The organism is Pseudomonas azotoformans (assembly GCF_001579805.1).
In the GTDB taxonomy this organism is placed as follows: Bacteria; Pseudomonadota; Gammaproteobacteria; order Pseudomonadales; family Pseudomonadaceae; genus Aquipseudomonas; species Aquipseudomonas azotoformans_A.
Genome location: NZ_CP014546.1, coordinates 4510022 through 4625364 on the forward strand (window position 1 = coordinate 4510022; position 115343 = coordinate 4625364).

Annotated in this window: 94 protein-coding genes and 6 pseudogenes (2 of these 100 running past the window's edge); 40 read left to right on the forward strand and 60 right to left on the reverse strand. The window is 60.5% G+C overall.

Translation table 11 applies throughout. The features are described from left to right. Nucleotides 1-132, forward strand: partial view of a hypothetical protein gene (locus AYR47_RS20810; protein ID WP_061436651.1) — the 3' end only. The gene continues 213 nt to the left of window position 1, outside the view; 132 of the gene's 345 nt are visible here — the last part of the coding sequence; its start codon lies off the left edge, out of view; the stop codon is at nucleotides 130-132. A gap of 21 nt (nucleotides 133-153) precedes the next feature. Next, complete coding sequence (locus tag AYR47_RS32600; protein WP_156487817.1) at nucleotides 154-522, forward strand: hypothetical protein; 369 nt, start codon at nucleotides 154-156, stop codon at nucleotides 520-522. A gap of 267 nt (nucleotides 523-789) precedes the next feature. On the opposite strand, the gene AYR47_RS32605 is transcribed toward AYR47_RS32600, so the two are convergent. Together AYR47_RS32605 and AYR47_RS32260 are read right to left on the reverse strand one after the other, a co-directional pair. Then, nucleotides 790-1455: a hypothetical protein gene (locus tag AYR47_RS32605; protein WP_156487818.1), complete on the reverse strand. Its 666-nt coding sequence runs from the start codon at nucleotides 1453-1455 to the stop codon at nucleotides 790-792. A gap of 278 nt (nucleotides 1456-1733) precedes the next feature. Further along, the gene (locus AYR47_RS32260) at nucleotides 1734-2066 is read right to left on the reverse strand and encodes an antibiotic biosynthesis monooxygenase family protein (RefSeq protein ID WP_082781519.1); all 333 of its coding nucleotides are present in this window, start codon (nucleotides 2064-2066) and stop codon (nucleotides 1734-1736) included. Between AYR47_RS32260 and AYR47_RS20825 the strand changes: the two genes are divergently transcribed. Further along, nucleotides 2043-2471 (forward strand): DUF6088 family protein, encoded by a 429-nt coding sequence (locus AYR47_RS20825; RefSeq protein ID WP_156487856.1) that lies wholly within the window; start codon nucleotides 2043-2045, stop codon nucleotides 2469-2471. The two genes, AYR47_RS32260 and AYR47_RS20825, sit on opposite strands and share 24 nt — an antisense overlap. Before the next feature lie 294 nt (nucleotides 2472-2765). Here AYR47_RS20825 and AYR47_RS33010 read toward each other — a convergent pair whose 3' ends face one another. Beyond that, nucleotides 2766-3218 (reverse strand): hypothetical protein, encoded by a 453-nt coding sequence (locus AYR47_RS33010; protein WP_061449461.1) that lies wholly within the window; start codon nucleotides 3216-3218, stop codon nucleotides 2766-2768. 86 nt (nucleotides 3219-3304) lie between these two features. On the opposite strand from AYR47_RS33010, the gene AYR47_RS20835 reads away from it, so the two are divergent. Continuing rightward, on the forward strand, nucleotides 3305-3604 hold the full coding sequence (locus AYR47_RS20835) for a helix-turn-helix domain-containing protein (RefSeq protein WP_061436658.1): 300 nt from the start codon (nucleotides 3305-3307) through the stop codon (nucleotides 3602-3604). Between the two features lie 106 nt (nucleotides 3605-3710). Here the strand turns inward: AYR47_RS20835 and AYR47_RS20840 are convergent, their stop codons facing one another. Beyond that, nucleotides 3711-4142 carry an antitoxin Xre/MbcA/ParS toxin-binding domain-containing protein gene (locus AYR47_RS20840; RefSeq protein WP_237142492.1) on the reverse strand — a complete coding sequence of 144 codons (432 nt, stop codon included), beginning with the start codon at nucleotides 4140-4142 and terminating at the stop codon, nucleotides 3711-3713. Between the two features lie 580 nt (nucleotides 4143-4722). On the opposite strand from AYR47_RS20840, the gene AYR47_RS20845 reads away from it, so the two are divergent. Then, the gene (locus tag AYR47_RS20845) at nucleotides 4723-5649 is read left to right on the forward strand and encodes a carbon-nitrogen hydrolase family protein (RefSeq protein WP_061436660.1); all 927 of its coding nucleotides are present in this window, start codon (nucleotides 4723-4725) and stop codon (nucleotides 5647-5649) included. A gap of 54 nt (nucleotides 5650-5703) precedes the next feature. Here the strand turns inward: AYR47_RS20845 and AYR47_RS20850 are convergent, their stop codons facing one another. Next, nucleotides 5704-6165 (reverse strand): LEA type 2 family protein, encoded by a 462-nt coding sequence (locus AYR47_RS20850; protein ID WP_016979398.1) that lies wholly within the window; start codon nucleotides 6163-6165, stop codon nucleotides 5704-5706. Between the two features lie 12 nt (nucleotides 6166-6177). Next, complete coding sequence (locus AYR47_RS20855) at nucleotides 6178-7605, reverse strand: nucleobase:cation symporter-2 family protein (protein ID WP_033900378.1); 1428 nt, start codon at nucleotides 7603-7605, stop codon at nucleotides 6178-6180. A 235-nt stretch (nucleotides 7606-7840) separates the two neighbouring features. Here AYR47_RS20855 and AYR47_RS20860 point away from each other — a divergent pair, with 235 nt between their 5' ends. Then, nucleotides 7841-9466 (forward strand): methyl-accepting chemotaxis protein, encoded by a 1626-nt coding sequence (locus tag AYR47_RS20860; RefSeq protein WP_033900380.1) that lies wholly within the window; start codon nucleotides 7841-7843, stop codon nucleotides 9464-9466. A gap of 73 nt (nucleotides 9467-9539) precedes the next feature. Here AYR47_RS20860 and AYR47_RS20865 read toward each other — a convergent pair whose 3' ends face one another. The 5 genes from AYR47_RS20865 to AYR47_RS20885 are packed head-to-tail and all read right to left on the reverse strand — an operon-like array spanning nucleotide 9540 to nucleotide 14629. After that, nucleotides 9540-10517, reverse strand: a complete 978-nt coding sequence (locus AYR47_RS20865; RefSeq protein WP_061436662.1) for a 2-hydroxyacid dehydrogenase — start codon at nucleotides 10515-10517, stop codon at nucleotides 9540-9542. After that, entirely contained in the window at nucleotides 10514-11806 is a 1293-nt protein-coding gene (locus AYR47_RS20870) for an MFS transporter (RefSeq protein WP_033900386.1), read from the reverse strand. Before AYR47_RS20870 ends, AYR47_RS20865 begins: the two co-directional genes overlap by 4 nt. A gap of 45 nt (nucleotides 11807-11851) precedes the next feature. Next, nucleotides 11852-12793, reverse strand: a complete 942-nt coding sequence (locus AYR47_RS20875; RefSeq protein ID WP_033900388.1) for a sugar kinase — start codon at nucleotides 12791-12793, stop codon at nucleotides 11852-11854. Then, a complete protein-coding gene (locus AYR47_RS20880; protein WP_033900390.1) occupies nucleotides 12786-13568 on the reverse strand; it encodes a sugar phosphate isomerase/epimerase family protein in 783 nt (260 codons plus the stop codon). Before AYR47_RS20880 ends, AYR47_RS20875 begins: the two co-directional genes overlap by 8 nt. A 41-nt stretch (nucleotides 13569-13609) precedes the next feature. Then, entirely contained in the window at nucleotides 13610-14629 is a 1020-nt protein-coding gene (locus AYR47_RS20885) for a LacI family DNA-binding transcriptional regulator (RefSeq protein WP_033900391.1), read from the reverse strand. A gap of 259 nt (nucleotides 14630-14888) precedes the next feature. On the opposite strand from AYR47_RS20885, the gene AYR47_RS20890 reads away from it, so the two are divergent. The 3 genes from AYR47_RS20890 (at nucleotide 14889) to AYR47_RS20900 (ending at nucleotide 21588) form a co-directional block, all read left to right on the forward strand. Next, the gene (locus AYR47_RS20890; protein ID WP_061436664.1) at nucleotides 14889-16877 is read left to right on the forward strand and encodes a hypothetical protein; all 1989 of its coding nucleotides are present in this window, start codon (nucleotides 14889-14891) and stop codon (nucleotides 16875-16877) included. A gap of 148 nt (nucleotides 16878-17025) precedes the next feature. Next, nucleotides 17026-19077 (forward strand): hypothetical protein, encoded by a 2052-nt coding sequence (locus AYR47_RS20895; protein WP_061436668.1) that lies wholly within the window; start codon nucleotides 17026-17028, stop codon nucleotides 19075-19077. Nucleotides 19078-19332: 255 nt separating this feature from the next. After that, the gene (locus tag AYR47_RS20900; protein WP_061436670.1) at nucleotides 19333-21588 is read left to right on the forward strand and encodes an autotransporter outer membrane beta-barrel domain-containing protein; all 2256 of its coding nucleotides are present in this window, start codon (nucleotides 19333-19335) and stop codon (nucleotides 21586-21588) included. Between the two features lie 55 nt (nucleotides 21589-21643). Here the strand turns inward: AYR47_RS20900 and AYR47_RS20905 are convergent, their stop codons facing one another. From AYR47_RS20905 to AYR47_RS20925, 5 genes are all read right to left on the reverse strand, one after another. After that, nucleotides 21644-22231: a LysE family translocator gene (locus AYR47_RS20905; RefSeq protein WP_061436671.1), complete on the reverse strand. Its 588-nt coding sequence runs from the start codon at nucleotides 22229-22231 to the stop codon at nucleotides 21644-21646. 36 nt (nucleotides 22232-22267) lie between these two features. After that, on the reverse strand, nucleotides 22268-23122 hold the full coding sequence (locus tag AYR47_RS20910; RefSeq protein WP_061436672.1) for an AraC family transcriptional regulator: 855 nt from the start codon (nucleotides 23120-23122) through the stop codon (nucleotides 22268-22270). 73 nt (nucleotides 23123-23195) lie between these two features. Further along, nucleotides 23196-23837 carry a DUF1345 domain-containing protein gene (locus AYR47_RS20915; RefSeq protein WP_061436673.1) on the reverse strand — a complete coding sequence of 214 codons (642 nt, stop codon included), beginning with the start codon at nucleotides 23835-23837 and terminating at the stop codon, nucleotides 23196-23198. Between the two features lie 38 nt (nucleotides 23838-23875). Then, a complete protein-coding gene (locus AYR47_RS20920; protein ID WP_061436674.1) occupies nucleotides 23876-26974 on the reverse strand; it encodes an efflux RND transporter permease subunit in 3099 nt (1032 codons plus the stop codon). A gap of 6 nt (nucleotides 26975-26980) precedes the next feature. Then, the gene (locus AYR47_RS20925; RefSeq protein ID WP_033901517.1) at nucleotides 26981-28123 is read right to left on the reverse strand and encodes an efflux RND transporter periplasmic adaptor subunit; all 1143 of its coding nucleotides are present in this window, start codon (nucleotides 28121-28123) and stop codon (nucleotides 26981-26983) included. A gap of 171 nt (nucleotides 28124-28294) precedes the next feature. On the opposite strand from AYR47_RS20925, the gene AYR47_RS20930 reads away from it, so the two are divergent. Together AYR47_RS20930 and AYR47_RS20935 are read left to right on the forward strand one after the other, a co-directional pair. Then, nucleotides 28295-28996 carry a response regulator transcription factor gene (locus AYR47_RS20930; RefSeq protein ID WP_010210801.1) on the forward strand — a complete coding sequence of 234 codons (702 nt, stop codon included), beginning with the start codon at nucleotides 28295-28297 and terminating at the stop codon, nucleotides 28994-28996. 3 nt (nucleotides 28997-28999) lie between these two features. Then, entirely contained in the window at nucleotides 29000-30301 is a 1302-nt protein-coding gene (locus AYR47_RS20935; RefSeq protein ID WP_033901516.1) for an ATP-binding protein, read from the forward strand. Here AYR47_RS20935 and AYR47_RS20940 read toward each other — a convergent pair whose 3' ends face one another. The 3 genes from AYR47_RS20940 to AYR47_RS20950 are packed head-to-tail and all read right to left on the reverse strand — an operon-like array spanning nucleotide 30302 to nucleotide 32055. After that, nucleotides 30302-30970 carry an anti-sigma factor gene (locus AYR47_RS20940; protein WP_061436676.1) on the reverse strand — a complete coding sequence of 223 codons (669 nt, stop codon included), beginning with the start codon at nucleotides 30968-30970 and terminating at the stop codon, nucleotides 30302-30304. After that, nucleotides 30967-31482 (reverse strand): sigma-70 family RNA polymerase sigma factor, encoded by a 516-nt coding sequence (locus AYR47_RS20945; RefSeq protein ID WP_061436678.1) that lies wholly within the window; start codon nucleotides 31480-31482, stop codon nucleotides 30967-30969. Before AYR47_RS20945 ends, AYR47_RS20940 begins: the two co-directional genes overlap by 4 nt. A gap of 51 nt (nucleotides 31483-31533) precedes the next feature. Beyond that, nucleotides 31534-32055 (reverse strand): DUF3455 domain-containing protein, encoded by a 522-nt coding sequence (locus AYR47_RS20950; protein WP_033901512.1) that lies wholly within the window; start codon nucleotides 32053-32055, stop codon nucleotides 31534-31536. A gap of 138 nt (nucleotides 32056-32193) precedes the next feature. Between AYR47_RS20950 and AYR47_RS20955 the strand changes: the two are divergent. Both AYR47_RS20955 and AYR47_RS20960 read left to right on the forward strand, forming a co-directional pair. Then, nucleotides 32194-32965 (forward strand): annotated as a pseudogene (locus AYR47_RS20955) (class I SAM-dependent methyltransferase). A 91-nt stretch (nucleotides 32966-33056) separates the two neighbouring features. Continuing rightward, nucleotides 33057-33842 carry a sulfite exporter TauE/SafE family protein gene (locus AYR47_RS20960; protein WP_061436680.1) on the forward strand — a complete coding sequence of 262 codons (786 nt, stop codon included), beginning with the start codon at nucleotides 33057-33059 and terminating at the stop codon, nucleotides 33840-33842. A 145-nt stretch (nucleotides 33843-33987) separates the two neighbouring features. On the opposite strand, the gene AYR47_RS20965 is transcribed toward AYR47_RS20960, so the two are convergent. The 3 genes from AYR47_RS20965 to AYR47_RS20975 all read right to left on the reverse strand — a co-directional run bounded on the left by AYR47_RS20965 (nucleotide 33988) and on the right by AYR47_RS20975 (nucleotide 36745). Next, a complete protein-coding gene (locus AYR47_RS20965; RefSeq protein ID WP_033901970.1) occupies nucleotides 33988-34845 on the reverse strand; it encodes an IS3 family transposase in 858 nt (285 codons plus the stop codon). Next, the gene (locus tag AYR47_RS20970) at nucleotides 34842-35135 is read right to left on the reverse strand and encodes a transposase (RefSeq protein WP_033901971.1); all 294 of its coding nucleotides are present in this window, start codon (nucleotides 35133-35135) and stop codon (nucleotides 34842-34844) included. Before AYR47_RS20970 ends, AYR47_RS20965 begins: the two co-directional genes overlap by 4 nt. 377 nt (nucleotides 35136-35512) lie before the next feature. Further along, nucleotides 35513-36745, reverse strand: coding sequence for an acyl-CoA dehydrogenase family protein (locus tag AYR47_RS20975; RefSeq protein ID WP_061436682.1), 1233 nt, complete (start codon nucleotides 36743-36745; stop codon nucleotides 35513-35515). 255 nt (nucleotides 36746-37000) lie between these two features. Between AYR47_RS20975 and sfnG the strand changes: the two genes are divergently transcribed. After that, nucleotides 37001-38086 carry a dimethylsulfone monooxygenase SfnG gene (gene sfnG / locus AYR47_RS20980; RefSeq protein ID WP_033901506.1) on the forward strand — a complete coding sequence of 362 codons (1086 nt, stop codon included), beginning with the start codon at nucleotides 37001-37003 and terminating at the stop codon, nucleotides 38084-38086. Here sfnG and AYR47_RS20985 read toward each other — a convergent pair. After that, a pseudogene (locus AYR47_RS20985) lies at nucleotides 38085-38531 on the reverse strand (GNAT family N-acetyltransferase); the annotation flags it as partial. The gene sfnG and the pseudogene AYR47_RS20985 overlap by 2 nt on opposite strands. Before the next feature lie 94 nt (nucleotides 38532-38625). Between AYR47_RS20985 and AYR47_RS20990 the strand changes: the two are divergent. Both AYR47_RS20990 and AYR47_RS20995 read left to right on the forward strand, forming a co-directional pair. After that, nucleotides 38626-40212, forward strand: a complete 1587-nt coding sequence (locus AYR47_RS20990) for a RimK family protein (protein WP_061436687.1) — start codon at nucleotides 38626-38628, stop codon at nucleotides 40210-40212. A gap of 7 nt (nucleotides 40213-40219) precedes the next feature. Beyond that, nucleotides 40220-41158 (forward strand): magnesium transporter CorA family protein, encoded by a 939-nt coding sequence (locus AYR47_RS20995; protein WP_033901503.1) that lies wholly within the window; start codon nucleotides 40220-40222, stop codon nucleotides 41156-41158. Here AYR47_RS20995 and map read toward each other — a convergent pair. Together map and AYR47_RS21005 are read right to left on the reverse strand one after the other, a co-directional pair. Further along, nucleotides 41155-41916: a type I methionyl aminopeptidase gene (gene map, locus AYR47_RS21000; protein ID WP_033901502.1), complete on the reverse strand. Its 762-nt coding sequence runs from the start codon at nucleotides 41914-41916 to the stop codon at nucleotides 41155-41157. The genes AYR47_RS20995 and map overlap by 4 nt on opposite strands. Further along, entirely contained in the window at nucleotides 41916-42116 is a 201-nt protein-coding gene (locus AYR47_RS21005) for a ParD-like family protein (RefSeq protein ID WP_003190946.1), read from the reverse strand. The genes map and AYR47_RS21005 overlap by 1 nt, the downstream gene beginning before the upstream one ends. A gap of 252 nt (nucleotides 42117-42368) precedes the next feature. Between AYR47_RS21005 and ilvA the strand changes: the two are divergent. Both ilvA and AYR47_RS21015 read left to right on the forward strand, forming a co-directional pair. Further along, nucleotides 42369-43361, forward strand: a pseudogene (gene ilvA / locus AYR47_RS21010) (threonine ammonia-lyase, biosynthetic); the annotation flags it as partial. A gap of 258 nt (nucleotides 43362-43619) precedes the next feature. After that, complete coding sequence (locus AYR47_RS21015) at nucleotides 43620-43889, forward strand: DUF1652 domain-containing protein (RefSeq protein WP_033901501.1); 270 nt, start codon at nucleotides 43620-43622, stop codon at nucleotides 43887-43889. Here the strand turns inward: AYR47_RS21015 and AYR47_RS21020 are convergent. The 13 genes from AYR47_RS21020 to AYR47_RS21080 all read right to left on the reverse strand — a co-directional run bounded on the left by AYR47_RS21020 (nucleotide 43886) and on the right by AYR47_RS21080 (nucleotide 60132). Then, on the reverse strand, nucleotides 43886-44284 hold the full coding sequence (locus tag AYR47_RS21020; protein WP_033901500.1) for a hypothetical protein: 399 nt from the start codon (nucleotides 44282-44284) through the stop codon (nucleotides 43886-43888). The genes AYR47_RS21015 and AYR47_RS21020 overlap by 4 nt on opposite strands. An 82-nt stretch (nucleotides 44285-44366) precedes the next feature. Then, on the reverse strand, nucleotides 44367-44624 hold the full coding sequence (locus tag AYR47_RS21025) for a DUF2790 domain-containing protein (RefSeq protein WP_033901499.1): 258 nt from the start codon (nucleotides 44622-44624) through the stop codon (nucleotides 44367-44369). A gap of 193 nt (nucleotides 44625-44817) precedes the next feature. Further along, the gene (locus AYR47_RS21030; RefSeq protein WP_061436689.1) at nucleotides 44818-45087 is read right to left on the reverse strand and encodes a DUF2790 domain-containing protein; all 270 of its coding nucleotides are present in this window, start codon (nucleotides 45085-45087) and stop codon (nucleotides 44818-44820) included. A gap of 87 nt (nucleotides 45088-45174) precedes the next feature. Then, the gene (locus AYR47_RS21035; protein WP_061436690.1) at nucleotides 45175-46113 is read right to left on the reverse strand and encodes a carbohydrate kinase family protein; all 939 of its coding nucleotides are present in this window, start codon (nucleotides 46111-46113) and stop codon (nucleotides 45175-45177) included. Between the two features lie 12 nt (nucleotides 46114-46125). Continuing rightward, nucleotides 46126-47607 carry a xylulokinase gene (xylB, locus tag AYR47_RS21040; protein ID WP_061436692.1) on the reverse strand — a complete coding sequence of 494 codons (1482 nt, stop codon included), beginning with the start codon at nucleotides 47605-47607 and terminating at the stop codon, nucleotides 46126-46128. An 11-nt stretch (nucleotides 47608-47618) separates the two neighbouring features. After that, complete coding sequence (locus tag AYR47_RS21045) at nucleotides 47619-49100, reverse strand: mannitol dehydrogenase family protein (RefSeq protein ID WP_061436694.1); 1482 nt, start codon at nucleotides 49098-49100, stop codon at nucleotides 47619-47621. A gap of 18 nt (nucleotides 49101-49118) precedes the next feature. After that, entirely contained in the window at nucleotides 49119-50222 is a 1104-nt protein-coding gene (locus AYR47_RS21050) for an ABC transporter ATP-binding protein (RefSeq protein WP_033901494.1), read from the reverse strand. 22 nt (nucleotides 50223-50244) lie between these two features. Then, entirely contained in the window at nucleotides 50245-51075 is an 831-nt protein-coding gene (locus tag AYR47_RS21055; RefSeq protein ID WP_003173672.1) for a carbohydrate ABC transporter permease, read from the reverse strand. 10 nt (nucleotides 51076-51085) lie between these two features. After that, nucleotides 51086-51976, reverse strand: a complete 891-nt coding sequence (locus tag AYR47_RS21060; protein ID WP_032864136.1) for a carbohydrate ABC transporter permease — start codon at nucleotides 51974-51976, stop codon at nucleotides 51086-51088. A 92-nt stretch (nucleotides 51977-52068) separates the two neighbouring features. After that, the gene (locus AYR47_RS21065; protein ID WP_371317970.1) at nucleotides 52069-53340 is read right to left on the reverse strand and encodes an ABC transporter substrate-binding protein; all 1272 of its coding nucleotides are present in this window, start codon (nucleotides 53338-53340) and stop codon (nucleotides 52069-52071) included. A 670-nt stretch (nucleotides 53341-54010) separates the two neighbouring features. Continuing rightward, nucleotides 54011-57766 carry a hypothetical protein gene (locus AYR47_RS21070; RefSeq protein WP_061436696.1) on the reverse strand — a complete coding sequence of 1252 codons (3756 nt, stop codon included), beginning with the start codon at nucleotides 57764-57766 and terminating at the stop codon, nucleotides 54011-54013. Nucleotides 57767-57864: 98 nt separating this feature from the next. Beyond that, nucleotides 57865-58770, reverse strand: coding sequence for an AraC family transcriptional regulator (locus AYR47_RS21075; protein ID WP_033901491.1), 906 nt, complete (start codon nucleotides 58768-58770; stop codon nucleotides 57865-57867). A gap of 72 nt (nucleotides 58771-58842) precedes the next feature. Then, nucleotides 58843-60132 carry a glycosyltransferase gene (locus AYR47_RS21080; protein ID WP_061436699.1) on the reverse strand — a complete coding sequence of 430 codons (1290 nt, stop codon included), beginning with the start codon at nucleotides 60130-60132 and terminating at the stop codon, nucleotides 58843-58845. A gap of 158 nt (nucleotides 60133-60290) precedes the next feature. On the opposite strand from AYR47_RS21080, the gene tpx reads away from it, so the two are divergent. The 7 genes from tpx (at nucleotide 60291) to AYR47_RS21115 (ending at nucleotide 73042) form a co-directional block, all read left to right on the forward strand. Beyond that, nucleotides 60291-60791, forward strand: coding sequence for a thiol peroxidase (gene tpx / locus AYR47_RS21085; RefSeq protein ID WP_016980349.1), 501 nt, complete (start codon nucleotides 60291-60293; stop codon nucleotides 60789-60791). 231 nt (nucleotides 60792-61022) lie between these two features. Further along, nucleotides 61023-62324: an MdtA/MuxA family multidrug efflux RND transporter periplasmic adaptor subunit gene (locus AYR47_RS21090; RefSeq protein ID WP_061436701.1), complete on the forward strand. Its 1302-nt coding sequence runs from the start codon at nucleotides 61023-61025 to the stop codon at nucleotides 62322-62324. Continuing rightward, nucleotides 62321-65422, forward strand: coding sequence for an MdtB/MuxB family multidrug efflux RND transporter permease subunit (locus AYR47_RS21095; RefSeq protein ID WP_061436703.1), 3102 nt, complete (start codon nucleotides 62321-62323; stop codon nucleotides 65420-65422). The genes AYR47_RS21090 and AYR47_RS21095 overlap by 4 nt, the downstream gene beginning before the upstream one ends. After that, complete coding sequence (locus AYR47_RS21100; protein ID WP_061436705.1) at nucleotides 65419-68526, forward strand: efflux RND transporter permease subunit; 3108 nt, start codon at nucleotides 65419-65421, stop codon at nucleotides 68524-68526. The genes AYR47_RS21095 and AYR47_RS21100 overlap by 4 nt, the downstream gene beginning before the upstream one ends. Then, nucleotides 68523-69992, forward strand: a complete 1470-nt coding sequence (locus tag AYR47_RS21105) for an efflux transporter outer membrane subunit (RefSeq protein ID WP_038850191.1) — start codon at nucleotides 68523-68525, stop codon at nucleotides 69990-69992. The genes AYR47_RS21100 and AYR47_RS21105 overlap by 4 nt, the downstream gene beginning before the upstream one ends. Nucleotides 69993-70144: 152 nt before the next feature. Further along, the gene (locus AYR47_RS21110; RefSeq protein WP_061436707.1) at nucleotides 70145-72241 is read left to right on the forward strand and encodes a putative bifunctional diguanylate cyclase/phosphodiesterase; all 2097 of its coding nucleotides are present in this window, start codon (nucleotides 70145-70147) and stop codon (nucleotides 72239-72241) included. A gap of 54 nt (nucleotides 72242-72295) precedes the next feature. Then, complete coding sequence (locus tag AYR47_RS21115; RefSeq protein WP_033901484.1) at nucleotides 72296-73042, forward strand: SDR family oxidoreductase; 747 nt, start codon at nucleotides 72296-72298, stop codon at nucleotides 73040-73042. 11 nt (nucleotides 73043-73053) lie between these two features. Here AYR47_RS21115 and AYR47_RS21120 read toward each other — a convergent pair whose 3' ends face one another. From AYR47_RS21120 to AYR47_RS21135, 4 genes are all read right to left on the reverse strand, one after another. Continuing rightward, nucleotides 73054-73419, reverse strand: a complete 366-nt coding sequence (locus AYR47_RS21120) for a hypothetical protein (protein WP_237142494.1) — start codon at nucleotides 73417-73419, stop codon at nucleotides 73054-73056. Nucleotides 73420-73609: 190 nt separating this feature from the next. Beyond that, nucleotides 73610-75019 (reverse strand): GntR family transcriptional regulator MpaR, encoded by a 1410-nt coding sequence (gene mapR / locus AYR47_RS21125; RefSeq protein ID WP_025855266.1) that lies wholly within the window; start codon nucleotides 75017-75019, stop codon nucleotides 73610-73612. A gap of 25 nt (nucleotides 75020-75044) precedes the next feature. Then, complete coding sequence (gene ccoG / locus AYR47_RS21130) at nucleotides 75045-76454, reverse strand: cytochrome c oxidase accessory protein CcoG (RefSeq protein WP_061436709.1); 1410 nt, start codon at nucleotides 76452-76454, stop codon at nucleotides 75045-75047. Nucleotides 76455-76638: 184 nt separating this feature from the next. Next, the gene (locus AYR47_RS21135) at nucleotides 76639-76878 is read right to left on the reverse strand and encodes a DUF3203 family protein (protein ID WP_033901481.1); all 240 of its coding nucleotides are present in this window, start codon (nucleotides 76876-76878) and stop codon (nucleotides 76639-76641) included. A 121-nt stretch (nucleotides 76879-76999) separates the two neighbouring features. On the opposite strand from AYR47_RS21135, the gene AYR47_RS21140 reads away from it, so the two are divergent. Next, nucleotides 77000-77491: an MgtC/SapB family protein gene (locus AYR47_RS21140; RefSeq protein ID WP_012723945.1), complete on the forward strand. Its 492-nt coding sequence runs from the start codon at nucleotides 77000-77002 to the stop codon at nucleotides 77489-77491. Here AYR47_RS21140 and AYR47_RS32715 read toward each other — a convergent pair. Then, nucleotides 77469-77645: a hypothetical protein gene (locus AYR47_RS32715; RefSeq protein ID WP_167351265.1), complete on the reverse strand. Its 177-nt coding sequence runs from the start codon at nucleotides 77643-77645 to the stop codon at nucleotides 77469-77471. The two genes, AYR47_RS21140 and AYR47_RS32715, sit on opposite strands and share 23 nt — an antisense overlap. A gap of 204 nt (nucleotides 77646-77849) precedes the next feature. On the opposite strand from AYR47_RS32715, the gene AYR47_RS21145 reads away from it, so the two are divergent. From AYR47_RS21145 to AYR47_RS21160, 4 genes and pseudogenes are all read left to right on the forward strand, one after another. Continuing rightward, entirely contained in the window at nucleotides 77850-79829 is a 1980-nt protein-coding gene (locus tag AYR47_RS21145; protein ID WP_061436710.1) for an alpha-1,4-glucan--maltose-1-phosphate maltosyltransferase, read from the forward strand. A 30-nt stretch (nucleotides 79830-79859) separates the two neighbouring features. Then, nucleotides 79860-83222 carry a maltose alpha-D-glucosyltransferase gene (gene treS / locus AYR47_RS21150; RefSeq protein WP_061436711.1) on the forward strand — a complete coding sequence of 1121 codons (3363 nt, stop codon included), beginning with the start codon at nucleotides 79860-79862 and terminating at the stop codon, nucleotides 83220-83222. Next, a complete protein-coding gene (gene glgB, locus AYR47_RS21155; RefSeq protein WP_061436712.1) occupies nucleotides 83219-85456 on the forward strand; it encodes a 1,4-alpha-glucan branching protein GlgB in 2238 nt (745 codons plus the stop codon). The genes treS and glgB overlap by 4 nt, the downstream gene beginning before the upstream one ends. Before the next feature lie 51 nt (nucleotides 85457-85507). Further along, nucleotides 85508-86675: pseudogene (locus AYR47_RS21160) on the forward strand (diguanylate cyclase). A 3-nt stretch (nucleotides 86676-86678) separates the two neighbouring features. Here the strand turns inward: AYR47_RS21160 and AYR47_RS21165 are convergent. The 3 genes from AYR47_RS21165 to AYR47_RS21175 form a co-directional block, all read right to left on the reverse strand. Beyond that, a complete protein-coding gene (locus tag AYR47_RS21165) occupies nucleotides 86679-88859 on the reverse strand; it encodes an ATP-binding protein (protein ID WP_061436713.1) in 2181 nt (726 codons plus the stop codon). A 152-nt stretch (nucleotides 88860-89011) separates the two neighbouring features. Then, nucleotides 89012-89863, reverse strand: coding sequence for a CAP domain-containing protein (locus tag AYR47_RS21170; RefSeq protein ID WP_028615957.1), 852 nt, complete (start codon nucleotides 89861-89863; stop codon nucleotides 89012-89014). 81 nt (nucleotides 89864-89944) lie between these two features. Next, nucleotides 89945-91159 carry an MFS transporter gene (locus AYR47_RS21175; protein WP_061436714.1) on the reverse strand — a complete coding sequence of 405 codons (1215 nt, stop codon included), beginning with the start codon at nucleotides 91157-91159 and terminating at the stop codon, nucleotides 89945-89947. Nucleotides 91160-91271: 112 nt separating this feature from the next. On the opposite strand from AYR47_RS21175, the gene AYR47_RS21180 reads away from it, so the two are divergent. Together AYR47_RS21180 and AYR47_RS21185 are read left to right on the forward strand one after the other, a co-directional pair. Continuing rightward, the gene (locus AYR47_RS21180) at nucleotides 91272-92180 is read left to right on the forward strand and encodes a LysR family transcriptional regulator (protein WP_033901473.1); all 909 of its coding nucleotides are present in this window, start codon (nucleotides 91272-91274) and stop codon (nucleotides 92178-92180) included. Nucleotides 92181-92200: 20 nt separating this feature from the next. Further along, nucleotides 92201-92869: a GNAT family N-acetyltransferase gene (locus AYR47_RS21185; RefSeq protein ID WP_061436720.1), complete on the forward strand. Its 669-nt coding sequence runs from the start codon at nucleotides 92201-92203 to the stop codon at nucleotides 92867-92869. A 20-nt stretch (nucleotides 92870-92889) separates the two neighbouring features. Here AYR47_RS21185 and AYR47_RS21190 read toward each other — a convergent pair whose 3' ends face one another. Together AYR47_RS21190 and AYR47_RS21195 are read right to left on the reverse strand one after the other, a co-directional pair. Next, nucleotides 92890-93267 (reverse strand): COG4315 family predicted lipoprotein, encoded by a 378-nt coding sequence (locus AYR47_RS21190; RefSeq protein WP_016980326.1) that lies wholly within the window; start codon nucleotides 93265-93267, stop codon nucleotides 92890-92892. A gap of 111 nt (nucleotides 93268-93378) precedes the next feature. Beyond that, nucleotides 93379-93972: a TetR/AcrR family transcriptional regulator gene (locus AYR47_RS21195; RefSeq protein WP_033901471.1), complete on the reverse strand. Its 594-nt coding sequence runs from the start codon at nucleotides 93970-93972 to the stop codon at nucleotides 93379-93381. Nucleotides 93973-94041: 69 nt separating this feature from the next. Between AYR47_RS21195 and AYR47_RS21200 the strand changes: the two genes are divergently transcribed. Next, nucleotides 94042-94641, forward strand: coding sequence for an NAD(P)H-dependent oxidoreductase (locus AYR47_RS21200; protein ID WP_033901470.1), 600 nt, complete (start codon nucleotides 94042-94044; stop codon nucleotides 94639-94641). Between the two features lies 1 nt (nucleotide 94642). Here AYR47_RS21200 and AYR47_RS21205 read toward each other — a convergent pair whose 3' ends face one another. The 4 genes from AYR47_RS21205 to AYR47_RS21220 all read right to left on the reverse strand — a co-directional run bounded on the left by AYR47_RS21205 (nucleotide 94643) and on the right by AYR47_RS21220 (nucleotide 98745). Next, entirely contained in the window at nucleotides 94643-95032 is a 390-nt protein-coding gene (locus AYR47_RS21205; protein WP_016980323.1) for a hypothetical protein, read from the reverse strand. Between the two features lie 32 nt (nucleotides 95033-95064). After that, a complete protein-coding gene (gene aroA / locus AYR47_RS21210; RefSeq protein WP_033901469.1) occupies nucleotides 95065-96321 on the reverse strand; it encodes a 3-phosphoshikimate 1-carboxyvinyltransferase in 1257 nt (418 codons plus the stop codon). 522 nt (nucleotides 96322-96843) lie between these two features. After that, nucleotides 96844-97398 (reverse strand): UPF0149 family protein, encoded by a 555-nt coding sequence (locus AYR47_RS21215; RefSeq protein ID WP_061436722.1) that lies wholly within the window; start codon nucleotides 97396-97398, stop codon nucleotides 96844-96846. Between the two features lie 99 nt (nucleotides 97399-97497). Then, nucleotides 97498-98745, reverse strand: a complete 1248-nt coding sequence (locus AYR47_RS21220; protein WP_061436724.1) for a chloride channel protein — start codon at nucleotides 98743-98745, stop codon at nucleotides 97498-97500. Nucleotides 98746-98937: 192 nt separating this feature from the next. Between AYR47_RS21220 and AYR47_RS21225 the strand changes: the two genes are divergently transcribed. Together AYR47_RS21225 and nudC are read left to right on the forward strand one after the other, a co-directional pair. Continuing rightward, complete coding sequence (locus AYR47_RS21225; RefSeq protein ID WP_033898316.1) at nucleotides 98938-99750, forward strand: crotonase/enoyl-CoA hydratase family protein; 813 nt, start codon at nucleotides 98938-98940, stop codon at nucleotides 99748-99750. Nucleotides 99751-99755: 5 nt separating this feature from the next. Next, nucleotides 99756-100589 carry an NAD(+) diphosphatase gene (nudC, locus tag AYR47_RS21230; RefSeq protein WP_033898318.1) on the forward strand — a complete coding sequence of 278 codons (834 nt, stop codon included), beginning with the start codon at nucleotides 99756-99758 and terminating at the stop codon, nucleotides 100587-100589. Here the strand turns inward: nudC and AYR47_RS21235 are convergent. The 3 genes from AYR47_RS21235 to AYR47_RS21245 all read right to left on the reverse strand — a co-directional run bounded on the left by AYR47_RS21235 (nucleotide 100557) and on the right by AYR47_RS21245 (nucleotide 103201). Next, nucleotides 100557-101336 carry a TSUP family transporter gene (locus tag AYR47_RS21235; RefSeq protein ID WP_033898325.1) on the reverse strand — a complete coding sequence of 260 codons (780 nt, stop codon included), beginning with the start codon at nucleotides 101334-101336 and terminating at the stop codon, nucleotides 100557-100559. The genes nudC and AYR47_RS21235 overlap by 33 nt on opposite strands. A gap of 81 nt (nucleotides 101337-101417) precedes the next feature. After that, complete coding sequence (pcsA, locus tag AYR47_RS21240; protein WP_033898327.1) at nucleotides 101418-102137, reverse strand: phosphatidylcholine synthase; 720 nt, start codon at nucleotides 102135-102137, stop codon at nucleotides 101418-101420. Nucleotides 102138-102286: 149 nt separating this feature from the next. Further along, the gene (locus AYR47_RS21245; RefSeq protein ID WP_061436726.1) at nucleotides 102287-103201 is read right to left on the reverse strand and encodes a class I SAM-dependent methyltransferase; all 915 of its coding nucleotides are present in this window, start codon (nucleotides 103199-103201) and stop codon (nucleotides 102287-102289) included. A gap of 191 nt (nucleotides 103202-103392) precedes the next feature. Here AYR47_RS21245 and mdeB point away from each other — a divergent pair, with 191 nt between their 5' ends. After that, a complete protein-coding gene (gene mdeB / locus AYR47_RS21250; RefSeq protein WP_061436728.1) occupies nucleotides 103393-106059 on the forward strand; it encodes an alpha-ketoglutarate dehydrogenase in 2667 nt (888 codons plus the stop codon). Nucleotide 106060: 1 nt separating this feature from the next. Here mdeB and AYR47_RS21255 read toward each other — a convergent pair whose 3' ends face one another. Then, nucleotides 106061-106549, reverse strand: a complete 489-nt coding sequence (locus tag AYR47_RS21255) for a DUF1289 domain-containing protein (RefSeq protein ID WP_016975646.1) — start codon at nucleotides 106547-106549, stop codon at nucleotides 106061-106063. A gap of 53 nt (nucleotides 106550-106602) precedes the next feature. Next, nucleotides 106603-107854 (reverse strand): annotated as a pseudogene (locus AYR47_RS21260) (ribonucleotide-diphosphate reductase subunit beta). A gap of 301 nt (nucleotides 107855-108155) precedes the next feature. Here AYR47_RS21260 and fae point away from each other — a divergent pair. The 4 genes and pseudogenes from fae (at nucleotide 108156) to AYR47_RS21280 (ending at nucleotide 112594) form a co-directional block, all read left to right on the forward strand. Then, complete coding sequence (gene fae, locus AYR47_RS21265; RefSeq protein ID WP_033899609.1) at nucleotides 108156-108668, forward strand: formaldehyde-activating enzyme; 513 nt, start codon at nucleotides 108156-108158, stop codon at nucleotides 108666-108668. A 10-nt stretch (nucleotides 108669-108678) separates the two neighbouring features. Next, nucleotides 108679-109713 (forward strand): aldo/keto reductase, encoded by a 1035-nt coding sequence (locus AYR47_RS21270; protein WP_033899610.1) that lies wholly within the window; start codon nucleotides 108679-108681, stop codon nucleotides 109711-109713. Beyond that, nucleotides 109710-111143 (forward strand): NAD-dependent succinate-semialdehyde dehydrogenase, encoded by a 1434-nt coding sequence (locus AYR47_RS21275; protein ID WP_061436729.1) that lies wholly within the window; start codon nucleotides 109710-109712, stop codon nucleotides 111141-111143. The genes AYR47_RS21270 and AYR47_RS21275 overlap by 4 nt, the downstream gene beginning before the upstream one ends. 73 nt (nucleotides 111144-111216) lie before the next feature. Further along, a pseudogene (locus AYR47_RS21280) lies at nucleotides 111217-112594 on the forward strand (MFS transporter). Here AYR47_RS21280 and AYR47_RS21285 read toward each other — a convergent pair. The 3 genes from AYR47_RS21285 to AYR47_RS21295 form a co-directional block, all read right to left on the reverse strand. Then, complete coding sequence (locus AYR47_RS21285; RefSeq protein WP_061436731.1) at nucleotides 112541-113416, reverse strand: LysR substrate-binding domain-containing protein; 876 nt, start codon at nucleotides 113414-113416, stop codon at nucleotides 112541-112543. The pseudogene AYR47_RS21280 and the gene AYR47_RS21285 sit on opposite strands and share 54 nt — an antisense overlap. A 133-nt stretch (nucleotides 113417-113549) precedes the next feature. After that, nucleotides 113550-114719, reverse strand: coding sequence for a hypothetical protein (locus tag AYR47_RS21290; protein WP_025999685.1), 1170 nt, complete (start codon nucleotides 114717-114719; stop codon nucleotides 113550-113552). Between the two features lie 84 nt (nucleotides 114720-114803). Beyond that, nucleotides 114804-115343, reverse strand: partial view of a dipeptide ABC transporter ATP-binding protein gene (locus tag AYR47_RS21295; RefSeq protein ID WP_033899616.1) — the end only. The gene runs 1101 nt beyond the window's last position; 540 of the gene's 1641 nt are visible here — the last part of the coding sequence; its start codon lies beyond the right edge, outside the window; the stop codon is at nucleotides 114804-114806.

Genomic DNA, 115343 nt, shown 5'->3' on the forward strand with positions numbered 1-115343 from the left:
ATCGAGGCACTCGTAGCTATGAAGATGCTTGAGACGAGTAACACCTATATTGACCAGATGCGATATGAAAAATTAAAAGGTGAGCGACGTGTCTACAAGGGGATAATTGCTGACCCTCATATTCCTGAATAATTGAAAATTTCAATAAAAGAAATGGACGATATCTGTCATTCCGAGTGTGAGGTTTTTCGTGCTGCCGGCCTCAAGCCCAAGAAAATAAGCGACGATATTGGTGCTGCCGGGTTAGGTCATTTAGTTGGACCTTATTCGAGGCTTCGTGCTTTCTCACATAACGATCTAGCCGTGCTAGCATTCCGACATCAGAATGAAACGAATATGGTCTATAAACAGGCTGATTCACCTAAGTTTGTAGAAACGATCATTTCCACCTCGTTGATGGTACTGATGGATGCAACTGATAAATTTGGCAGGCTTGCCAAATTTCCTGACAACCACTTCCATACAGTTTTTGCGGAGATGAATGCGAAGTGGGTTGATGTTCTTTCACGACGCGTGGGGTGAAGTTCTGGGTTGCGTGGTTATTTTGAATCACCCCCTAATTTCCTGGAGGCATCCGACTGGCTCCTTTTGGCTGATAAGGGGCAGCAATCGTTTCAATCATCGGCCTGGCTCATGCGTCGTTTGCGTCTGACTTGACCCTACGCATGCTCAACGAATGTGACCATCACCGAGACGGGGATAACGGGCTGATCGCGCGACTGGCCTGTCAGGCGTACGTAAGAGCGTTGATGCTGTAACCTACATGTCCGCAGAGCATCTGAAATAAAGCTAGTCTAGAAAAACTGTGCTCATGCTTTTTCTCTTTCTTGAGTTGAACAAATCAAATATGGTCTTGTTGGCCTCAATAAATCTTGTTTTCCATTGCTGAATGGTATTGTCGTTTGATTTGTGGACGTAAAAATTTATCAGGCAGTTATGAAGGTAATGGAGAGACGTTAAGTACTCGTTTATTGCATCCATCAGTTTGACGTGCTCGACGGCTGAGTCCTGGCTCAATGAAGCCCCCCAAAAGCCAAGCTCGCTATTAACGGAAGTAAGAGATTGGGAATAGAGTTTCAGTTCGTTGTTCTTATCAACTACTTTCTCTAAATTAGACTTTGCTTGAGAATCACTAGGCACCAGCATACCAGCTTCCGGGACAAGATTGAACAGCAGATTTGCTATTTGCACTGTGGTTGATTCGATCTGAACAAGTGTTGAAATATATAGCTTCTTTGTTGAGTATGCGTCTTCTCTAATCTTTTGTTTGTGCCATCCTATATATGTGACGACAGCTAGAATGAGAGCTACTACCGTAGCGACTCCGGAAAGGGCCTCAGCCCAACCTGAAGGACTTAACAAACCTTTTGCTACTAGTCCGAAAAATAAACCAGTCGCGAACGAGCACGCTATCAGGATAGGTAGGACAAAACGGCGATTCGAAATAGCGGCCATGCTTCACCAAAGATCTAGGAGTCAGATCCATTGTGGATCATCAAGTGATTGTTTGGGAGGCCTTATAGGTTTTTTGCAGGGTAGATGCGAATCGCCCGTAATTTCCCAGATGCCTTCGACTGGCTCCTTTTGGCCGGAAGCTGCCCTTCACGAAAGACAGCTTCCGGCCAGGAGCAGGCACTCACTTCCATGAGAAAGAGCCAAGCTGCAGACGGGGCAGCCCTTCTTGGCTCTGAACATGACCCGTTGGCGTTACACAGTTTTCTAGGTGGAAACGATCATTTAGTAATTCTCTCATGAGCTTGCCTGCTATCGCTCGGCGCTTGGACGCGTTCTTCAAGACTGTAATCTCGTATCACGGGAGCAGTGCGCGATGCGTAGTTACTGAAAACCTCCTTACGACCGACTAATTGGGCGGCACGATGCATCTCAAGGCCGCGCCACCGCTTGATAGCCTCTTCGTCACGCCAAAACGACAACGATAGTACCTTCCCTGGTTCACTCAGGCTTTGGAAACGCTCTACGGAGATGAAACCATCCACCTCTGTCAGCAAAGGTTTCAGTCCAGCGGCAAGGTCAAGATAACGATGCGCCCTAGGCTGAGTGAGTATACCGGTAAGAAGATTCGAGCTAGCCCGATATCAGTCATGGAAATGGTTGCAAGGGCCATAGGCGAGACAATCCAGGTTCATGGAGTAGAAGCTGCACGTAGACTGGGAATCAGCACCCAGATGCAGGTTCTACCGACTTACTACACCAGCGGGTCGACACGAGAAATCAAAATAGGCAACGCGGTAGTTCGGTTGCGTCATTCGTCTTGGCAACGACTCCAGCAAGCAGGGACGCCAGTAGGCTTAGCCTTGATTGCGCTGCTGTATCTCGGGAAAGAAGGCGTGAATGAGCAAGCCATCAGTAAGGTCCTCAGCTCGCTTAGCGCCGAGGAATTGAGCAAGCTCATGGCTTGTAAGATGCCCATGTGGGCTCGAAAGGCATTGGCCTGTTTTGCTCAGGAATGATTAGCTAGCGTGTGCAGGTGTTATAAATCGCTCCGGGTTTCATAGACACCTCTTTGCCATAAAGTATCTCGTGCGTATGGGGTTCAACAAAAACCGATGATTCATGTTGCCGGACGCCATGTGAGCCGTTAAATCCCTGGCGATCTTGGGTGACGCATCCGAATATCCCTAAGGGGAGGCTGATCGCCAAGAGGTCTTGGAGCGGGCGCATTCAAGGCACACAATATCAAGCATGGTTTCGTCGCTGAATCAGAGTTACAGAGTCCCGCCAGCCGCAGCCCGTACGTGAAGGCCTTACCTTTTTAGGTCTCGCTCATCAGAAAATAAAATTTCATACGGTTTCAGATGCAAGTCAGCATCGCTCCTCAGTGAATAATTCATTCCGTTTTCGACCTGATAGACGATGAAGCGCGAGCCATCTCGTGGGTCAGCAGCGATCCTCACCATAGTAAGTGGTTCCATGAGCCACGTAGATTGGCCATTCACGTGAGGAGGCGTTACTAGATGAACCTGCTCGACCCGCACACGGTTCGATTGGGCATCGATGAACTGTTTCAGCTCGTGAGCGTGGTAGATCATAAGCATGCTGGCATAGTTCTCCCGGCCGGACCTGCGGCTTACCTGAAGATATATCCAAGGGAGCAGCAACTCTTGCTCAACGAAACTCCAAACCTTCTGGACGGTGTGTGATTTTTTGGTGTCGGGCGCGTCGAAGGTGATCTCTGCCCCTGGGTAAGTAGTAAACATGGCACGCCCCTCAAAAATGAACACTATAGATTGTAGCTCTATAGGACTCCATAGCGCCTCATCGTTCCTTTTGCGAGATCAGCAAATTGGAACTCAACATTGCGTTCGGCTTGGCGCTGAAACAGATTCGAAACGGCAGAAATCTCACCCAGGAAGATTTCGCTATGGTGAGCAGCCGCACATATCTGAGCACGCTGGAGCGCGGCCTTAAGAGCCCAACCCTTGAGAAAATTGATCAGATTGCAGGGGTTTTGGGCGTCCACCCGCTGACAATTCTTTTGGCCACGTACGCTGACAAAGAGAGTCCCGATAACGTCGAGCTTCTGCTTCAAAAAATTGGGGACGAGACGAGAACTCTCACACTAGTTAGCCGAGCAAAAGATTAGAGGGGGAGGGGGGCATTAGTTATGCGACACCACGCCATCCCGCACTCGGACGCCACCGACGCGCTCAAGTGAGCCGAGTTTCTCGCATAACGCACAGTGCGTCGGTTCATTGGTAAATCCCCAGAGCGACTCGCTCTAGATAGTCCTCAACTACTTTAAACCCCAGCGGGTTGTCGACCATATCAAGAGGGACATTGCCTGCTAAGTTCCTGCAGGGCTTTTCAAGCCATTCTTCAGCGAGCTGCAAATTGCCAAAGACGGTCGTTGCGTGGTCGAGAACTCTGGCGAACTGAAAGGCCACAGCGCTCTGGGAAGCACTAAGCCGAGAAGCTACCTCATTTTTTTCCCAATGTTTTTCTCCGACGGACGCTCCGTAGATTCGCTCAATAATCTCTGATGACGAGTAAAGCCTAGAAATCGAGACCATGGCCCGGACATCTTGCAGCGTGAAACCGTCCTTCGCGAGCATGAAAATCCGGAGATCGCTTAGCTGATCAATTCTGTTTTGAGTAAGATAATCTGTTGCCTTGGCAGACATAAGAGGTGATTTAGGCATTTGAGGCCGACTAGAAACCATAAGGATCACTCTGAATCGGGGGTGGACCTATCAAGGCTAGCTCGATTATGTACTGAATGGGATGCATGCGTGCAATCTAGAAGAAACATACATCCGACAGCGTAGCTTCAAACTGGGAGCTGCAACGCTCAGCGGCATTTCGCCTGCCGGGAGAAATGGAAAAGGAAGCGTGCAGAACCAATCACCAGAGTCACGAATTTGAACAAATTTTTACCCCCACAGTTTCAAATTTTCGAACACAAAGGCAGCAATAGGGATATTCAGACTCGGAAAGTTTCAAAATCGCGCAGTCGCAGGACTCTCAACAGACGCCACCCGCACATTCAACTGAAGTCTAACGATTAAATATCCGCCATTTACGTCGCTATCTACGATTAGTACATCAATTGTGTCCCTTCATGGCTAGAAGTCTACGAAAAGCGTCGGTAGCAGGTGTTTAGAGGTTCCAAAATGGCCAAAAAGTCCAAAAAATCTGTCGGTGCGGGATTCATGATCGAGGCTGGCGGGAGAATGGGCAACCCCTGACTTTGGAGTGATCGTGATGCCTGTTTCTACCGTGGCTGCGTTGCAAATCGGTTCCTTGCCCGGCGGCAAGGCTGAAACCCTGGCGCAAATACTGGGTTATGAAGACGAAATTGCCCGTAGCGGTGCGCAATTGGTGGTCATGCCGGAGGCGTTGCTCGGTGGCTATCCCAAGGGCGAAGGGTTCGGCACGCAATTGGGTTACCGCCTGCCGGAAGGGCGTGAAGCCTTTGCCCGCTATTTTGCCAATGCTATCGATGTGCCAGGCCCTGAAACACAGGCGCTGGCCGGGCTGTCGGCACGCACCGGCGCCAGCCTGGTTCTGGGTGTGATCGAGCGCAGCGGTAGCACGCTGTATTGCACCGTGCTGTATTTCGAACCGACGGTTGGGCTGGTGGCCAAGCACCGCAAATTAATGCCGACCGGTACCGAACGGCTGATCTGGGGCAAGGGCGACGGCTCGACCCTGCCGGTGATCGATACGGCTGTGGGACGTGTCGGCGGCGCGGTGTGCTGGGAAAACATGATGCCGTTGCTGCGCACGGCGATGTACGCCAAGGGCGTGGAGGTGTGGTGCGCGCCGACGGTTGATGAGCGCGAGATGTGGCAGGTGAGCATGCGCCATGTGGCCCATGAAGGGCGCTGTTTTGTGGTGAGTGCGTGCCAGGTGCAGGCGTCGCCCGAGGCGTTGGGCATCGAGGTTGCCAACTGGCCGGCTGAGCGACCGTTGATCGCAGGGGGCAGTGTGATCGTCGGCCCCATGGGCGACATTCTGGCGGGGCCGTTGCTGGGGGAAGTCGGGCTGCTGACGGCGCAAATCAACACGGAGGATTTGGTGCGTGCGCGGTATGACTATGACGTGGTGGGGCATTACGCCCGGCCGGATGTATTCGAGTTGGTGGTGGATGAGCGTGCCAGGCCAGGCGTGCGCTACATCACCGACTAAAACACTACTGTGGCTCGCCACAACCACAGGTCAGCAATGTTAGTTGCATGGCGTTTACCAGGTAGCGGTATTCGGCAGGTCCAGTGTGCCACGGTCGACAAAACGCATCGTGCCAAACAGCCCACCGGCCAGCTTGCCCCGCAGCACATAGGGCAGATTGTTCAAACTCTGGGTCTGGCTCAGGCCCAGGGTCTGGCGCAACACCGAAAACGCCGAAACACTCACCGGCACCATCAGAACGGTCTCGGAAAAGCGAGGGATGGAACCGCGTTGATCACTCACCCCCGACGCCAGCGGCCGGCCATTGACCTCCAGGTCCAGGGCGACGCCGTTGTAGTCGATCGCCGTTTCATTGGGGTTCTGTACCCGCAGTTTCACGGCGAAACGCACTTCCAGGTCCTGGCTTTGCAGGGGCTCGATGCCCACCACGTTGATGTTTACCGGGTCGCGGTTGGGGAACAGCGCGCAGGCGCTCAGGGTCAGCAGCAACAGCGATAGAACCATGAGCTTGCGCATATAACAGTGCTCCTATTTCGTGACGTCCGGGTCCTGCATCACTTTGAGGGTCGAGGACTCCGGATCAAATTCATCTTCTTCCAGCTCTATGAACTCTTCCGGCAGGAAAATGTTCAGCAGGATTGCACAGAAAGCCCCCACGGTGATCGGCGACTCGAAGATGTTGTGCAGCGCCTTGGGCAGGTCGCGCAGCACTTCCGGCACGGCGGCAACGCCCAGGCCCATGCCCAGGGAGATCGCCACGATCAGCACGTTGCGTCGATGCAGGCCGGCTTCGGCGAGGATCTTGATGCCTGCGACGGCCACGGTGCCGAACATGATCAGGGTCGCGCCACCCAGTACCGGCTTGGGCATCAGTTGCAACACCGCGCCGATCATCGGGAACAACCCCAGCAGCACCAAGAGGCCTGCGATGAAGTACGCCACGTAGCGGCTGGCCACGCCGGTCAACTGGATCACGCCGTTGTTCTGGGCAAAAGTCACCATTGGCAGGCTGTTGAAAGTGGCCGCCATCGCTGAGTTGAGGCCGTCGGCGAGCAGGCCCGACTTGATGCGCTTGATATACAGCGGGCCCTTGACCGGCTGCTGGGAAATCATCGAGTTGGCGGTCAAGTCACCGGCCGCTTCCAACGGCGAAATCAGGAAGATCACCGCCACCGGGATAAACGCCACCCAGTCGAACGAAAACCCGTATTTGAACGGCACCGGCACGCTGATCAACGGCACGTGCGGCAACGCCGCCATGTCTACGCGGCCGATCATCCAGGCCACCACAAAGCCCAGGGTCAAGCCGATGACGATGGAGCCCAGGCGCAGGAAAGGGTTGCTGAAGCGGTTGAGGACGACGATGGTCAGCAGCACCAAGGCCGCGAGGCCCATGTTGGCGGCCGCGCCGAGGTCCTGGGCGCCATAGCCGCCGGCCATGTCGGTGACCGCGACCTTGATCAGTGACAAGCCCATCAGGGTAATGATGGTGCCGGTGACCACCGGGGTGATCAGCATGCGCAGCTTGCCGATGAACTGGCTCAGCACCACCTCGATAAACGCGGCGAAAAAGCAGATACCAAAGATCGTCGAGAGAATCTCATCGGTGCCGCCACCACGCGCCTTGACCATGAAACCCGCGCTGAGGATCACGCTGATAAACGAAAAACTGGTGCCCTGCAGGCACAACAGCCCGGAACCGATCGGGCCGAACTTGCGTGCCTGCACAAAGGTGCCGAGCCCCGACACAAACAGCGCCATGCTCACCAGATACGGCACTTCGCTTTCCAGGCCCAGCACGCCGCCGACGATCAGCGTGGGCGTGATGATCCCGACAAAACTCGCCAGCACATGCTGCAGCGCGGCAAAAATCGCGGCGGTGAAGTGGGGGCGGTCTTCCAGGCCGTAGATCAGGTCGGATTTATAGCGCGGGCGGGGGGCTTGAGCGTCAGACAAAATACGGGCTCGGGTCAGAAAATGGAGGCGCAGGATGCCAGAAACTGCCGGTCGTCAGAAGTGTAAAAAAATATTTATGGAGGACCTGTGGGAAACCCCAGGCCCTGCCGATATCGAGGATAGGCCCACATACCAACGATAACAGTGGTGACCAAAGGTCAGAACGGCGCGTTGACGCCGACTGATCGTTTCGCGGCAGGGACGCTCGCAAACACTACTTCTGAGAGCTCCCCCTATGTCCCTCCGTCAACTGAATATTGCCCCACGAGCGTTTCTCGGTTTCGCGTTCATTGCATTGTTAGTGATTCTATTGGGGGTGTTTGCGGTCAACCGTATGACGCAGATCCGGCAGTCTTCGGTGGACATGAGTGCCAACCAGGTGCCCAGCGTGACGTCGCTGGGCGTTATCACGGAAAACGTACTGCGCCTGCGTATCCTGTCGTTCCGTGTGTTGATCAACCGTGAGCCTGCCAGCCTGCAAGAAGCCGAAACGCGCATGGGCGTGCTCGCCGACAAGGTCAAGACGGCCCAGGCCACGTACGCTGCGCTGCCGGCCGGCCCGGAGGAGACTGCGCTTTACAAGACGTTTGTGGTCACCCTGGACAACTACTTCAAGGCTCAGGCCGACATGCTGGCACTGTCCAGGCAGGGCAACCTGGATGGCATGCGTGCCTTGATCAACACGCGCATCAAGGACGGCACTGACCAGATGGGCGAGCAGTTGAATAAGCTCATCGCCATCAACGCGGCGGATGCCAAGACCGCCGACGCTGAAGCCGGGCAAAGTTACGACGGCGCCATCACGGGCGTGATTGCGGTCTCTGTCGCTGCCGCGCTGCTGACCGTGCTGTTGGCGTGGTTGTTGACGCGCAGCATCGTCACGCCGCTGCGCAAAGCCGTGGAAGTCGCAGAAACCATCGCCAGCGGTAACCTGAGCAAAACTATCGAAGACGACGGCAAGGACGAACCCGCCCGCCTGCTCGGCGCCCTGGCCGCGATGCAGGCCAACCTGCGCCAGACCATCCAGCACATCGCCGGCTCCGCGACGCAGCTGGCTTCGGCGGCGGAAGAGTTAAGCGCGGTCACCGAAGAAGCTTCCAAAGGCTTGCAACAACAGAACAACGAAATCGACCAGGCCGCTACGGCGGTCAACGAGATGACGGCGGCGGTGGAAGAAGTGGCGCGCAACGCGGTCTCCACCTCTGAGGCCTCGACCCAGTCCAACCAGGCCGCCCGCGAAGGCCGCGACCGCGTGGTGGAAACCGTCGGTGCGATTCAGACCATGACGCAGGACGTACAAAACACCGCCGCGATGATCGAAGGCCTGGCCACCCAAGGCCGCGATATCGGCAAAGTGCTGGACGTGATTCGCGCGATTGCCGAACAGACCAACCTGCTGGCGCTCAACGCCGCCATCGAGGCGGCGCGTGCCGGTGAAGCCGGGCGTGGCTTTGCGGTGGTGGCCGATGAGGTGCGTGCGCTGGCCCATCGCACCGCGCAGTCGACCCAGGAGATCGAGAAAATGGTCGCCGGCATCCAGAACGGCACCGGTGAAGCCGTGCAATCGATGCAGCAGAGCAACCAGCGCACCCAGGACACCCTGGAAATGGCCCGCGCCGCCGGGGTAGCCCTGGAGCAGATCACCCAATCCATCAGCCTGATCAACGAACGCAACCTCGTCATCGCCAGCGCCTCGGAAGAACAGGCCCAAGTCTCCCGCGAAGTGGACCGCAACCTCGTCAACATCCGCGACCTGGCGACCCAGTCGGCGGCGGGTGCCAACCAGACCAGCGCGGCCAGCCATGAACTGTCGCGCCTGGCGGTGGATTTGAATGGGATGGTGGCGCGGTTCGTTATCTGAATGCGTCAGGAACCTGCACTTTGTGGTGAGCGGGCTTGCCCCGCGCGAGGCAAGCTCGCTCACCACAGTAGAATCAGTGTTTCCAGGCGGCCGCATTCACCAAGTTTTTTGGTCGCTCACCTGCCAACGCCTGCAACAGATTATCCACCGCACATTTGGCCATGGCCTCCCGCGTCTCATGGGTGGCCGAACCGATATGCGGCGTCGCGACGACATTGTTCAAACGCAACAACGGCGAGCCGTGATCCAGCGGCTCCTTCTCAAACACATCCAACCCCGCCGCCCGAATGGTGCGTTGTTGCAGCGCTTCCACCAGCGCTGCTTCATCCACCACTTTGCCCCGCGAAATGTTGATGAAGATCGTCTCCGGCCCCATCAGCGCGAACTGTTCGGCGCCAATCAATTTCTCGGTTTCAGCGGTGAGCGGCAAGGTCAGGCAAACAAAGTCGGCCTGTTGCAGCAAGTCGTTCAGGCTGCGGAATTGTGCACCAAAACGCGCTTCCACTGCCGGCTTGGGCGAATGGCTGTGATAGATCACCGGCATGCCAAAGCCAAAATGCCCACGCTGGGCCAGCGCTTCGCCAATGCGGCCCATGCCGATGATGCCCAGGGTCTTGCCATGCACGTCGCTGCCGAAATGCGCCGGGCCGATGTTTTTGTTCCACTGGCCGGCACGCACCATGTCGGCCAGTTCCACCACACGCCGCGCGGTGGCGAGGATCAGCGCAAAACCGGTGTCGGCGGTGGTTTCAGTGAGTACGTCGGGGGTGTTGCTGAGCAGGATACCGCGCGCGGTCAGGTAGTCGATGTCATAGTTGTCGACGCCAACCGACACGCTGGCCACGGCTTGCAACTGCGGCGCCAGGTCGAGCAGCTTGGCGTCCAGGCGCAGGCTGGCGCCCAGCAGGCCGTGGGCGCCGGGCAGGGCGTCGCGCAGCTTGGCCACGCCAGTATCGTCGAGTGCTTCGATCAGCGTGACATCGGCCTGTTCATGCAGGCGGGCCATCAGCGGCGCAGAGAGTTTCTTGTACAACACGACAGACTTTTTCATGCGGTCTTTACCTTCAATTCCAGGTGGGGCACCGGCGTGCGATCACTTGCGCCGGGCTTGAGAAAAATCGTCAGCACCACTGACAGCAGCAACGCGCCGCTCATCAGCAAGTACGAAGCGCCGGGCGAACCGGTGCTGCTATTGAGGTAGCCCACCAGGTACGAGCCGCCGAATGAACCCAGGGCGCCCATGCTGTTTATCAGCGCCATGGCACCCCCGGCGACGTTGGCCGGTAGGATCTCCGGGACAATCGCAAAAAACGGACCGTAGGGCGCGTACATGCAGGCCCCGGCGATCACCAGTAAGGTGTAGGACCACCAGAAGTGTTCGGCACCGAGCATGTAGGACGCATAGAAAGCAATCGAGGCAATCAGCAACGGCGGCCACACGAAACGTTTGCGCTTTTGCAGCTTGTCCGAGCCCCAGGACACCACCAGCATGCCAATCACCGCCGCCAGGTAGGGCAGCGCCGACAACCAGCCGGCCTCGACCATGTCCATCTGCAAGCCTTGCTTGAGGATCGACGGCAGCCACAGCACAAAGCCGTACACGCCAATGCTCCAGCAGAAAAATTGCAGGGCCAGGATGATCACTTTGGGCGAACGGAACGCCTCGGCGTAGTTCTTCACCGCCTTGATCCCGACTTGCTCGGCGGCCAGCGCGGTTTCCAGATCCTGTTTCTCGGAGTCGCTCAGCCACTTGGCATCCTTTGGACGCTCATCGGCCAGCTTCCACCAGATAAACGCCCACAGCACCGCCGGCAGGCCTTCGATGATAAACATCCAGCGCCAGCTGAAATGCTGCACCAGGTAGCCCGACACCACCGACATCCACAGCATGGTCACCGGGTTGCCGAGGATCAGGAAGGTATTGGCGCGCGAGCGTTCGGCACGGGTGAACCAGTGGCACAGGTACACCAGCATCGCCGGCATCACGGCGGCTTCGACCACGCCGAGCATGAAGCGGATCACGATCAGCATGTAGGCGTTGGACACCACGCCGGTCAGGGTGGCGAGGCCGCCCCACAGGATCAGGCTGACGAAAATCAGCTTCTTGACGCTGCGCTTTTGCGCGTAGATCGCCCCCGGCACCTGGAAGAAAAAGTAACCGAGGAAAAACAGCGCGCCCAGCAATGACGACATGCCGGGGGTGATCATCAGGTCTTCGGCCATCCCGGAGGCAGCGGCGAAGCCGTAGTTGGCGCGGTCCAGGTACGCCAGGCTGTAGGTGATAAAAACGATGGGCATGATGTACCACCAACGGCGGGTGGCGAGTTTCACGGTGTCCATGGGGTTGCTCCTGAGCTTGTTGTAGTTGTGGCAACAGGTAGTGGGTTAGGCAACGGATCGAATGGGTAACTCTGAGCGGGCGGGCAGGCCTTCCATGTCGCCACGGCTTTGCACGGCGCGGCTGCCGATCCAGTTGCCGCGCTGTACCGCCTCGGGAAAGCTGAGGTTTTCCAGCAGGGCGCTGATCATGCCCACGGCAAAACCGTCACCGGCTCCGACCGTGTCCACGACTTTGTCCACGCGCACGGCGGCAACAAAGCCCTGGTCCAGGTGAGTGCGGTAGTAGGCGCCGTCCGGGCCGAGCTTGATTGCCACGGCTTCGGCGCCCTGGTCCAGATAGAACGCGGCAATATCGGCCGGGTCATCGAAACCGGTGAGCAGACGGCCTTCGCCCAGGCCCGGCAGAACCCAATCGGCGAGCCCTGCGAGGGCGTTGATTTCGCGGATCATCGTCTGTTGGTTGGCCCACAACGACGGGCGCAGGTTGGGGTCGAACGACACGCTGCGCCCAGCTTTGCGCATTTGCGTCATCAGCTCGACGGACAACTCGCGTGTGGCCTCGGACAACGCGGGCGGAATCCCGGTGGCATGCAGATGGCGGGCTTGCAGCAACGCAGGACTGATGGCCGCGATGGACAAGTGACTGGCCGCCGAGCCCTTGCGGAAGTACTCCACCTGGGGATCATCACCGGCTTCTTCGCGGGACTTGAATTGAAAACCGGTGGGATGCAGCGGGTCGACCGCCACATGCCGGCAATCCAGGCCTTCCTGGGTCAAGGTGTCGACCACAAAGCGCCCGAGGGAATCGTTGCCCACCCGACTCAACCACGCCACGTTGAAGCCCAGGCGCGATAGGCCGATGGCGACGTTACTGTCGGCCCCCGCGATGCGTTTATGGAACTGAGCCACCTGGGCCAAGTCGCCGGTTTGCTCGGCGACAAACATCGCCATGGTTTCACCAAACGAGAGGATATCGATCTCAGACATGAGCGTGCTCCGCATGAGGTTGGCCCAGCAGGGCGAGGGCGGTGACCTGCTGGGCGGTGATTGCGACCAGGTCATCGCCTTGCAGCGGAAATTCCACGGCCCGGCTAATACCTGGAGTCATGTGCTTGAGCAGTTGTTCCCACAAATGCAGGTCGGTGGCGCCAGGCGGCAGGGCGACCAGCTTGCCATCGGCGCGCCGGGCCACGGCCTTGCAGTGCAGGTAATCCACATGCCGGCCCAGCAGGCGTGCGGCGGTGAGGGCGGACTGGTCCTGCCACTGCCAGTTGCCGATATCGAAGGTCATCTTGACCGGCAGGCCCAGGCGTTCCACTTCGGTGAAGAAACGCTGTATCGGTTCGATGCGGCCGCCATGCAGGGTCTGATCGTTCTCTACCAGCAGCCGAACCGAGTGGCGGTTGAGCAGGGCGTGCAGGCTTTCCAGGTCGTTGGTGTCGGTGAAGTAACCGAGGGAGACTTTCAGCCAGCGTGAACCGAACGCCTGCGCCCTATCCAGGGTGGCCGCGAGTTCAGCATTCGCTTGGGCGCGGCCGGCGACCCACAGTTCCAGGGGCGATGAGAACACCGATTCCAGGTGCTGTTGCGCCGCGGCCTGGGCCAGTTCGGTGGGCTGTTCGTCGGTTAAAAGCTCTTCGCGCCATTCGATGCGCTGGGCGCCGGCGGCGGCTAGGACCTTGACGAAACTCAATTGCCCCTGCTGGCGTACCAAGTCGGCGCCGTAGCTGGAAAGGCTGATGGAGACGGGGTATTTATGCATTGTTGTTTACCTCTGAAACCGGTTTCATTTTTAAGCGAAAATCAAAGCTGTGGGAGCTGTGTTGAGCCTCGGATAATCAGTTGGGGCAAGAAATCCAGGGTACGCGTCGGCTCGGTGTCGCCGCGCAAGCGCTTGAGCAGGCAGTCGAACGCCGAGGCGCCAATGGCGTCGGTGGGTTGGGCGAGGGCGGTGATGCCGCTGCCCACCAATGGATACCAATCCAGGTCATCCAGGGCGATCAGGCCTACGTCATCGAACAGGTTGCAGCCCAGATTCTTCAGCACACGGGTGCAGGCCAGCGCTGCGACGCCGTTGGCACAGAACAGTGCCTTGGGGCCAGGTTTTGCGAGAAAGGTTTGCAGGTGTTGTTGCAGCGCGTCATCCAACTCCAGCACGGCACCGGTCAATTTCGGACGGTTGGCAATCTCAGCCTTGAAGCTCTCCAGGCGCTCCAGGCGCGAACTGGTGCCATCGGTGGCTTCGCTCACCAGCAGCACATCGCGATAACCCTGTTGCTCCAAGTGCTCCACCGCCATGCGCACGGCTGCCGGGTTATCCAACCCCACCAGATCGCTGTGCAGCGGCTCGACTTTGCGGTCCACCAGCACCAGGGGCATTTCCCGTTGCAGTTCCAGCAGTTGGTCGAGGTGATGGCCGAGGGTGTTCACGATCAGCCCTTCGATGTTGTACGAACGCAGGGCCGCCAGATGCTGACGCTCTTGTTCGTCATCGCGGTCGGTGTTGCACACCACCAGGCTGTAACCGTGTTGGCGGCAGGCGGTTTCGACACCGTGCATCACGGCAATGGAATAGGGGTTGCGGATATCGGCCACCAGCATGCCGATCAGGCGCGTGCGGCCACGCTTGAGACCACGGGCCATCTGGTTGGGGCGGTAGCCGAGTTGTTTGATGGCTTGCTCGATGCGCAAGGCGATGGCATCGGAGAGCAGGGCGCGGTCGTCGCCGATAAAGCGTGACACGCTGGCCTTGGAGACACCGGCGCGTTCGGCGACGTCGAGCATGGTGACGCGGCTGCGCTGGGCGGCGGAAAATGGGGTCATGAGACGAGCCTTTCTTATTGGAATAGACGACTGGCGCACTATCTGAAACCGGTTTCAGAAGACACCATGCAGCCTGAATCGTCAAGAAAAAACCGTGAGAGTCTCCCGTCCAATGGGTCGTAGAACGACCAACGGTCCACCTTACCTGTGAATTCTGACAGTTTCGGATGCATCAAATTGAGTATTTAATTTCTTCAATAGTCGACCAGTAGTTCCGTCGTTGCTGGTTCTTTCTCGTTGCAGCGTTGAGGAAGTTGTTATGCCAACCACCTCTAGTTCAGGCACCGGCACTGGGGCATCGTCTTTGAATGCGAAGGGTGTTCTGTCACTTGCTCCAATGGATATCACCGGCGTGGACCCCTTAGACCCAACGGGTCTAATAAAAAGAAATGTGTTGCTTGCAGACCTGGAAGTGAAAATTTCCATGTGGGGGCCGGGGCCTGTGCCGCTGGATAGCCCGCATATTCTTGACCTCATTTTGATGCAAGGGGCCACTGTTATTTATACGCAATCAAAGACGGTCACTGCGCCACCCCCGCCGTTTCCTATTGAGCATGTGCTGTATATTCCCACTCTTGTCATGCAATCGTTAGCTGGCTTAGTTCAGCTGTATTACGTCGTCACAGATTCATTTGGTGGTCCCAGCGAACTAGACCCCAAAAGAACACTCACCATCGATCAGAGCAACCCGGAGTTACTAGATCCTGCCGATCATCTCGAGTTTGTGGTGCCTCCATCACCTGCAGTGGATGAAACCTACCTGCTAAATAACGATCCGGTCGCACTGCACCTTCTCCCTTATACAGGCCGCAGCGACGGAGATGACATTCACCTCTATTTGTCCAATTCTGCAAACCCTCCGGTTGCCGGGCCAGATTATATTTATAAGTTAGTGTTGAGTAGCGATCCATTGATTGTCTACTTGCCGGCGGACAAATTCCGTGTGTTGATCAGTGGTGCTGCGTTTATCTTTTACCGGATTTTTGACAGGGCCGGATATTTCAGTGTGCGCAGTGCCGGTCTTCCATTTCAGCTTTCGTTAATTCCATTGCCCGGGCCACGGCCACTGCCAGAAATCTATCCGCCTGAACGTTACAGTGATTTGCTGATCAAGCGTGATGACGCCCGCGCCGGTATTTTTGTCAGGATTAATGCATACACCAATTGGGCGCCGGGGGATAAGGTCCGCGTTCACTGGAAAGGCCGTCCCGCCCCGCTCCAGGATGTAATTGGTTTCCCCACCGACGTGCGGATTGACTGGCCGGTGCTACGCGGACCGTTGACGGACCCACTGGCCTCAGAAACAGTGCCGGTGCGCTTCGATATTATTCGCGGCAGCCTGCCGCCATTTTCGTCCTACGCGATACCTGTCAATGTCAACACAAAGATTGCCGGCCAGGACCACGTCAACGCGCCAGCCTTGCTCAACCTGAATCTGCCGCTGACGGAGGTGCGGGGGCTTGTCTCCAATACCAAAAACGTGGTCAACCATGATGACAATCCGGCAGGTGCTCGTGCGCGTGTATTGCTTTATGAGGATCCACAGCCTGGTGAGGTCTTGGGCTTTTATTGGAACGGGATTGGGCCCGTGGCCTCCTATACCGTCCAGCCCGGTGACGTGGCAGGCCAGTTGGTATTTTCTACGGTAATCCCCTGGGCCGTGATGGAAGGCTTCATACATCCTGCACTGCCGGTGTATTACACCACCAGTAACGGAGTGAATGACCAACAGTCTGATAATACATTCGTGAATGTGAATACTGGCACGCTGATTCAATTTCCAGCGCCTGTTCTAAAACATACCTTGGTGGGCGGTGCGGGCAATTTGTCTTGTTGCTCCAAGCCTGAAGTGTTTTTTGGTGTCCATTGGCATGTCACCGCTGATCCGCTCTTTGAACTGAATGACGTGATCAGGTTTTTCTGGGAGGGTTATGACAGTTATAACTGGGTGCCACCGGTGATTGATGAGTCAAGATTTGCTGAAAATGGCGTTTTCAATAACGGCAATGACCTGGCCAACGGATTGAATTTTGTTGTTGCTCCCTACGAAGAAAAAGTTGTTCCTATGAGAGACTTTGGCAGCGCGAAAGGCTGGTACCAAGTCAGGCGCGGTGGTGTACTGATAGGTGAGTCTTCGCCTAGAAGAATTCATGTTGATCTGAACTATAGCGCGCCAGGTTATTGCAAGGCGGGCGATGTAATCTCATGTTCAACTACGGGGGTGGCAACACTGCTGTCGAGTAAATAATGGATTTCGGTTTTCGGCAGCAGTTATTGTTGTCGGTGGCCGAAGTTTTCAGGTCGTATTTATAAAGATTAAACCTCAGCAATGTATCGTTGTGCGTTCGCGCACGCCTTGAAACTATTGTGCTACCTGAGTAACACCGGAGATCAACATGAAAAAGAATACGTTGGACACTATTCGATGCTTTGAGAATTCACGCAGGGCCAATCCAGGAATTTCCGCTCTTCCTGACGGAGTACTAGAGGATCAGGTCCCAGGCTTTCCCGGCTTGCTGAAACGCGCAGCCTCATTGAGCGAAAACACAAAACTCATTGTTCCCCGGCCCGACGACTTCAGTACGGACCCACTTGAACCCGACTTTTTCAGTCTGTGGATCAAGCCAAATGATGCAGCCGACTTCGGTGATCCTTATTTGACCCAAAGTGTGTCTTCACTTCCGGCAACCGGGCTCGAAGTGAATATCGCGCGTGCTCGGCGTGCCCCTGGTATTCACCAGATCAAATATTCGTTTTTCGTTTTCAAAGTGGGTAACACCACCGAGTCTCTACCCCAGTTATTGATTGCTGACCTTGAAGGGGCCTATGAGGCTTATGTTGGAACCATTCCTGCACCTATTCCACCCAGTGACCTGCCTGCTTCCGTGGGGGCTGATTACTTCATGAGCAAGCCGAATGAATCTGCAATTTTTACCATTCCTGACTATGTTCCTTATGGCAAAGCCCCCGGTGATCGGGCACTGTTCTTTTTCGCCAATTCGGATGATCCCTACCTGCCCGTTGTAGGTAACCCTGATCCGTATTGGCCAATTCCCGCCGATCGCACTTTCCCCCTGCCGCTATCGGTCGTTCAAGGGGCTCCGGATGGCGTCCACAGCTTGCGGTATCTGATCGTCGATGCGCCCGGCAATCCGATGTACAAACAGTCGGGTGCCTTCAACTTTGACGTAAGCCTGTTTCCCAAACCCAGCAATTTCAAAGCTCCCACCATCGATTTGGCTGTCCCCGGTGATGGGTTGACCGACCGTGCGGACGTTACGGCACTCAACGGTTTGACGGTGCGTATCCCTGGCTATGACAACGTCTTACGCGCTGACGATGAATTGGTGGTCACCCTCACCACCAGCCTCGGTTCGCACACTGAGCTACCTTTTCCCGTGGGCAGTGCAACTTTCCCGGTCCCCATCCAGATCGATTACGCCACGCTGGTAGCACTTTACGGTGCAACGGTGGGGCTGTTGCCCTTGACGGTTTCTTATTCGGTCAAGCGCCGCACGGTTTCCTATCCAGCAGTCTTGACTGCGACGACCGATTTGGATCTGTTTGTTGTAGGGCCTACACCGGGTGGTTCAGACCTGATCAATAACAAACTGAATCCAGTTCGGGTGATCGGTAGAGACTTCTTGGGCGCAGAGGGGCCTGACAATGAACTGACTCCCGACCATGCCACTCGCCCTGCTATTGCGCGCATTAAGCTTTGGAGTGATCCACCCACCCCCGACGCTCGAGCCTTTACGATCAGGCTCTATTATGACGGGCTTTTTGTACCTCCCGCCCTGCCTGTTCCCAGTGGCGTCGCGGATCAAGAAATTGACATGGTCATCCTCTGGCCCGCGATCGTCGCCGGAAAAAACGGCACCAAACTGGCGTATTACACCATCGAATCGGCGGGCACCACCAATAAACAGCAATCACCCCTTACGCCTGTGAACGTGACCGCGAACTTTGTCTCGCTGGATAAACCGGTAGTGCAAAACCTTACGGCGAACGTCTTCATCAACTGTGACAGCTTCGTACCCAAAGGGCCTCCACCCGGTAATCTGGTGGTGTTTATCCCGCCAAGCACTGAGTTTGCATTGAATATGGTGGTGACGTTGCACTGGCAGGGTTATAGCGATGATGCCGCTACTGCGGGTATGGAGGTGCCCGCTGCGGTGGGTACTGCAACTCACACAATCATGCAACAGTCCGACATCAACCTGGGGTTCACGATCAACCTCGGGCCCTATGCAACGATCTTCAAAACTATTCAACCGACGTTTGCGACAAGGCTTGCAGGTTCCGCAAAACTCTTCTACAGCATCCCGCAGGCAGGTGGAGGGAGCCTGAACTCCAATAATGCGATCCAGCGTGTACGCGGCCAGAAATCCGGGGCGCCGGGCACTAACGGGACCTTCTGCGATGGTAGCGCCGTACCCGGCCCATAGTGAGTGTTGAGAGGCTAGGCCAAAGAGCGATTAATTCGCTCTTTGGCTTTTTTATGGAAAAAAAAACCTTCCCATGTAGGCAACAGGAGAGTTCTCCTGAAGCAAAACGCCTATAGATGCAACTACTTAGGATAAGTCCTACATATACCGGTAATCACTCTGGATACCTTGGCACCGCTCGATTGGCAGGCTCCCACGCACTTTGGAACCAGCCAGATTCTTGCGTAAAGGAACGCCAACCCAGAGGTACATCAAATGTCATCTGTATTCAATTTCAAACCATCGCCTTTAAGTCTCGCGTTGAAAGCCAACGCTGTCACGTTGCTGATGCTCATGGCACACGCGGCGGATGCCCGAAGCATCACCGCCCCCGACGATTTCGTGCTGCCGGGCTCTCCCTCGGACCGCTACGAGTTGCAACCAGGTTCCGGATTTACCGTCAAAGGTGCAGTCACCAAGGATATTCGCGCCCAGTCCGCGACCTTGGTGGTTGAACCGGGCAGTTCCACCCAGGACATCACGGGGTTCAACTCCGATATTCGTATAGACGGTTCTGATGTGATTGCGCGCAGCACGGCGCCTGCCGCTGTGCATGCCAACGACAGCAAGGTATTGATCACCAACAGTAACATTATCAACAACAACGGCACCGGGCTGATCGCCGCCCGTACCGACGGCAGCACAGTGGGTTCTTCCGTGAAGGTCGTCGACAGCACGATCACCGGCACCCAACGCGGGGCCACTGCCAGCGCCTATAGCGTGCTGGACTTGATCGGTACAAAGGTCGAAGCAACCGGTGCCAGTGGTTTGGGGCTGGCTCTCTATAGCGGTCAGGCCAATGCCACCAACAGTCAGATTGTGGGTGGCAAAAATGGCGTGCTGATGGGCATCGATGGCAGCTCTGGCGTGCTGGGCAGTACGCTGGTGCTGGACGGCTCCAGCGTTGAAGGCAAGAACGGTGCTGCGATTGTCACCCGCGAGGGAACCCACGCGGATATCCAGGTCCGCAACGGTTCGAGCCTGCTCGGTAGCAACGGTAATCTGCTCGAAGTGACCAATGGCTCCACCGCCAACTTCAATGTCGACCACAGCGCGTTGTTCGGCGACATCGTGGTCGAAGAGGGCAGCACCGCCAAAGCGCAGCTCAACAACGGCGCCTGGCTGACCGGCCAGTTGAAAAACGTCGCCGAGCTGAGTGTGAATGACGCCTCCCATTGGGTACTGGTGGGCGACAGCAATGTCGATGCTCTGAAAATGGGCGGCGGCGCCGTGCATTTTGGCGGGCCGGATGAGTTCTACCAGTTGGACGTGAAGAGCCTGGAAGGCAACGGTACGTTCATCATGAACACCGATTTCCTGACCCATCAGACCGACTTCCTCAACGTGGCAGGCAAGGCTGAAGGCAACCATAGCCTGATGCTGGCCGCCAGCGGCTCGAACCTGGCCGACGGCGAGCCGATCAAAGTGGTCCACACCGAAGGCGGGGATGCGCAGTTCAGCTTGGCCAGCGGTACGGTGGATGTCGGGGCGTACGCCTACGGTCTGCAGAAGGACGGCACCGACTGGTTCCTCGACCCCAACCGTAAGGGCACCAGCACCAGCGCCCATTCGGTACTGGCCCTGTTCAACAGCGCGCCCACCGTGCTGTACGGCGAAATGAGCATCCTACGTACGCGCATGGGTGAACTGCGCTTCAGTGAAGGCGCTGGCAACGGGATGTGGATGCGCAGCTACGGCAACAAATTCGACGTGGCGGCGAACAAGAACGGTGCGGGCTACACGCAGAACCAGAAGGGCTTCACCATCGGTGCCGATGCGCCACTGTCCGGCGGTGACGGCCAGTGGATCGCGGGTGTGATGGCCGGTCACAGTGCCTCCGACCTCAGCCTGACCCGTGGCAGCAGCGGCGAAGTGAAGAGTTACTACGTGGGTGGTTACGCCACCTGGCTGGACGCCGAAAGCGGGCTGTACTTCGACGGTGTGGCCAAGCTCAACCGCTTGCACACGGAAAACGACGTGACCATGAGCGATGGCAAGAAAGCCAAGGGCAACTACGCGCAAAATGCCGTGGGCGCCTCGGCGGAGTTCGGCCGTCATATCAAGCTGGACAACGACTTTTACGTGGAACCCTACGGCCAGTTGTCGGCAACCATTACTCAGGCGCAAAGCTACGAGTTGACCAACGGCCTGCAGGCCAAGGGCGACCGTTCCAGCTCCGTGGTGGGCAAGCTCGGCGTGACCGCCGGCAAGAACATCCAGCTGGAAAGCGGCGGTGTGTTGCAGCCTTACTTGCGTACCGCTGTGGCCCATGAGTTCGATCAGAGCAACAAGGTGTTCATCAACGACCAGACCTTCAACAACGACCTGTCGGGCTCGCGCATCGAGCTGGCGGCCGGTTTGGCGATGTCGGTTTCGGAGAACGTCAAGTTGCACGCTGACGTCGAAACCAGCCAAGGCAAGAAGATCGATCAGCCGTGGGGTGTCAACTTCGGTGTGCGTTACGACTTCTAACGTTGTCGTTGAGTTGAACAGGGGGAAGCCAAGGCTTCCCCCTTTTTTTTTGCGTTCAGATCAGCACGCTCAGCCACGCCGAGCCCAGCAGAAGCAGGGCCATGCACCGGTTGAAGCGCTGCATGGCGTTTGGCGAGCACAGAAGCCGGCTCGACCCCGCACCCAACACCGCCCAGGCCCCGAGGCACGGCAGTGCTATCAGGAAAAACACCAGGGACAGCACCAGCACCTGGCTCTGGCGTTCTGCACCGTGACCCGCGAATACACTGACCACGGCCAGCGCCATCATCCAGGTCTTGGGATTGATCAATTGCAGGCCGGCGGCGCCGCGCAAGCCCAGTCGCTTGTGTGTTGACTGCACCTCTATGGCCGTTGCTGGCGCGCTGAAAATCTGCCACGCGAGATAGCTCAACCAGGCCACACCGGCCCATTGCATGGCACTCTGTACCCTGGGCAACTGCACCAGTGACTGGCCGACGCCCGAGCCCACCAGCAGCACAATGCCCGCCGCGCCCATGCAAGCCCCCAGAATGATCGGCAACGCGGCCTTGAAGCCGTAGCGTGCGCTGTTGCTGAGCACCAGGATATTGGTGGGGCCTGGGGTGATGGACGCGACAAAGGCAAACAGGATAAATGGCAGCATGGTGGACTCCGAACAATCAATCGATGGAGTCGATCTTCACAAGCCCGCGGGTGACCTGTCTGGAAGATTTGAGCAGCGCTTGCGGTACGCCGCAGGCGTCAACCCATAGGCGCGCACGAACCAGCGGCCCAGGTGGCTCTGGTCGGCAAAGCCCAGGGCAATCGCCACATCTGCCGGTTGGTCGCCCCTGGCCAGCAAATGCCGGGCGCGGGCCAGGCGCAGTTGCACCAGATAGGCGTGGGGTGGCAGGCCAAACGCGCTCTTGAACGCACGGGTCAGGCGGAAGCGGTCGACGCCACACGCAAGCGCCAGTTCGTCCATGCCCACATCAAACTGCAAATGGGCATGCAGGTATTCCCGCGCCTTGTGCGCCACCAAGGGCAATCGCGGGTCGTCGCGGTAGCGGGTGCGCCAGTAGAGTTGGCCGGTGAGGCGCTCCAGCAATTGGTCCATGGCGCGCTGGCGCACGATGCGCAGTTCGCCGCTGTGCAGGGTCTGGAAGGCTTGGCTGGTGGCCAGGGCCAGGCGTGGGTCGCTGGTCAAGGTGCTGGCGAAACTCAACTGGCTGTCCAACGGCGCCTCTTCGAACACCGCACTGACTTCCCGCGCCAGCCAGTGCGGATCGAGGTAGAGCATGTGGTAGGTGAAGCCGTCTGCGGTGGGCGCGTCACCGTCATGCAGCTCGCCGGGTTCCACCAGAAACACCTGGCCCGGTACGCTATTGTGGCGCGTGCGGCGGCAGTTGAATTGCTGCACGCCTTGTTCAGTGACGCCGATCAGGTAGCTGTCGTGCCAGTGAGGGTCGTAGGCGTGGCCTTCAAAATGCGCGCGCAGGGTCTCGATGCCGGTGTCGGCGTCCTGGGACAGGTTGATCCAGTTGTGCGCGGCCATAAAACACCGGGGCGGACTAAGTGAGGCCATTAGCGCCCAACGCGTGCCGGGCGTCTAGAAGGTTTGTGCAGCGTCAACCGAACAGCCCGGCGGCGATATTGATCGAGAACCCCAGGATCGCGGTGTTGAACAGAAAGCCGATCAACGATTGCCCCAGCACCACTTTGCGCATGCCACGGGTGGCGACGCCCACGTCGGAGGTCTGCACCGCCACGCCGATGGTGAAGGAAAAGTACAGGAAGTCCCAGTAATTGGGGGTGGTCAGGCCCTCGGCAAAGCGCAATGCCGGTTCCTTGCCGTCCCAGGTGTAATACAGGCGGGCGTAATGCACGCTGAAGATCACCCCGATCAGCAACCACGAACCGATCACGGTCAGCCCGGTGAAGCCGTAGTGCAGCAGGCGCTCGGAGGTCGCCAGGTCTTTACTGCCCACCAGTTCGAAGGTGATGGTCGCCAAACTGGCAATGGCGGCGATGCACACCGTGAACAGCACCAGGCCGGCGTTCTCATCTTCGACCTCGGCGATGCGTTTGACGTCTTCGGCTTTGGCACGGCGGGTCAGCCACAGCATGAGCACCAGGTAGGTCCAGACGCCGGCGTTCCAGCCAATGAGGATTTTGCTGACGAGGGTGTCGGCCGGCACCAGGATGCCCACGGCAATCCCGAACACGGCGGCGGCGGAGAGGCGGGGGTGGGTGCGGGCTAGAAACGACATAGGTGCTCACAACGCAGGCGGTTGTGAGCACCATAGCATCACTCGGTCTTGTGGCGCTTGCGCACTAGCTTCATGACCACCACGAAGAACACCGGCACAAACACCACCGCCAGCGTTGCGGTGATCATCCCGCCGATCACCCCTGTACCAATCGCCTGCTGGCTGGCCGAGCTGGCACCGGTGGCAATCGCCAGCGGCACCACGCCAAGGATGAACGCCAGGGACGTCATGATGATCGGCCGCAGGCGCAACCGTGCGGCTTTCAAGGTGGCGGTGACCAGGTCTTCGCCCTGGTCATACAGGTCCTTGGCGAACTCGATGATCAGGATCGCGTTCTTCGCCGAGAGGCCGATGATGGTGATCAGGCCGACCTTGAAGAACACATCGTTGGGCATGCCGCGCAAGCTCACCGCGACCACCGCGCCGAGTACACCGAGCGGCACCACCAACAACACCGAGGTCGGGATCGACCAGCTTTCGTACAACGCCGCCAGGCACAGGAACACGATCAGCAGCGACAAGCCCAGCAGCAAGGGCGCCTGGGAACCGGACAAGCGTTCCTGCAACGACAGACCGGTCCATTCCTGGCCAAGACCTGCCGGCAACTGGCTGACCAGGCGCTGGATCTCGTCCATTGCCTCACCGGTGCTGTGCCCCGGAGCCGCTTCACCGGAAATCGCGATAGCCGGGTAGCCGTTGTAACGGGTCAGCTGCGTCGGGCCCTGGGTCCATTTGGCTTCGACAAAGGACGACAGCGGCACCATCTTGCCAGCGTTGTTGCGCACGTTGATTTTCATCAAGTCCGCGACCTGGCTGCGCTGGTCGCCTTCAGCCTGCACCACCACCCGCTGCATGCGGCCCTGGTTGGGGAAGTCGTTGATGTAGGCCGACCCGATGGCCGAGGACAACACATTGCCTACGTCCGCAAACGATACGCCCAGCGCGTTGGCCTGCTTGCGGTCCACTTCCAGTTGCACTTGCGGGGCTTCGGCCAGGGCGCTTTCGCGCACGTTGGCCAGGATCGGGCTTTTCTCGGCGGCGGCCAGCAATTCGGTACGCGCCGCCATCAGCGCGGCGTGGCCAACACCACCACGGTCCTGCAGGCGGAACTCGAAACCACTGGAGGTGCCCAGGCCATCCACCGGCGGTGGCAGCACCGCGTAGGCAATTGCATCCTTGAGCTCGCTGAAGGCCATGTTGGCGCGGTCGGCAATCGACGAAGCCGAATCATCGCTGCTGCGCTGCGACCAATCCTTAAGCGTGGTAAACGCCAGCGCGGCGTTCTGCCCGGAACCGGAGAAGCTGAAGCCCATGATCATGGTGGTGTCGCCCACCCCAGGTTCCTCGGCGTTGTGCGCTTCGATCTGCTCGGCCACCTGCACCGTGCGGTTCTTGCTCGCGCCGGGCGGCAATTGGATGTCGGTGATGGTGTAGCCCTGGTCTTCCACCGGCAGGAAGGAGGAGGGCAGGCGGCTGAACATCCAGCCCAGGCCTACCAGCAACACCAGGTAGATCAGCAGGTAGCGGCCGCTGCGCTTGAGGGCGTAGGCCACCCAGCCTTCATAGCGGTCGGTGAGCCGTTCAAAGCGCGTGTTGAACCAACCGAAGAAACCGCCTTTGGCATGGTGTTCGCCCTTGGCAATCGGCTTGAGCAAGGTGGCGCACAGGGCTGGGGTCAAGGTCAGGGCGAGGAACGCCGAGAACAGGATCGAGGTCGCCATCGACAACGAGAACTGCTGGTAGATCACCCCCACCGAACCGGCCATGAACGCCATCGGCAGGAACACCGCGACCAGCACCAGGGTAATGCCGATGATGGCCCCGGTGATCTGGCCCATGGCCTTTTTCGTCGCCTCCTTGGGCGACAAGCCCTCGGTCGCCATGATGCGCTCGACGTTCTCTACCACCACAATGGCGTCGTCCACCAGGATGCCGATGGCCAGCACCATGCCGAACATGGTCAATACGTTGATCGAGAAGCCCAGCAACAACATGGTGGCGAAGGTGCCCATCAGGGCAATCGGCACCACCAGCGTCGGGATCAAGGTGTAGCGCACGTTCTGCAGGAACAGGAACATCACCGCAAACACCAGCGCCATCGCTTCGAGCAGGGTGTAGACCACCTTGGTGATCGAGACCTTGACGAACGGCGAGGTGTCGTACGGGATCTTGTATTCCACATTGGCCGGGAAGTAGCGCGACAGCTCGTCCATCTTCGCCCTCACCAGCGTCGCGGTGTTCAGCGCATTGGCGCCCGGCGACAGCTGCACGCTGACAGCCGTGGACGGCTTGCCGTTCAGGCGGGTGGAGAACTGGTATTCCTGGCTGCCGACTTCAACCCGCGCCACATCGCCGATGCGCACGGTGGAGCCGTCCGGGTTGGCCTTGAGCACGATGTCGGCAAATTCCGCAGGTGTCGAAAGCTGGCCCTTGACCAGGATCGCGGCGGTGATTTCCTGGGTGTTGGTGCCCGGCAGATCACCGATGCTGCCGGCCGAAACCTGGGCGTTCTGCGCGCTGATCGCGGCGTTTACGTCGGCCGGCGTCAGGTTGAAACCAATCAGCTTCTGCGGGTCGATCCAGATGCGCATGGCGCGCTCGGCACCATATAGCTGGGCCTTGCCCACACCGTCGAGACGCTTGAGTTCGTTCATCACGTTGCGCGCCAGGTAATCACTCAGCGCCACGTCATCGAGCTTGCCGTCGTTGGAGGTGAGGGTCACCAGCAGCAGGAAGCCGGCGGAGACTTTTTCCACCTGCAAGCCTTGCTGGGTCACCGCCTGGGGCAGGCGCGGCTCCACCGCTTTGAGGCGGTTCTGCACGTCCACCTGGGCCATTTCCGGGTTGGTGCCCGGCTGGAAGGTGGCGGTGATTGTTGCCGAACCGAGGCTGCTCTGGGACTCGAAATACAGCAAGTGATCGGCGCCGTTGAGCTCCTGCTCGATCAGGCTCACCACGCTTTCATCCAGGGTCTGCGCCGACGCACCGGGGTACACCGCGTAGATCTCGACTTTCGGCGGCGCGACGTTGGGGTACTGCGCCACCGGCAACTGTGGGATCGCCAGCAAGCCGGCCAGCAGGATAAAGAGGGCGACCACCCAGGCGAAGATCGGGCGGTCAATAAAGAACTGCGGCATGGCGAGTTATTCCTTTACGAGCGGGCTGTCGTCCACTTCAACTTTTTCACCGGGGCGCGCGTGTTGCAGGCCTTCGACGATGATGCGGTCACCGGGCTTGAGACCGCTGCTGACGATCCAGCGATCATTGATCACCGCGCCCAGCTCTACCGGTTGCTGGCTCACGGTCTGCTCGGCGTCCAGCAGCAACACCATCGGGATACCGGCGCTGTCACGGGTGATGGCGCGTTGCGGCACGCTGATGCCTTGTTTGTCGACGGCCTGTTCCAGGCGCACGCGCACAAAGCTACCGGGCAGCAGGTCGAGGTCCGGGTTGGGGAACTCGCTGCGCAGGATGATTTGCCCGGTGCCAGGGTCGACGCTGATCTCGGCAAACAGCAACTTGCCCGGCAACGGGTAGAGGCTGCCATCGTCCTCGATCAGCGTCGCCTTGGCCTGGTCCTGGCCGACCTGCTTCAAGCTGCCGGCGCGGAAGGCGCGACGCAGGTCATTCAGCTCGCGGGTGGACTGGGTCAGGTCAGCGTGGATCGGGTCCAGTTGCTGGATGAGTGCCAGCGGCGTGGCCTCGTTCTGGCCGACCAGCGCACCTTCGGTGACCAGCGCACGGCCGATGCGCCCGGAAATCGGCGCGGTCACGGTGGCGTAGCCCAGGTTCAAGCGGGCGCGTTCGACGGCGGCCTTGTTGGCGGCGACCTCGGCGGCGGTCTGGCGCACGGCGGCGCGGGCATTGTCGTAGTCCTGGCCGCTGATGGCATTGCCTTCCACCAATTGGCTGTAGCGCTGCTCCTGCAGGCGCGCCTTGAAGGCATCGGCCTCGGCCTTGCTCAGGTTGGCCTGGGCGCTGTCGAGGTCGGCCTTGAACGGCGCGGGATCGATGCGAAACAGCACGTCGCCCTGTTTCACGTCATGGCCTTCCTTGAACACCCGTTGCATCACCACGCCGGCGACCCGTGCGCGCACTTCGGCGATACGCGGTGCGGCAATGCGCCCGCTGAGTTCGCTGGTGATGGCCAAGGGTTTGGCTTCAAGGGTTTCGACGCGCACTTTGGCCAGGGGCATCTGCGGTGCTTCGGCGGCGGAGTCGCCACACGCGCTCAGGGCCAGGGTGAGGGCCAGCAGGCAAAATGGCGCAAACAGATTCTTCGACATGCTCTTATCCCAATATTGACTGGCGCATCCTAAAGTCACCTGCGCCTTGGTGCTGTGAAGCTGTGTAGCTCGTCTGTGAAGAAATGTAAGGTGCGACGCGCGGGGCGCCGGGGGCGTATATCCTTGCACAATCCTGCAACACACCAACAAACCGCATTATTTGGAAACACCATGCCCAACATCCTCCTGGTGGAAGACGACGCCGCACTCTCCGAGCTGATTGCCAGCTACCTGGAACGCAATGGCTACCACGTCAGCGTGCTCAGCCGTGGCGACCACGTCCGTGAACGCGCGCGCCTGAACCCGCCGGACCTGGTGATCCTCGACCTGATGTTGCCCGGCCTCGATGGCCTACAGGTCTGCCGCCTGTTGCGCGCCGACTCGGCAGGCCTGCCGATCCTGATGCTCACCGCCCGTGATGACAGCCACGACCAGGTGTTGGGCCTGGAAATGGGCGCCGACGACTACGTGACCAAGCCCTGCGAGCCGCGTGTATTGCTGGCGCGGGTACGCACCTTGTTAAGGCGCAGCAGTTTGTCCGAACCCCAGGTGGCCAACGATCAGATCATCATGGGCAACCTGTGCATCGACCTGTCGGAGCGCACCGTGACCTGGCGCGAGCAGCCGGTGGAGTTGTCCAGCGGCGAATATAACCTGTTGGTGGTGCTGGCGCGGCATGCGGGAGAGGTATTGAGTCGCGACCAGATCCTGCAACGCCTGCGCGGTATCGAGTTCAACGGCACCGACCGTTCGGTGGACGTGGCCATCTCCAAGCTGCGCCGCAAGTTCGACGACAACGCCGGCGAAGCGCGCAAGATCAAGACGGTGTGGGGCAAGGGTTACCTGTTCAGTCGTTCCGAGTGGGAATGCTGAGCCATGTTCCGAGTACTGCTGCGGCTTTACCTGATCACCATCGTCACCTACAGCATGGCGATCTACCTGATCCCCTCGCTGGTGATCCAGCTGTTCGAACACCGCTACATGAACTACAACATCGAGCAGACCCGCGGCCAGCAGAAGCTGATCGTCAAGCAATACCTGCGGGCGCCGGTGGAGCGCTGGTCACAGGTGACCGAGCAACTGGGCCGCGACTTTGCGCCGCTGAAAGTGCAATTGCTGCTGCGCCAGGACGCCAGCTATACCCCGGCGGAAGAACAACTGCTGGAGCAGGGCAAGTCCGTCGTGCGCCTGGGCGAGTGGGGCTGGATGACCGAAATCAGCTCGCCGATCAACGAGCAGTTCGCGGTCAAGCTGACCATACCGCCCGACCCACTGGACATGAACGTGCTGTACTGGGCGATCAATGTGTTGATCGTCGCCGCATTGCTGGCCTGCCTGCTGATGTGGCTGCGCCCGCACTGGCGTGACCTGGAGCGCCTGAAAAGCACGGCCGCCCAATTGGGCCGGGGCAATCTGAGCGAGCGCACACACATTCCCCCAAGCTCCAACATCGGCAGCCTGGCCACGGTGTTCGACACCATGGCCGACGACATCGAACACCTGCTCAACCAACAGCGCGACCTGCTCAATGCGGTTTCCCACGAACTGCGTACGCCGCTCACGCGCCTGGATTTCGGCCTGGCCCTGGCGTTGTCAGAAGACCTGCCCGAAGCCAGCCGCGAGCGCCTGCAAAGTCTGGTCGCGCATATCCGCGAGCTGGATGAGCTGGTGCTGGAGTTGCTGTCCTACAGCCGCCTGCAAAACCCGGCGCAACTGCCGGAGCGGGTCGAGGTGGTCCTCGATGAGTTCATCGACAGCGTACTGGGCAGCGTCGATGACGAACTGGAAAACCCCGAGATCGTCATCGATGTGGCGCTCGACTGCGCTGTGGAGCGCTTCAGCCTCGATCCGCGTCTGACCGCCCGCGCCTTGCAGAACCTGTTGCGCAATGCCACGCGTTACTGCGACAAGCGCATCCAGGTCGGTGTGAAGGTGTGCGCCGAGGGCTGTGAAATCTGGGTGGACGACGACGGTATCGGCATCCCTGTGGACCAGCGCGAGCGCATCTTCGAGCCGTTCTACCGCCTGGACCGCAGCCGCGACCGCGCCACCGGCGGTTTTGGCCTGGGCCTGGCCATCAGCCGACGCGCCCTGGAAGCCCAGGGCGGCAGCTTGACGGCGTTGGCTTCGCCGCTGGGCGGTGCGCGGTTTCGCGTGTGGTTGCCCACCGTCGCCTGATCAGAGCACCTTGACCGCGCGGCCGATTGCCTGGATCGGCCCAGTGGGTTTGCCGGTCGGCGAACCGCGCGGGTCTTCCAGGGTCAGCTCGAACAGCTGGTTCTGGGTGAGCGGCGGCAGCTTGTCCAACGGCACCGAGAGCGTCTGCCCCGGCTTGACCAGGCCCAGGGACACCGGCCCCTGCCAGCCGTCGCCTTTGGTCCAGAACTGCAGGGCCTTGTCGGACGGCACGTCCATCACCCCCAAGGGAATCAACTGAATCTGCTGGTCATTGCGCGCCTGGATCACCCAACCCGGTGCCTGGCTTTGCGGCGCCACCAGCACCACCACAAAGGTCGGGTCGGCAGTGGGCGGGCGGGTCAGCAGCAGCGCGGCCAGCACCAGCGTGGTCAAAAGCCCGGCACCGGCCAGGCCGCGCCATACGGCCAGCAGGTCCCACCAGTGCGTGCGGGCGCTGGCGATGTTGCGTTCGATACGCCGCCACAGCTCGGATGAGGGCGGCACCGGTTCCGCCAAGGCGGTCAGCGGCAACAGGCGCTGCTCCCAGGCGTCCACTGCGGCGCGTAGTTCAGCGTCGTGCTTCAGGCGTTGTTCGACGTCGGCGCGTTGTTCGCCGGGCAGGGTGCCCAGCACGTATTCGCTGGCCAGTTCGTCCAGTGGGTTGCTCATGCCATGCACTCCCGCAGCGCGGCGAGGCTACGTTTGATCCAGGCCTTGACGGTCCCCAGCGGGGTGTCGAGTTTCTGGGCGATTTCGCTGTGGGAATAACCGTCGACATAAGCATGCAGGATGCACGTGCGACGGGCCGGGTCGAGTTGCTCCAAACAGGCGTGGACTTGCCCGGAGCGTGCGCTGAATTCAAAGGTGTCGGTTGCAGCGACTTGTTCGTGCTCGTCGCCCAACGGGATTTCGCGGTAATGGTTACGTACGATATTGAGCGCCAGGTGCCGGGTCACGCTGAACACCCAGCCACGGGCCGAGCCGCGACTGGGGTCAAAACTGCCGGCACCGCGCCAGATCTTGATAAATGCATCATGCACGATGTCTTCGGCCAGGGATTTGTCCCTGGCGATGCGCATCGCCACGCCGAGCAAATGGCTGCTTTCTTGCTCATACAACTGGCGCAAGGCGCGTTGATCGCCACGGGCGCAGGCCTGCAGACAGGCTTCGTAATCAAACACGGATGGCTACCCCCCAATGATCGGCATGGGGGGCAGCGTAGCCGACTTTACTCAGTTGGCCGCCCAGAAGATGTAATCCGCCTGGTACTTCACCACTTCCTGCTTGCCTTTGTTGGCCGCCGTGCACTCGCTGCTCGGCGCTACACCACCCTTGAGGGCCACACGCTGGATGTAGCTCACGCCGCTCATTGCGCCCTTGCCTTCAGCGGGGTTGGCCTTGACCAGTTGATACGGCAGGTTGCCCGCGCCCGAGGGGGCCACGGCCAACTGGGTGCCGGTGACTTTCGAACCGTCTTTGGCCTGCCAGGTGGCGGGTGGGCCGAAGTAGGTGCCGACTTGCTTGCCGCTGCGGTCATTCAACACCGCCTTGGGCCCGACGAAGGTCCACTCGGTCTGGCCGGCGGCGTTGGCCTTGTCGCGGCATTCGTAGGTGATTTCGCCGACGCCGGTGGTTTCCATCGCCACCTTATGGCCGTCCGGCACCTTGATACTGTCCGGCAAGCCGGTCTGGGCGAAAGCTGCGGGAGTGGCGGCGAGCAGGGCAGTGAGGCAGAACAGTGTTTTAGCGTTCATGGGTACGTCTCCATTTCAGTCAAACAGCGGGGGTTCTGAAAGGACTACCCAGGGCCTGCGCGATTGGATGCAGCGATTAGAAAATAAAAGTGAGAGGGCGCACACTGTGCCCCCGCTTTACCCGAGGAGAGATTGGCAATGACTGGTGTTCACACGTCTGCTCAACAGGGTTTCTCGACCCAGGCCGTCACCTACGCCCAAGGCCGGCCGGACTATCCAAGACAACTCACGGGCTGGCTCGCCGACACACTGCACATTGACGCGCATGCCAGTGTGATTGACCTGGGCGCCGGCACTGGCAAATTCACCCGCTTGCTCAGCACCCTGGCGCCGACCTTGATTGCCGTCGAGCCGGTGGCGGCGATGGGCGCGCAGTTGACCAAGCTGCTGCCGGATGTGCGCCTGGTCAATGGCACGGCTGAATCCATCCCACTGCCGACTGCCAGCGCCGACGCGGTGGTGTGCGCCCAGGCATTTCACTGGTTTTCCACCGAGGCCGCGCTGGCGGAAATCTATCGCGTGCTCAAGCCCGAGGGTCGACTGGGGCCTGGTGTGGAATGTGCGGGATGAGTCGGTGGATTGGGTCGCCGCCATCACCGCCATCATTACCCCGTACGAGGGCGACACGCCGCGTTTTCATACGGGACGTTGGCGTGAGGCCTTCACTGGCGAGTATTTTTCCGAGCCTGAAATGACCTGTTTTCCCTACAGTCATGTGGGCAGCCCTCAGGAAGTGATCATGGACCGCTTCCTCTCTGTGAGCTTTATCGCCGCACTGCCGGATGCGGCCAAGGCGGTCGTGACCGCGCAACTCCAGGTGTTGATTGACACGCATCCGGCATTGAAGGGGCGTGACACGGTTGCCTTTCCGTATCAGACCCAGGCGTATGTCTGTCATCGACTGAGTTAAAAGGCATAAAGTCAGATCATATTGATATAAGTCGTTATAAGAAAAATCGCTATCCTGCGGCCAGAAATTTATAAGGCCGCAGGTAGCTGGAATGGATGTGGGTAATTTTGGTTTTGTGGTAGCTGGCCTGATCGTTGGTTTTATCGTGGGCATGACCGGTGTGGGCGGGGGCTCTTTGATGACCCCGATCCTGTTGTGGTTTGGTATCAATCCGGCTACCGCCGTGGGCACTGACCTGTTGTATGCCGCCATTACCAAGTCGGGTGGGGTGTTGGTACACAGCAAGAACAAGAATATCGATTGGACCATTACTGGCTGGTTGACCCTGGGCAGCGTGCCTGCGGTGCTGTTGACCTTGTGGTTTCTGGCCAGTTTGCATACTGACCCTAGCGTGATGAATGCGGTGATCAAGCAGGCGCTTGGGGTGGTGTTGCTGTTGACGGCTTTGGCGATTCTGTTCAAGAAGAGCCTGTTGGCGTTTGCCCAGCGGCATGCGGGTGATAGCTATCACATGAGCCCGCGTAATTTGAATGTGTTGACCGTGGTGACCGGCGCGATCCTCGGCACCATGGTGGCGCTGACGTCCATCGGTGCTGGGGCCTTGGGTACGGTGGCGTTGTTTATTTTGTATCCGTTTCTGGCGACGCGGCGGTTGGTGGGGACTGAGATTGCGCATGCTGTGCCGCTGACCCTGGTGGCGGGGTTGGGGCATGCGAGCATGGGGAATATGGATTGGCATTTGTTGGGGTTTTTGTTGATGGGGTCGTTGCCGGGGATCTATGTGGGTAGCCATATGACGGGCAAGTTGCCTGATGCGGTTTTGCGGCCTTGCTTGGCGGTTATGTTGATGGCTATTGGTTATAAGTTGGCGTTTTAAGTTGGTGGAGGCATATCCGTTATTTAGGTAACGGCCACCTATGGTTCCGCTCTTAGAGCGGGTCACTTTTGGAAGAGTCCGAATGCGGCCCAGCCAAAAGTAACCATGGACTTGTTCCCTCAAAACGTACGCCATGAAGCGAGTGTTAAGCAGTTTGCTTCAGTTGCTTTGCGTAGTCATTAGGTGAGCTGTATCCCAGCGCCGAGTGCAGCCGTGCCGCGTTGTAAAACCCATGGATGTAGCTTGCGATTGATGCATGGGCCTGTGCTTTGCTGGGATACACACCGATGGCTTCTTCCTTCTTGAGTGTGGCAAAAAAGCTCTCTGCCACGGCGTTATCCCAGCAATTCCCCTTACGGCTCATGCTTTGCACGAAGCCTCTTTCCGCGATCATGCTACGAAAACCGCTACCGGTGTATTGTCGGCCTCGATCAGAGTGAAAAATCACACCGTGATCCACGGGCGCTCTGGTCCAGGCGTTCATGAACGCCTGTTGTACCAAGCCCTCGGGCATACGATCCGACAGGCTGTAACCCAGCACCTGCCGGGTCTGGATACTCAACACCACAGCCAAGTACAACCAACCCTGGCGGGTCGAAATATACGTGATATCCCCCACCCAGGCGGGTGCTGGGCTTGTCACGGAAAAGCGTCGTTTTAACACGTTGTCAGAAATAGGTTGGATATACCGGTTATCCGTCGAGTGTTTGAAGCGGGCTTTGATTTTTCCTCGCAGCATTTCCTCTCTCATCAGACGAGCTACTCGCTTGTGCCCTATCGCGTACGAGCGGTTATGAAGCGCCTTAACCATGCGTGGACGCCCATAAGTGCCTCGGCTTGCCCGATGAATCGCGCGAATTTCCAAGCGAATCGCCACATCTGGATCAGGACGTTTCTGACGCTTCAAATAGCCGTGAAAGCCCGACACCGAGACCTCCATCACTCGACATAACAGCCTGACTGGAAAGTGAGTCCGTTCACGGGCGACAAAGGCGTATCTCAGTTGGACTCTTTGGCAAAGAACGCCGTCGCTTTTTTTAGGATTTCTCGCTCCATTTTGAGCGTGGCATTTTCAGCTCGAAGCCGAGCCAGCTCGCTTTCCAGGTCAGAGACCGGATGCCGGGCAGGAGAACTGAGAGGACGCCCGTTGCGTGCGGCGTCCAGCCAATTACCTAAGGTTTTGACCGAGATATCCAACTGTCGGGCAGCTTCTCCTCGACCAATGCTTTCAGCGAGTGTCACTGCCTGAGCTTTGAAGTCGTCGGTGTAACTGCGGCGAGTTTGCTGTGCCATAAGTGCCTCCAAGATTGCGATTAAAATATCGCTTCTTGGCGTCCGCTGCGAGGGAACAAGTCCACCAAAAACGCTTCGCCCCAACACTCGGCACCTCGCTTAGGCTCGGTGTGCCCGAACGAAGGCTTGAATCCGTGGGCCGCCGCGATGGGCCATCCTTGGCCCAGCGCGGCTAACCCGGCGGCCCCCCAAATCACTGTCGGATTACGGGCATACCGAGCCTAGGCGAGGTACCGAGTGTTGGGGCAAGAGCCCTTTTGGTTACTTTTGGCTGGGCCGGCATTCCGGGCTCTTTTCCAAAAGTGACCCGCCGTAAGGGCGGAACCAACATCAGCCATCCCCTAAATAACGGATATGCCCCCAATCAACCCCCCAACTCAACCCCGCCCATTCCCAATCTGCCAAACAAACGGCGGCTCCACCCCATTAACCACCCAATCCCCCACAATCCGCGCCTTATAAATCACCGGATTATGCGACGACACCGTCCGCGCATTCCGCCAATGCCGATCCAGCGCCTTCCCCTGCCGCACATCCGACGCCCCCAGCGCATTAAACAACTCACTGGTAGCCCGCTGAATCAACCCCGACACCACCACCTGCGCCGTAGCCGACTCAATCTCGGCCGCCACATTGGCCTCGCGCTCCACCGCATCATCCCCCCCAAACCGCGCCACATACGCCCGTTGCGCCGGCAGCGTCGCCTTCAACGCACTCGCCTCAGCGGCATACACCAGCGCAGCCACTTCCCCCACCACCTGCAGAACCTGCGCATCCTGGCTCACATGCGCCGCATTACCATGACTGTAGATACGCTTACGGCTGCGTACCTGATGCGCCAAATCGCGCAAGGCCGCACGCCCAATCCCCGCCAAACTGGCGAGCAACACCAACTGGTAGAACGCCGTCTGGTATTTAAACCGGCTGGCAAAGTCGATGACGTTTTCCGTATCCACCACCGCATCGGTAAAGCGCGACGTGCCGCTGCCGGTGGTGCGCTGGCCAAAGCCGTCCCAATCATCACTGTGCACCACCCCTGGCTGGCGGGCGCGGGTGGCGGCGATCACATCGCCACCGGTGTCACTGCGTTGGGCATACACGTCGATCCAATCGGCGAAGATGCTGCCTGTGCTGTAGAACTTCTCTCCGTTGAGCTTCCAGCGGTCGCCGTCAGGGCTGACCTGGGTGACCACATCACCAATGGCCACATTGCCAATCTCGGTCCAGGCGCAGCCGACGATATCGCCGTCCACGAACCGCTTGAACCACAGATCCCGGCCAGCACTGGGCGGCGCGTTCAGGCGGTCTTCGGCAAACGCGAAGTGCCCACGCAGGGCCTGGGGCACGTTGGAGTCGGCTTCGGCCAGTTCGATCAGCAGTTCGAACAATTGCGGCAGGGAAGCACCGCCGCCGCCATATTCCACCGGCACGCGTACTGCGCCAAAACCGGCTTCCTTGAGCCACTGGATCGGTTCATGGGGCAGGGTGCGGGACTGTTCGCGCTCTACGGCACCGTCGGCGATGCGCTGGAAGATCGGTCGAAAGCGCGCAGCCAGGGTCGGGTAGTCGACACCGGTGGACAGGGGATTGATGACGTGTTGTTCGGTCATGGGCAAGGTTCCTGGGCAGTGATCAATCCAAGGGGGATTGCACACTCCGTGCCGGGTATCTGCGCCCGTATTCATGGGCTAAAGCGTTCAGCTACTGTTGCCCTGGCAACAGTGGATCGACAAACCCGCACGCTCTGCGACATCGACGCCGACCTACGGTATTGCGTGCAACGCCCATGGCCCGTGCGTTTCCACGGCCTGGCACGCTTGCTGCTCAAGCCCTCAGTACATCCCTTTTGTGCGAGGTAACGCGAGATGAGCCAGCAAGCCGTGAAATTTGCCTACTGGGTGCCCAACGTCAGCGGTGGGTTGGTGGTCAGCAAGATCGAACAACGCACCCACTGGGGCATCGACTACAACCGCAAACTGGCGCAACTGGCGGAAGCCGCCGGCTTCGAATACGGCCTCACCCAGATCCGCTTCACCGCCGGCTACGGTGCGGAAAACCAGCATGAGTCCGTGGCGTTCAGCCATGCGCTGCTGGCCGCGACCACCACGCTCAAGGTGATCGCCGCGATCCTGCCAGGGCCCTGGCAACCGGCGTTGGCGGCCAAGCAACTGGCGACGATCGACCAGCTCACCAACGGACGTATCGCGGTGAATATCGTCAGCGGTTGGTTCAAGGGCGAATTCCAGGCCATCGGCGAACACTGGCTGGAGCACGACGAACGTTATCGCCGTTCCGAAGAGTTTATCCGGGCCCTCAAAGGCATCTGGACCCAGGACGATTTCACCTTCAAGGGTGACTTTTACCGCTTCAACAACTACACCCTCAAGCCCAAGCCATTGGGCCAGCCGGAGGTGTTCCAGGGCGGTAGCTCGCGGGCCGCGCGGGATATGGCAGCGCGGGTGTCGGACTGGTACTTCACCAACGGCAACACCCCGGAAGGCATCAAGGCCCAGGTCGATGACATCCGCGCCAAGGCGGCGGCAAACAACCATTCGGTCAAAGTCGGCGTCAACGCCTTTGTGATCGCCCGCGACACCGAGGAAGAAGCCCGCGCCGTGCTGGCAGAGATCATTGACAAGGCCGATCCGGAGGCGGTGAACGCCTTTGGTGATGCGGCCAGGCAAGCGGGCAAGGCGTCACCGGAAGGCGAGGGCAACTGGGCCAAGTCGAGCTTTGAAGACTTGGTGCAGTACAACGATGGCTTCAAGACCAACCTGATCGGTACGCCCCAGCAGATTGCCGAGCGCATCGTCGCGCTCAAGGCAGTGGGGGTGGACTTGGTGCTGGCGGGCTTTCTGCATTTTCAGGAAGAAGTCGAGTACTTCGGCAAACGTGTGTTGCCGCTGGTGCGAGAGTTGGAAGCCAAGGCGGGGATCAAACAGGTGGCGTGAGCAGTTTTTTTTCCAGGCGCAGTGCTGCGGTGTGGTCTTCGTAATAGGCGTCGATCAGGGCAAAGCGCCGATAACCGTTGCGCTCATAGAGGCTGAGAGCACCGGGGTTGTCGGTGCGCACTTCCAGGCGTAGGCGATTGCAACCCTGTGCCACGGCGCTAGCTTCAACGCGGCTCAGCAACTGTCTACCCAACCCCATGCCACGCGCAGGTTCGGCAATGGCGATGGAATACAGACGCGCCAACGAAGTGCCACGGCGAAACAGCACCAGCGCGTAACCGAGCAGTTGCCCGTCATTTTCCGCCACCCGCAACTCGCCGTGGGCGCGGCTTATCATCCACTGGAAACTGCGCCGTGACAGCCTGTCGGTGGTGAAGCAGTGCTGTTCCAAGGCCAGTAATTCAGGCACATCCAAGAGCGTTGCAACGCGAAAGCAAAGAGCCATATGACCGCCGTAAAAGTTGCGTAACGAAACGGGACTTCTCTAAAAGATCGTGCTTAATAGAAAAGGTCGAGTTCTCTAAAGCGGATCAAATATTATGTCGGCGGTACAAGGTCATTGGCGTGAAGTATCCGAGCAAACTCTCGCGGCGACAATAACCAATAAAGGTTATTTTTCCGCACCCCCAAAAGGCAACAGTCAAGTCGTGATCATTGTCGAGCGCAAGGAAGACTGGGCCTCCTACTTCCCCAGCGAAGACATCGTCACTGCCCAGGAATACCTGGAGCAGACCCGCGAAAACGAGACTGGCAAGCGCGTACAGGTGATCAACCTGTGCCGCAGCTACAAGTACCTGGGGCACGGTTACTACTGCTCGCTGCTGGCTGAAGCCCGTGGGCACAAGGTGATCCCGTCGGTGCGTACCATCAGCGAACTGACGAAGAAGTCGTTGTACGGCCTGGCCCTGGACGACCTGGATAAAACCCTCGATAAAGCCTTGAGTCATCACCTTTACAGCAATACCGAAGGCTTTACCCTGACACTTTATTTTGGCCGGACCAATATAGAGCCGTTGCAGGATTTGGCCCGTCAGTTGTTTGAGGCCTTTCCGTGTCCGATCCTGTTAGTGGAGTTCAAGAAGAATAACGGTTGGCATATAGAAGGCGTTAAATCCGGCGTATTGCACAAGTTACGCGACGATCAGGAAGATCAATTCGCCCACGCCCTGGACAACTTCAGCCGCAAGATCTGGCGCCAGCCGCGCTCACGTCGCCTGGCCCGTTATGACCTGGCCATCTTGCACGACCCTCAAGAGCAATTGCCGCCGTCCAACGGCAAGGCCCTGGAGAATTTCATCCGCGTCGGCAAGGGCCTGGGCATCGATGTGGAGTTGATCGAACGCAAGGATTATTCACGCCTGGCCGAATACGACGCCTTGCTGATCCGCGAGACCACCAGCGTCGACAACCACACCTACCGCTTCGCCAAGAAAGCCGAAAGCGAAGGCCTGGTGGTGATGGATGACCCGGCGTCGATCCTGCGCTGCACCAACAAGGTCTACCTCACCGACCTGCTCAACAGTCACCAACTGGGCATGCCCGCCACGGAGATTCTGTACAAGGAACGACCGGAAGACTTTGAACGGGTCGGCGAGCGCCTGGGGTTCCCGCTGGTGCTGAAGATCCCCGACGGGTGTTTTTCCCGTGGCGTGATCAAGGTCGAAAGCCAGGAAGCCTTGCTCAAGGCCACTGCCGAGTTGTTCGAACATTCGGTGCTGTTGCTGGCCCAGGAGTTTTTCTACACCGAGTACGACTGGCGCATCGGCGTGCTCAACCGCAAGCCGATCTTTGCCTGCCAGTACTTTATGTCCAAAGGGCATTGGCAGATCTACAACCACAAGGCCATCGGCCAGGCCATCAACGGTGAATGCCGCACGCTGGCGGTTCATGAAGCGCCCAAGGCGGTGGTGGAGCTGGCCGTGAAGACCGCCAACCTGATTGGCGATGGCCTCTACGGCGTCGACCTCAAGCAGTCCGGCGACAAGGTGGTGGTGATCGAAGTCAACGACAACCCCAACCTGGACGCGGGTATCGAAGATGCCTACTTGCAGGACGACTTGTACGGTTTGGTGCTGGAGGAGTTCGTGAGGCGCCTGGAGTTGAAGCGTCAGGGTCAGGTCTGGTGACCCGGCGATGATCCAGCGTTTCGAACTGATCGATGGCAAGCTGCACAGCGGGGAGCGTGACGATGCCCCGATCCAGTTGTTCAACAACCCTGACCTGGCCGAGCGCGAGTGGCTGCGCGACCACCATAAGCTGGACGAACACGCCCTGGCCTCTGCGCTGGACCCCGACGAAGTCTCGCGCATCGAGTTTCACCCGGACAATCTGTTCCTGATCTGGAAACGCCCGGAAAACTACTCCGGTGGCGGCAACCTGGTGTTCGAGGTGTCGTCCTGCGGCCTGCTGTTTTCACCGGGCCGCCTGCTGGTGATCGCCACCGACGAAACCCCGCTGACCGGCCTCGGCAAACGCCGCCCGCTGCACACGCCGCTGGATGTGTTGCTCGACTTGCTGCTCAATAACATCCATCACTACCTGGGCCACCTCAAGGTGATCAAGTTGGTCGCGCGGGAATTGCAGCAGCAGTTCAATGCGTCGATGAGCAACCACCACCTGATGCAGATGTTCAGCCTCAGCGAAAGCCTGATCTATTACATCAACGCGCTGCACAGCAACGGCGCGGTGCTGTCACGGCTGCGCAACCACGCGGAAAAGGAGCATTTCAGTTCGGAGATATTGGCGCTGATCGACGACCTGATCATCGAGAACCACCAGTGCTACAAACAGGCGGAGATCTATTCCAACGTGTTTTCCGGGCTGATCGACGCCCGCGGCAACCTGATGAACAACAGCATGAACAACCTGTTGCGCAAGCTCACCTTGATCAACGTGGTGTTCCTGCCGCTCAACCTGATTGCGAGCATCGGCGGCATGTCGGAGTTCAGCATGATGACGGCGGGGACGCCGTGGTGGGTGTCGTACCCATTGTTTCTGGCGGCGATGGGGCTGGGGGCTGCTTTGATGGTAGTGGGGCTGAAGCGGATAGCGGGCGGCGCCAATGTCGTTTAAACCCTGTAGGAAGGTTGTAGGGTCAGCACTTCAAACCCATCCGCCGTCACCGCCACGGTATGTTCCCACTGTGCCGACAGGCTGTTGTCCTTGGTTACCACCGTCCAGCCATCCTTCAGGCTGCGCACTTTCGAGCTGCCCTGGTTGAGCATCGGCTCCACGGTAAACACCATGCCTTCGCGCAGTTCCAAGCCGGTGCCGGGGCGGCCGAAGTGCAGGATTTGCGGCTCTTCATGCATCTGCCGGCCGATGCCGTGGCCGCAGTATTCGCGGACTACGCTGTAGCCGTTGGCTTGCGCGTGGCTCTGGATCGCGTGGCCGATATCACCCAGGCGTGCGCCGGGCTTGACCTGGCGGATGCCGGCCCACATCGCTTCGAAGGTTTTCTCGACCAGGCGCTGAGCCTTGGGCGCGACGCTGCCGATCATGTACATCTTGCTGGAGTCGGCAATAAAACCACCTTTTTCCAGGGTGATGTCGATGTTGATGATGTCGCCGTCCTTGAGGATGTCCTTGGCGCTGGGCATGCCATGGCACACCACCTCGTTGATCGAAGTGTTGATGGAGAAAGGGTAGTCATACTGGCCCAGGCTTGCGGGGCGGGCCTTGAGGTCGTTGCGGATGAAGGCTTCGACGGCGGCGTCCAGCTCCAGGGTGGAACGGCCGGCGGCGACAAAGCCGTCGAGCATCGTGAACACCTGGGCCAGCAGGCGCCCGGCTTCACGCATCACGGCCAGTTGGGCGGCAGTCTTGATCATCAACTGCGCCCCCGGATCAGATCGGGCTTGTCCAGCAACAGCTTGTTGATCAGCTCGTTGTAGGGCAGGTGGGGGTTGAGCTCGGCGAGCAGGCCGATCTTGATCCAGAACTCGGCCTGGGCGTTGATGGAACGATCCATCGCGGCGCTGGCCAGGCGCAGTTGTTCGTGCAGTTGGTCGGTGATCTTGACGATGCCCATGGGGTTCACTGTGCGGGATTGATATACAAAGCGTATACGTTTCGTATGCTTTGAGTAAACCTTTTGTTGACGAGTCCCGTCATAGGCGGTTAATTTCGTGACATGACCTTTCAAGCCTTTCGCAGCCAGCCAAGCATTATTACCGCCATTCCTCATTTGGCGGGATAGCGCACGGCTGTACCCAAACCCGCCCTAGAGGCGGGTTTTGTTTTTCCGTCTCCCGGGCCCCGAACAAGAAGCCAGGAGATACCCATGAGCACCTGTCCCCCTACCGCTGACACAGGCTTGCTTGAACACTATGTGAAGAAGATCCTCGCCGCGCCGGTCTATGACCTGGCGGTGCGCACGCCGTTGCAGGCGGCACCGGCGCTGTCGGCATTGCTGGGTAACCAGGTGTTGCTCAAGCGTGAAGACCTGCAGCCGACGTTCTCGTTCAAGATCCGTGGCGCCTACAACAAACTGGTGCAGTTGAGCGACGAGCAAAAGGCGCGCGGCGTGGTCACCGCATCGGCCGGCAACCATGCCCAAGGCGTGGCGCTGGCAGCCAGGGAGTTGGGGATCCAGGCGCGGATCGTCATGCCCAGCACCACGCCAGAGTTGAAGGTACTCGGCGTACGCTCCCGTGGTGCTGAAGCGGTCCTGCACGGCGAGAGCTTCCCCTTTGCCCTGGCCCACGCACTGCAACTGGCCGAAACCTCAGGTTGCACCTTTGTCTCGCCCTTCGACGATCCGGAGGTGATCGCCGGACAAGGCACCGTGGCCATGGAAATCCTGCGCCAGCAACAAGGGCCCTTGGACGCGATCTTCGTGCCGGTGGGCGGCGGTGGCCTGATCGCCGGGATCGCCGCTTACGTTAAATACCTGCGGCCCGAGGTGCGCATCATCGGCGTCGAATCTGAGGGCTCCAGTTGTCTGCTGGCGGCGCTGCGGGCGGGTGAACGCGTGGTGCTGCCCAGCGTGGACGGGTTTGCCGACGGCACGGCGGTGGCGCAAGTCGGTGCCTACGGGTTTGAGATCTGCCGGGACTGGGTGGATGACGTTATTACTGTCAGCAACGATGAACTGTGCAGCGCGATCAAGCTGATCTACGACGATACCCGCTCGATCACCGAACCTTCCGGTGCCTTGGCGGTGGCGGGAGTGCGCAAGTATGTCGCCCGCCATCAACTGCGCGGGAAGACCCTGGTGGCGATCAATTCCGGGGCGAACATCAACTTCGATAGTTTGCGACATGTTGCTGAAAGGGTGGCTGCGCAAGGCGCCGTTGCCGTTGAGGCCTACAGTTAAACGTTTAATCGCAGCGGTTCGACGACGATTTAAACACGGCCAATTTACATATATAACCCGGCGCGCGGCTTATGAGGAAAAGTTACAACGAAGGCTGATTTTGCCGAGTAGGCTTGGGTGTTGTAAGCGTCTTCCAGGGTCGGCAAGGCGCGACGAGTGAGCGCTCGTCGGACACATAAAAGTCTGTTGGCAGTCTCAAGAAAGGAGAGGTTGACCATGCTTTCGGAATTAGAACTTCGCAGCATTATTGAAGGAAGTTTCCTGCCCAAACGGTGCGAATGCACCAAAGCCGAAGATGCTTCGCTGACGATCAAGGTCTACGACGACCGCGACCGTGACCGGGTGGATTTGGAAGTCAAAGGGATCAACGCGGACAAACTCGACAGCAGTCGAGCCATTTGCAACCTGATCACCGGGTTGCGTGAAGACCTCAAGCACAGCCATGCACCCGCCCTGCAAAGAGTGGGAGGGCGCGGCTACTACTAGGTAGATGCCTGGGGTTGGATGACCGAAGACCTGTGGGCCTGGATAAACGCCAGGCCCAATACGGTTTCCGTTGCCACTGCCAGCAGGATGCCGGGTCCGGCATTGCCGTTTATCCACTCACTGAACCCCAGTACCGCCAGCACCCAACAGCCAATGGTAAAACCGCCGGTCATGGCGCGTCGTGTGTCGCAGGGTGGTGCGTGGCGTGCGCGGTAGAACATCACGCCGATAGCCAGGAACAGGGTGGCGTTACGCCGAGCCACCAGGCCCGTGGCATTTGAATATTCAACGCTCCACAGCCATAGCATCCATTCGGGGCGCAGGCCCCATATCAGCGCCAGGGCAAAACAGAGCACGGCGGTAAAGAGGGCGAGCGTATGAAAGCGCAGCGGCATGGCGAATCCTTTCGGCACGGTTAACAGGTGCAAAAGGATACCGCGTGCTGACGCGTTACGCCGCCCTTAATCAACATCATGTTCAGTTCTGGAACAAACAGGCCTCGGATAACTTCTTGTAGCTCACGTGCTGCACTTCACCGGCCTTGTCCAAAAACTTGATCTCGGCCTTGATGACCTTGCATTCACGGGTATCCGGTTCGGTCATGGCAATCACTTTCTGGATGTCCATGGGCATGCCGTACCGATAGGGCACAGCTTTGGATTCAGCCTGGGCCATGGCCGATACGGTGGTGAGGGCGAGGGTGCAGCCGAGCAGGAATACGTTGCGCATTTTCATGAGGTTTCTCCGTCAGTGGTCCGGTTCATCAGCGTGATGAATCGGCGGCCGTACCTTCAGCCGATGGCCATGGAGGTGCGGTCGAAGCCACTGTTGTCTCCCAAGCTTAACCATTGATTAAATTGGGGTTTTTGAGAAAAGTCCTACATGTTTATGGGGTTGATTCCCGCTGTATTGTCTGACGGCTTACGGCTCAGTTCTGGAAGTCGCAGGCTTCCGACATTTTCCGATAGCTCACGTCCTCAACCTTGCCCGCCTTATCCAGGAACTTGATATCCGCCTTGATGACTTTGCATTCATCGGTGGGCGTTTCGTTCATGGCCAGGACCTTGTCGATGTTCATCGGCATGCCGTATTGGTAAGGCACGGGTTTGACAGCGGCGCCTTGGTCGTCGGCCTGGGCCAGACCTGATACTGCGGCCAGCGCCAAGGCGCTGCCGAGTACGAGAGTGCGCAGTTTCATGGTGGTTCTCCGCAACAAGTGGGTACAACTTCACTGTCGGCGTGCGGGATTAACCATCGATTAATTTTTAGCTGGCTGACAAAACCTTCATCCAAGCTGCCGGCGATAGGGCAGGTCGGGGCCGGTCTTGGTGCAGGTCAGTGCGGCGGCGCGGATGGCGAAGCCGAGCATGGTGTCGATCTGTGCACGGGTGAGTTGTTGCAGGCCGTCCACTGAGTCCAACTGCTGTTCGGTCAACCAGGCAATCAACGCCGCCTGGAAGGTGTCGCCAGCCCCCACTGTATCGGCCATCACCACCTTGACCGCCGGCGCAGACCAGTGGCCATGCTGGCGGCTGAATACACTGGCGCCGTCGCCGCCACGGGTGAGGAATACCAATTGGCAACGGTGTTGCAGCCAGCCCTGCAGCACGCTTTCGGGCGACTGCTCGGGGTAGAGCAGGTGCAGGTCTTCGTCGCTGACCTTGATCAGGTCGGCATGCTTGACCAGTTCCGCCACACGGTCGCGCCACAGCTGGATATCCGGCTGCGGGTTGAGCCGCACGTTGGGGTCGAGGCTGATCAGGCGCTTGCCGCTTTCACGCTTGACCAGGCTCAGCAAGGTGTCGCCGATGGGTTGCACCACCAGGGAGAACGACCCGATGTGCAGGCCACGGATATCATCGCTCAGCTCGGGCAGATGAGCGACTTCCAGCAGTCGGTCGGCGCAGCCTTCACCGCGAAAGTTGTACTGCGGTGAGCCATTGGCGCCCACGGCGACCATCGACAAGGTGGTCGGCGCGGCGAATTCCACCAGGAACTGCTCGCTGACGCCTTCATCCTTGAGCACCTGTAACAAGCGGCGGCCGAGGAAATCGGTGGAAAGCCCACCGAACAAGCCCGCCTCGACACCCAGGCGGCGCAAGCCGACCGCGACGTTGAACGGCGAACCGCCGGCAATTGCCTTGTAATTGACCTTCGATGCCTGCCCGCTGGCATCTTCCTCGCTGAAAAAATCAAACAGCGCTTCACCACACACCAGATACATAGTCGTTCGCTCTTAAAGGGTTGCCACGAGCTGTTGATAGCGCTCGTAGGCGTGTTGATACGCGCTGACGCTGGCCGCCACCGGCAGCGTACGGCTGGCCGGGTCGACGCTCACACATTTGTCGCACAGGCTGGCCAGCGACTCGCCGGACTGGCTCCACGCCGCCTGGATCGCCGCGCCCAGGGCGGCGGCTTCACTTTGTTCGGTGCAGACCACTTCGGTGTTCATGATATCGGCGACCATCTGCCGCCAGACCGGGCTTTTCGAACCGCCGCCGATCAAGCGGATGCTCTGGCTTTGCAGGCCGGTCTGGCGCAGCAGGTCGAGGCCGTAGCGCAGGCCGAAGGTGGTGCCTTCGACCACCGCGCGGCACAGGTTGGCGCGGGTCAGGTTGGTCATGGTCAAGCCGTGCAGGCTGCCGGTGGCGTGGGGCAGGGCGGGCACACGTTCGCCGTTGAGGAACGGCAACATGCTCACGCCGTCCGCGCCAATCGGCGCTTGTTCGACCAGGGCGTTGAATGCGGCCAGGTCGAGGTCGAACAACTCGCGGATCACCCCGGTGGCGTTGGTCAGGTTCATGGTGCAGATCAGCGGCAACCAGCCGCCGCTGGACGAACAGAAGGTGGCGACCGAGGCCTGTGGGCTGACGTTGGGCTGGTCGGCAAACGCGTACACAGTCCCCGACGAGCCCAGGCTCATGGTGATCACGCCGGGGGCAATGTTGCCGGTGCCGAGGGCGCCCATCATGTTGTCGCCGCCACCGCTGGAGACGATGGCGTTGGGGTTGATGCCCAGCCGTTCGGCAATCGCCGGAAGAACGGTGCCGACGCTCTGATCGGCCTCAATCAGCTGCGGCAGGGCCTTTTCTAGACGACCGCTCGGGTCGATGTGCCTGAGCAGCGCCACATCCCACTCACGGCTGCGCACGTTGAAGTAGCCGGTGCCCGACGCATCGCCGTATTCCGCGACGGCGCGGCCGGTGAGCCAGTAGTTGAGGTAGTCGTGGGGCAGCAGGATATGCGCGATGCGCGCAAAGATGTCCGGGTGCTGTTCGCGCGTCCACAGCAGCTTGGACACGGTGTAGCCCGGTGCAATGGCCACGCCGAGGCGTTCCAGGGAGCCGCTTTCGCCACCCAGGTGCTGCAAGAGTCGGTCGTTCTCGGGCGTGGTCTCGGTGTCGCACCACAGTTTGGCCGGGCGCAGTACCTGGCCCTGGTCATCCAGCAGCACCAAACCATGTTGCTGGCCGGACACGCCGATGCCGAGGATGTCCTGGCCGTCCACGCCGGCCTGTTGCAGGGCGCGGTGGGTGGCTTCGGTAAAGGCGTCCAGCCACTCCTGGGTGTGCTGCTCGCGGCGGCCATTGGCACCGCTGATCAATGTGTGTGCCGCTGCGCCCAGGCCCAGCACCTTGCCGCTCGTGGCGTCGAGGACGATGGCCTTGGTGCCTTGGGTGCCGCAGTCGATGCCGAGAAACAGGTTTTGCTGGGTCATGGGGAGGGCCTTCAATGGATGTTGGCGAGTAACCGTTCCAGGGTCCTGCTGACACCCACTTCCTGCAGGCTCCTGTAGCACCGCTCGAACGCTGCCACAAACTCAGGCGAATTGGGAATAGCCTTGCCAAAAATCTCTTCCACCCCCAGCAAACGTTGGCTGATCAACGCATCATCACTCACCAGCCCCTGGCAAAACGCTGCACGCGGATCCGGGATGGTGTAGCTCACTCCATTCTCGTCCACGCCCTTCAAATACAACGCCCACGCTGCCACGACCAACGCCGCGCGCTCAGTCTCGCGCCCATCGGCAATCAGGCGGTTGATGGTCGGCACGGTGAACTTGGGAAACTTCGACGAGCCATCCGAACACACGCGTTCCAACTGGTCGGCAATCGCCTGGTTGGAGAAGCGGTCCACCAGCGTCTGCTTGTAGTCCGTCAGATCGATGCCCGGCACCGGCGCCAGGTTCGGCGTGACGTCCAGGTCCATGTAGGCGCGCATGTAGGCGACAAACACCGGGTCGTTCATGGTCTCGTGCACAAACCGATAACCCTTGAGAAACCCCAGGTAGGTCAGCGCCAGGTGGCTGCCGTTGAGCAGGCCGATCTTCATTTCTTCATAGGGCGTGACGTCATCGGTGAACTGCACACCGACCTGTTCCCAGGCCGGGCGACCGTTGACGAACTTGTCCTCCAGCACCCACTGAACGAAGGGTTCGCACACCACTGGCCAGGCATCGTCGATGCCGTGGTCATCATGCAACTGCAGGCGATGCGCGGTGCTGGTCATCGGTGTGATGCGGTCGACCATCGCATTCGGAAAGCTCACATTGGCCTTGATCCAATCGTGCAGCTCGGCGTTGTGCAACGCGGCAAACGCCAACAGGGCTTTACGCGTCACGTCGCCGTTGTGCGGCAGGTTATCGCAGGACATCACGGTAAATGCCGGGGTGCCGGCGGCGCGGCGTTGGGTCAGGGCGGCGCAGATAAAGCCAAACACGGTCTTGGGTGCGCTCGGGTGTGCCAGATCATGCTGGATCTGCGGCAGGTGAGCCATGAACTCACCGTTGCTGTCGTCGATGCAGTAGCCGCCTTCGGTGATGGTCAGCGAGACGATACGGATCGCCGGGTCGGCCAGTTTGTCGATCAGCGCCTGGGCGCCGTCTTCGGCCAGCAGCATGTCACTGATCGAGCCGATCACACGCACTTCGGTGTCGTCGGTATCGCCCAGCTCATACAGGGTGAACAGGTAGTCCTGGCCGGCCAGGTCGTCGCGGGCCTTGCGGTCTTCGGCACGCAGGCCGACACCGCAAATGCTCCAGTCCAGGCCAACGCCGGTGTTCATCAGCGCGTCGGTGTAATAGGCCTGATGCGCGCGATGGAAACCGCCGACGCCGATATGGGCGATGCCTTGCGTGGTGCTGGCAATCGCGTAGGCGGGCAGTTTCACGTGCGGCGCCAACTGGGTGAGGTTTTGTTTATTCAGTTTCATCAGCAAAGTCTCGCGAAATCAGGCGGCAGCGCGCAGTGGGCGGGCCACGGCAACACCGTCGGTGTCGAACAGATGGCAGTGCGCCGGGTCCAGGTGCAGGTGCAGCGTCTCGCCGTACTGGCTGGCCATGTCGCCACGGATCCGCATGGTCAGCGGCTCGCCGTTGGCGGTGTTGACGTGGCAGAAGGTGTCGCTGCCCAGGCGCTCGCCGACGTCGGCGGTGACGGTGAGAGTGGTTTGGCCGGGCGCGGCGATTTCCAGGTGCTCCGGACGAATGCCCAGGGTCACGGCACTGCCGACGCTCAAGGTGGCGCCGCTCAGTGGCAGGCTGATCAGCGTGCCTGCATCCAACTGCACTTCGCAGCTTTGACTTTCAACACGGGTGACGTTGCCCTTGAGGAAACCCATCTTCGGCGTGCCGAGGAAACCCGCCACGAACAGGTTGGCCGGCTGGTGGTACAGCTCCAACGGCGAGCCGACTTGCTCGATACGGCCACTGTTCAACACCACGACCTTGTCGGCCAGGGTCATCGCCTCCACCTGGTCGTGGGTCACGTAGATCATGGTCGCTTGCAGCTCTTTATGCAGGCGTGCCAGTTCCAGGCGCATCTGCACGCGCAACGCGGCGTCGAGGTTGGACAGCGGTTCGTCGAACAGGAAGATCTTCGGGTTGCGCACAATCGCACGGCCGATGGCCACACGCTGGCGCTGGCCGCCAGACAGCTGCTTGGGCTTGCGCTCCAGCAATGGGCCCAGCTCCAGGATGCGCGCCGCTTCGCTGACCTTGCTCTCCACCAGCTTCTTGTCGACACCGGCCAGGTCCAGGGCGAACGACATGTTCTTGCGTACGCTCATGTGTGGGTACAGCGCGTAGGTCTGGAACACCATCGCCAGGTCACGCTTGGCCGGGGTCACTTCGGTGATGTCGCGACCGTCCAGTTCGATAGTGCCTTCGCTGACTTCTTCCAGGCCGGCGATCAGGCGCAGCAACGTGGATTTACCGCAGCCCGACGGGCCGACAAACACCACGAATTCCTTATCGTTCACTTCCAGGTCGATGCCCTTGATGATGGAAAAGCCTTCGAAACCTTTTTGCAGATTCTTGATTTTCAGGTTGGCCATGATGGGCCTCCGCTAGGAATTATTATTTGACGGCGCCAAAGGACAAACCGCGCACCAACTGTTTCTGGCTGATCCAGCCAAAGATCAGGATCGGCGCGCAGGCCAGGGTCGACACGGCGGACAATTTGGCCCAGAACAAGCCTTCGGGGCTGGAGTAGGAGGCGATCAATGCGGTCAACGGCGCAGCGGCGGACGAGGTCAGGTTCAGCGACCAGAACGCCTCGTTCCAGCACAGGATCAGCGACAGCAACACGGTGGAGGCCAGGCCGCCCTTGGCAATCGGCAGCAGCACGCGGACCATTTCCTGCCAGAGGGTGGCGCCATCCAGGCGCGCGGCTTCGAGGATGTCCTTGGGGATGTCCTTGAAGTAGGTGTAAACCATCCACACCACGATCGGCAGGTTGATCAGGGTGTAGATGATGATCAGCGCAATGCGCGTGTCCAGCAGGCCAAAGCTCTTGGCCAACAGGTAGATCGGCATCAGCACGCCCACTGGCGGCAGCATCTTGGTGGACAGCATCCACAGCAGCGTGCCTTTGGTGCGTTGGGTTTCGTAGAAGGCCATGGAGTAGGCGGCCGGCACCGAAATCAGTAGGCACAGTGCCGTTGCGCTGAAGGAAATCAGCACCGAGTTCCACGCATAGCTGAAGTAATTGCTGCGCTCGTTGATGTGTAGGTAGTTCTCCAGCGTCGGCGTGAAGATGAACTGTGGCGGCGTGGCGAACGCATCGATTTCGGTCTTGAAGCTGGTCAGCACCATCCAGAAGATCGGGAAGAAGATCAGGATCGCGATGGCCCAGGCCAACGTGCCGAGCAACAGGCTTTGCAGGCGGCGGGATTGTTGAAGCGTCATGGCGCGGCCCTCAAGGCTTGTCAGTCAGGTTTTTGCCGATCATCCGCACCAGGATGATCGCCGCGATATTGGCGATGACCACGGCAATCAAGCCGCCGGCCGAGGCCATGCCCACATCGAACTGCACCAGCGCCTGGTTGTAGATCAGGTAGGCGAGGTTGGTCGAGGCGTAGCCGGGGCCACCGTTGGTGGTGGTGAAGATCTCGGCGAATACCGAGAGCAAAAAGATCGTCTCGATCATCACCACCACGGCAATCGGGCGGGCCAGGTGCGGCAGGGTCAGGTGCCAGAAGATCGCAATGGCACCGGCACCGTCCAGGCGCGCGGCTTCCTTTTGTTCCTGGTCGAGGGACTGCATGGCGGTCATCAGCAGCAGGATCGCGAAGGGCAGCCACTGCCACGACACGATGATGATGATCGACAGCAACGGGTAGTGCGCCAGCCAGTCCACGGGTTCTGCGCCGAAGAACTTCCACACGGCGGCCAGGATTCCGGACACCGGGTGGAAAATCAGGTTCTTCCAGATCAGCGCACCGACGGTGGGCATGATGAAGAACGGCGAAATCAGCAGCACCCGCACCAGGCCGCGGCCGAAGAACTCACTGGCTTCCAGCAGGGCGCTGATCAGCACACCGAACACCACGCTGATCAGCAGCACACTGCCCACCAGCAACAAGGTATTGGTGGCGCCGGGAAGGAAGCCAGAATCGGTGATGAAATAGGTGAAGTTTTCCAGCCCGACGAATTGGTTTTCGCCGGGGTAGAGCAAGTTGTAGCGGATCAGCGAAAAGTACAGGGTCATGCCCAGCGGCACGATCATCCACAGCAGCAGCAAGGCTACCGAGGGGCTGACAAGGAACCAGCCGGGGTTGGCCAGGCGGTTTTTGGCGGGTGTATTCATGGTATTCAAGGCCAATACAGAGCAAGAATCGGAGTGCGCTTAAATGTGGGAGCGGGCAAGCCCGCTCCCACATTTACAGTGGAAGGCTCACCTTATTTGGGATACCCGGCCCGCTTCATTTCACGCTCGGTGGTGGTCTGCGCGGCAGTCAGTGCGGCATCCACCGTCTGCTGACCGGTCAACGCGCCCGAGAAGAACTTGCCGACCTGGGTGCCAATCGCCTGGAACTCAGGAATGGTCACCAACTGGATACCGACATACGGCACCGGCTTGAGCGTCGGCTTCGTCGGGTCCGCGACTTTCAGCGATTCCAGGGTCACCTTGGCAAACGGCGCCGCCTTCATGTACTCGTCGCTGTAGGTCGACTTGCGCGTGCCTGGAGGTACGTTGGCGATGCCATCGGTCTTGGCGACCAATGCACCGTACTCCTTGGAGGTCGCCCAACTGGTGAACACCTTGGCAGCGTCTTTGGCCTTGGAACTGGTCGGGATCGCCAGGCTCCAGGAGTACAGCCACGAAGTGCCCTTATCGGTCTTCTCGTGCGGGGCAAAGGTAAAGCCGACATGGTCAGCCACTTTGCTCTGGGTCTTGTCGGTAACGAACGAGCCGGCCACGCTGGCGTCGACCCAGATCGCGCACTTGCCGCTGTTGAACAGCGCCAGGTTTTCGTTGAAACCGTTGCTGGAAGCACCCGGCGGGCCGGATTTCTTCATGTTATCGACGTAGAAGTTCAGCGCGTCTTTCCATTCTGGACCGTTGAATTCCGGCTGCCACTTCTCATCGAACCAGCGCGCACCGTAGCCGTTGGCCAGTGTGGTGATCAGCGCCATGTTTTCACCCCAACCGGCTTTGCCCCGCAGGCACAGGCCGTATTGCTCTTTGGTCTTGTCGGTGAGTTTGCTGGCGAATTCGCCGATCTGTGTCCAGGTCGGGTGCTCGGGCATGGTCAGCCCGGCGTCCTTGAACAGATCGGTGCGGTAATAAGTGATCGAGCTTTCAGCGTAGAACGGCAGGGCGTACAGCGAGCCTTTGACGGACAAACCGTCACGCACCGAAGGGAACACATCATCGAGGTCGTAGGACGCCGGCAGATCCTTCATCGGCTCCAGCCAGCCCTTGGCACCCCACAGTGCAGCTTCGTACATGCCGATGGTCAACACGTCAAACTGCCCACCCTGGGTGGCGATATCGGTGGTCAGGCGTTGGCGCAGCACGTTTTCTTCGAGCACCACCCAGTTCAGCTTGATCTCCGGATGCTCGGCCTCGAAGGTTTTCGAGAGCTTTTGCATGCGGATCATGTCGCTGTTGTTGACGGTGGCAATGGTCAGGGTTTGCGCGCCAAGGCTGACGGCGCTGAGGGTCATGCAAGAAAAGGCAATTAGAGCTTTTGCTGTGAACTTCATCGCGCACTCCATCTCCGCGCCCAGGGGCTACGGAAGGACAGTTATTGTTGTTGTGTCTTCCACGACAGCTGGAAGAGTGTGCGTTGATTACAGCCTTCAAATGGAGTTGTGACAAATCCTTGGGAACACTGCGGCTGATACTTTTTTGCACTGGAGTTGCAGGGTGGGCACGACCACTCAGAGTGGCGCCAACCTGTGAGTTCTGACAGTAGACGCTAAAAGGTCGCAGAGGGTTAATGGGTTGGCACAACCCAACCAGGAGATGTTTATGAACTGTTCTCGCGTAAACCTCAAAAACAACACGCTTTATAAGATCGCATTGGGCGTGGTCATTGCTGTTTCGATTAATGCCTGTACCACAGGACCTCTGGAATTAAGAGAGCCTGCTTGTGTGCGAGAGGGTTATTTTAAAAGTGTCAAACCCGTAGGAGGGTTCCACCGATGCGTATGGAAACCCGATATCCAACGCTACATTCAATACCCTTATACCTGTCCGAGCGGGCTTGAGTTCGATGAGCGTGCACAAGCATGTATAAAGCCCTGACGGCTGCGTCGTGACCTGATTGTTATCGGCGTAAACCAGAAAGTCAGCGGGGATCAGTACTTCTACTGATCCCCGCTTGCATTGACATCAGATGGGATAGGGCGTCTGGACGATGCAAATATCATCCAGATCATAGAGCCCTCCGGTGGTAGGATTTCCGACAGACACTGAGGCCTCAAACGGACCATTCAGATAACCCATTACAACATCGGCGCTCAGCCAGGTATTGATGGCAGTCACATCAAACCGCTTTTTCAATGTGCCCAGGTGAACCTCGACAAAGGTCGGCGCGCCAATGGCGGCAAACTTGCTGATACGATATCTGAGTTTGACCCTGTAGTACCCAGCAGCATTGGGCGCAAAGATTTTCTGCAAACCGACTCCACTGCCCGTTTTGGGGAAGGCGTGCCAGAAGAAGTTGCCGTCTGGGTCGCGACGAATGCCTGCATCAGCGTATTCACTCACCCAGTAATTCATGTTGTCGCTGGTGAACGTCGTGCAGTCGTGGACCATCACGCTTCTTACCGTGTAATGCTTTGACGGGAACTCAATCGCCCGCCACTCATCCCTGACACCGTTTAGCGCCACTTTCAGCTGCAGGGTCAGCAGGCTGCCGTTTCCAAGGTTGTGCAGGTAACTGCTCAACACTGTTTCCAGGTGATAACCCTGGCTGATCCAGGCAGCGTCTACCTCGCCATTGGTCGTACCGTCCAGCAGGGTCAAGTTGAGCGCCTTACCGGCGCGGTCGGTACCGAACAACTTGAGCCACACGGGTTGGTGCTTGGCAATGAATGGCCATATCCCCGCCCGAGCTGTGGCGTTACCGACCGTGTCCAAATCGATTATGCCGGTAGGTGTGGCTTCATCGATCTGGAGCACGGTTTTTTTCAGCTCGGCTTGAGGCAACGGATCAAGATTCACCGTGAGCAAGACAGAGGGCCGTGTATCCGTACCTTTGGTTACCGTATACCTGATCGTGAATTGGGTCCTGGTGCTGCCGATATTGGCGGCAATCAATGCGGCGTCCAGGGGCACATTGACGGTGCCATCAGTTTCCCCATAGATCGGCCCGATCGTAGCCGAGCCGGCGCCGGCGCTGCCTAGAACTTCCACATAGATCCTGTCGGTGGTGCTCATCGGACCATAGCTCACCCGCAGATTTGCACCGTATTGTGCATCCAGCGCCGCCAATGTCACCAACGTGCCGGACCCGCTTGCTTTTTCCAAGATGGGTACCGGGTACTGCGCGGGCAAGGCCCTGACGGTGTAGTCGCGTTGCAAAAACCTTACGGCATTGGACAGGTCCGAGCTCCGGTCGAAGGTGACAGCACAGCGCATGCTCAATTGCGTGCCGTCCTTGAGCTTGCGTATCTCCGCAATGGGCGCCAGTGGATGAAGACCGTTCTGCTCGCCGTCCAGTCCCACCAGGTCGCCATAGCTGAAGGCATGGTAGAACTGAGTGTCGTCTGCGTAGGTGCCGAGCAGTTCGAACCACACCCGCTGAAAGTGATGGATGAAGAACCAGGGATCAACCAAAGCGCGTTCGGTGCCCTTCAGGGTGCTGAGGTCGAGCACCGCATCCAGCGCGTGGCCTTCCAGATAGGCTTTGGGGAATGGCGGTGGTAACAACTCCAGGTTCAACACCTGCGATGGCGTTTTGTGCAGGCCCCGGATTAGGAAGTACTGCACCTGGATAAAGTGCCCCTTCTCCTGGATGTTGGCACCCACTACATCAGGGTCGATGGCGGTGTACACGACCTTCGATGTATTGCCATTCTGGGTTTCGCAATAGGTACCAATTCCCGGGATTCCGCTCCAGCAGGTCTCGACTTGGTCGGTGGGCCGCAATTGCGCAATATTGGCCACGACGGTCGCTCCCCCTGTTGCGGCAACTGCCGCCAGTTGGTCGGGGTAGCGGGTTGCTTCTGCGACCTCCGGTCGTATCAGTGTGAGCGCTTTTCCTACAGTGATAAGCAAAACATCGGAAAAGCGTTTCGGGCTGTTATCCGCCGGTTGCAGTGTGTAGCTGAGACGAATTTCCCCATCGTTATTGGCAATGGCATATTTCGCGTCTACCGGAACCACGACCTGCCTGCCTGCCGTCGATGAGTTCAGTTTTATGTCATCACTGGTGGAACCGTTGCTGGCAGAACCTCTCAAAAACCACTCAAAGATATCGCCGGGCGCCGTACGCGTTTCGGTCAAGGTCAAGTTGAGCGTGGTGCCGATGATGCTATCAATGTCCAAATTGTTGAGCAGGTCTACATGTTGCAGTTTCGGTGCGGGCATCGAGCGTACGGCTGCGCCGAAGGTCACTTCCAGAACCTCGGACTTGCGTACCGTCTGAATGCCTGAGCCCATGATCCGCATCCGGCCATCGTTGACGAGGTAGAACACGCTGACCAACCCCAGACCGATGAAACGCGAAAACTGCTCCTGGAGCACTGTGCGCGGGGGCGGAGGTGGCTCTTTCGCGCCAGCCAGCAATTCTTCTTCGTACTCGACCAACCTGTTTGTCGAGTCCAGGGCTTCCATGCGGAAGGTCACGCTCCAGTCAGCGTCATAGGGCGAAAATTCTGGAAAAAAGGCCTGGAAATAGGAGATTGATGGGTCAATAAAACCACCTTCGTTTTTATCGATGGTCATTGCCGGCATCGATCGTTTAACGCCGCTCACGGTGACATTCAAGCGCCTGGAAGTGCCGAGGAGGCTGCCAGTGGACGTTTTCAGCTCGTATTCGATCTCCAAGTGACCGCCGATCACGGCTTCTGCGTATTTTTTGTCTACTGGGGTCGTAGCTGACCGATCGATTCGAGCAGCAAATGGCGTGAGAAGTACGGTAGTGCGTCCACCGTCAGAGTCGATTAGGGTCAGTTTCACGTGGATCATGGCGCCAGCGGGTGTAGATACGCCATTTGGCAGCGTTTTAGGAATGACCACTTCGACTTTCAGCGGTTTTTCCCCGTCTTTGTCGTAGTCCAATTCGTCGACCGAATCCTCATTGACGGTGAAGTGCGCTCGGTTGAGCAAGAGTTTGTTCAGGTCGGTTTCCACCCTTATGGGCATCGACCACTGCGGTACTTCCCCGGAATAGTTGAACACGATGTCAAAGACCCGGAAGTAAATCACCACCCAGCCACTGCCTCCGGCGATGATGGTTGACTCTGGCACATGCACGACAATCGGCTTGATACCGTCGAGGTGGTCTTGATCAATCTCCAAGAACACTGGGTGACCGTTCCACCAAACCTCGATAGTGTCTCCCACCGCCATGTTCGGATAAGGATCAACTGTCAAGTCCACGCCTTGCTTAGCCCGTTCGGGGTCGAGTACACCGTCCACCAGATCAGGCGGTAAATGCATGATCAGCCGCGAGTGATAATAGGGATTGGTGCTGACGCCGCCGGGGCGGTCGGTTTTGACAAGCCAGGTTTGATATGGGGAGATGCTCGGGGTGCCGCTGCCCACTCGCTCCACTTGGCCAAAACACGGATAAATATAGCCCCTCGGTACCAACCCTTCTGGGATCATCAGCGTGACAAAGTTCTTATCCGGATCCAAATCTTCTTGCCTGATGTCATCGATGGCAATGGCGTAAGTGAAGCTGCCCATGAATAACTTGAACGTGTCGCCCTTATTGAAGTTGAACCACTTGCTGAAACGCACGGTAAGCCAGGGCTGCACCAGTCGAATGTTCAAGCCGATATCAGCGCCTGGAATCGGCTGCACTGCGTCGCTGACAAACGGGGAGTCCAGTGGGTCGGCAATGACGGGGGGCCTTGGCCCATGGCGATGGGGCTTGCAGACAGGGCAGGGCAGGTTGGAGGACGTGAGTTTTTTCATAGTGAGCGCTCCTTATGCAGCATAAAGCTGGGTAAGGAAATCACACACCCCTCGGTGTGGCGCGTATAGCTGTCAAAGTTGACAGTAGCGACGGGTGGTCAGGCCAGGTTCTGCTCCGTCAAGCGCTGTACTGCCAACCGACGGTAGTGCGACGGGGTCATGCCCTTGAGCTGCTGGAAGCGCCGATTGAAGTTGGAAATATTGTTGAAGCCCGACTCGAAACACACATCGGTCACGGGCTTTTCGCCATCGGCGAGCAGTTCGCACGACCTGCTGATGCGCAGGCGGTTGACGAATTCAACGAAGGTACGCCCGGTGGCCTGCTTGAACACCCTGGAAAAATAGGTGGGTTTCATCCCCAGATAATCTGCCACTTCTTCCAGCGGCAATTCGCGCGCGTAGTGGGCAAAGATGTAGTCCACTGCACGGTTGGTGCGGTCGATGCTGTGCTCGTCGGCCAGTTGTGGCGTGGTCACTCCGGACAGTAGCTGGTAGTCCTCGCACGCGTTCAGCACCTCCAGCAGGATAAAGAAGTGCCCCAGGCGCGCCATGCCTTGGGCGTCCTCAATGCGTTGCATCAAGGTCATCGCCTGGGCAATCGTGCGCTTGCAGCGAAACTCTATGCCGTACTGCGCGCGCTCCAGCAACGGCGCCAGGCTCTTTAACTCGGTAAAAATGTGGCTGCCGTGCTCGAACAACTCATCGGTGAAGTTCACCAGCATGTCGCGCTTGGGTACCACCTCGTCTTCTTCCACCTGGCTGATCCAGTTATGGGGCAGGTTGGGGCCAGTGAGAAACAGGCTTTCCGGGTAGAAGTTGCCGATGTAGTCGCCGATAAACACCTTGCCGGAACTGGCAACGATCAGGTGCAGCTCGTATTCCTTGTGGAAGTGCCAGCGCACCAGCGGGCAGGGAAAACCGTGCTGGCGATAGATGATGGACAGGCCGTTGTGGTCGTCCATCAGTTCGTAGGAAGGGTCGGTGATACGCGTTGCTCGGGTCATGCTGCCGTCGCTTTATTGTGGTTGCTGCGTAGGATAATGCCCCGTCGCGCGTCACCTCGCCAGCGCGAGTGTTTATACGACGCGGTTTTTCGCCTCGATCCACTGCGACATGTACTGCGTACTTTTATGGGCGTGGTGGCGCAGCATGCTGCCGGTGAAGTTGTCGCGGCGGTGGGCGTTTAGCGTGCTGCGGCACTGCTCCAGGCAAGCCACCAGTGCAGGGCCATGGATGTTCTGGTCATAGCGGCGGGCCAACAGATGGCGGCCGTTTTCCTGGGCCTGGGTCCAGCGTTTGCGGTCCTGGTAGAGCGCTACCGCAGCCGCGGCCATGGCCTGTGCGCTGTGTTCGATCACGCCCGGCCAGGGTTGCTCGTCGCCCATGGCCTCGGCGCCGATGGGCGTGGTGATATTCGGTGTGCCGCAGAGCATCGCGTCCGCCAGCTTGCCCTTGATGCCGGCGCCGAAGCGCAAGGGCGCCAGGCAGATACGCGCGGCGGTCATGACTTGCAGGGCATCTTCGGCCCAGTTCATCACATGAAAGCCCTGAGCCGGGTTGTGCAAGGCGGTGGCTTTGGGCGGCGTGTAGGCACCGTAGATATGCAGCTGCGCGCCCGGCAATTGCTGGCGGATCAACGGCCACAGGCTGTTTTTCATCCATAACACCGCATCCCAGTTGGGCGCGTGGCGGAAGTTGCCGATGCTGAGGAAGTGCGCGCGGTCTTCAAACGGTGCGAACGGTTCGGACGGTGGCTCCAGCATCAGTGGGCACCAGTGGAGCAGGGCGGCCGGCACCTTGAAGTGCTCGGTGAGCAGGCGGATTTCCACATCCGAGATCATCAGGCTGATATCGCAGCGGTAGATCGCCGCGATTTCGCGTTTGGCCAGGTCGGTGTCGGCCATCAGCTGGAACTCGGCCTGCAGCGCGGGGGAGAACAGTGCGCTGAAATCGTCGCTGTCGGGGTGCACCTTCAGGTGATCCTTGAAACGCTGGTGACGGGCGTCGCGCAGGCTCTGCAGGTCGGAGGTTTCCAGCACGCGCAGGGCGTTGGGGCAGCATTTCTCGACGCGCCAGCCGAACTGTTCCTCCATCATGAAACGGTCGAACAGCACGATGTCCGGGGCCAGTTCGTGGATAAAGTCGTCGAAACTGCTGTTATTGAGTTCGATGGTGCACTCGGCGATGCCCAGCGCAGGCAAGTCGGCCTTGTGTTCGCCAATAGTGGCGGGGCTGCTGAAGGTAATGTCCCAACCTTGTGTAAGAAAGCTCTCAAGGATTTGCATCATATGCCCGCCTGCGGCCGAGGAACGGGGTTCCGGCCAGACGTATCCAATGACCAGGACTTTGGTGGCAGGGGCATTCATCGACATCGTTTTCCTTGAGGGGCAGGGCGCAAAGCGCGCAATTAAACCATAACCTACGGCATGACAATTTATGTTTGGCGGTAGGTAGCCAACGTACTTTGTGGTTAACTTCGGCCTCTCGAATTCGTTAAACCCAAATCAGCATAAGGATTCCGTTCATGGCTCAAGTCACCCTTCGTGGTAACCCTGTCCAGGTTGAAGGCGAATTGCCGAAAACCGGTTCCACCGCTCCTGAGTTCAGCCTTGTTGCTGTCGACCTGTCGGAAGCGTCCCTGGAAACTTTCGCTGGCAAGCGCAAGGTTCTGAACATCTTCCCAAGCGTTGACACCCCGACCTGCGCCACTTCGGTACGCAAGTTCAACGCCCAGGCCAACGACCTGAGCAACACCGTGGTGCTGTGCATCTCCTCTGACCTGCCGTTTGCCCAGAAGCGTTTCTGCGGCACCGAAGGCCTGGACAACGTGCTGAGCCTGTCGGACTTCCGCAACGCCGACTTCGCAGTGGACTACGGTGTTTCGCTGGCCGACGGCCCTCTGCAAGGCCTGACCGCCCGCGCCGTAGTGGTGCTGGACGAGAACAACAACGTGCTGCACAGCGAACTGGTGCCAGAAATCGGCCAAGAGCCGAACTACGAAGCAGCCCTGGCTGTTTTGAAGTAACTGTTTCGGTACGTTACTGTCGTTTTGCAGTAACACGCTTGATGCATGATTGCGGCCTGGCCTAGTCCAGGCCGTTTTTATTTGTGGTTCAGATGCTTAGCGAAACGGTCGATGAACTAAGGTCAGAAGTTAAAAGTTGTAAGCCCAAGGTAAATAGCCGGTAAAGGCGCTTTTCTAAATGCGCCCCAGTGCTTATCTTTCAGCCTCCCAAAGAAGAAGCTCTCGCGCCCAATGGTTGATCACTCCATGCAATCCTCCCCCCGTAAGTCCCGCCGCTGGCTGTTCGCCCTGCTTGTGCTGGTGGTTGTCGCCGGTTTGTGCTGGAAATTCTGGCCTGGCAGCCACAAGGATGCTGCGCAGGCGCCAGCCGGACGCGCCGGCAAGTCGGGGATGATGCGCCCAGGCTTTGGTGGCTCCACCGGCCCGGTGCCGGTGCGTGTGGCGCCTGCGGTGCTGGGTGAGTTCCCGGTGTACTACAAGGCGCTGGGCACGGTGACCGCGCTCAACACCATCAATGTGCGCAGCCGGGTGGGCGGCGAGTTGGTGAAGATCGCCTTCGAAGAAGGCCAGATGGTCAAGGCTGGCGACCTGCTCGCGGAAATCGACCCACGCAGCTACCAGAACGCCTTGCTCCAGGCGCAGGGTACGCTGATGCAAAACCAGGCCCAGCTTAAAAATGCCCAGGTCGACGTGCAGCGTTACCGCGACCTGTACGCCCAGGACAGTATCGCCAAGCAGACCCTGGACACCGCTGAAGCGCTGGTCCTGCAATACCAGGGCACGGTCAAGACCAACCAGGGCGCGGTGGATGACGCCAAGCTCAACCTCGAATTCACCAAGATCCGTGCGCCGATCAGCGGCCGTGTCGGCCTGCGTCAGGTAGACGTGGGCAACCTGGTGGCGGCCAACGACACCACGTTCCTGGCCGTGATCACCCAAACCCAGCCGATCAGCGTGGCCTTCACCCTGCCGGAAAATACCCTGGAAACCGTACTCACCCGCTACCACGCCGGCAACAAACTGCCCGTGGAAGCCTGGGACCGTGGCGATGTGAAGCAACAGGCCGTCGGCGTGCTGCAGAGCCTGGACAACCAGATCGACGTCACCACCGGCACCCTGAAATTCAAGGCGCGTTTCGATAACAAGGATCAGGCGCTGTTCCCCAACCAGTTCGTCAATGTGCACCTGCTGGCCGATACCCTGCATAACGTGGTGCTGGCGCCGTCGGCGGCGATCCAGTTCGGCAACACCGGTACTTTCGTCTACGTGCTCGATGGCGACAAGAAGGTCAAGGTGCAGCCGCTGGTGGTCGGTGATACCGACGGCGACAACACCGTGATCAAGGAAGGGCTCAAGGCCGGCGACCGCGTGGTGCTGGAAGGCACCGACCGCTTGAAGGACGGCAGCGAAATCGAAGTGGTCAACGACAGCAGTGAAGTGCCGACCACCCCGACCGAACACCTGCAAGGCAAGCCCGCGGCGAAAGGGGAGACCGGCACCACCGCCGGCAAGGCGCAAAAGGTCGGTTCATGAACCTGTCGCGGCTGTTTATCCTTCGCCCGGTCGCCACCACGCTGAGCATGCTGGCCATTGTGTTGGCCGGCATCATCGCTTATCGCCTGTTGCCGGTGTCGGCGTTGCCCCAGGTGGATTACCCGACCATCCGCGTGATGACCCTGTACCCCGGCGCCAGCCCGGATGTAATGACCAGTGCGGTCACCGCGCCGCTGGAGCGCCAATTCGGGCAAATGCCCGGCCTTACGCAGATGGCCTCCACCAGTTCCGGCGGGGCGTCCGTGCTGACCCTGCGTTTCAACCTCGACATCAATATGGATGTCGCCGAGCAGCAGGTGCAGGCCGCGATCAACGCCGCGACCAACCTGTTGCCCAAGGACTTGCCGGCGCCGCCGGTGTACAACAAGGTCAACCCGGCGGATACCCCGGTGCTGACCCTGGCAATCACTTCCAAGACCATGCTGCTGCCCAAGCTCAATGACCTGGTCGACACGCGCATGGCGCAGAAAATCGCGCAGATCAGCGGTGTCGGCATGGTCAGCATCGCCGGTGGCCAGCGCCAGGCCGTGCGCATCAAGGTCAACCCCGAGGCCCTGGCGGCCAATGGTTTGAACCTGTCCGACGTGCGCACCCTGATCGCCGCGTCCAACGTCAACCAGCCCAAGGGCAACTTCGACGGCCCCACCCGCGTGTCGATGCTCGACGCCAACGACCAGTTGGTCTCGCCCCAGCAATATGCCGAACTGATCCTGGCCTACAACAATGGCGCGCCGCTGCGCCTGAAAGACGTGGCCCAGATCGTCGACGGCGCCGAAAACGAACGCCTCGCCGCCTGGGCCAATGAAAACCAGGCCGTGCTGCTGAACATCCAGCGCCAGCCAGGCGCCAACGTGATCGAGGTGGTGGATCGCATCAAGGCATTGCTGCCAAGCATCACCGACAACCTGCCAGCCGGCCTCGACGTAACGGTACTCACTGACCGCACCCAGACCATCCGTGCCTCGGTCAAGGACGTGCAGCACGAATTGCTCATCGCCATTGCCCTGGTGGTGATGGTGACGTTCCTGTTCCTGCGCCGGGTCAGCGCCACGATCATTCCGTCCATCGCCGTGCCGCTGTCCCTGGTGGGCACCTTTGGCGTGATGTACCTGGCGGGGTTCTCCATCAACAACCTGACGCTGATGGCCCTGACCATCGCCACCGGGTTTGTGGTGGACGATGCCATCGTGATGCTGGAGAACATTTCCCGTTACATCGAAGAAGGCGAAACCCCGCTGGCCGCCGCGCTCAAGGGCGCCAAGCAGATCGGCTTCACCCTGATTTCCCTGACGCTGTCGCTGATCGCGGTACTGATTCCGCTGCTGTTCATGGCTGACGTGGTCGGGCGCCTGTTCCGAGAGTTCGCCATCACCCTGGCGGTGGCGATCCTGATTTCCCTGGTGGTGTCCCTGACCCTCACGCCCATGATGTGTGCGCGTTTGCTCAAGCGTGAGCCGAAGGAAGAGGAACAAAGCCGCTTCTACAAGGCCAGCGGCGCCTGGATCGATTGGTTGATCGCGCGTTACGGCAGCATGCTGCAGTGGGTACTCAAGCACCAACCGCTGACCCTGCTGGTGGCCATCGCCACCTTGGGCCTCACCGTGTTCCTGTACCTGATCGTACCCAAGGGCTTCTTCCCGGTGCAGGACACCGGTGTGATCCAGGGCATTTCCGAAGCGCCGCAGTCGATCTCCTTCGCGGCCATGAGCCAGCGCCAGCAGGAATTGGCCAAGATCATCCTGGCCGATCCGGCGGTGGAAAGCCTGTCTTCCTACATTGGTGTGGACGGCGATAACGCCACTCTCAACAGCGGGCGCTTGCTGATCAACCTCAAGGCCCACGGCCAGCGTGACTTGAGCGCGGCCCAGGTGATCACGCGTTTGCAGCCGGAAATCGACAAGCTGGTGGGGATCCGCCTGTTTATGCAGCCGGTGCAGGACCTGACCATCGAAGACCGTGTGAGCCGTACCCAGTACCAGTTCAGCATGTCGTCGCCGGATGCCGAGTTGCTGGCGCTGTGGAGCGACAAACTGGTCCACGCGTTGAGCCAGTTGCCCGAACTCACCGACGTCGCCAGCGACCTGCAGGACAAGGGCTTGCAGGTGTACCTGGTGATCGACCGCGACGCGGCGTCGCGCCTGGGCGTCAGCGTGTCGACCATCACCGACGCACTGTATGACGCGTTCGGCCAGCGGCAGATTTCCACGATCTACACCCAAGCCAGCCAGTACCGCGTGGTGTTGCAGGCCCAGTCCGGCGAAACCCTCGGCCCGGATGCGCTGAACCAGATCCACGTGAAAACCACCGACGGCGGCCAGGTGCGTTTGTCCAGCCTGGCCCGTGTGGAGCAGCGCCAGGCGCAACTGGCGATTGCGCATATCGGCCAGTTCCCGGCAGTGATGATGTCGTTCAACCTGGCCCCCGACGTGGCGCTGGGTAAAGGTGTGGAGCTGATCAACCAGACCCAGAAAGACATCGGCATGCCGGTGGGCGTGCAGACTCAGTTCCAGGGCGCGGCCCAGGCCTTCGAAGCCTCGCTGTCGAGTACCTTGCTGCTGATCCTGGCGGCGGTGGTCACCATGTACATCGTGCTGGGTGTGCTCTATGAGAGCTATATCCACCCGATCACCATTCTCTCGACCTTGCCGTCGGCAGCCGTCGGAGCGTTGTTGGCGTTGCTGCTCAGTGGCAATGACCTGGGCATGATCGCGATCATCGGCATCATCTTGTTGATTGGTATCGTCAAGAAGAACGCGATCATGATGATCGACTTCGCCCTCGACGCCGAACGCAACCAGGGCCTCGACCCGCAGACCGCGATCTACCAGGCGGCGCTGCTGCGCTTCCGGCCGATCCTGATGACCACGCTGGCCGCATTGTTCGGCGCGGTGCCGTTGATGCTCGCCACCGGTTCCGGCGCGGAACTGCGCCAACCCCTGGGCCTGGTGATGGTCGGTGGCCTGCTGGTGAGCCAGGTGTTGACCCTGTTCACCACGCCGGTCATCTACCTGTACTTCGATCGCCTGGGCCGTCGCTGGCGCAAAGAGCCGCAAAGCCTGGAGCCGGTTGAGTCATGAACCTGTCCGGACCTTTCATCCGCCGGCCGGTCGCGACCATGCTGTTGAGCCTGGCGATCCTGTTGCTCGGCGGCGTGAGCTTCAACCTGCTGCCGGTGTCGCCGCTGCCGCAGATCGACTTCCCGGTGATCGTGGTGTCGGCCAGCTTGCCCGGCGCCAGCCCCGAGGTGATGGCATCCACGGTGGCGACACCGCTGGAGCGCTCGTTCGGCGCGATTGCCGGCATCACCACCATGAGCAGTTCGTCGAGCCAGGGCTCTACGCGGGTGATCCTGGCATTTGACTCCGACCGCGATATCAACGGCGCGGCGCGGGAAGTGCAGGCGGCGATCAATGCCTCGCGCAACCTGCTGCCCAGTGGTATGCGCAGCATGCCGACCTACAAGAAGATCAACCCGTCCCAGGCGCCGATCATGGTGCTGTCGCTGACCTCGGACGTGTTGCAGAAGGGCCAGTTGTACGATTTGGCCTCGACCATTCTGTCGCAGAGCCTGTCCCAGGTGCCCGGCGTCGGTGAAGTGCAGATCGGCGGCAGTTCCTTGCCGGCGGTGCGCATCGAACTCGAACCCAAGGCCCTCGACCAGTACGGCGTGGCCCTCGACGATGTGCGCAACACCATCGCCAACGCCAACCAGCGTCGGCCCAAGGGGTCCCTGGAAGACAGCCAGCGCAACTGGCAGATCCAGGCCAATGACCAGTTGGAAAAAGCCAAGGACTACGAGCCGCTGCTGATCCGCTACCAGAACGGCGCGGCCCTGCGCCTGGGCGATGTGGCCAAGATCAGTGACGGCGTGGAAGACCGCTACAACAGCGGTTTCTTCAATAACGAACCGGCGGTGCTGCTGGTGATCAACCGCCAGTCTGGCGCCAACATCATCGAAACTGTCCGGCAGATCAAGGCGCAGTTGCCGGCGTTGCAGGCAGTGCTGCCGTCCAGCGTCAAGCTGAGCCTGGCCATGGACCGCTCGCCGGTGATCACCGCCACGTTGCACGAAGCCGAGATGACCTTGCTGATTGCCGTGGGCCTGGTGATCCTGGTGGTGTACCTGTTCTTGGGTAACTTCCGCGCTTCACTCATTCCTACGCTGGCGGTGCCGGTGTCACTGGTGGGCACCTTTGCGGTGATGTACCTGTATGGGTTCTCGCTGAACAACTTCTCGTTGATGGCGTTGATCCTGGCCACCGGGTTGGTGGTGGACGATGCCATCGTGGTGCTGGAGAACATTTCCCGGCATATCGACGAAGGCGTGCCGCCGATGAAGGCGGCGTACCTGGGGGCCAAGGAAGTCGGCTTTACCTTGCTGTCAATGAACGTGTCGCTGGTGGCGGTGTTCCTGTCGATCCTGTTCATGGGCGGGATCGTCACCAACCTGTTCCGCGAGTTTTCCATCACCTTGTCGGCGGCGATCATTGTGTCGCTGATTGTTTCGCTGACCCTGACCCCGATGCTCTGTGCGCGCTGGCTCAAACCGCATGTGAAGGGCGAGATGACCGGGTTGCAGCGCTGGAGCCAGAAGGTCAACGACCGCATGGTGGCCGGCTACGCCACCAGCCTGGACTGGGTATTGCGCCATCGGCGCCTGACCTTGCTCAGCCTGTTGCTGACCATCGGCATGAATGTGGCGTTGTACGTGGTGGTGCCGAAGACCTTCATGCCCCAGCAGGACACTGGCCAGTTGATCGGTTTTGTGCGCGGTGATGACGGCCTGTCGTTCAGCGTGATGCAGCCGAAGATGGAAACCTTCCGCAAAGCGGTGCTCAAGGACCCGGCGGTGCTTAGCGTGGCCGGTTTTATCGGCGGCAACAACGGCACCAACAACGCGGTGATGCTGGTGCGCCTTAAACCCATCAGCGAGCGCAAGATTTCCGCCCAGGCGGTGATCGAGCGCCTGCGCAAGGACGTGCCGCTGGTGCCCGGCGGGCGGTTGTTCCTGATGGCTGACCAGGACCTGCAATTCGGCGGCAGCCGCGACCAGACCAGCGCGCAGTATTCCTACATCCTGCAAAGCGGCGACCTGGCGGCCTTGCGCCTGTGGTACCCGAAAGTGGTGGCGGCCTTGCGCGAGCTGCCGCAACTCACCGCCATCGACGCCCGCGAAGGCCGGGGCGCGGCGCAGGTCACGCTGATTGTCGACCGCGACCAGGCCAAGCGCCTGGGCATCGACATGGACATGGTCACGGCGGTGCTCAACAACGCCTACAGCCAGCGGCAGATTTCCACCATCTACGACAGCCTCAACCAGTACCAGGTGGTGATGGAGGTCAATCCAAAATACGCCCAGGACCCGATTACCCTCAATCAGATGCAGGTGATCACGGCCGATGGTGCGCGGGTGCCGTTGTCGACCATTGCCCATTATGAGAACAGCCTGGCCGACGATCGCGTCAGCCACGAAGGCCAGTTCGCCTCGGAAAACATCGCCTTTGACATGGCGCCCGGCGTGACGGTGGAGCAGGGCACGGCCGCCATCGAACGGGCGATTGCCAAGGTTGGCCTGCCGGAAGACGTGATCGCCAAGATGGCCGGCACCGCGGATGCCTTCGCCGCCACGCAGAAGGGCCAGCCGTTCATGATCCTCGGCGCGCTGGTGGCGGTTTACCTGGTGCTGGGCATTCTGTATGAGAGCTACATTCACCCGCTGACCATCCTTTCTACCTTGCCGTCGGCCGGTGTCGGCGCGATGCTCGCGATCTACCTGACCGGGGGCGAGTTCAGCCTGATTTCCTTGCTGGGGCTGTTCCTGCTGATCGGCGTGGTGAAGAAAAACGCGATCCTGATGATCGACCTGGCCTTGCAGCTGGAGCGCCACGATGGCTTGGGCCCGCTGGAATCGATCCGCAGCGCCTGCCTGTTGCGTTTGCGCCCGATCCTGATGACCACGCTGGCCGCCATCCTCGGCGCCTTGCCGTTGCTGCTGGGCGCGGGCGATGGTGCGGAAATGCGCCGTCCCTTGGGCCTGACGATTATCGGCGGCCTGGTGTTCAGCCAGGTCCTGACCCTTTACACCACCCCGGTGGTCTACCTCTATCTCGACCGCGCGCGCCATCGCTTCAACAAATGGCGCGGCGTGCGTACCGATGCTGCCCTGGACACTGCGCTATGACCGATTCAACCTTTGCCCGACTGGCCCTGTTCCGCGGCTCCCGTGTGGCGAGCCTAGTGCTGTGCGGCGTGCTGCTCAGCGCCTGTGCCGTCGGCCCCGACTACAAGCGCCCTGAAGTCATTGAACCGGCGCAATTCAAGGAAGCCCAGGGCTGGCGCCAGGCCACTCCCAGCGATTCCCTGGCCCGTGGCGCCTGGTGGGAGCTGTACGGCGACCGCCAGCTCAATGACCTGGTGGTGCGCCTGAACACGTCCAACCAAACCGTGGCCCAGGCCGAAGCGCGCTTTCGCCAGGCCCAGGCGCTGGTGCGCAGCTCCCGTGGGGCGTTTTACCCCACCGTTGACCTGAGCGCCGGGAAAACCCGCGCCAGCCAGGGTACCGGCAGCAGCAACGCGAGCCTGAGCAGTTCCAGCAGCGGTATCCGCGACACCCTCAATGCCCAGTTGGGCGTGAGTTGGGAAGCGGATATCTGGGGCAAATTGCGTCGGGGTCTGGAAGCCAACGAAGCCAGCGCTGAAGCCAGCTCGGCCGACTTGGCGGCGATGCGTCTGAGCCAGCAGTCCGAACTGGTGCAAAGCTACCTGCAACTGCGGGTCATGGATGAACAGACGCGCTTGCTGCAAGCCACGCTGGAAACCTATCAACGCTCCCTGCAAATGACCGAAAACCAGTACCGCGCCGGGGTTTCCGGCAAGGACGCCGTAGCCCAGGCACAAACCCAGCTCAAGACCACCCAGGCCAGCCTGATCGACCTGATCTGGCAGCGCGCCCAGCTGGAAAACGCGATTGCGGTGTTGATCGGCGAGGCGCCGGCCAACTTCAACCTGGCGGTGAGCAAGGACATCCCGGCACTGCCGCAGATTCCCGTGAGCCTGCCGTCGCAACTGCTGGAGCGCCGCCCGGACATCGCCTCGGCCGAACGCTCGGTGATCGCCGCCAATGCCAATATCGGCGTGGCCAAGGCCGCCTACTACCCGGACTTGAGCCTGAGCCTGGCCGGTGGTTACTCCAGCAGCACTTATGCCGACTGGATCAGCCTGCCGAACCGCTTCTGGTCGGTGGGGCCAAAACTGGCCATGACGCTGTTTGACGGCGGCCAGCGTTCGGCGGAAGTCGACCGCACCGTGGCCAGCTACGACGAGACCGTCGCCAAGTACCGCCAGACCGTGCTGGATGGGTTCCGTGAAGTGGAAAACTACATGGTGCAGCTCAAGGTGCTGGAAGACGAGGCGGTGGTGAGCAATGAAGCACTCGACGCCGCCCGTGAGTCGTTGCGCCTGACGCAGAACCAGTACAAGGCGGGTCTGATTGCCTACCTGGATGTGGTCACCACGCAAGCGACCGCACTGAGCAACGAGCGCACGGTGTTGACCCTTTTGCAGACGCGCCTGGTGGCCAGTGTGCAATTGATCGCGGCATTGGGCGGTGGTTGGGACGGGCAGACACCGATTGCCGAGAAGGACTGATTTTGGCGGGATGTGCAGCCAGTTGATTGACGTCAAAATGCCACTAATGGCCCTCTGATAATTAATCAACTGCTCAAGAATTATTCTCGCTACAATCGCCCGCTTTGCCACCTGGCACGGGCTTCTCACGCCCGCTGCGCACGAGAAGTCCCATGCTCATCGGTAGTTATTCACCCTCGCTGGTCGTGATCTCGCTGTTTGTCGCGATCCTCGCTTCCTACACCGCTTTGGACCTTTCCGGTCGCATTGCTACCGCCAAAGGCCGTGCCGTTTATTTGTGGATCGCCGGCGGCGCCATGGCGATGGGCGTGGGGGTGTGGTCGATGCACTTCATCGGCATGCTGGCGCTGCGCTTGCCGTTTGCCCTGGGATTCGATCTGGGCATCACGGCGCTGTCGTTGTTGATCGCGGTGTTGTCCAGCGGCTTTGCCTTGTGGCTGATCAGCCAGCCGCGTTTGCCCGCCTGGCAACTGGGGTTTGGCGCGCTGGTCATGGGCACCGGCATCGCGTGCATGCATTACACCGGCATGGCCGCCATGCGTATGACCCCAGGCATCGACTATGACCCCACCTTGTTTGGCGCGTCGTTGCTGATCGCGGTGGTCGCGTCTGGCGCTGCGCTGTGGATCGCCCACAATCTGCGCCGTAACACCCCGTACGTGCGCCTTTTACGGGGGGGCGCAGCGGTGGTGATGGGCTTTGCCATCGTCGGCATGCATTACACCGGCATGGCCGCCGCACGTTTTGCCGATGAGAGTTTCTGCGGCGCAGCACTGAACGGCTTGAGCGGCAAGGGCCTGGATAACCTGGTATTGGTCACGACCCTGGCGGTACTGGCTATCGCCTTGCTCACCTCGTTGCTCGACGCACGCCTGGAAGCACGTACGGCGGTGCTGGCCGATTCCCTCACCCAAGCCAACCAGGAACTGACCCATCTGGCCCTGCACGACATGCTCACCGGCCTGCCCAACCGTACGTTGCTTGCGGACCGCATTCAGCAAGCCATGCAGGCCGTAAAAGAGCAGGGCGGTTGCTTCGCGCTGATGTTTATCGACCTCGATGGCTTCAAGCCCGTCAACGATGCGTTTGGTCACCACATGGGTGACCAGTTGCTGCGCGAAGTAGGCCTACGCCTGCGCGAAGATTTGCGCAGCCAGGACACCTTGGCGCGCATCGGCGGCGACGAGTTTGTGTTGCTGGTGCAACTGACCCAGCCGGACGATGCCCTGGGCCTTGCCGAACGCCAGGTGATCCTGATCAACCGCGCCTTCCAGGTGGCCGAGCATGAGTTGAAGATCTCCGCCAGTGTCGGCATCGCGATGTTCCCGGGCAACGGCAACAACCCCCAGGAACTGTTGATGAACGCCGACGCCGCGATGTACCACGCCAAGGGTATGGGCAAGAATGGCTACAGCTTCTTTGACGTGTCGATGAACACCAACGCACGCAAGCAATTGCAGCTGTTGCAGGACTTGCGCAATGCTGTGGAACAGGAGCAATTTCGCCTCTACTACCAGCCCAAGTTCGACGCCGTCAGCGGCATCCCGGTCGGCGCCGAAGCCTTGCTACGCTGGGAACACCCGCAGCAGGGGTTGCTGCTGCCGGCGACGTTTATCGAACTGGCGGAAAAAACCGGGTTGATCATTCCCATCGGCGAATGGGTACTCAACGAAGCCTGCCGCCAGATGAGCCTGTGGTACGTTCAGGGCTACGAAGATTGGCGCATTGCGGTAAACCTGTCGGCCTTGCAGTTCTGCCACGCCGGGCTGGTCAAGAGCGTGGCGGCGGCGCTTGAGCGGCACCAATTGCCGGCCAACAGCCTGACCCTGGAAATCACCGAAACCACAGCCATGAGCGACGCCGACGCGAGCATGACGGTGTTGCAGCAGCTGTCGGACATGGGCGTCGACTTGTCCATCGACGACTTCGGCACCGGCTACTCCAGCCTGATGTACCTCAAGCGCCTGCCGGCCAACGAGCTGAAGATCGACCGGGGCTTTGTGCGTGACCTGGAACACGACAGCGACGACGCAGCCATCGTCTCGGCCATCGTCGCCCTTGGCCAGGCCTTGGGATTACGGATTGTTGCCGAGGGTGTCGAGACGGATGTGCAGCAGAATTTCCTGACACGGCTTGGGTGCAATTCCCTTCAGGGTTACCTGCTGGGTCACCCGTTGCCGGCGGAAGGCTTTATGGCGGATATCCAACGCGCCGAAGAGGCCGTTGCGCCTGACAAAAGCCGTGCGTGACAGGTATTCTTGGATCCAACCCTAAACATCAGGTTGAATCAGGAGACCGCACGCATGGACAAAGTCGTCATCATCACCGGGGGCAGTCGTGGGATTGGCGCCGAGACGGCCTTGCTGGCCGCTCGCCAGGGCTATCGTATCTGCATCAACTACCAGTCCGACGAAGCGGCGGCCCACCGCGTGCTCGAACAGGTGCGTGCACTGGGCGCCCAGGCCATTGCCGTGCGGGCGGATGTGAGTATCGAGGACGAAGTGATCGCGCTGTTCCACCGGGTGGACGCCGAACTGGGTCGTGTCACCGCACTGGTCAACAATGCGGGCACGGTGGGGCACAAGTCTCGCGTTGACGAGATGTCCGAATTCCGCATCCTGAAAATCATCAAGACCAACGTGCTCGGCCCGATCCTGTGTGCCAAGCATGCGGTGCTGCGTATGTCGCCCAAGCATGGCGGGCAGGGCGGCAGTATCGTCAACGTATCGTCGGTGGCCGCGCGCCTGGGGTCACCGGGTGAGTATGTCGACTATGCCGCGTCCAAAGGCGCACTCGACACCTTCACCATTGGGTTGTCGAAAGAGGTGGCGGGTGAAGGCATTCGCGTCAATGCGGTGCGCCCTGGTTATATCTTCACCGACTTCCATGCCTTGAGCGGCGACCCGGACCGGGTCAGCAAGTTGGAGTCCGGTATTCCCATGGCCCGTGGCGGGCGCCCGGATGAGGTGGCAGAGGCGATTATCTGGCTGCTGTCGGATAAGGCTTCGTACGCGACCGGGACGTTCCTCGATCTGGGTGGTGGGCGTTGAGCATCCACTTTTCAGGTCCGTAGATGGCGCAGCGCTGCGTATCCTTTGCGGGAAAATGCCTGGAGCTGGCTGGCTTCAGAATTGTCGTGCGTGCTGTAGCTATTACAGCAGAACCCGTCGATCTGTCCGTTACGACTATGGCTGGCATTCAAGTGACGGTCGTCCAGGTTGTCCAGAAAACGCAATACCTTGTCCAGGTCGTAGGCCGCATTGGCCCTGGCGGCCGGTTCCGGGTTGGCGGTGGTCCAGTCACCGACCTGCATCTTCAGCTCATCCAGTACGTGGTAATGATCGCGGTTATCGAGAAACTGCTGCAGTACAGGGCTTTGCTCGATGATCCTGTCTGCCGATCGATGATCGCCAGCGGGGCGGCCCATGGGGCCTGTCATCTCGCGCACTTGTTGTTGTTCGGCTGCACGCATGTAGTGGGGTGGAACAGGTAGCTGTCCAGGAGTGGTAGAGGCGGGCATGTGCATAAGAAATCTCCAGGCAGAATTCGGTAAGGCGCATGTTCAGGCGTGATGCATGCGCTTTTTTATGTGGCGCCTGGTGGCGTGGGGTTCCGGCTCAAAACGACCGAACAATGCGCCCCAATGTTTCCATGGCTTTCTCCGACGCCTCAGTCCACGGGCTGCCGTAGTTCAAGCGAATGCAGTTCCGAAAGCGCTGGGTGGCCGAGAAGATCGGCCCCGGCGCGATGCTGATGCCTTGCGCCAACGCCATCTGGAACAACTTCAACGAATCCGTCTGCTCCGGCAGTTCCAGCCACAGGAAATACCCGCCGGCGGGTTGGCTGACCCGCGTCTGCGCAGGGAAATAGCGGGCGATAGCGGCCAGCATGGCGCTTTGCTGCTCCTCCAGGGCATAGCGCAGTTTGCGCAGGTGCCGGTCATAGCCGCCGTGCTGCAAGTAATCGGCAATCGCCGCCTGGGCCGGCATTGACGGGCAGAGCGAGGTCATCAGCTTCAGGCGTTCAACCTTCTGCGCAAAACGTCCGGCCGCCACCCAACCCACGCGATAGCCGGGGGCCAAGCTTTTGGCGAAGGAGCCGCAATGCATCACCAGGCCTTCGGTATCGAACGCCTTGGCGGGCTTCGGCGCCTGTTGGCCGTAATACAGCTCGGCGTACACATCGTCTTCGATCAGCGGCACCTGATGGCCGCGTAGTAGTTCGACCAGGGCCTGTTTCTTGGCTTCCGGCAGGGTCGCGCCCATGGGGTTCTGGAAGCTGGTCATGGTCCAGCAGGCCTTGATCGGGTAGCGCTCCAGGGTTTGCGCGAGGGCGTTGAGGTCGATGCCGTCGCGTGGGTGCACGGGGATTTCCACGGCCTTGAGTTTCAAGCGCTCCAGCACTTGCAGGCAGGCGTAGAACGCTGGGGCTTCGATGGCCACCAGGTCACCCGGTTCGGTGACGGCTTGCAGGCACAGGTTCAACGCTTCCAAGGCGCCGTTGGTGATCAGCAGTTCTTCCATGGGTAGCATCAGGCCGCCGACCATGTAGCGCAGGGCGATCTGCCGACGCAGTTGCGGGTTGCCCGGCGACATGTCGGTGACCACCAGGCGCGGGTCCATTTCGCGGCTGGCGCTGGCCAGGGAGCGGGCCAGGCGCGGTAGCGGGAACAGCATGGGGCTGGGGAACGCCGAGCCGAACGGTACGGTGTTCGGGTCTTTGATCGAGTCGAGTACCGAGAACACCAGTTCGCTCACGTCGACTTCGGTGGACTCGTGCACCTGCTCGCTCACCACCGGCTCGGAAAACGGACTGGGCGCATGGGTGTTGACGAAGTAACCCGAACGCGGCCGCGCGCGAATCAGGCCACGGCGCTCCAGCAGGTAGTAGGCCTGGAATACCGTGGACGGGCTGACGCCGTAGGTCTGGCTGGCATAGCGCACCGAGGGCACGCGTTGGCCGGGGCCGAGGACGCCGGAGCGGATCAGTTCTGCAATGTCGTCGGCGAATTTTTCGTAGCGTTTCATGGGGGCTCAGTCAGTGTGAGTGTTTTTATCGGTTCAACGGCGCCACAAAGCGGCTGTCGGCAATGCTGTAGATCCCCGGCTCATCCACGTCCGAGACTTTGAAACGCAAGGTCTGCGAACTGCTCGCCGGTTTATCCGCCAGCAATGCCACCGACACCGGCACATCGCTGATTTCCCCCGGCGCCAGGCTGATCTCGGTCTTGCCTTGCAACTGGAAGCCGTCGGCGTCCACCAGTTCCAGGCGATAGTCCTGGCGTTGCTGGGTCTTGTTGATCACCTTGAGGCTGTAGATGTTTTCGATCAGACCCTGGGCGTTTTCACGGAACATGCCACGGTCCTTGGTCACATCCAGCGACACCATCGGCCGTTCCACCAGCGCCACTACCAGCGCAGCAATCATCACCAGCAGCACGGCACTGTAGCCGATCAGGCGCGGCCTTAGCAGGTGCGTCTTGCCGCCTTGCAGTTGATGTTCGCTGGTGTAGCTCACCAGGCCACGCGGGTAGCCCATTTTGTCCATGATCGAATCGCAGGCGTCGATGCACGCCGCGCAGCCGATGCACTCCATTTGCAGGCCGTCGCGGATGTCGATGCCGGTGGGGCAGACCTGTACGCACAGCTGGCAGTCGATGCAGTCGCCCAGGCCGACGTCGGCGGGTTTGACGTCACGTTTGCGCGGGCCACGGTTTTCGCCACGGGCCACGTCGTAGGAAATGGTCAGGGTGTCCTTGTCGAACATCACGCTCTGGAACCGCGCATACGGACACATGTGCATGCACACGGCTTCGCGCAGCCAGCCCGCATTGATGTAGGTGGCGCCGGTAAAAAACAGCACCCAGAACAAACTGACGCCGCCCATCTGCCAGGTCAGCAGTTCAGCCGCCAAGGGGCGGATCGGCGTGAAATAGCCGACGAAGGTCAGCCCCGTCAGCACGCTAATGCCCAGCCACAAGGTGTGCTTGGCCGAGCGTCGCGCCAGTTTGTTCAGGCTCCAGGGTGCCGCTTGCAGCTTGATGCGCTGGTTGCGCTCGCCCTCGGTGATTTTTTCACACCACATGAACAGCCAGGTAAACGAGCTCTGCGGGCAGGTGTAGCCGCACCACACGCGGCCGGCAAACACGGTGATCGCAAACAGGCCGAAGGCGCAGATGATCAACAGCGCCGACAACAGGATGAAATCCTGCGGCCAGAAGGTCGCGCCAAAGATATGGAATTTGCTTTCAGCCAAGTCCCACAACACGGCCTGCCGACCGTCCCAGTTCAGCCACACGGTGCCGAAAAACGCCAGGAACAGGAAGGCTGCACCGCTCACGCGCAAGGTACGGAACAGGCCGGTGAAACTGCGGGTATGAATCAGGTTGTCGCTGGATTTGGCCTTCACCTTCTTTGGGTGTGTGGGCTCAAAGATTTCCACGGTTGGGATGTGTTCGCTCATGGTCGTTCGCTCATCAGCCTCCATCAGGCGGATGAACTATGCGCGTGGCGCTGTTTGCATAACAGACTCAGGTATGGCGATAAAAAGCGGATCAGATGGGGCGGTGAATGCCTGCTGCGACAATGTGCTGCACCCCATGGCACCAGGGGTGCAGCGTTATTTCAAGGGCGCTGACACAGATCAATTAAATCAGCGAACCAGGTTCTTCGGCTTTCACATGCTGGCGCCCATCGTGGGCGCCGGCCACCGTCAGGGCGTCGGCCTCGGCCTCGGTGATATAGATCCGCTCGGCGGCCAACTCCACGTAGGACATCGACTTGTCGAGGTCGGTAACAATATTGACCCGGGTCGCTGGCACGCTCTGTTCCTGGCCGTTGTCATCGAGCATGAAGTAGCACAGTTGGTTTTCGATACGAATGGGCATGCCGTTCTCCTTATTTGTGGGCGATGTAAGGTTAGGGCCCAGCGATGTGTGGGGGTTCCAGGCAACTGACTGGCGGTCGCTGCTGTCCATCCATTACCAATAATGACAAAGGGCAGCATCCATGGACGCGTGGTGGCATGAAGTGTGGCAAACCCTGCAGGCTGAATTCGCCGACATTGGCGACGCCAAGCAGCTCACCCAGATCACCGTGCGCCTGCTGATCGCCGCGATCCTGGGCGGCATTCTCGGCTTTGAGCGAGAGAGCAAGGGCAAGGCCGCCGGGGTGCGCACCCATATGCTGGTGGCGCTGGGCGCTGCCTTGTTTGTGATGGTGCCGCAAATGTCCGGCAACCAGGCGGACGCCATGAGCCGGGTGGTGCAAGGGGTGATTGCGGGGATCGGATTCTTGGGCGCCGGTACGATCATCAAGGGCAAGGATGATGAGGAGGGGCACGTCAAAGGCCTGACCACCGCCGCCGGCTTGTGGATGACCGCTGCGATTGGAGTCTCGGCCGGGTTGGGCCGGGAATCGACAGCGGTGCTGAGTACCTTGCTGGCGCTGGCGGTGTTCAGCGTGATGCCAAAGATCGTCAAGCGTTTTGAGAAGGACTGACGATCACGGGCGGCATGGTCGTCGGCGGCTCTTCCACCGGTGGCGGTTCGTTCTCGGGTGGTTCTTGTTCCGGAATCGGATCCGGTTGGGTCGGCGGCAGGGTGGGTTTATCGATATTCGGGTCCGGCGTTTCCGCCGGGATCGGGATATTCATCGGTGTGGCCTCCTTTGTGCTTTGCTCTATCGGTGGACAGCCACCGGGGCGAATTGATTCCCCGCCCGATGGCGGCACATCCAGCTGAACTTTTAACCGGAGCCCAGGCTCGGACCTATTACGGCCTCGCTCAGGAAGAGCCCTGCCGCATCAGAATCCGGATCAAGCAAAGAGCGTCCACAGGGCGTAAGGGGAAGATGCTCGATGACTGCTGAAACAGACTCCTTGTTACCACTGTCCCAGGCACTGTTGCTGCCCAGGATCGCAATCGAAAGCACCACCCCCGTGATCGATGGCGGCGAATTTGCCGTCAAGGCCGTGGTCGGCCAACGGGTCAATGTCACCAGCAAAGTGTTTGCCGACGGCCATGACAAGCTCGCCGTGCTGATCCGCTGGCGCCCGCTGCAGGACGAAAGCTGGCACAGCGTGGTCATGACCGACGCGGGCAACAACGGCTGGGAAGGCGCGTTTACTGTGGCCCAGCAAGGCCCTCACGAATACTGCATCGAAGCCTGGATCGATACCTTCGCCAGCTTTTGCTATGAGCTGCGCAAGAAGCATGAGGCGGGTGTGCCGGTCAGCCTGGAACTGCAGGAAGGCCGCAGCCTGGTGCTACAGGCCGCCGAGCGCAGTGACAATGAGCTGCGTGACCGCCTGATGCTGTTGCACCACGAACTCTCCGGCCTGCTGGAAACCGAGCAGGTTGCGCAGTTCCTGCACGAAGACAGTGCACACCTGATGACCCAGGCCGATCACCGCGCCTACCTGAGCATCAGCACCGTCTACCCGATTGATGTGGAGCGCGAGGCGGCGCTGTTTGCCAGCTGGTATGAGCTGTTCCCGCGCTCGATCACCGACGATCCGGCGCGTCACGGCACCTTTAATGACGTGCATTCGCGCCTGTCGATGATCCATGACATGGGTTTTGACGTGCTGTATTTCCCGCCGATCCACCCCATCGGGCGCAGCCACCGCAAAGGCAAGAACAATTCCCTGAGCGCCGGCCCCGATGATCCGGGCAGCCCCTATGCCATCGGCAGCGAAGACGGCGGCCATGAGGCCATTCACCCGCAACTGGGCAGCCGCGATGATTTCCGCCGCCTAGTCCAGGCGGCTGCCGAGCATGGCCTGGAAATCGCTTTGGACTTCGCCATCCAGTGTTCCCAGGACCATCCGTGGCTCAAGGAGCATCCGGGCTGGTTCAACTGGCGTCCGGACGGCACGATCAAATACGCGGAGAACCCGCCGAAGAAGTACCAAGACATCGTCAACGTCGACTTTTATGCCGCAGATGCCATCCCGAGCCTGTGGACCGAGCTGCGCGACATTGTGGTGGGTTGGGTGGAAGAGGGCGTGAAGACCTTTCGCGTTGACAACCCCCACACCAAGCCGCTGCCGTTCTGGCAATGGCTGATCAGCGACGTGCGGTCCAAGTACCCGGACGTGATCTTCCTGGCCGAGGCCTTCACCACGCCGGCGATGATGGCGCGCCTGGGCAAGGTTGGCTATTCACAGAGCTATACCTATTTCACCTGGCGCAATACCAAGGCCGAGCTGAGCGAATACCTGACGCAGCTGAACGAGTCGCCGTGGCGCGAATGCTACCGGCCGAATTTCTTCGTCAACACACCAGACATCAACCCAGCCTTCCTGCACGACTCCGGCCGCCCTGGCTTCTTGATCCGTGCCGCGCTGGCCACCATGGGCTCGGGCCTGTGGGGCATGTATTCCGGCTTCGAACTCTGCGAGTCGGCCCCGGTGCCAGGCAAAGAGGAATACCTGGACTCGGAGAAATACGAGATCCGCCCACGGGACTTCACCGCCCCCGGCAACATCATTGCCGAGATCGCCCAGCTCAACCGCATCCGCCGGCAGAACCCGGCGCTGCAGACGCATCTGGGGCTCACGCTCTACAACGCCTGGAACGACAACATCCTGTATTTCGGCAAGCGCAGCGAGGACGGCAGCAACTTCATTCTGGTGGCGGTGAACCTGGATCCTTATAACGCCCAGGAAGCCCACTTCGAGTTGCCCTTGTGGGAATTGGGGCTGCCGGATGATGCCCAGACCCAAGGTGAAGACCTGATGAACGGCCATCGCTGGACCTGGTACGGCAAAACCCAGTGGACACGGCTGGAGCCGCAGATGCCGTTTGGCATCTGGCGCATCACCCCATCGTCTTGAACCTTCCGATGCATTTTCCAGGAGTTTCCAATGGCGAAGAAACCCAACGCTGCCACCTTCATCAAAGACCCGCTCTGGTACAAGGACGCGGTGATCTACCAGGTTCACGTCAAATCCTATTTCGACTCCAATAACGACGGTATCGGTGATTTTCCCGGCCTGATCGCCAAGCTCGACTACATCGCGGACCTGGGTGTAAACACCATTTGGCTATTGCCGTTCTACCCCTCGCCACGTCGCGACGACGGCTATGACATTGCCGAATACCGTGGCGTGCACAGCGACTACGGGACCCTGGCCGACGCCAAGCGCTTTATTGCCGAGGCGCACAAGCGCGGGCTGCGGGTGATCACCGAGCTGGTGATCAATCACACCTCCGACCAGCACCCCTGGTTCCAGCGCGCTCGCAAGGCCAAGCCCGGCTCGGCGGCGCGGGACTTCTACGTGTGGTCGGATGATGACCAGAAATACGACGGCACGCGCATCATCTTCCTCGATACCGAGAAGTCCAACTGGACCTGGGACCCGGTCGCCGGCCAATACTTCTGGCACCGTTTCTATTCCCACCAGCCCGACCTCAACTTCGACAACCCCCAGGTGATGAAAGCCGTGTTGTCGGTGATGCGCTACTGGCTGGACATGGGCATCGACGGCCTGCGCCTCGACGCCATCCCGTACCTGATCGAGCGCGACGGCACCAACAACGAGAACCTGCCTGAAACCCACGACGTGCTCAAGCAGATCCGTGCTGAGATCGACGCGCATTACCCGGACCGCATGCTATTGGCCGAAGCCAATCAGTGGCCGGAAGACACCCAGCTCTACTTTGGTGACAAAAAGGGCGACGACGGCGATGAGTGCCACATGGCCTTTCACTTCCCGCTGATGCCGCGCATGTACATGGCCCTGGCCCAGGAAGACCGCTTCCCGATCACCGATATCCTACGGCAGACCCCGGAGATTCCGGCCAACTGCCAATGGGCGATCTTCCTGCGCAACCACGATGAGTTGACCCTGGAAATGGTCACCGACAAGGAGCGCGACTACCTGTGGAACTACTACGCCGCTGACCGCCGGGCGCGGATCAACCTGGGCATTCGTCGCCGTCTTGCGCCATTGATGGAGCGTGATCGTCGCCGTGTCGAGTTGCTCAACAGCCTGTTGCTGTCGATGCCTGGCACGCCGACCCTGTACTACGGCGATGAGATCGGCATGGGCGATAACATCTATCTCGGCGACCGCGATGGCGTACGCACGCCGATGCAATGGTCCATCGACCGCAACGGCGGTTTTTCCCGCGCCGACCCGGCCAGCCTGGTACTGCCGCCGATCATGGACCCGCAATACGGCTACCAGTCGGTGAATGTCGAGACTCAGGCCCAAGACCCGCATTCGCTGCTGAACTGGACCCGGCGCATGCTGGCGGTGCGTAAGCAATCCAAGGCGTTCGGCCGTGGCAGCTTGAAAATGCTCTCGCCGAGCAACCGCCGCATCCTGGCCTATACCCGTGAATTCACCGGCGAAGACGGACGCAACGAAATCATCCTCTGCGTGGCCAACGTGTCGCGCAGCGCCCAGGCGGCCGAGCTGGACCTGTCGGCATTCGCCGGCATGGTGCCGGTGGAGATGTTGGGCGGTAATGCTTTCCCACCCATCGGCCAGCTGAATTTCCTGCTGACCCTGGCGCCTTACGGGTTCTATTGGTTTGTGCTGGCGCCGGAAAACCAGATGCCGAGCTGGCACGTGGAACCCGCCCAGAGCATGCCGGACTTCACTACATTGGTATTGAAAAAACGCATGGAAGAATTGCTGGACGAACCCTGCCGCGCATCCTTGGAACAGACCGCACTGCCGGCCTGGTTGCCCAAGCGCCGTTGGTTCGCCGGCAAGGACACGGCCATCGACAGCGTGCGCATCGCCTACGGTGTGCGCTTTGGCGATCCCCAGCATCCTGTGTTGCTCAGCGAGCTTGAAGTGACGGCCGGTGGCCAGGTCAGCCGTTATCAGTTGCCGTTCGGCTTCCTCGGTGAAGACCAGTTCACCAGCGCCTTGCCGCAGCAATTGGCCTTGGCCCGTGTACGCCGAGTGCGTCAGGTGGGGTTGGTGACTGATGCCTTTAGCCTCGAACACTTTATCCGCGCCGTCATCCAGGGTTTGCAGGCGGGCACCGTGCTCAACACCAACGAAGGCGAGCTGCGCTTTGCCGCCACGCCGCACCTGGCCAAGCTGCAACTGACGGATGAGTCCGAAGTGCGTTACCTGTCTGCCGAGCAGTCCAACAGTTCGGTGGTGGTGGGTGAAAGCCTGGTGCTCAAACTGATCCGCAAAGTCGCTTCCGGCGTGCACCCGGAACTGGAGATGAGCGCCTACCTGACCGCTGCCGGCTACCCAAACATCTCGCCGCTGCTGGGCTCGATGGTGCGCCATGATGCCCAAGGGCAGGACAACCTGCTGATGATTGCCCAGGGCTACCTGAGCAACCAGGGCGACGCCTGGAGCTGGACCCAGAACAACCTGGAACGGGCGATTCGCGACGAGCTGGCCGAAGCCATCTCCGAACAGGAACAGCACTACAACGCCCTGGGCGAGCTGGCGGATTTTGCCGGGTTGCTCGGCCAACGCCTGGGTGAAATGCACCTGGTACTCGGCGCGAAAACCACCAACAAGGACTTCAAGCCCGAAGTCACCACGGCCAAGGACACCCAGGCCTGGGCCAAGGACGTCGGCGCGCAGCTGGACCGCGCGTTGCAGTTGCTCAAACTGCATCAAAGCCAATTGAACCCGGCCGATCAAGCGCTGGTCAGTGATTTGCTGGCGCAGAAAAAAGCCATCGCCAGTCATGTACAGGCCTTGGCAAAAGCCACGGCGGGCGGCTTGCGTATTCGGGTGCATGGTGACTTGCATTTGGGCCAGGTGCTGGTGGTGAAAGGCGATGCCTACCTGATCGATTTTGAAGGCGAACCGGCGCGGCCCTTGCACGAACGCCGCGGCAAGCACAGCCCGTATAAAGATGTGAGCGGCGTGTTGCGCTCGTTCGACTACGCGGCGGCCATGGCCTTGAATGTGCAAGGGGTGGATCACTCGCCCGAAGCGGCGGTGTCGCGTAAGCGCGTCACCGATCGCTACCTGAAAGAAGCGCGTCAGGCATTTATCCAGGCTTATCAGTCAGCTACGTCTACACTGGCGCATGACTGGCAGGACGCCAAGGGCCAGGACGCTGCGCTGACGTTGTTCAGCCTGGAGAAGGCCGCGTACGAAGTGGCCTACGAAGCAGAGAACCGTCCGACTTGGTTGCCGGTGCCCCTGCAAGGGTTGCACGGTTTACTGAGCGGGATTGCTTCTATAAAGGAAGCACCTATATCTAAAACTGCACGCGGTGGGGAGACGTCATGAGCTTTACACATAAAGAACCGCTGCAACCGAAATTGACAGCATTGCCGGCGTCCAAGGACGTCGAAGCGCTGGTACGCGCCGAACACCACGACCCGTTCTCGATTCTCGGGCCACACGATGATGAGCATGGCGGCCAGTTTATCCGTGCGTTCCTGCCCGAAGCCTTGAGCGTCCAGGTGCTGGCGCGTGACAGCGGCGAACAGATCGGCAGCCTCGACGCGACCCAGGTGCCGGGCCTTTTTGTCGGGCACTTCCAGACGCGCCAGGCGTATCTGCTGAAAATCCAGTGGGCCGGGGGCGAGCAGATCACCGAAGACCCTTACAGCTTCCAGCAACTGTTGCTCGGTGAAATGGACCTGTACCTGTTCGCCGAAGGCAATCACCGCGACCTGGGCAGTTGCCTGGGCGCTCAGGTGACCAGTGTCGACGGCGTGCAAGGTGTGCGCTTTGCCGTGTGGGCACCGAATGCGCGGCGGGTCTCGGTGGTGGGCGACTTCAATGTCTGGGACGGTCGCCGGCATCCGATGCGTCTGCGCCATCCTTCCGGTGTGTGGGAGATCTTTATCCCACGCCTGCAGCCGGGTGCGGCCTACAAGTACGAAGTGCTCGGCGCCAATGGGATCCTGCCGCTCAAGGCCGACCCCGTCGCGCTGGCCACTCAATTGCCGCCGGACACGGCTTCGAAGGTTGCCGAGCCGTTGCAGGTGGATTGGCAAGACCACGAATGGATGCAGTCGCGGGTCGAGAAGCAGAAGACCACCGCGCCGCTGTCGATCTATGAACTGCACGTGGGCTCCTGGCAGGCCGAGCTGGACGAGGCGGGCGAAGTGGCGCGTCAGTACAACTGGCGCGAACTGGCCGAGCGCCTGATTCCTTACGTGCAGCAACTGGGGTTCACCCACATTGAATTGATGCCGATCATGGAGCACCCGTTCGGCGGCTCGTGGGGCTATCAGGCCTTGTCACAATTCGCACCCACGGCACGCTTCGGTTCGCCGCAGGATTTTGCCTATTTCGTCAACGCGCTGCACCAGGCGGATATCGGCGTGATCCTCGACTGGGTGCCGGCGCATTTCCCCACCGACACCCACGGCCTGGCGCAATTCGACGGCACCGCGTTGTACGAATACGCCAACCCGCTGGAAGGTTTCCATCAGGATTGGGACACGCTGATCTACAACCTGGGCCGCACCGAAGTGCATGGCTTCATGCTGGCCTCGGCGTTGCACTGGCTTAAACACTTCCACATCGACGGGCTGCGCGTGGATGCCGTGGCCTCGATGCTCTACCGCGACTATTCACGCAAAGCCGGCGAATGGGTGCCGAACCGCCATGGTGGCCGCGAAAACCTCGAAGCCATCGACTTTTTGCGTCACCTCAACGATGTAGTCGCCATCGAGGCCCCCGGTGCCCTGGTGATCGCCGAAGAATCCACCGCCTGGCCCGGCGTCAGCCAGCCGACCCAGCAGGGCGGCCTGGGGTTCAACTACAAATGGAACATGGGCTGGATGCACGATTCCCTGCATTACATCCAGCAGGACCCGGTGTACCGCGCCCATCACCACAACGAGCTGAGCTTTGGCCTGGTCTACGCCTGGTCCGAGCGTTTCATCTTGCCGATCTCCCACGATGAAGTGGTGCACGGCAAGCATTCGCTGATCGACAAGATGCCTGGCGACCGTTGGCAGAAGTTCGCCAACCTGCGGGCTTACCTGGCGTTCATGTGGATGCACCCCGGCAAAAAGCTGTTGTTCATGGGCTGCGAATTCGGCCAATGGCGGGAGTGGAACCATGACCAGCAACTGGATTGGTACCTCCTGCAGTACGCCGAGCACAAAGGCGTGCAGAAGCTGGTAGGTGACTTGAACCGTCTATATCGCGAAGAACCGGCCCTGCATGAACAGGACGACGCCCCTCAGGGCTTCCAGTGGCTGATCGGTGACGACGCGATCAACAGCGTCTACGCCTGGCTGCGCTGGAGCAAGGACGGCAAGCCCGTGCTGGTGGTGGCCAACTTCACCCCGGTGCCGCGCGAAGGTTATAAAGTCGGCGTGCCGTTCAGCGGGCGCTGGAGCGAGGTGATCAACAGTGACGCCGAGATGTACGCAGGCTCCAATTACGGTAATGGAGGCGAGGTAATCACCCAGGATGAGCCGCACCATGGGCAGGCGGTGTCGCTGTCGTTGAATCTTCCGCCGCTGGGCGTGCTGATTCTGCGCCCGGAACCGCTTTAAAGGCTCTACCGTGCTGGATTCTGTTGTCCGCACTACTGGCAGGGTGCCACAATGGCGCCTTTGTCGTGGCAGTCGAATCAGGCGAATTTCATGAATGGCCTTGGGCGTGGGCAGGACCAGGATTGCTTTATAGAGGAGCAGGTGCGAACCGACCGTTTGCACCAGTTGTTCCGGCAGTCATTTGCCGCGATTTTTGGCAGTTATCTGGCTGCGGTGATGCTCTGCTGGCTGTGCTGGGACCGGTTTGACCATCAGGTCATCCTGGTCTGGCTGGTGGTATTGGCGGCGACTTCCCTGTTTCGCATCAAAATGTTCATGGAATGGTTTCGCTGTCCCAATGCCGAGCGCACGCCGGATCGTTGGGAACGCCGCTACTGGGTCACGTTGATGCTGTCTGCCGGAACCTGGGGAATCGGCGCGTTGGCGGTCATGCCCACCGATGACCGGCTTTCCCAGGTGCTGGTGATGCTGTTTACCGTGGGCATGTCAGTCAGCGCAGTCTCCTGTTACTCGGGCCTACCGCTATATGACGCTCGCCTCCATGGCCGTGGTGCTGTTGCCGTGCACGCTGTGGCTGCTGTTCCAGCCGTCCTCGATGCAAGTGGGCGTGGCCATTGCGGTCCTGGTGTTTTCCACCTTTGTGGTGAGTGCCACGCGCAAGCTGTCGGATGCCTTGGAAAAGGCCTTCCGCCTGACTCGCCAGATGGAACGTGCCCACAACATTTCTACCCGCGCCGCACAGACCGACGAACTCACCGGCCTGATGAATCGCCGTGCCTTCTTCGAACATGCCCAGGTGTTGTACGCACAATGCCGTCACAATCATCAGCCGTTGTGTGCGTTGATGATGGACATGGACCACTTCAAGGAAATCAACGACACCTACGGTCACCAGGCCGGTGACCAGGTGCTGCGCCAGATTGGCGGGGTGATCAGTGCTTCGTTCCGCCAGGCCGATGTGTACGGGCGCTTGGGTGGCGAGGAGTTTGCGGTGTTGTTGCCCAATACGTCACTGGAAACCGCACGGGACATTGCCGAGCAGTTGATCAAAGCCATCTCGGGCCTGGCCTCCGAGCCGGTGCATGGCTTGACCGCCAGCCTCGGCGTGGCGTCCACCCATACTCAGGACCAAGACCTGCACGGCCTGATGAACACCGCTGACAAAGCGCTGTATCGGGCCAAGGCCCAGGGCCGCAATCAGGTGGCAGTGGCCGAGTAGGACTCAGGGCATCGCTCTGGCGAGTGCCCGTGCGACCTGGTCGGCGGAGTAGGGCTTGGGCAGGAACTCGAACCCTTCATAACCACTCTCGGCCAGTTCCTCGCTGTAGCCGGAGGTGAGCACCACCGGCAAATCCGGGCGCCGTTGGCGCAGCACCTTGGCCATGGCCACGCCGGTCATGCCGGGCATTACCACATCGGAAAACACCCCGTCAAACGCCAAGGCATCCGCGCCGGCCAATGCGAGCGCCTGTTCCGCATCGGTGGCCCAAGTGGTGCGGTAACCCAGGTCCTGCAAGATCTGGTTGGCGAAGCGGCCCACTTCAAGGTTGTCTTCCACGATCAGGATATGGCGCAGCGCTATGTCCTGAACTGGCAAGGGATCTTGCAAGCTTTGTTCTTGGGCTATTACCGGCGCCGCCACCTCCGGCAGGTACAAGGTAAATACCGTTCCTTGTCCCAGTTCGCTCGCCACGTCGACGTTGCCACCGGACTGCTTGGCAAAGCCAAATACCTGGGATAACCCCAGCCCAGTGCCTTTGCCCACGGCCTTGGTGGTAAAGAACGGTTCGAAAATGCGTTCGACTGTGTCGCCGGGAATGCCGCTGCCGGTGTCGGCCAGGGCGATGCTCACAAAGGGCTGGCGGCTCTCTTCATCGCCACGGATGCGCGGCAGGGTGTCCACCGTGGCCACGCGCAAGGTGAGGGTGCCTTGCCCGTCCATGGCGTCCCGGGCGTTCAGGGCGATATTGATCAACGCGGTTTCAAACTGGCTGGCGTCGACGCGCACATGGCAAGGACGCTCAGGCAATTGCACCTGCACATGGATGCGCGCGCCGGTGACGCTTTCGAGCATTTCGCCGATATTCTTGACCCGCAGGCCTGCATCGAAGACTTCCGGGTTGAGCGGTTGGCGTCGGGCGAAGGCGAGCAGTTGGCTGGTGAGTTTGCTCGCACGCTCGACAGTGTCGGAAACGGCGCTCATATAGCGTTGACGCCGTTCTTCGGACAGCCCCGGTTGGCGCAGGAAGTCCACCGACGAACGGATGATGGTCAACAGGTTGTTGAAGTCATGGGCCACGCCGCCAGTCAGTTGGCCGATGGCTTCCAGCTTCTGGGACTGGCGCAACGCAGCTTCCGCCTGGGTGAGGGCGAGGGTGCGCTCCTGTACCCGTTGTTCCAGGGTGGCATTCAGCTCGGTGAACGCCGCCAGGCCCTCGCGTACGGCGGCGTCGGCGCGGACTCGCTCGATGTGCGCCCAAGAGCGTTCGGTGACTTCCCCCACCAGCGCCAGGTCATAGGGCGACCAGACTCGCGCCGTCTTGTGGTGCACCGCCATCAACGCGGTCAAGCGGCCGTCCTTGATCAGCGGGAAGCACACGGTCGCCAGCGCGCCCAGGGCTTGGTAGCTGGCGGCATCCTCCGGCGCGAACTCGGCGCGGTTGTCCTGCACCACCAGCGGTTCTCCGGCACGCAGCTGCTGCACGGCCCGCGCGCCGAACGACGCCAGGCTGTAGCGCCCGACGATGCTCGGTGAGCCCGGCGCCGCCCAGTTGCCGCGAATGGTAAAGCCGTCTTCGTCGGCGTCCATGTCGGCGTAGGCGCAATTGGAGACCTGCAAGTGCCCGGCCAGCAAGCGTGTGGTGGTGGACATGATGCTTTCGGCGTCGGTGGCATTGGCCACGGCGCTGCCCACCGCGTCCAACACCGCCAGGCGGCGGTTGAGGAATACGGTGGCGGTGGTTTCGGTGACGGTATCCAGCATCCCCACCACCTTGCCCAGAGGGTCGCGGATGGGGCTGTAGCAAAAGGTGAAGTACGCCTGTTCGAGACCGGCGCCGCGCTCGATCAACAGCGGGTAGTTCTCGATATAGGTGGCGTGCCCTTCAAAGGCGGCCTGGGCAATCGGGCTGACTTCGGCCCAGACTTCACGCCACACCTCATTGAACGGACGGCCCAGCGCATAGGGTTTGTCCCCGAGAATGGGGATGAAGGCGTCGTTGTACAGCATGGTCAACTGCGGCCCCCAGGCAATGGACTGAGGGAAGCTTGAGGCAAAGCACAATGCGACGGTGGTCTTGAGCACATCCGGCCACTGTTCCAGCGGTCCCAGGGGCGTATTCGACCAGTCATGCTGGCGAACCCGCTCAGCCATATCGCTGCTGCTTTGCAGCCAATTCATCATTGCAAGAACACCTTGTACGCTACGGTCTGTTTAACGCCTGAAAGGGGCGGCCCAACAAGCAACAGACCGGAATGCCGGCTGGCAGTTCAGCGCGATTATCCCGGTGATAGCAATTTGATGCACTATCCATTTGGATAGCTTTACAGGCGCGTTTATTGCGCGCCGAAAACCCCCGTCCAGTAGATCCCGGCATCACTCTTAGGGTCCATGGCATACGCCGCGCCCAGCTCACGAAATTGCGGGTTCATCAGGTTGGCGCAATGGCCGGGACTGGCGAGCCAGCCGTCGACAACCTTGCGCGGCGTATCCAGGCCGGCGGCGATGTTTTCACCGATGTTCTTCGCGATATACCCGGCCAGTTCGGCGCGATCCCCAGGGGTGCGGCCGTCGTGGTCGAGGTGATCGAAGAAGTTGCCGTTGGCCATGTTGCGCGTGTGGCTGTTGGCGGCGCCGGCCAGGTCGTCATTCCAGGACAAGGGCGTGGTGGCCGTGAACGCCTGGGTGCCGCACTGGCGCGGTTGTGAACGCGCAGTGTTGATCAGGTTGAGCAGTTGCTTGCCTTCGGTCTGCCAATCGCCCAGGCCACTGGTGAGCAGTGGTCGAGCGAGCACGATGCGCCAGTCCTGGCCGCTGTTACTCACGCCGATATCGACAAATTGCGGGTCCAGCACCACGCGGCAGAAGCTTTCGCGCACGGCCTTCATGGCCGCCTGGGCATCCTTGGGCCCGGACAGGCTGATGGCCTGCACGTTGACCATCGGGTACGCAGCCCGCGCCAGCGCCTGCTGCAGGTCGCCAACGTTGGTGGCTGGCAGCACCAGTCGCGTATCGCTGGCCAATGGCGGCAGTTCCTGGGAACCCTGGTCGCCGCAGCGTTGCACCTGGCTGCGGTATTGGTTGATCTGTTGTACCAACTGACTTTCTTCATTCGCCATCGCGCTGGCGCAGAACACCGTAGTGGCGGCCAGCGTCGTAAGACCCATCATCAATGACAGAACGCGCATGGACGTTACCCTTGAGCTTGAAAGTGCCCATGATGCGCGATGTAACCCGGTCTGGTGCAACGCCTTTTTTGTTTTTTTGCCTCAATGGGTGTTCTGCAGGGGGTTGAAGGCGTTAAAGCGGCGCCATGCCATCACGCATGCCAGCAGGATCATGGCCAGTGCGACGCCGAACGTTGCGTGCAGGCCAAAGGCAATGGATTGGGGGAGGGCACGGGTGACGTCCGGGCTGGCCCAGGCAAATACCGCCCCCAATGCCCAGGCGCCGACAATCAGCCCGAGATTGCGTGACAGGTTCAGCAGGCCCGAGACCGTGCCGCGCCGCGCGGGCTCTACATCAGTCATCACGGCGGTGTTGTTGGCGGCCTGGAACAGGCTGTAGCCGGTGGTCAGGATCACCAGTGCGCCCAGATAGGCGAACAGGCCCGACGCGCAGGACAACAGCAGCGCGCCACAGGCCATCAGGCCCAGGCCGGACAGGGTCATGCGTTGGCTGCCGAGGCGGTCGGTGAGCCTGCCGGCCGGAACACCGCTGATGGCCGCGACGCAGGGCCCGACCGCCATGGCCAGGCCCATCCACTCGGGATCGAGCCCCAGGCCTCGGGACAAATAGAACGGCCCCACCACAAAAGTGGCCATGATCACGGCGGCCACCAGGGCACTCATGATCAGGCCAGTGCGCAATGACGCATCGTTTAATGATGTCCAGAAACTCGAGTCGGCGGGGGATGCTACGTGGGGCCGATCTGCCGGCAAATAGCGGTAGGCAAGGGCGATGGCCATCCCTCCCAACGGCACGCCAATCAGGAAAATCGCGCGCCAGCCCCACACACTCAGCAATACACCGCCGACACTGGGTCCCATCGCGGTACCGACGGCCGACATCGTGCCCAGCAAGCCCATCACGCGGCCGGTACGCTCTTTAGTGACGGTGTCACCGACCATGCCCAGGGCCATCGCCATCATCACGGCCGCACCCAGGCCTTGCAGGACGCGTGCTGCAACCAGCCATGCCAGAGACGGCGCCATGCCGCACAGCCCGCACGCCACGGCGAACAACAGCAATCCGGCGAGCAACAACCGCCGCCGTCCGAACCGGTCGCCCAGGCGTCCGGCACTCACAATCACTGCCGTGATCGCCAACAGGTAAGCCAGCACCACCCACTGCACGGCGTGGAATGAGGCATCAAACGCCTGCGCCAGGCTGGGCAGGCTGACATTGGCGATGCTGGTGCCCAGCGAGGCGAGCAGCATGGACAGGGACAGGCTGATGAGGCTGCCGCGTGAAGAGATAGACATGGAAAATCCTTGAGTAAAGACAACTGTCTCAAATCTACGGCGTCGCGTAACATGGCGGAAGACGCATGAGTTGCAGTTAATAGATGCATGCAACGCCTTATAAGGAGTGCCGATGCCCGATCTCAACCTGCTGATCACCCTGGATGTGCTGCTCGCCGAAGGCAGTGTCGCGGCGGCGGCCAAACGCCTGCGCCTGAGCCCTTCGGCCATGAGCCGTGCGCTGGCCCGATTGCGCGAGACCACCGGCGATCCCTTGCTGGTGCGCGCCGGTCGCGGCCTGGTGCCCACGCCCAGGGCGGTGGCGTTGCGTGAGCAGGTCAGCCGCTTGGTGCAGGACGCCAATGCGGTGCTGCGCCCTGTGCAATCGTTGGACATGGCCCAGGTGGCGCGCACTTTCACCCTGCGCACCAGCGAAGAGTTCGTCGAAAACTTCGGCCCGGCGCTGCTGGCCCGCATCGCAGAGGAGGCACCCGGTGTGCGGCTGCGGTTCATCAATAAAACCGACAAGGACAGTACCCTGCTGCGTGAGGGCAGCGTCGACCTGGAAACCGGTGTGGTCGACCCCACCGCCAGCCCGGAAGTGCTGACCCAGGCGCTGTTTCGCGATCGCCTGGTCGGTGTGGTGCGCAGTGGCCATCCCCTCAGCCAGGGTGAGGTCAGCGTTGAACGTTACGCCGCAGGCCAGCACGTCTACGTGTCCCGGCGCGGCCAGGACCGGGGCCAGATCGATGACTTACTTCAAGCTCAGGGCCTCACGCGACAGATCAATACCGTGGTCGCCGGTTTCGCCACCGCCATCGCCTTGGCCCGCGACACCGACCTGATCGCCAGCGTGCCCGAACGCTACACGACCCACCAACGTGCGGGCCTGCACAGCTTTGCATTGCCGTTGGCATTGCCCACCTTCAGCGTGTCGATGCTCTGGCACCCCAGGCTGGATGCCGACCTGGCCCATCGCTGGTTGCGCGGATGTTTGCGTGAGGTGTGCGCACTGCAACAGGTACAATCGCCGCTGCCTTGACGCTAAACCCAGGAATTTGCATGTTCAGCCTTACCCGCTACACCACGCCGTGCCCCGAGCCCATCAACGCTCAGATCCTGCAGATGGTGGTCGACAACCTCGCCGACATCAGCAGCGTGGCGCTACCGCCGAGCAACCTGCTGTACAACATCTACCAGTACTCCGTTGGCTTTGAGGTGCACCTGTACCTGGAAGCGCTGAATGGTGCCAAGGGCATTGCCGTCGAGTTGGTGGTGGCGATGGAAGAGGAAAAGCTGATCGGCTTTTGCCTGTACCTGCCGGTGAAGGACGATCCCGAAGCCTGCGGTATCGCGTTCATGGCGGTGCAGGTCGGCTACCGGCGCCAGGGTGTGGCGCGCGCAATGATGGGTGACGTACTGAGTCGTTATCCCCATGCGGAGTTGGCGTGTTCAATTGAGAAAGTGCCGGCGTTCGAAGGCATGGGCTTCCAAGTGCGCGGCGTGCGCGGCACCCAGGTGCTGATGAACACACGGGACTACGGCACGGAGGGCTTGATGGGCGTTCTGGATGTGGCGGCGATCTACCGCTCATTGGAGGTGCGGCAGATTCATACCTACCTGCTGCAAAAGCATGGCAAGCGCGCCATGGTGGATGCCGAGAAGCAACGGGATCGGCACCTTGATCAACTGGCGCGCAAGGTGCAGATGTTTGTACAGAAGCGGGGCTGAACGACAGCCCCGCACTGACCTTATGGCTTGGCCAGGTTCCAGTTACCGCCAACGCCGTCACCGGTGATGTCGCCAGGCTTGCTGTCCTTGACCCAGGTGTACAGCGCCTGGCCCTTGTAGGCCCATTGCTTGCTGCCGTCGTCACGGGTGATCACGGTGTAGCCGTCCGCATCCTTCGCTGCCGCCGAGGCGGTGAACGCTGGCCAGTTGGCCAGGCACTGGCCGTTGCACACGGACTTGCCGGCGCTGTCTTTGGCGAAGGTGTAGAGGGTCATGCCTTTGCTGTCCACCAGCACTTTACCCTTGGCGCTGTCGGCCACCTTGGCCGGGGCGGCGAAGGCCATGGAGGAGGCGCAGGCGATGACGACGGCAGCCGCGAGGGAGAATTTTTTCAGCATGACGAACTCCTGGTATTTATAGGTTTGAGTACTGGCGTTGTGCTGTATTCACACGCCGTACTCAGGTAAACACCCGCCGCGCCGGTTTATTCCTGCCCTGTCAGAAATTATTTAAACGCGGCCGCGATTGACCATCGCCAGGATGGTCGCCAGCAACTCCTGCTGTGCCTCTTCGCGACTGATCTCGCCACTGGCCGCCGCCTGGGACAGTGCCTCCGCCGCCCCCAGCATGCCGCGCAGTCCCGCCTGGGATATGCGGCCAAAGGGCGACAGCGCGTCACGGCATTTGTCGAGGAAGATCGCCTCGTACTGGCGCTTGAGGGCTTCCAGCTCCGGCGAGCTGCTGAGGGCTGCAATCACCCCTGGGATTTCCCGACCCTGCAACAACACGCAATCCACATAGGAAGAGGCGATTACCCAGGCGCGGTCGTCAAGGGTTGCGCTGCTGGCCGCGATGGCGCTGGCAAAGACCTGGTCCTGACGCGCATCGAAGTCCTCATACAACGCGGCCAGCAACCCGGCGCGGGTGACGAAATGGTCATAGACCACCGGCTTAGTCACGCCCGCCAACTCCGCCAGGCGGCCGAGTGTGAGGGCTTCGGTGCCTTCATCGCGCACCAGTTGCCAGGCCACATCGAGCAATTGGCGAAGGCGATCTTCGCGAGACAGGCGGCGACGAGGAGGGGGAGACGCTGTGCTTGACATGCTTATATACCAAAAGTAACTTACTAATCGTAACTTAAGCCCAGCGTAACCTCTCAGGGAGTCATTGTCATGCACGCACTCATCGTTGTTGCTCATCACGACCCACAATCCCTCACCCACAGCGTGGCCGCCCAGGTCGCCGCCGGCCTTGCTGCGTCGGGCCACACCTTCGAAATGGCCGATATCGCCGCCGAAGGGTTCGACCCGCGCTACAACGCCGCCGACCATCGGGTACACCGCACGCGCGCCACGCCGCCAGCCGACGTACTGGCTGAACAGGCCCGTATCGACCGTGCCGACGCGCTGGTGCTGGCATTCCCGATCTACTGGTGGTCCATGCCCGGCCTGCTCAAGGGCTGGATCGACCGCGTGTTCATCAACGGTTGGGCCATCGATTACGGCCCCGATACCCCGGTGGTGAAGAAATTGCGCCACTTGCAGGTCCATCTGCTGGCCCTGGGCGCTGCCGACGACGGCGCGTTTGATCGACATGGCTACGCCAAGTCCATGCGCACGCAAATTGACTACGGAATCTTCGATTACTGCGGCGCACAGGTGGTCACGTCAGCGCTGTTGCTGGATTCGGAAAGCGGCGGGGCGCAGGCGCATCTGGAAAAGGCCAGAGCCTTGGGCGAGGGACTGTTCGAAACGCAAACAGTCGCCGGTTGATTCAACCTTCGCGAAACAAATCGTGGGCGTCGAGCAGGCGGTAAGCGATTTCCGGCTGATTCTCCAGGCCTCGACGGATCGCGGCCGGGATCGATTGGCGGGTCTTGCGGCACAGGCCCGGTAGCTCGTCGATGACGATCTGGATGCCGCGCATGCTCTTGACCTCGGTGTGACCCGGCGCGATGTGCACGCGGATGCCCAATTGCTGGTACATCAGCTGTTGCATGCGCTCCAGGTCTTGCAGGCTCTTGAGGTGTTCAAGGCGGTCGAGCAGTTTTTTCTCTTCCTGGCGCGTCAGGTTGAGGATACGCAGGTCGGCGCCCGGCGCTTGCAGCAGTTGTTCGCGATCGCAGACGCAGGCGCCGGGTGGGCAGGGTTGGCGGATGGTCATGTGCTTTGCCTCCCCATTCCGACGCCGAGCCTTCAGTAGCTCAACTGAACCCCAAGACTGCCCAGGGCCTTCCAGTAGTCAGGATAGGTCTTGGCCACGCAGTCCGGGTCCTGGATGCGGATCCCCGAGACTTTCAGCCCGGCCAGGGCAAAGCACATGGCGATGCGGTGGTCGGCGTGGGTGTCGATCAACGCGTTGCAGGCGGTGCCGGCCAGGGCCGGGTCGCTGGCCACCAGCAGGTCGTCGCCTTCGATGGTCGCAAGGCCAGGGCGGATCTCGTTGAGGCCGTCGTGCAGGGCCTGTACGCGGTCACATTCCTTGACCCGCAGGTTGGCCAGTTCGGTGAAACGCACCGGGGTGTTGTTGAACGCCGCGAGCACCGCCAGGGTCGGGATGGCGTCCTGCATCTGCGAGCCCACCACCGTGGCCTGCATGTTGGGGAACTGCGCGATCACGGCCTGGGCCTTGGCGTCCGGCTGGGTGAAGTCCTGCGCGGCTACACCGATGTCGATACGGCCACCGGTCAACACCTCAGCGGCCCACAGGTAGGTGGCGGCAGAGGCGTCGGGTTCGATCAGGTAGTCGTGGGCGGTGTAGCCGGTGGGGGCCACGCGCCAGGTGGTGTCGTCAACCGCCTCGACCTGAGCACCGAAGGCGCGCATGCAGTCCAGGGTCAGGTCCACGTAGCCACGGGCACCGATGTCCTTGCCGGTCAGCGCCACTTCAATCGGCGCTTCGCCGCAGGCGGCGAGCATCAGCAGGGCCGATACGTACTGGCTGGACAGGCCGCCGTCGATTTCGAAACGCTTGGCCTTGATCTTGCCCACGCCGTGCACGGTGACCGGCGGGCAACCGGTGGGGCTGTCGACCGGGATGCCGTTCTGGCCGAGGGTTGCCAGCAGCGGGCCGATTGGGCGTTTTTGCATGTAGTCATCGCCGTCCAGTACCACGGTGCCTTCCACGGTGGCGACGGCAGCGGTGAGGAAGCGCATGGCGGTGCCGGCGTTGCCGAGGAACAGTGGCTGCGGCGGCAGTTGCAGTTTGCCTTGGCCGGTGACGACGAAGGTGGTGTCGTCGGGTTCGTCGATGGTCACGCCCATTTGGCGCAGGGCCACGGACATGTGGCGGGTGTCGTCGCTCTTGAGCGCGCCGCTGAGGCGGCTGGTGCCTTTGGCCAGGGCGGCGAGCAGCAGGGCGCGGTTGGTAATGGATTTGGAGCCGGGGGGCGCGACCTTGCCATTGAGGGGGACGTTGGGCGGGGTGACGGTCACGGTTTTCTGCGAACTCAAGGTACAGGGCTCCTGATTCATGGCACGGGCGGCGGGCGGAGTTGAATAATCGGGTATAGGGGTGGTGCTTGTCGAGCTTGGGGTGGGATGTGGGGGGTATTGGGGGGTACATATCCGTTGTTTGGGTGACGGCTTATATTGGTTCCGCCCTTACGGCGGGTCACTTTGGAAAAGAGCCCCAAAGTAACCAAAGGGCTCTTGCCCCAACACTCGGCACCTCGCTTAGGCTCGGTGTGCCCGTAATCCGACAGTGATTTGGGGGGCCGCCGCCACGCGCCATCCATGGCGCGGGGCGGCTAAACCGGCATCCCTGCCGGTTTACCCCCCAAATCCCTGCCGAATTCCGGCCAGCGTGTTTGACGGGGCGCCTAAGATCAAAATCAAAATCAAAAGCAAGAGCACGGCGGCCTGGTAGCCGACCTGAGTGGTTAGATCAAAAGCAACAGCATACGCGGTCCACTGTGGGAGCTGGCTTGCCTGCGATGCAGGCACCTCGGTCCTTCGGAGACGCCCTGCAGGCTGTTACCGCTTCGCCAGCCAGTAATCATGCAACGCTCGCGCTGCCGGTTCGATTTCGCTGACGCGTTGCTGGTGTGCTTGTACATCCAGGTCGACCGGGAGTTCGAAGTTGTCTTGTTCGGCGCACCAGGAGATTTTTTCCAGCAGTGCAGCCTGTTCTGCCGGCAGTTGCGGCCAATTGCCGATGGCGGCGCCGCGGATGTAGCCAAAGCACCATTCTTCGGCGAGGGTCACGGGGTGGCCTTGGTGTTCGGTTTCGTCGAAGCGGGCGTTGAAGCTGTTGGCGTCGCTGGACAGTTGTGCGGCCAGGGTGTTGAGGTGGCGCACGCACAGTTCGAGGAAACTTTGCGCTTCGTCCATGGTGTCCCATTCCGGGTTCTGGCCGCCCCAGATCGCGGGGAACCACTCGGCCACGTCCACCTGGACCGGGCTGGAGACCAGCGCGGTGAAGTAGCCGTCGAGTTCGGCCAGGTTCAGCACCGAGTGGTCGTCGCCGTACTTGAGCAGGGTGTTTTCGATGAATTCGAATTCGGCGGGGGTGAGGGGTTGGGTGTGCATGGGGCATATCCTTTAAACGTCGAACGCCGCCAATGGGGGCGGCTTAAAGCGCGAAGGATGGCGTGTGTGCGGGGTTTTATCCAGCCTTTTGCAGCGTTTTTACCCGCGTCGGTTGCACAGCTTGCTGACGCACATCGAGCCGACTACTGCGAGGATGATCGGCACCAGGAAGTCATGGTCGATGCGGGTGAATTCCGCCACCAGCACAATCGCGGTCAACGGCATGCTCATGCTGGCGGCCAGGAAGGCGGCGGCGCCGATGATTGCAAATGCACCCAGGGGCACGCCGGGCCAGACCAGGCTCCAGGCGCCGCCGAGGAGGATCGCCAGTAAGGCGCCGTTGGCCAGGCCGGGGGTGAGCAAGCCGCCTTCGGCGCCGGCGCGCAGGCTGCTGGTGGTGATCAGGACTTTGACCACCAGCAACAATGCCGCCAGGCCTATGGTCAGTTCATTGTCGAAACCCAGCTGCGCCGGGCCTTTGCCATTGCCTAGGATCTGCGGCAACAGCATCGCCAGGCCGCCGATGATCATGAAGTTGATCAATGACAGCACCGGCAGGCGCCAGCCCCTGGCGGCATTCGCCCGCGCCTTGCCAGTGAGCTGCGTGAAAGCGTACGCCGCCACGCCGAAGACCGGGCCGCAGACCACCGCCCAGGCGATCAGGGCAGGGTTCAACACAAAGTGCGGGACCCCATATTGCGATTCCGCACCCAACCCGATCCACGCCACCGACGCCGCAATCGCCGAAGTCGCCAACGCAATCACCGCCGCCGGCCAACTGAATGCGCCCACCAGCACTTCCAGCACAAACACCGCGCCACCCAATGGCACGTTGTACACCGCCGCCAGTCCTGCGCCGGCGCCGCAAGCGACGATCAGGCGATGCATCTGCGGGTCGAGTCGCGCGCGCTGGGACAACCAGGTGGCGGCCAACGCGCCGACTTCCCGTGGTGCCACCTCACGTCCCAGGGGCGAACCCAGGGCCACGGTGATGATCTGCAGCAAGGCGTGGGCGAGGGTGGTCTTGGGCGGCATGATCGGCATCTTTTCCGACACCGCTTGCTTGATGCTCACCAGCGGCCGGCCATAGCGATAAATCACCCACCAGCCCATTCCTGCGACCAGGCCGCACACCACCAACACCAGCAAGCGCCGCTCCGGTGCCGCCGCCGTCACACCCAGCAGGAAGGTTTCATGGCTGACCAGGCTGTCTAGGCTATAACCGTAGGCCAGGTGTTGAATGCCATGCAGCAGCAAAGCCAGCAACATCCCGCCCAACCCGGCGCCGATGCCGGTGAACACGACCACCAGGGCGAGGATCAAGGATGAGCGAAACGGGGTCGGCATAGGCGGCTCCAGGCAATGGTCCTGATTGTATAGCCGATAAATCGGCCGCCCTGGATGAAATGTATCGGCGCTGCATCAACCGCGCGGCCACAACATTCCATTACCTTTGCCCGTCCCGTTTTTGGCCGATGTGCCGTCACGTTCCCTTGTTATAGTTCGGGCCTTATCACTCGCCAGTCAGGGATCACTGCCATGTCCGAATACCAAGCTTTCGTCGTCGAACTCACCGGCAACGTTGCCCATGTGCAGATCAACCGCCCGGAAAAGATCAACGCGATGAACGCGGTGTTCTGGACCGAAATCATCGACATCTTCCAGTGGGTCGAAGACACCGACGCCGTACGCGCCGTGGTGCTCAGCGGTGCCGGCAAGCATTTCTCTTCCGGCATCGACCTGATGATGCTGGCCTCGGTGGCCAATGAATTCGGCAAGGACGTGGGCCGCAACGCACGCTTGCTGCGCCGCAAGATCCTGGAGCTGCAAGCCTCGTTCAATGCCGTCGACAACTGCCGCAAGCCGGTGTTGGCGGCGATCCAGGGTTACTGCATCGGCGGTGCCATCGACCTGATCAGCGCCTGCGATATGCGCTACGCCGCCGAAGGTGCGCAATTCTCCATCAAGGAAATCGACATCGGCATGGCCGCTGACGTCGGCACTTTGCAACGCCTGCCGCGCATCATCGGTGACGGCATGCTGCGCGAGCTGGCTTACACCGGCCGTCAGTTTGGCGCCGAAGAGGCGCGCAGCATCGGCCTGGTCAATCGCGTCTATCCCGATCAGGACAGCCTGTTGGCCGGCGTCATGGACATCGCCCATGAAATCGCCGCCAAATCGCCGATTGCGGTCACCGGTACCAAGGCCATGATCAGCTACATGCGTGACCACACAGTCAATGATGGCTTGGAATACGTTGCCACCTGGAACTCGGCTATGTTGCAATCCAACGACCTGCGCGTGGCCATCGCGGCCCACATGAGTAAGCAGAAACCCGAATTCGTGGATTGACTGACATGACCCCAGGCTGGATTACCACAACGCTGCTGGACAACGACACCCCCGGCGGCTGGGCCGTCGCCCGCAGCCGTGACGGCTTTTTGCATGACACCAACGGCCCACTGTTCCCCCGGGAATGGCTCAAGCGCCAGGACCTGTCGGTGTTCGCCGAACACGGCATCGGCCACCTCGACGGCGAGCCGGTGTACCTGCTGGAACTCAATGCTTCTACTGAAGTGCCGGGTTGCAGCTGGCAGGGGCTGCGCGGCTTCATGCTGCAAGGCGATCATACTCTTTACAAGGTGCTGGGCTACGCGGCGCAGATCGGCACCTGGGCGCGGGAACACCGGTTTTGTGGGAGTTGCGGCCAGGCCATGGTCCAGGTGCCACGTGAGCGTGCGATGCATTGCCAGGCCTGCGATTTGCGCAGCTATCCGCGTATTTCGCCCAGCATGATCGTGCTGGTGACCCGTGGCGACGAGATCCTGCTGGCGCGTTCGCCACGCTTTGTCACGGGGGTGTATAGCACGTTGGCGGGGTTTGCCGAGCCGGGCGAGTCGGCCGAAGACTGCCTGATCCGCGAGGTGCGCGAGGAAGTGCAGGTGGAGGTCAAGAACATCCAGTACATGGGCAGCCAGTGCTGGCCGTTCCCGCATTCGATGATGCTGGGTTTCCATGCCGAGTACGCCGGCGGTGACATCGTGCCCCAGGCTGATGAGATCGAAGACGCGCAGTGGTTCAACATCCACGATTTGCCGCCGTTGCCGGCGTCACGTTCGATTGCGCGTTACCTGATCGACCTCTACCTGGCCCGTCGCCTAGGCCACGCTGAACCAGTGCTGCCAGGCTAGGCGCACGGTCAGGCCAAGGACCACGGTGATGAACACCGGGCGAATGAATTTGGCGCCGCCGCTGATTGCGCTGCGTGCGCCAAAGAACGCGCCACACATCACCGAGACGCCCATGGCCAGGCCGACGATCCAGTCCACCGAACCATTGATGATGAACACCGTCAGCGCCGCCGCGTTGCTGACGAAGTTCATGCTGCGCGCCACACCGCTGGCTTTCACCAGGTCGATGGGGTGCAACAACATCGTGCTGACGGTCCAGAACGCCCCGGTGCCAGGGCCGGCCACACCATCGTAGAAGCCCAGGCCGAAGCCCTGGGTGGATTGCCATTTCTTCTTGATCGGCGCATCGGCGTCCAGCGGCGCCTTGGGCGTGCCGCCGAACAACAGGTACACACCGCAGGCGAACACAATCACCGGCAGCATCTTGTTCAGGGTTTCAGCGGGCAGGTAATGGGCGACCACGGCGCCGGTCAACGCACCGATCAACGTGCCGACGATGGCATGCACCCACTGGCGCGGATGGAACAGCTTGCGCCGATAGAAGGTGAAACTGGCGGTGGCCGAGCCAAAGGTGGAACTGAGCTTGTTGGTGCCCAGTACCAGGTGCGGCGGCATGCCGGCGGTGAGCAGCGCAGGGGTGGTGAGCAAACCGCCACCGCCGGCGATGGCGTCGATGAAACCGGCGATAAAGGCGACAACCGCCAGGATGGCCAGGGTGGTGAGGTCTACGCTGAGTTCGAAGGGCATGGGCAGGGCTTAGAGTGGCGGGGCGCAGAAAGGGGCTGCGCCAAAGGCCGCCATCTTACCTGCAACCCACCGGCAACGGTATCAACCGTGACGCTTCTCCAGCCACTCCAACGCCGTCCGCCAGATACAAATCCCCAGGAAATACGCCGACATCACCGACCACAAGCCAAACGTCCATGGGTTGGTGTTCGGGTAATCCATCACCATCAAGAAGCTGCACAGCAGCCAGATCGTGGTCACCCCGATGTTGATCGGCATGAACCGTTTCACCCGGAACGGGTGCAGGAACTTCATCGGCGTCACGGTCAGCAGGGCCAGGCCGATCACGGTGAGCAAGGTGACCCAGGCTTCCGGCTGGATGATATAGACGCACAAGGCCACCACATTCCATGCGGCGGGGAAGCCGACGAAGTAGTTGTCCTTGCTCTTCATGTTGACGTTGCAGAAGCAGAACAGCGACGACACCAGGATCACCGACACGGTGAACAGATGGGTGAATTCCGGCAGGTCGATATAGCGATAGATAAACAGTGCGGGGATGAACACGTAGGTGAGGTAATCGATCACCAGGTCGAGCACCGAGCCGTCGAAGCTCGGCAGTACCGTGCTGACATTCACCCGTCGCGCCAGTGAGCCATCAACCCCGTCCACCACCAGTGCCAGGCCCAGCCACAGCAGGCAGGCCTTGGGTGAGTTTTCCAGCAACGCCAGGGTGGCCAGGAAGGCCAATACCACACCGGTGGCGGTAAAGCCGTGGGCGCCCCAGGCTTTGAGTCTGGCTACATGCAGGGTCGATATCACGGGCGGTTCTCCAAAAGGTGAAACGGGGCAGCCGACGACGTGACGCCGTCGAGTCTGGCCGGGGAATGCAGGTATCGACCGGGAAGGGGGTAAGAAGGTTCACCACCCCGGTGTTTCACTTAGCGTAGCAAGCGTAAGACGTTTCGGCATCAGCCCTGGCGGAACACCAATGCCTTTAAGCCACTTCGCACATCAATATCAGGAAATTCCGGCGGGTTTTGCAGGCGCTCGACAAAACGCAGGCCCGGTGCCTCGCGGGTGACACCGTCGATCAGGAAGTCTTCGCCGAAGGCCGGGTCATTCATGCACGCCAATACGGTGCCCTGTGGCGTGAGCAGGTCCGGCAGGCGGCGCAGCACGCGCTGGTAGTCCTTGGTCAGCAGGAAGCTGCCTTTCTGGAAGGAGGGCGGATCAATGATCACCAGGTCGTAGGGGCCGTTGTTGGTAACTTTGGCCCAGGACTTGAACAGGTCATGGCCGAGGAAGCTGACGTTGCTCAGGTCATGACCATTCAGGCGATGGTTGTCGCGCCCCCGGCTCAGGGCGCCACGGGCCATGTCCAGGTTCACCACGTGGTCGGCGCCGCCTTCGATGGCCGCCACCGAGAAGCCACAGGTGTAGGCAAACAGGTTGAGAACGCGCTGGCCCTTGGCCTGCTCGCGCACCCAGTTGCGGCCGTAACGCATGTCGAGGAACAGTCCGCTGTTCTGTTTTTTACCCAGGTCGATCAGGTAGCGCAGGCCGCCTTCGGTGATGGTCAACTCGTCGACCGGGTCACCCGACAGCCATTCGGTGGTGCTTTGCGGCAGGTAACGGTGTTGCAGGGCGATGGTGTACGTACCGAACTCGGTTTGCAGCAAGTGCTTCAAGGCTTCCAGCTGCGCAGCGTCCGGCTCCTTGAACAACGCCACCAGCAGCACGCCTTGCAACCAGTCCACCGTCAGTTGCTCCAGGCCCGGCCAGCAACGGCCACGGCCGTGGAACAAGCGGCGGGTTTCAGCCGGCGGGGTCGCCAGGGCGGTGAGCAGGTGGGCGTGCAGGGTAGCGAGTGCGTCTGGGGTCATCGTTAAACGTCGGTCGTTGAGCGGGCAGCATTTTAAACACAATTGCGGGCTATCGTCCTGCTTGAGCATAACGTGCTGGCAAAAACACGATTGGCAGTGATTCATGCTCAAAATTCAACGGCGCGCGCCTGATAACAGGCAAAAAATCCTCCCGCACCGACATAAACTGGAAAAAAAGCCCGGAGGTGCCCATGAACGGTTTCACGAATGCGGTGATGGATCAGCAAGAGTTGGAGGAGTGGCGCGACGCCCTGGCGTCCCTGGTCACCCACGCCGGCCCCGCGCGGGCGCGGCAGATCCTCGACCTGCTGGCCCAGGACGCCAGTGCGCCGCCCATCGACTGGAAACCGCGCCACGGCACGCCCTACATCAATAGCATCAGCGTCGAGCAGCAACCGGCATTTCCCGGCGACCTGGCTACCGAAGAACGTCTGGCCTCGCTGGTGCGCTGGAACGCCTTGGCCATGGTGGTGCGGGCCAACCAGGCCTACGGCGAGCTGGGTGGTCATATCGCCAGTTACGCCAGCGCGGCGGACTTGTTCGAAGTCGGTTTCAACCACTTTTTTCGCGCCCGCAACGAGGGCTTCGGCGGCGATCTGGTGTTTTATCAGCCACATTCCGCGCCCGGCATCTATGCGCGGGCCTTCCTTGAAGGCCGCTTGAGCGAAAGCGACCTGGCCCACTATCGCCAGGAAATAGGCGGGCCCGCGCAGGGCGCACGCGGCCTGTCCAGCTACCCGCACCCGTGGCTGATGCCGGATTTCTGGCAGTTCCCCACCGGTTCCATGGGCATTGGTCCCATCAGTTCGATCTTCCAGGCGCGCTTCATGCGCTATTTGCAGCACCGCAATTTGCAGGACACCACCGACCGCCACGTGTGGGGCGTCTTCGGCGACGGCGAGATGGACGAGCCGGAAAGCATGTCGGCCCTGACCCTGGCCGCCCGCGAAGGCCTGGACAACCTGACCTGGGTGGTCAACTGCAACCTGCAACGCCTCGACGGCCCGGTGCGCGGCAACGGGCGGATCATCGATGAGCTGGAGGCGTTGTTTGCCGGTGCGGGCTGGAACGTGATCAAACTGGTGTGGGGCTCGGACTGGGATGCGTTGTTGGCCAAGGACGCCGACGGTTCGCTGGTCAACACCTTGTCCAACACGGTTGACGGTCAACTCCAGACCTTCGCCGCCAAGGACGGCGCCTACAACCGCGAGCACTTCTTCGGCCAGAGCGAGTCCCTGGCCCGGCTGGTCGAGGGCATGAGCGATGAGCAGATCGACCGCCTCAAGCGCGGCGGCCACGACATGGTCAAGATCCACGCCGCCTACCACGCCGCACGGCGGGTCAAAGGCAAACCCACGGTGATCCTGGCCCAGACCAAAAAGGGTTTTGGCATGGGCGAGGCCGGGCAGGGCAAGATGACCACCCACCAGCAGAAGAAGTTGGACCGCGATGCGTTGATCGCCTTCCGCAATCGCTTCCAGTTGCCGCTGACCGATGAACAGACCGAATCCCTGAGCTTTTTCAAACCGTCCGAGGACAGCCTGGAGTTGCGCTATCTGCACCAGCGCCGAACAGCGTTGGGCGGCTACGTGCCCAGTCGCAGCCAGGTCGCTGCCCCGGTCAGCGTGCCGGCCGTATCGGGTTATGCCGGCTTCGCCACGGCGGCCGACGGCAAGGAAATGTCCACCACCATGGCGTTCGTGCGCATGTTGACCAACCTGCTCAAGGACAAGGCGCTGGGGCCGCGCATCGTGCCGATCGTGGCGGATGAAGCGCGCACGTTTGGCATGGCCAACCTGTTCAAACAGATTGGCATCTATTCCAGTGTCGGCCAGCGTTACGAGCCGGAAGACATCGGCTCGATCCTCAGCTACCGCGAAGCCACCGACGGGCAGATCCTGGAGGAGGGCATCAGTGAAGCCAGCGCCATCAGTTCCTGGGTCGCGGCGGCCACCAGTTATTCGGTGCATGGCCTGCGCATGTTGCCGTTCTACATCTATTACTCGATGTTCGGCTTCCAGCGCGTCGGCGACCTGATCTGGGCCGCCGCCGACCAACGCGCCCGTGGCTTCCTGCTCGGCGCCACCGCCGGGCGCACCACCCTGGGTGGCGAAGGCTTGCAGCATCAGGATGGCAGCAGCCATCTCACCGCGGCCACCGTGCCCAACTGCCGCGCCTACGACCCGGCGTTCGCCGGGGAATTCGCGGTGATCCTCGACCACGGCATGCGCCAGATGCTGGAACAGGAGGTGGACGAGTTCTACTACGTGACCCTGATGAACGAAAACTACCCGCAGCCCAGCCTGCCGGAAGGGGTTGAAGCGGCGATTATCAAAGGCATGTACCGCCTGCAAGGCACTGCCGATGCCCAGGTGCGCCTGCTCGGGTCCGGCACGTTGGTACGCGAGGCGCAAGCGGCGGCACAGTTGCTGGCGGACGATTGGCAGGTGACGAGTGAAGTGTTCAGCGTCACCAGTTTCAGCGAGCTGGCGCGGGATGCGCGGGAGGTGGAGCGCTGGAACCGGCTGCACCCGCAGGCCGCTGCGCGGATCAGCCATGTGCAGGAATGCTTGCCCAAAGGCGCACCGGTGATTGCGGTGTCCGACTATGTGCGGGCCGTGCCGCAGATGATTGGCTCTTACCTGGATTCCAACTACACCGTGTTGGGCACTGACGGCTTTGGGCGCAGTGATACACGGGCGGCGTTGCGGGATTTTTTTGAGGTGGACCGCCATCACATCGTGCTGGCGGCGTTGACGGCGTTGGTGGAGCAGGGGCGTCTGGAGGCGCGGGTGTGCCAGGAGGCGATTGAGCGTTATGACCTGCAGGCCGAACGCGCAGCCTCCTGGAATGGCTGAGTCAGAAACTGGCTATCAGTGGGGGCCCAAAAGCCTCCCTGATAAACCCCGGCGCGATATACCGCTCGTAATGCGCTTCTGACAGCAGGAAAAACTCCCGGTCAATCGCATCCCGCAGATCCGCCAGGCTGCGCTCGCGAAACTCCGGCAGCAACGCCAGCCCATACGCGTCCAGCTTGGAAATCACTCGCGCACCCCGGGCAATCAGCTGATACGCCCAGCAATACGCCGACTGGTGCGGCATGAAGCGGATCTTGCGCGTCTCAAGCTGCTGACGCAGCAGCTGCGCATCAAACACCTCCAACTTGCTGGCCATGACCTGCACCAGCAATTGCTCCAGGCGCAGCCACACTGCCTGTTTCTCGTCGGCGTTGTAGCCGTTCCACTGAATCACTTCATGGTGGTAACGCTTGCAGCCCCGGCAGACCAGGTCCCCGTAAACGGTGGAGCACAGGCCGACGCAGGGGGTCTTGATGGTTTGATTGGGCATAAAAAAACATCGACAGGTGAAACAACACGGCCCCAGAAGGGGCCGTCTTTATATCAATCCCAGCTCAGCGCACCGCCAGTCTGGTACTCGATCACACGGGTTTCGAAGAAGTTTTTCTCTTTCTTCAAGTCCATGATCTCGCTCATCCACGGGAACGGGTTAGTCGTCCCTGGATACTCTTCCTTCAAGCCAATCTGCGACAGACGACGGTTAGCGATGAACTTGAGGTAGTCCTCCATCATCGCCGCATTCATGCCCAGCACGCCGCGCGGCATGGTATCGCGCGCATATTCGATCTCCAGCTGCGTCCCTTGCAGGATCATCTGGGTCGCTTCTTCCTTCATCTCGGCATCCCACAAATGCGGGTTTTCGATTTTGATCTGGTTGATCACATCGATACCGAAGTTCAGGTGCATCGACTCGTCACGCAGGATGTACTGGAACTGCTCGGCCACGCCGGTCATTTTGTTGCGACGGCCCATGGACAGGATCTGGGTGAAGCCGCAGTAGAAGAAGATGCCTTCCAGCACGCAGTAGTAGGCGACCAGGTTGCGCAGCAGCTCTTTGTCGGTCTCGACGGTGCCGGTTTCGAACTTCGGATCGGAGATCGAACGGGTGTACTTCAGGCCCCAGGCGGCTTTTTTCGCGACCGATGGGATCTCGTGGTACATGTTGAAGATCTCGCCTTCATCCATGGCCAACGATTCGATGCAGTACTGGTAGGCGTGGGTGTGGATCGCCTCTTCGAAGGCCTGGCGCAGGATGTACTGGCGGCACTCCGGGTTGGTGATCAGGCGGTACACGGCCAGCACCAGGTTGTTGGCGACCAGGGAGTCGGCGGTGGAGAAAAAGCCCAGGTTGCGCATGACGATACGACGCTCGTCGTCGGTCAGGCCTTCGGGGTTTTTCCACAAGGCGATGTCGGCGGTCATGTTGACCTCTTGCGGCATCCAGTGGTTGGCGCAGCCGTCGAGGTACTTCTGCCAGGGCCCAGTCGTACTTGAACGGCACGAGTTGGTTGAGGTCGGCACGGCAGTTGATCATGCGTTTTTCGTCAACGGCGACGCGGGCGGCGGAACCTTCCAGCTCAGCGAGGCCTTCGGCGACGTCGAGTTTGTCGAGGGCGGCCTTGGCGCGGATGATCGCGGCGGAGTCGTTGGCGGTCACGTTACGGGCTTCCAGCGCTGCGGCGGCGCCGGCACCGTCGAGGCGGTCCATGTTGGCTTCGCTGGCGTGGCCGGCGTTGGCGCCCTTGATCACCGCTGCACCGGTGTCTTCGTTGTCGACTTCATCCCAACTCAGCATGGAAATGCTCCTTCCTGGTATTCGAAAAATAAGTGTTTTTGCAGGCTTCAAGGCATTGAAATACTGCGCATAGTGTGGTCGGTAAATACCGATACTGCACACTATGTAGTGGTCTGTTTTGTTTGTGGGCACACTATATGGTGTGTGGCAACGATGGTCAACGCACAAGACGACCGCCATCGTCGCAGGGGGTATGAGCAAAACTCACAGCCCCATGACTTTTAATGGTTACGGCCGCTTTCCTACCCAGTGCTAAAAATTCGCCAACCAGCTCCCCATAACAACAACGAGCGTTTGCGCAATGAAAACACTGGATCTCTACATCGGCGAAGGTTTCGAAGGCCCGGGCGTCAACGCGGCCCACATCAACATCCTGATCGGCCCACGCAACGGCCCGGCGGGCCAGGCGTTCGCCAACAGCCTTGCGTCGCCAAGCCAGGGCCATTGCCCGTTCATGGTGATTGCCCAACCGAATATCCCGGTCAAGCCCATGACCCTGTACGTCAACAAGGCTGAAATCAGCAGCGATTTGCACGGCAACGCCACCTGGGGCGCGTCCCAGGCCGGTATCGCCAAGGCGGTGCTGGAAGCCCTGCTCGACGGCACCTTGCCGCCGGAAGCCGAAGACGAGTGGGCCATCGTCACCGCGAACTGGGTCAACCCAGGCTGCGATGACCTGGATGCCGTCTACCTGAACAACTACAACGCCTGCCGCACCGCGATCCGCGCCGCCCTGACCGGCACGCCGTTCACCGCGCAATTGGCCGACGTGGTCAACCACATCAGCAACCCTTTCTACACGCCAAAGGCCTGAGGAGATTCCCATGCAATACACTCGATTGGGCAACTCTGGCCTGCAAGTCTCGCGCCTGTGCCTGGGCACTATGAACATGGGCACCCCGGACTGGAAACCGTGGATCTTCGATGAAAAGCAAAGCGAGCCCATCGTCGCCCACGCCCTGGCCAACGGCGTCAACTTCATCGACCTGGCCGACTTCTATTCCGCTGGCGTCGGCGAAGAAGTGGTGGGGCGCATCCTCAAGCGCGTGGCGCGGCGTGACGAGATCGTGGTCACCACCAAGGTCGGCTACGGCACCCGCAGCGGCATCAACGCCAGCGGCCATTCACGCAAGCACATCATGGACAGCATCGACGCGTCCCTGAGTCGCTTAGGCATGGATTACGTCGACGTGTTCATGCTGCATTACTTCGACGTGAACACTCCGGTCGAAGAAACCATGAACGCATTGAACGACATCGTGCGTTCCGGCAAGGCGCGTTACATCGGCGTGTCGACCATGCTCACCGGCCAGTTGGCCAAGATCCTCATGGCTTGCGAGCGCAACGGTTGGGTCAAGCCGATCAACATGCAGCTGCAACTGAACTGCGCCTACCGCGAGGAAGAACGCGAAATGATCCCGTTCTGCCGCGACCAGGGCCTGGGCGTCTCGGTGTTCAGCCCGCTGGCCCGTGGCTTGCTCACCGGCGAAGTGCAGTCGACCCGCAACCAGACCGACTTCTTCACCCAGCAGATGTACAGCGACCAGGCGTCGTTTGACATCGCCCACTCGGTGCAACGTGTGGCCCGCGCCCGTGGCGTGTCCAACGCGCAGATCGCCCAGGCCTGGGTCGCCAACCACCCCGGCGTCGACGTGATGCTGGTGGGCGCCGACACCACCGAACAATTCGATAGCGCACTGGCCGCCTTGGACACCCCATTGGATGCCGAGGAACTCCACGAACTGGAGCGCAACTACACCCCGTGCGATGTGATCAACGACTACACCGCCGGCAAGCGCATCCTGCGTGCGGCCCGTCCGGGCCTGGACCGTTTCAACCTGATCGAGGCCGTGGCATGAACCCGCTGATCCGCAAGGGCAACTACATCGATGGCCAATGGTCCAGCGGTGGGCCGACCTACCCGGTGCTCAACCCGGCCAATGGCGCGCTGATTACTGATGTACAGCGCGCCGCCGCCGAAGAAACCAATCTGGCCATCGACGCCGCCCACCGCGCCTTGCCGGCCTGGCGCAAGCTCACCGCCAAGGAACGCAGCCAGCGCCTCAAGCGCTGGAGCGAGCTGATGCTGAGCAATCAGAAGGACCTGGCGCAACTGCTCAGCCTGGAGCAGGGCAAGCCCCTGGCTGAAGCCATGGGCGAAGTGGTCTACGCCGCGAGCTTTCTGGAATGGTTTGGTGAAGAAGCCAAGCGCGCCTATGGCGACGTGATCCCGAGCCACAAGGCGGATGCGCGGATCATCGTGGTCAAGGAAGCCATCGGTGTGGTCGCGGCGATCACACCGTGGAACTTCCCCCTGGCCATGGTCACCCGCAAGGTCGGCCCGGCGCTGGCGGCGGGGTGCACGATGATCCTCAAACCTTCGGAAGAAACCCCGCTGTCGGCGTTTGCCCTGGCGGTGCTGGCCGAGCAGGCGGGGATTCCGGCGGGGGTGTTCAACATTGTCTCCGGCGATGCCGTGGCGATTGGCGGTGCACTGCAAGCCTCCAGTGTGGTGCGCAAGCTGTCGTTCACCGGCTCGACCCGCACCGGCAAGCTGCTGATGCGCCAGGCGGCGGACACCCTGAAAAAGGTCTCTCTGGAACTGGGCGGCAACGCGCCGTTCATTGTGTTCGACGACGCCGACCTGGACGCCGCCGTCAAAGGCGCCATGGCCTCCAAGTTCCGCAACACCGGGCAGACCTGCGTGTGCGTCAACCGCTTCTTCATCCAGGACGGCGTGTACGACGCCTTCGCCCGCAAACTGGCCGAAGCCGTGAGCGCCATGCGCGTTGGCAGTGCCTTGGACGGCGAAACGGAGCAGGGCCCGCTGATCAACGCCGCTGCGTTGGCCAAGGTCGAAGCCCATGTCGGTGATGCCCTGGAGAAGGGCGCCACGCTGTTGTGCGGCGGCCGTCGCCATGCACTGGGCGGCACCTTCTTTGAACCGACTATCCTCACCGAAGCCCACGGCGACATGCTGATCGCCCAGGAAGAAACCTTCGGACCGGTGGCCGCGTGTTTCCGCTTCAAGGACGAAGCCGAAGTGCTGCAACGCGCCAATGACACGCCGTTCGGCTTGTCCGCCTACTTCTACAGCCGCGACATCGGCCGCGTGTGGCGCATGGCCGAAGGCCTGGAAGCCGGCATGGTGGGGATCAACGAAGGGATCATCTCTACCGAAGTCGCGCCGTTTGGCGGCATCAAGGAATCGGGCCTGGGCCGTGAAGGTTCCAAGTACGGGCTGGAGGATTACCTGGAAATCAAATACCTGTTGATGGGGGGACTCTAACCCCAGCTGCAAACCGGTGCCTGCGAGGGCACCGGCTGTTACTCCGTCAAGAACAACAATATGGAGAACACCCATGACCGCTCAATCCATAAAAATCGACGACCTGCCGATCGGCCGCTTTCACCTGAAAATCGCCGGCCTGACGTTCGGCGCGCATTTCACCGACGGCTACATCCTCGGCCTGATCGGTATCGCCTTCACCCTGCTCAGTCCACAGATGCAACTCGATGCGTTCTGGCAAGGCTTGATCGGCGCTTCCGCCCTGATCGGGCCTGTTCCTGGGCAGCCTGTTCTTCGGCTGGATCTCCGACACCCTCGGTCGGCAGAAAATCTTCCTGGTCAGCTTTGTGCTGATCACCGTGGCCTCGGTGATGCAGTTCTATGCCGAGACAGCCATGGGCTTGTTGCTGTGCCGCATCCTGATCGGCATTGGTCTGGGCGGTGATTTCAGTGTGGGCCACGCCATGCTCGCGGAGTTTTCGCCGAAGAAACATCGCGGCGTGTTGCTCGGCTCGTTCAGCGTGATCTGGACCTTCGGTTATGTGGCGGCGACCTTTGTCGGCACTGCGATGCTCAGCCTGGGCGACGACGCCTGGCGCTGGATGCTGGCGTCGTCGGCAATTCCCGCCGGCTTGATCCTGATTGCGCGTATCGGCACGCCCGAGTCGCCCCGCTGGCTGGTCAACCGTGGGCGCATTGCCGAAGCCCGCGCCATCGTCAAAAAACACCTGGGCGAGCATGTGGTGCTGGACGAAGAACCGTCCGCGCAAACCCGATCCGGCTATGGCGTGCTGTTCAGCCGTGAGTACCGCAAGCGCACCGCGTTCAACTGCCTGTTCTTTGTGTGCATCGTGATGCCGTACTTTGCGATCTACACCTTTTTGCCGTCGATCCTGCAAAAGATGGGCTTGTCCCAGGGCTTTGGCACCGAGCTGCTGCTTAATCTTCTGCTGATTATCGGTGCGTTGATCGGCATCTGGTGCACGGTGAAGTTTTCGCGCCGGGGCTTCTTGATCAACTCGTTCATCATCCTGGCCGCCGCGTTGTTCTTGCTTGCGGTGTTGCCGGGCAGCCTGGCGTGGTTGATGGTGCTGACCTTCGGCGTGTTCACGCTGGTGCTGTCGGCGGTGAGTAACCTGGTCGGCGTGTTCCCGGCGGAAAGTTTCCCCACCGAAGTGCGCGCCAGCGGTATTGGCCTGGCTACGGCTGTGAGCCGTTTGGGCTCGGCCATCAGCACCTTCCTGTTGCCGGTCAGCGTGGCTGGGATCGGCTTGAGCCCGACCATGGGCATTCTTGCGGCGATCCTGGTGTTTGGCGCGATCATCTCCTGGGCCTGGGCCCCGGAAACCAAGGCGTTGACCTTGAGCCAGGCGTGCAAGGCCGAGGCCCCGCCGGTGTCAGGGGTTGCTGACCTGGCCCAGCCACTGCGTAAACAACCGCACCTTGGATAAACCCTGTTTGTCCGTCGCCACATCCAGCCAATAGCCATAAGGACCGATCACTTCCACGGGGGTGATCGGCAACAGGCTGCCGTTGGCCAACTCACGTTCGATCATCTGCCGGTCGATCACCGCCAAGCCACCGCCTGCCAGGGCGGTGTGGATCACCTGGTCCAGGGTGCTGAATTCCAGGCCCTGGTCCGCATCAATGTCCTCACGGCCCATGGCCGCCAGCCAGTTCTCCCAGACCTTCAAACGCTTGCCGTCGTGCAGGATATGCAGGAGTGGAAATCGCCGCAGGTCCGGCGGTTGGCCGTCGCTGAACAACTCCGGACTGGCGACCGCGATATGCCGCTCCATCACCAGCAGCTCACTGCTGCAATGCGTCGCCGGTTCCAGGCCGAAACGGATCTGGCAGTCGATTTCCGCCAGGCTGTCGTGGGTCGCCTGGTGGGTGACGCTGAGATTGATGTCCGGGTAACGCTCGCAGAAGCGCCGCAAATGTGCGGACAGCCAACGCGTGGCCCAGGTCGGCGGCGCGACGATGCGCAGGCGCTGGCGCAGGTTGGGCACGCGCACGGCTTGCAGGGCGCGTTCGATATGGTCGAAGGCGTCGCTCAAGTGCGGGGAGAGGGCAAAACCGGCTTCGGTCAGGGACAAGCCTTGGGGCGTGCGGATAAAGAGGGCAACGCCAAGGTAGTCCTCCAGTTGCTTGATCTGGCGGCTGACTGCGCCCTGGGTGACGTTGAGGCCTACGGCGGCCTGGCTGAAGCTGCGGTGGCGGGCGACTTCTTCGAAGACGCGGAGCATGTTGAGAGAGGGGAGGTGGCGCATGGTTTGGGTTCCATACATTGTTTTTATAGTGTTGGTGCTTGCCTCTTCGCGGGCAAGCCCGCTCCCACAGGGGAATGCATTCAAACTGTGGGAGCGGGCTTGCCCGCGAAAGCGTCAGAACTGACGACGCCTATTAGAAGTAATACCCAATGTTCATGTACAGCTGATTCTCCCACTGGTTGCTACCCCCAGCCCCCAGGCTCTGGGTGTAGCTGCTGCCACCGATGTACGGGTCATTCTTGCCAATCAACCACTCCGTCGCAATCCACAACTTGCTGAACGAAAACGACGTACCGAGGATCACCCGCTGCGAGGTCTTGAACTCATCGGCGGACTTATCGAAGGCGCTGTAGTTGGCATACAGCTTCACACCGCTAACCTGATCCCACAGGTACTTGCCGCCCACGTCATAACTCAGGTCTGCCACATACAGGTTGCCGCGGCTGGCGACGTTGAAGGTGCCGTCATAACCGCCCAGGGTCACCACTTCGTCGGTGCCGGCGTTGCGCGGCGACATCTGTTGGCGCGCCGCCTGCAATTGCAGGCCCCACGGGCCGTTTTTGCCCAGGTAGTGGATGGCTACGGCGTTGCGTCGACCATCGTTGCCGGTGTCTTTGTTTTCCAGGGTGGAGGTGAGGCCGGACAGGCCGACTTCGGATTTCCAGTCGCCCAGGTCCAGGGCCTTGGCCACGCGCAGCACCACCGTGTTGCGTTCCTGGTTGTCGCTGCCGTCGGCCACGTAACTGTCGGCGCCGGACACCACGCTGGAATAGGTCACGCCCTTGCTGGTGCCCTTGCCTTGCCACGCCGGGCGCAGGTAGTAGCCGGCCTGGATGTTCCAGTCGCCGGTCTGCTGCACGTATTTGGCGCCGACCTGCTGCACGTCTTCCAGGCCGATCACGTTGCCCAGGGTTTCGTAGAAGGTGCTGCCGAAGTAGGGCTGCAAGCCGAATGGCACGGTGTTCAGGCCCACTTGCACTTGTTGCTCGGGGTTGAACTTGTAGCCGACCCAGGCGAACTTGGCGAACTGGATGTCGCCGTAGTTCTTGGTGTACTGGTAGGGGTACGAACGCCCGTAGAAACGGTACTGCGCCTCGCCGATCCAGCTGTCGGAGTTGTACTTGGCGCTTAGGAACACGGTGTCCAGGCCGAACTTCTGGATGTCGCGGTCCGGGTCGTAGTCCCAGCGCGCGCGGATGGCGCCGCCGAGGTCGAGGTTGTCGGTGACCTGCACGGCCATGGCCGGCGCTGCGAGGGCGCCGAGCACAGGGATGAGGGTGAAGTAGCGCATCGTTGGTCGCATGGTTTTACTCTCGTTTTTAGTTTTTTTGGGCAACAGCAGCCCGTTGCCGCAGCGAACGCTGCGACGCAGGGAAAAGGGTTGAACTCAGTGAGCCGTGGGGCGGATCAGCCGCAAGGGCGGTCCGGCGGCGGGCAGTTCGGACGCGCCCGGTGCGGCCGCCAACAGTGCCTGGGTGTAGGCATTTTGTGGGCGCAGCAGCACCTGTTCGGCAGTGCCGTACTCCACCACTTCACCCTGGCGCATCACGGCGATGTGGTCGCTGATCTGCGCGGCCACCCGCAGGTCATGAGTGATGAACAGGATGCTCAGGTTCAGCTGCTTCTGCAGGTCGGCCAGCAATTCCAGCACCTGTTTCTGCACCGACACATCCAGCGCCGACACGCTTTCATCGGCGATCAGCACTTGCGGGCGCATCGCCAGGGCACGGGCGATGCCGATGCGTTGGCGCTGGCCGCCGGAGAACTGCCGGGGTTTGCGCTGCAATGCATCACGCTTGAGGCCGACCTGTTCCAGTAGATCACCGGCCTCGGCCCAGGCATCCTTGGCCGACAACCCACGCAATTGCGCGGCGCGAGCGATGATGTCGCCGACACGGTGGCGCGGGTTCAACGAACCGTAGGGATC

Coding starts and splice junctions, on each gene's coding strand:
- AYR47_RS20950 (WP_033901512.1), bottom strand. CDS start 32,055: ATGAACGCTAAAACACTGTTCTGCCTCACTGCCCTGCTCGCCGCCACT.
- glgB (WP_061436712.1), top strand. CDS start 83,219: ATGAGCTTTACACATAAAGAACCGCTGCAACCGAAATTGACAGCATTG.
- AYR47_RS20890 (WP_061436664.1), top strand. CDS start 14,889: ATGCCAACCACCTCTAGTTCAGGCACCGGCACTGGGGCATCGTCTTTG.
- AYR47_RS20960 (WP_061436680.1), top strand. CDS start 33,057: ATGGATGTGGGTAATTTTGGTTTTGTGGTAGCTGGCCTGATCGTTGGT.
- AYR47_RS21170 (WP_028615957.1), bottom strand. CDS start 89,863: ATGCGCGTTCTGTCATTGATGATGGGTCTTACGACGCTGGCCGCCACT.
- AYR47_RS21035 (WP_061436690.1), bottom strand. CDS start 46,113: ATGTATCTGGTGTGTGGTGAAGCGCTGTTTGATTTTTTCAGCGAGGAA.
- AYR47_RS21105 (WP_038850191.1), top strand. CDS start 68,523: ATGACCGATTCAACCTTTGCCCGACTGGCCCTGTTCCGCGGCTCCCGT.
- AYR47_RS21290 (WP_025999685.1), bottom strand. CDS start 114,719: ATGCGACCAACGATGCGCTACTTCACCCTCATCCCTGTGCTCGGCGCC.
- AYR47_RS32605 (WP_156487818.1), bottom strand. CDS start 1,455: ATGGCCGCTATTTCGAATCGCCGTTTTGTCCTACCTATCCTGATAGCG.
- AYR47_RS20940 (WP_061436676.1), bottom strand. CDS start 30,970: ATGAGCAACCCACTGGACGAACTGGCCAGCGAATACGTGCTGGGCACC.
- AYR47_RS20825 (WP_156487856.1), top strand. CDS start 2,043: ATGCGCCCTAGGCTGAGTGAGTATACCGGTAAGAAGATTCGAGCTAGC.
- AYR47_RS21030 (WP_061436689.1), bottom strand. CDS start 45,087: ATGAAACTGCGCACTCTCGTACTCGGCAGCGCCTTGGCGCTGGCCGCA.
- AYR47_RS21285 (WP_061436731.1), bottom strand. CDS start 113,416: ATGCGCCACCTCCCCTCTCTCAACATGCTCCGCGTCTTCGAAGAAGTC.
- tpx (WP_016980349.1), top strand. CDS start 60,291: ATGGCTCAAGTCACCCTTCGTGGTAACCCTGTCCAGGTTGAAGGCGAA.
- AYR47_RS21120 (WP_237142494.1), bottom strand. CDS start 73,419: ATGGGCCGCCCCGCTGGCGATCATCGATCGGCAGACAGGATCATCGAG.
- AYR47_RS20920 (WP_061436674.1), bottom strand. CDS start 26,974: ATGCCGCAGTTCTTTATTGACCGCCCGATCTTCGCCTGGGTGGTCGCC.
- AYR47_RS21190 (WP_016980326.1), bottom strand. CDS start 93,267: ATGCTGAAAAAATTCTCCCTCGCGGCTGCCGTCGTCATCGCCTGCGCC.
- mapR (WP_025855266.1), bottom strand. CDS start 75,019: ATGAAACGCTACGAAAAATTCGCCGACGACATTGCAGAACTGATCCGC.
- AYR47_RS20975 (WP_061436682.1), bottom strand. CDS start 36,745: ATGACCGAACAACACGTCATCAATCCCCTGTCCACCGGTGTCGACTAC.
- AYR47_RS20840 (WP_237142492.1), bottom strand. CDS start 4,142: ATGTCTGCCAAGGCAACAGATTATCTTACTCAAAACAGAATTGATCAG.
- AYR47_RS20860 (WP_033900380.1), top strand. CDS start 7,841: ATGTCCCTCCGTCAACTGAATATTGCCCCACGAGCGTTTCTCGGTTTC.
- AYR47_RS21195 (WP_033901471.1), bottom strand. CDS start 93,972: ATGTCAAGCACAGCGTCTCCCCCTCCTCGTCGCCGCCTGTCTCGCGAA.
- AYR47_RS21080 (WP_061436699.1), bottom strand. CDS start 60,132: ATGAATGCCCCTGCCACCAAAGTCCTGGTCATTGGATACGTCTGGCCG.
- AYR47_RS21245 (WP_061436726.1), bottom strand. CDS start 103,201: ATGACCCCAGACGCACTCGCTACCCTGCACGCCCACCTGCTCACCGCC.
- AYR47_RS21165 (WP_061436713.1), bottom strand. CDS start 88,859: ATGATGAATTGGCTGCAAAGCAGCAGCGATATGGCTGAGCGGGTTCGC.
- AYR47_RS20970 (WP_033901971.1), bottom strand. CDS start 35,135: ATGGCACAGCAAACTCGCCGCAGTTACACCGACGACTTCAAAGCTCAG.
- AYR47_RS21005 (WP_003190946.1), bottom strand. CDS start 42,116: ATGGGCATCGTCAAGATCACCGACCAACTGCACGAACAACTGCGCCTG.
- AYR47_RS21095 (WP_061436703.1), top strand. CDS start 62,321: ATGAACCTGTCGCGGCTGTTTATCCTTCGCCCGGTCGCCACCACGCTG.
- AYR47_RS20905 (WP_061436671.1), bottom strand. CDS start 22,231: ATGCTGCCATTTATCCTGTTTGCCTTTGTCGCGTCCATCACCCCAGGC.
- AYR47_RS32715 (WP_167351265.1), bottom strand. CDS start 77,645: ATGAATATCCCGATCCCGGCGGAAACGCCGGACCCGAATATCGATAAA.
- AYR47_RS21220 (WP_061436724.1), bottom strand. CDS start 98,745: ATGCCGACCCCGTTTCGCTCATCCTTGATCCTCGCCCTGGTGGTCGTG.
- AYR47_RS21115 (WP_033901484.1), top strand. CDS start 72,296: ATGGACAAAGTCGTCATCATCACCGGGGGCAGTCGTGGGATTGGCGCC.
- AYR47_RS20930 (WP_010210801.1), top strand. CDS start 28,295: ATGCCCAACATCCTCCTGGTGGAAGACGACGCCGCACTCTCCGAGCTG.
- AYR47_RS20875 (WP_033900388.1), bottom strand. CDS start 12,793: ATGTCTGAGATCGATATCCTCTCGTTTGGTGAAACCATGGCGATGTTT.
- AYR47_RS20870 (WP_033900386.1), bottom strand. CDS start 11,806: ATGGACACCGTGAAACTCGCCACCCGCCGTTGGTGGTACATCATGCCC.
- sfnG (WP_033901506.1), top strand. CDS start 37,001: ATGAGCCAGCAAGCCGTGAAATTTGCCTACTGGGTGCCCAACGTCAGC.
- AYR47_RS21175 (WP_061436714.1), bottom strand. CDS start 91,159: ATGTCTATCTCTTCACGCGGCAGCCTCATCAGCCTGTCCCTGTCCATG.
- treS (WP_061436711.1), top strand. CDS start 79,860: ATGGCGAAGAAACCCAACGCTGCCACCTTCATCAAAGACCCGCTCTGG.
- AYR47_RS21270 (WP_033899610.1), top strand. CDS start 108,679: ATGCAATACACTCGATTGGGCAACTCTGGCCTGCAAGTCTCGCGCCTG.
- AYR47_RS21180 (WP_033901473.1), top strand. CDS start 91,272: ATGCCCGATCTCAACCTGCTGATCACCCTGGATGTGCTGCTCGCCGAA.
- fae (WP_033899609.1), top strand. CDS start 108,156: ATGAAAACACTGGATCTCTACATCGGCGAAGGTTTCGAAGGCCCGGGC.
- AYR47_RS20895 (WP_061436668.1), top strand. CDS start 17,026: ATGAAAAAGAATACGTTGGACACTATTCGATGCTTTGAGAATTCACGC.
- AYR47_RS21050 (WP_033901494.1), bottom strand. CDS start 50,222: ATGGCCAACCTGAAAATCAAGAATCTGCAAAAAGGTTTCGAAGGCTTT.
- AYR47_RS20925 (WP_033901517.1), bottom strand. CDS start 28,123: ATGTCGAAGAATCTGTTTGCGCCATTTTGCCTGCTGGCCCTCACCCTG.
- AYR47_RS21145 (WP_061436710.1), top strand. CDS start 77,850: ATGACTGCTGAAACAGACTCCTTGTTACCACTGTCCCAGGCACTGTTG.
- AYR47_RS20900 (WP_061436670.1), top strand. CDS start 19,333: ATGTCATCTGTATTCAATTTCAAACCATCGCCTTTAAGTCTCGCGTTG.
- AYR47_RS21060 (WP_032864136.1), bottom strand. CDS start 51,976: ATGAATACACCCGCCAAAAACCGCCTGGCCAACCCCGGCTGGTTCCTT.
- AYR47_RS21100 (WP_061436705.1), top strand. CDS start 65,419: ATGAACCTGTCCGGACCTTTCATCCGCCGGCCGGTCGCGACCATGCTG.
- map (WP_033901502.1), bottom strand. CDS start 41,916: ATGATCAAGACTGCCGCCCAACTGGCCGTGATGCGTGAAGCCGGGCGC.
- AYR47_RS21140 (WP_012723945.1), top strand. CDS start 77,000: ATGGACGCGTGGTGGCATGAAGTGTGGCAAACCCTGCAGGCTGAATTC.
- AYR47_RS32600 (WP_156487817.1), top strand. CDS start 154: ATGGACGATATCTGTCATTCCGAGTGTGAGGTTTTTCGTGCTGCCGGC.
- AYR47_RS21045 (WP_061436694.1), bottom strand. CDS start 49,100: ATGAAACTGAATAAACAAAACCTCACCCAGTTGGCGCCGCACGTGAAA.
- AYR47_RS20850 (WP_016979398.1), bottom strand. CDS start 6,165: ATGCGCAAGCTCATGGTTCTATCGCTGTTGCTGCTGACCCTGAGCGCC.
- AYR47_RS21015 (WP_033901501.1), top strand. CDS start 43,620: ATGCTTTCGGAATTAGAACTTCGCAGCATTATTGAAGGAAGTTTCCTG.
- AYR47_RS21205 (WP_016980323.1), bottom strand. CDS start 95,032: ATGACCATCCGCCAACCCTGCCCACCCGGCGCCTGCGTCTGCGATCGC.
- xylB (WP_061436692.1), bottom strand. CDS start 47,607: ATGACCCAGCAAAACCTGTTTCTCGGCATCGACTGCGGCACCCAAGGC.
- AYR47_RS20845 (WP_061436660.1), top strand. CDS start 4,723: ATGCCTGTTTCTACCGTGGCTGCGTTGCAAATCGGTTCCTTGCCCGGC.
- AYR47_RS21185 (WP_061436720.1), top strand. CDS start 92,201: ATGTTCAGCCTTACCCGCTACACCACGCCGTGCCCCGAGCCCATCAAC.
- ccoG (WP_061436709.1), bottom strand. CDS start 76,454: ATGAGCGAACACATCCCAACCGTGGAAATCTTTGAGCCCACACACCCA.
- AYR47_RS21055 (WP_003173672.1), bottom strand. CDS start 51,075: ATGACGCTTCAACAATCCCGCCGCCTGCAAAGCCTGTTGCTCGGCACG.
- nudC (WP_033898318.1), top strand. CDS start 99,756: ATGACCCCAGGCTGGATTACCACAACGCTGCTGGACAACGACACCCCC.
- AYR47_RS21025 (WP_033901499.1), bottom strand. CDS start 44,624: ATGAAAATGCGCAACGTATTCCTGCTCGGCTGCACCCTCGCCCTCACC.
- AYR47_RS21200 (WP_033901470.1), top strand. CDS start 94,042: ATGCACGCACTCATCGTTGTTGCTCATCACGACCCACAATCCCTCACC.
- AYR47_RS21070 (WP_061436696.1), bottom strand. CDS start 57,766: ATGAAAAAACTCACGTCCTCCAACCTGCCCTGCCCTGTCTGCAAGCCC.
- AYR47_RS20995 (WP_033901503.1), top strand. CDS start 40,220: ATGATCCAGCGTTTCGAACTGATCGATGGCAAGCTGCACAGCGGGGAG.
- AYR47_RS20865 (WP_061436662.1), bottom strand. CDS start 10,517: ATGAAAAAGTCTGTCGTGTTGTACAAGAAACTCTCTGCGCCGCTGATG.
- AYR47_RS21235 (WP_033898325.1), bottom strand. CDS start 101,336: ATGCCCTTCGAACTCAGCGTAGACCTCACCACCCTGGCCATCCTGGCG.
- AYR47_RS21135 (WP_033901481.1), bottom strand. CDS start 76,878: ATGCCCATTCGTATCGAAAACCAACTGTGCTACTTCATGCTCGATGAC.
- AYR47_RS21090 (WP_061436701.1), top strand. CDS start 61,023: ATGGTTGATCACTCCATGCAATCCTCCCCCCGTAAGTCCCGCCGCTGG.
- AYR47_RS20935 (WP_033901516.1), top strand. CDS start 29,000: ATGTTCCGAGTACTGCTGCGGCTTTACCTGATCACCATCGTCACCTAC.
- AYR47_RS20910 (WP_061436672.1), bottom strand. CDS start 23,122: ATGGCCGCGCACAACTGGATCAACCTGTCCCAGGACGCCGACACCGGC.
- AYR47_RS20885 (WP_033900391.1), bottom strand. CDS start 14,629: ATGACCCCATTTTCCGCCGCCCAGCGCAGCCGCGTCACCATGCTCGAC.
- AYR47_RS33010 (WP_061449461.1), bottom strand. CDS start 3,218: ATGTTTACTACTTACCCAGGGGCAGAGATCACCTTCGACGCGCCCGAC.
- AYR47_RS20880 (WP_033900390.1), bottom strand. CDS start 13,568: ATGCATAAATACCCCGTCTCCATCAGCCTTTCCAGCTACGGCGCCGAC.
- mdeB (WP_061436728.1), top strand. CDS start 103,393: ATGAACGGTTTCACGAATGCGGTGATGGATCAGCAAGAGTTGGAGGAG.
- AYR47_RS21215 (WP_061436722.1), bottom strand. CDS start 97,398: ATGCACACCCAACCCCTCACCCCCGCCGAATTCGAATTCATCGAAAAC.
- AYR47_RS21255 (WP_016975646.1), bottom strand. CDS start 106,549: ATGCCCAATCAAACCATCAAGACCCCCTGCGTCGGCCTGTGCTCCACC.
- AYR47_RS21020 (WP_033901500.1), bottom strand. CDS start 44,284: ATGCCGCTGCGCTTTCATACGCTCGCCCTCTTTACCGCCGTGCTCTGT.
- AYR47_RS21225 (WP_033898316.1), top strand. CDS start 98,938: ATGTCCGAATACCAAGCTTTCGTCGTCGAACTCACCGGCAACGTTGCC.
- AYR47_RS21065 (WP_371317970.1), bottom strand. CDS start 53,340: ATGACCCTCAGCGCCGTCAGCCTTGGCGCGCAAACCCTGACCATTGCC.
- AYR47_RS21275 (WP_061436729.1), top strand. CDS start 109,710: ATGAACCCGCTGATCCGCAAGGGCAACTACATCGATGGCCAATGGTCC.
- AYR47_RS21110 (WP_061436707.1), top strand. CDS start 70,145: ATGCTCATCGGTAGTTATTCACCCTCGCTGGTCGTGATCTCGCTGTTT.
- AYR47_RS20990 (WP_061436687.1), top strand. CDS start 38,626: ATGTCGGCGGTACAAGGTCATTGGCGTGAAGTATCCGAGCAAACTCTC.
- AYR47_RS20915 (WP_061436673.1), bottom strand. CDS start 23,837: ATGTCGTTTCTAGCCCGCACCCACCCCCGCCTCTCCGCCGCCGCCGTG.
- AYR47_RS21075 (WP_033901491.1), bottom strand. CDS start 58,770: ATGACCCGAGCAACGCGTATCACCGACCCTTCCTACGAACTGATGGAC.